Source organism: Bradyrhizobium tropiciagri, from assembly GCF_001189845.1.
GTDB classification, from domain to species: Bacteria; Pseudomonadota; Alphaproteobacteria; order Rhizobiales; family Xanthobacteraceae; genus Bradyrhizobium; species Bradyrhizobium tropiciagri.
In genome coordinates, this window is record NZ_LFLZ01000022.1 from 1 (window position 1) to 113,591 (window position 113,591).

The 113,591-nt window shown below is 64.9% G+C and carries 102 protein-coding genes and 6 pseudogenes (1 of these 108 running past the window's edge); 49 read left to right on the top strand and 59 right to left on the bottom strand.

The features are described from left to right. Positions 1-2 precede the first annotated feature (2 nt). Positions 3-2,910: pseudogene (locus AKN84_RS18755) on the bottom strand (EAL domain-containing protein). 219 nt (positions 2,911-3,129) lie between these two features. Here AKN84_RS18755 and AKN84_RS18760 point away from each other — a divergent pair. Next, complete coding sequence (locus AKN84_RS18760) at positions 3,130-3,495, top strand: methylamine utilization protein (RefSeq protein ID WP_128970979.1); 366 nt, start codon at positions 3,130-3,132, stop codon at positions 3,493-3,495. Between the two features lie 21 nt (positions 3,496-3,516). Here AKN84_RS18760 and AKN84_RS18765 read toward each other — a convergent pair whose 3' ends face one another. After that, positions 3,517-4,500 (bottom strand): hypothetical protein, encoded by a 984-nt coding sequence (locus AKN84_RS18765; protein ID WP_050422241.1) that lies wholly within the window; start codon positions 4,498-4,500, stop codon positions 3,517-3,519. Between the two features lie 310 nt (positions 4,501-4,810). Here AKN84_RS18765 and AKN84_RS47410 point away from each other — a divergent pair, with 310 nt between their 5' ends. Next, positions 4,811-4,972 (top strand): hypothetical protein, encoded by a 162-nt coding sequence (locus AKN84_RS47410; RefSeq protein WP_157863320.1) that lies wholly within the window; start codon positions 4,811-4,813, stop codon positions 4,970-4,972. A gap of 29 nt (positions 4,973-5,001) precedes the next feature. Here AKN84_RS47410 and AKN84_RS18770 read toward each other — a convergent pair whose 3' ends face one another. Both AKN84_RS18770 and AKN84_RS18775 read right to left on the bottom strand, forming a co-directional pair. Continuing rightward, a complete protein-coding gene (locus AKN84_RS18770; RefSeq protein WP_050422156.1) occupies positions 5,002-6,030 on the bottom strand; it encodes a cytochrome-c peroxidase in 1,029 nt (342 codons plus the stop codon). Between the two features lie 177 nt (positions 6,031-6,207). After that, the gene (locus tag AKN84_RS18775) at positions 6,208-7,869 is read right to left on the bottom strand and encodes a CHASE domain-containing protein (protein ID WP_050422157.1); all 1,662 of its coding nucleotides are present in this window, start codon (positions 7,867-7,869) and stop codon (positions 6,208-6,210) included. 110 nt (positions 7,870-7,979) lie between these two features. On the opposite strand from AKN84_RS18775, the gene AKN84_RS47415 reads away from it, so the two are divergent. Further along, entirely contained in the window at positions 7,980-8,153 is a 174-nt protein-coding gene (locus AKN84_RS47415) for a hypothetical protein (protein ID WP_157863321.1), read from the top strand. 151 nt (positions 8,154-8,304) lie between these two features. On the opposite strand, the pseudogene ureG reads toward AKN84_RS47415, so the two are convergent. The 16 genes and pseudogenes from ureG to urtA all read right to left on the bottom strand — a co-directional run bounded on the left by ureG (position 8,305) and on the right by urtA (position 21,605). Beyond that, positions 8,305-8,960: pseudogene (gene ureG / locus AKN84_RS18780) on the bottom strand (urease accessory protein UreG). A 183-nt stretch (positions 8,961-9,143) separates the two neighbouring features. Then, a complete protein-coding gene (locus AKN84_RS18785) occupies positions 9,144-9,881 on the bottom strand; it encodes an urease accessory protein UreF (RefSeq protein WP_050422158.1) in 738 nt (245 codons plus the stop codon). Beyond that, complete coding sequence (locus tag AKN84_RS45725) at positions 9,862-10,488, bottom strand: urease accessory protein UreE (protein ID WP_128970980.1); 627 nt, start codon at positions 10,486-10,488, stop codon at positions 9,862-9,864. Before AKN84_RS45725 ends, AKN84_RS18785 begins: the two co-directional genes overlap by 20 nt. 7 nt (positions 10,489-10,495) lie before the next feature. Further along, positions 10,496-10,795, bottom strand: coding sequence for a putative quinol monooxygenase (locus AKN84_RS18795; RefSeq protein ID WP_021076828.1), 300 nt, complete (start codon positions 10,793-10,795; stop codon positions 10,496-10,498). Positions 10,796-10,820: 25 nt separating this feature from the next. Then, complete coding sequence (locus tag AKN84_RS18800; protein WP_016847277.1) at positions 10,821-11,120, bottom strand: putative quinol monooxygenase; 300 nt, start codon at positions 11,118-11,120, stop codon at positions 10,821-10,823. Positions 11,121-11,232: 112 nt separating this feature from the next. Continuing rightward, positions 11,233-12,948 (bottom strand): urease subunit alpha, encoded by a 1,716-nt coding sequence (ureC, locus tag AKN84_RS18805; RefSeq protein WP_050422160.1) that lies wholly within the window; start codon positions 12,946-12,948, stop codon positions 11,233-11,235. Position 12,949: 1 nt separating this feature from the next. Next, complete coding sequence (locus tag AKN84_RS18810) at positions 12,950-13,504, bottom strand: HD domain-containing protein (protein WP_050422161.1); 555 nt, start codon at positions 13,502-13,504, stop codon at positions 12,950-12,952. 138 nt (positions 13,505-13,642) lie between these two features. Beyond that, positions 13,643-14,128, bottom strand: coding sequence for an endonuclease domain-containing protein (locus AKN84_RS18815; RefSeq protein WP_128970981.1), 486 nt, complete (start codon positions 14,126-14,128; stop codon positions 13,643-13,645). A 101-nt stretch (positions 14,129-14,229) separates the two neighbouring features. Continuing rightward, positions 14,230-14,535: an urease subunit beta gene (locus AKN84_RS18820; protein WP_028334688.1), complete on the bottom strand. Its 306-nt coding sequence runs from the start codon at positions 14,533-14,535 to the stop codon at positions 14,230-14,232. A 111-nt stretch (positions 14,536-14,646) separates the two neighbouring features. Further along, entirely contained in the window at positions 14,647-14,949 is a 303-nt protein-coding gene (locus AKN84_RS18825; RefSeq protein WP_028334687.1) for an urease subunit gamma, read from the bottom strand. Between the two features lie 81 nt (positions 14,950-15,030). Further along, on the bottom strand, positions 15,031-15,867 hold the full coding sequence (locus AKN84_RS18830; protein ID WP_050422162.1) for an urease accessory protein UreD: 837 nt from the start codon (positions 15,865-15,867) through the stop codon (positions 15,031-15,033). A gap of 51 nt (positions 15,868-15,918) precedes the next feature. Continuing rightward, positions 15,919-16,614 carry an urea ABC transporter ATP-binding subunit UrtE gene (gene urtE, locus AKN84_RS18835; protein ID WP_050422163.1) on the bottom strand — a complete coding sequence of 232 codons (696 nt, stop codon included), beginning with the start codon at positions 16,612-16,614 and terminating at the stop codon, positions 15,919-15,921. A 3-nt stretch (positions 16,615-16,617) separates the two neighbouring features. Then, on the bottom strand, positions 16,618-17,379 hold the full coding sequence (urtD, locus tag AKN84_RS18840; protein WP_050405363.1) for an urea ABC transporter ATP-binding protein UrtD: 762 nt from the start codon (positions 17,377-17,379) through the stop codon (positions 16,618-16,620). A 4-nt stretch (positions 17,380-17,383) separates the two neighbouring features. Beyond that, the gene (gene urtC, locus AKN84_RS18845; protein WP_050422165.1) at positions 17,384-18,553 is read right to left on the bottom strand and encodes an urea ABC transporter permease subunit UrtC; all 1,170 of its coding nucleotides are present in this window, start codon (positions 18,551-18,553) and stop codon (positions 17,384-17,386) included. Beyond that, positions 18,550-20,145 (bottom strand): urea ABC transporter permease subunit UrtB, encoded by a 1,596-nt coding sequence (urtB, locus tag AKN84_RS18850; protein ID WP_128970993.1) that lies wholly within the window; start codon positions 20,143-20,145, stop codon positions 18,550-18,552. Before urtB ends, urtC begins: the two co-directional genes overlap by 4 nt. Before the next feature lie 131 nt (positions 20,146-20,276). Continuing rightward, a complete protein-coding gene (gene urtA, locus AKN84_RS18855) occupies positions 20,277-21,605 on the bottom strand; it encodes an urea ABC transporter substrate-binding protein (protein ID WP_050422167.1) in 1,329 nt (442 codons plus the stop codon). Between the two features lie 532 nt (positions 21,606-22,137). Between urtA and AKN84_RS18860 the strand changes: the two genes are divergently transcribed. The 3 genes from AKN84_RS18860 (at position 22,138) to AKN84_RS18870 (ending at position 24,356) form a co-directional block, all read left to right on the top strand. Next, a complete protein-coding gene (locus AKN84_RS18860; protein WP_050422168.1) occupies positions 22,138-23,556 on the top strand; it encodes a DEAD/DEAH box helicase in 1,419 nt (472 codons plus the stop codon). 24 nt (positions 23,557-23,580) lie between these two features. Beyond that, positions 23,581-23,874: a translation initiation factor IF-1 gene (infA, locus tag AKN84_RS18865; protein WP_016842649.1), complete on the top strand. Its 294-nt coding sequence runs from the start codon at positions 23,581-23,583 to the stop codon at positions 23,872-23,874. Between the two features lie 269 nt (positions 23,875-24,143). Further along, positions 24,144-24,356, top strand: a complete 213-nt coding sequence (locus AKN84_RS18870; RefSeq protein WP_016842648.1) for a cold-shock protein — start codon at positions 24,144-24,146, stop codon at positions 24,354-24,356. Between the two features lie 156 nt (positions 24,357-24,512). Here the strand turns inward: AKN84_RS18870 and AKN84_RS18875 are convergent, their stop codons facing one another. The 5 genes from AKN84_RS18875 to AKN84_RS47425 all read right to left on the bottom strand — a co-directional run bounded on the left by AKN84_RS18875 (position 24,513) and on the right by AKN84_RS47425 (position 26,962). Next, the gene (locus AKN84_RS18875; protein ID WP_050422169.1) at positions 24,513-25,160 is read right to left on the bottom strand and encodes a TadE/TadG family type IV pilus assembly protein; all 648 of its coding nucleotides are present in this window, start codon (positions 25,158-25,160) and stop codon (positions 24,513-24,515) included. Continuing rightward, entirely contained in the window at positions 25,151-25,699 is a 549-nt protein-coding gene (locus tag AKN84_RS18880) for a TadE/TadG family type IV pilus assembly protein (protein WP_050422170.1), read from the bottom strand. The genes AKN84_RS18875 and AKN84_RS18880 overlap by 10 nt, the downstream gene beginning before the upstream one ends. 171 nt (positions 25,700-25,870) lie before the next feature. Beyond that, positions 25,871-26,377 carry a pilus assembly protein N-terminal domain-containing protein gene (locus AKN84_RS18885; RefSeq protein WP_050422171.1) on the bottom strand — a complete coding sequence of 169 codons (507 nt, stop codon included), beginning with the start codon at positions 26,375-26,377 and terminating at the stop codon, positions 25,871-25,873. 81 nt (positions 26,378-26,458) lie between these two features. Then, complete coding sequence (locus tag AKN84_RS47420) at positions 26,459-26,608, bottom strand: hypothetical protein (protein WP_157863322.1); 150 nt, start codon at positions 26,606-26,608, stop codon at positions 26,459-26,461. Between the two features lie 9 nt (positions 26,609-26,617). After that, positions 26,618-26,962: a hypothetical protein gene (locus AKN84_RS47425; RefSeq protein WP_157863323.1), complete on the bottom strand. Its 345-nt coding sequence runs from the start codon at positions 26,960-26,962 to the stop codon at positions 26,618-26,620. A 70-nt stretch (positions 26,963-27,032) separates the two neighbouring features. Here AKN84_RS47425 and AKN84_RS18890 point away from each other — a divergent pair, with 70 nt between their 5' ends. Beyond that, on the top strand, positions 27,033-27,755 hold the full coding sequence (locus AKN84_RS18890; protein WP_157863324.1) for a phosphatase PAP2 family protein: 723 nt from the start codon (positions 27,033-27,035) through the stop codon (positions 27,753-27,755). Positions 27,756-27,798: 43 nt separating this feature from the next. Here the strand turns inward: AKN84_RS18890 and AKN84_RS18895 are convergent, their stop codons facing one another. Then, positions 27,799-29,202, bottom strand: a complete 1,404-nt coding sequence (locus AKN84_RS18895; protein ID WP_050422173.1) for a hypothetical protein — start codon at positions 29,200-29,202, stop codon at positions 27,799-27,801. 65 nt (positions 29,203-29,267) lie between these two features. Further along, entirely contained in the window at positions 29,268-30,098 is an 831-nt protein-coding gene (locus tag AKN84_RS18900) for a sterol desaturase family protein (protein ID WP_050422242.1), read from the bottom strand. Between the two features lie 278 nt (positions 30,099-30,376). Between AKN84_RS18900 and AKN84_RS18905 the strand changes: the two genes are divergently transcribed. The 9 genes and pseudogenes from AKN84_RS18905 (at position 30,377) to AKN84_RS18945 (ending at position 39,132) form a co-directional block, all read left to right on the top strand. After that, on the top strand, positions 30,377-30,541 hold the full coding sequence (locus AKN84_RS18905) for a Flp family type IVb pilin (RefSeq protein ID WP_050422174.1): 165 nt from the start codon (positions 30,377-30,379) through the stop codon (positions 30,539-30,541). Between the two features lie 171 nt (positions 30,542-30,712). Continuing rightward, positions 30,713-31,237: an A24 family peptidase gene (locus AKN84_RS18910; protein ID WP_050422175.1), complete on the top strand. Its 525-nt coding sequence runs from the start codon at positions 30,713-30,715 to the stop codon at positions 31,235-31,237. Between the two features lie 127 nt (positions 31,238-31,364). After that, positions 31,365-32,159, top strand: coding sequence for a Flp pilus assembly protein CpaB (gene cpaB, locus AKN84_RS18915; protein ID WP_050422176.1), 795 nt, complete (start codon positions 31,365-31,367; stop codon positions 32,157-32,159). Between the two features lie 2 nt (positions 32,160-32,161). After that, positions 32,162-33,646 carry a type II and III secretion system protein family protein gene (locus AKN84_RS18920; RefSeq protein WP_128970982.1) on the top strand — a complete coding sequence of 495 codons (1,485 nt, stop codon included), beginning with the start codon at positions 32,162-32,164 and terminating at the stop codon, positions 33,644-33,646. An 8-nt stretch (positions 33,647-33,654) separates the two neighbouring features. Beyond that, positions 33,655-34,407: a CpaD family pilus assembly protein gene (locus tag AKN84_RS18925; RefSeq protein WP_050422178.1), complete on the top strand. Its 753-nt coding sequence runs from the start codon at positions 33,655-33,657 to the stop codon at positions 34,405-34,407. Then, entirely contained in the window at positions 34,404-35,672 is a 1,269-nt protein-coding gene (locus AKN84_RS18930; protein WP_050422179.1) for a CpaE/TadZ family protein, read from the top strand. Before AKN84_RS18925 ends, AKN84_RS18930 begins: the two co-directional genes overlap by 4 nt. A 24-nt stretch (positions 35,673-35,696) precedes the next feature. Continuing rightward, positions 35,697-37,159: pseudogene (locus AKN84_RS18935) on the top strand (TadA family conjugal transfer-associated ATPase). Positions 37,160-37,170: 11 nt separating this feature from the next. Next, positions 37,171-38,148 carry a type II secretion system F family protein gene (locus tag AKN84_RS18940; RefSeq protein ID WP_050422180.1) on the top strand — a complete coding sequence of 326 codons (978 nt, stop codon included), beginning with the start codon at positions 37,171-37,173 and terminating at the stop codon, positions 38,146-38,148. Between the two features lie 9 nt (positions 38,149-38,157). Further along, positions 38,158-39,132, top strand: coding sequence for a type II secretion system F family protein (locus AKN84_RS18945; protein ID WP_050422181.1), 975 nt, complete (start codon positions 38,158-38,160; stop codon positions 39,130-39,132). A gap of 120 nt (positions 39,133-39,252) precedes the next feature. Here the strand turns inward: AKN84_RS18945 and AKN84_RS18950 are convergent, their stop codons facing one another. Beyond that, complete coding sequence (locus tag AKN84_RS18950; RefSeq protein ID WP_050422182.1) at positions 39,253-40,050, bottom strand: tetratricopeptide repeat protein; 798 nt, start codon at positions 40,048-40,050, stop codon at positions 39,253-39,255. Between the two features lie 208 nt (positions 40,051-40,258). Here AKN84_RS18950 and AKN84_RS18955 point away from each other — a divergent pair. Both AKN84_RS18955 and AKN84_RS18960 read left to right on the top strand, forming a co-directional pair. Then, positions 40,259-41,637, top strand: a pseudogene (locus AKN84_RS18955) (leucyl aminopeptidase family protein). Next, positions 41,630-42,472, top strand: a complete 843-nt coding sequence (locus tag AKN84_RS18960) for a C40 family peptidase (protein ID WP_050422183.1) — start codon at positions 41,630-41,632, stop codon at positions 42,470-42,472. Before AKN84_RS18955 ends, AKN84_RS18960 begins: the two are co-directional and overlap by 8 nt. 316 nt (positions 42,473-42,788) lie before the next feature. On the opposite strand, the gene AKN84_RS18965 is transcribed toward AKN84_RS18960, so the two are convergent. From AKN84_RS18965 to AKN84_RS18990, 6 genes are all read right to left on the bottom strand, one after another. Next, on the bottom strand, positions 42,789-44,414 hold the full coding sequence (locus AKN84_RS18965; RefSeq protein ID WP_050422184.1) for an ABC transporter ATP-binding protein: 1,626 nt from the start codon (positions 44,412-44,414) through the stop codon (positions 42,789-42,791). 3 nt (positions 44,415-44,417) lie between these two features. Continuing rightward, on the bottom strand, positions 44,418-45,602 hold the full coding sequence (locus tag AKN84_RS18970) for an ABC transporter permease (protein WP_050422185.1): 1,185 nt from the start codon (positions 45,600-45,602) through the stop codon (positions 44,418-44,420). Further along, a complete protein-coding gene (locus tag AKN84_RS18975; RefSeq protein WP_050422186.1) occupies positions 45,602-46,711 on the bottom strand; it encodes a microcin C ABC transporter permease YejB in 1,110 nt (369 codons plus the stop codon). The genes AKN84_RS18970 and AKN84_RS18975 overlap by 1 nt, the downstream gene beginning before the upstream one ends. Next, positions 46,708-48,585, bottom strand: coding sequence for an extracellular solute-binding protein (locus AKN84_RS18980; RefSeq protein WP_128970983.1), 1,878 nt, complete (start codon positions 48,583-48,585; stop codon positions 46,708-46,710). Before AKN84_RS18980 ends, AKN84_RS18975 begins: the two co-directional genes overlap by 4 nt. Positions 48,586-48,602: 17 nt before the next feature. Then, a complete protein-coding gene (locus AKN84_RS18985) occupies positions 48,603-50,504 on the bottom strand; it encodes an extracellular solute-binding protein (RefSeq protein ID WP_050422187.1) in 1,902 nt (633 codons plus the stop codon). A 228-nt stretch (positions 50,505-50,732) separates the two neighbouring features. Then, complete coding sequence (locus tag AKN84_RS18990) at positions 50,733-51,281, bottom strand: c-type cytochrome (RefSeq protein WP_050422188.1); 549 nt, start codon at positions 51,279-51,281, stop codon at positions 50,733-50,735. Between the two features lie 200 nt (positions 51,282-51,481). Between AKN84_RS18990 and AKN84_RS18995 the strand changes: the two genes are divergently transcribed. Both AKN84_RS18995 and AKN84_RS19000 read left to right on the top strand, forming a co-directional pair. Next, positions 51,482-52,222 (top strand): 3-deoxy-manno-octulosonate cytidylyltransferase, encoded by a 741-nt coding sequence (locus AKN84_RS18995; protein ID WP_050422189.1) that lies wholly within the window; start codon positions 51,482-51,484, stop codon positions 52,220-52,222. 21 nt (positions 52,223-52,243) lie between these two features. Next, positions 52,244-53,104, top strand: coding sequence for a prephenate dehydratase (locus tag AKN84_RS19000; protein WP_050422190.1), 861 nt, complete (start codon positions 52,244-52,246; stop codon positions 53,102-53,104). A gap of 151 nt (positions 53,105-53,255) precedes the next feature. Here AKN84_RS19000 and AKN84_RS19005 read toward each other — a convergent pair whose 3' ends face one another. Further along, positions 53,256-54,272, bottom strand: a complete 1,017-nt coding sequence (locus AKN84_RS19005; protein ID WP_050422191.1) for an LLM class flavin-dependent oxidoreductase — start codon at positions 54,270-54,272, stop codon at positions 53,256-53,258. A 389-nt stretch (positions 54,273-54,661) separates the two neighbouring features. Between AKN84_RS19005 and metF the strand changes: the two genes are divergently transcribed. The 3 genes from metF to maiA all read left to right on the top strand — a co-directional run bounded on the left by metF (position 54,662) and on the right by maiA (position 60,264). Continuing rightward, the gene (gene metF, locus AKN84_RS19010; RefSeq protein WP_050422192.1) at positions 54,662-55,576 is read left to right on the top strand and encodes a methylenetetrahydrofolate reductase [NAD(P)H]; all 915 of its coding nucleotides are present in this window, start codon (positions 54,662-54,664) and stop codon (positions 55,574-55,576) included. A 1-nt stretch (position 55,577) separates the two neighbouring features. Beyond that, the gene (gene metH, locus AKN84_RS19015; RefSeq protein WP_050422193.1) at positions 55,578-59,432 is read left to right on the top strand and encodes a methionine synthase; all 3,855 of its coding nucleotides are present in this window, start codon (positions 55,578-55,580) and stop codon (positions 59,430-59,432) included. A gap of 154 nt (positions 59,433-59,586) precedes the next feature. After that, the gene (gene maiA, locus AKN84_RS19020) at positions 59,587-60,264 is read left to right on the top strand and encodes a maleylacetoacetate isomerase (RefSeq protein ID WP_430649917.1); all 678 of its coding nucleotides are present in this window, start codon (positions 59,587-59,589) and stop codon (positions 60,262-60,264) included. Positions 60,265-60,769: 505 nt separating this feature from the next. Here maiA and AKN84_RS19025 read toward each other — a convergent pair. The 3 genes from AKN84_RS19025 to AKN84_RS19035 all read right to left on the bottom strand — a co-directional run bounded on the left by AKN84_RS19025 (position 60,770) and on the right by AKN84_RS19035 (position 63,384). Then, positions 60,770-61,870 (bottom strand): Cj0069 family protein, encoded by a 1,101-nt coding sequence (locus tag AKN84_RS19025; RefSeq protein WP_050422194.1) that lies wholly within the window; start codon positions 61,868-61,870, stop codon positions 60,770-60,772. Between the two features lie 121 nt (positions 61,871-61,991). Continuing rightward, positions 61,992-63,083, bottom strand: a complete 1,092-nt coding sequence (locus AKN84_RS19030; protein WP_050422195.1) for a nickel/cobalt efflux transporter — start codon at positions 63,081-63,083, stop codon at positions 61,992-61,994. A 22-nt stretch (positions 63,084-63,105) separates the two neighbouring features. Further along, positions 63,106-63,384, bottom strand: a complete 279-nt coding sequence (locus AKN84_RS19035) for a metal/formaldehyde-sensitive transcriptional repressor (RefSeq protein ID WP_050422196.1) — start codon at positions 63,382-63,384, stop codon at positions 63,106-63,108. 253 nt (positions 63,385-63,637) lie between these two features. Between AKN84_RS19035 and AKN84_RS19040 the strand changes: the two genes are divergently transcribed. The 7 genes from AKN84_RS19040 (at position 63,638) to AKN84_RS19070 (ending at position 68,469) form a co-directional block, all read left to right on the top strand. Next, positions 63,638-64,456, top strand: coding sequence for a chromate resistance protein ChrB domain-containing protein (locus tag AKN84_RS19040; protein ID WP_050422197.1), 819 nt, complete (start codon positions 63,638-63,640; stop codon positions 64,454-64,456). An 84-nt stretch (positions 64,457-64,540) separates the two neighbouring features. Beyond that, positions 64,541-64,774 (top strand): PepSY domain-containing protein, encoded by a 234-nt coding sequence (locus tag AKN84_RS19045; RefSeq protein ID WP_050422198.1) that lies wholly within the window; start codon positions 64,541-64,543, stop codon positions 64,772-64,774. A gap of 48 nt (positions 64,775-64,822) precedes the next feature. Continuing rightward, a complete protein-coding gene (locus AKN84_RS19050) occupies positions 64,823-65,155 on the top strand; it encodes a hypothetical protein (RefSeq protein ID WP_244485272.1) in 333 nt (110 codons plus the stop codon). A gap of 175 nt (positions 65,156-65,330) precedes the next feature. Beyond that, on the top strand, positions 65,331-65,927 hold the full coding sequence (locus tag AKN84_RS19055; RefSeq protein WP_050422199.1) for a superoxide dismutase: 597 nt from the start codon (positions 65,331-65,333) through the stop codon (positions 65,925-65,927). A gap of 96 nt (positions 65,928-66,023) precedes the next feature. Beyond that, entirely contained in the window at positions 66,024-67,205 is a 1,182-nt protein-coding gene (gene chrA / locus AKN84_RS19060) for a chromate efflux transporter (protein ID WP_128970986.1), read from the top strand. A 141-nt stretch (positions 67,206-67,346) separates the two neighbouring features. Then, positions 67,347-68,063, top strand: coding sequence for a dihydrofolate reductase family protein (locus tag AKN84_RS19065; protein ID WP_128970987.1), 717 nt, complete (start codon positions 67,347-67,349; stop codon positions 68,061-68,063). An 82-nt stretch (positions 68,064-68,145) separates the two neighbouring features. Beyond that, entirely contained in the window at positions 68,146-68,469 is a 324-nt protein-coding gene (locus AKN84_RS19070; RefSeq protein WP_050422202.1) for a hypothetical protein, read from the top strand. Positions 68,470-68,603: 134 nt separating this feature from the next. Here the strand turns inward: AKN84_RS19070 and AKN84_RS19075 are convergent, their stop codons facing one another. Together AKN84_RS19075 and AKN84_RS19080 are read right to left on the bottom strand one after the other, a co-directional pair. Beyond that, positions 68,604-69,470 (bottom strand): outer membrane protein, encoded by an 867-nt coding sequence (locus AKN84_RS19075; RefSeq protein WP_128970988.1) that lies wholly within the window; start codon positions 69,468-69,470, stop codon positions 68,604-68,606. 159 nt (positions 69,471-69,629) lie between these two features. Then, the gene (locus tag AKN84_RS19080; RefSeq protein WP_050422204.1) at positions 69,630-70,355 is read right to left on the bottom strand and encodes a TetR/AcrR family transcriptional regulator; all 726 of its coding nucleotides are present in this window, start codon (positions 70,353-70,355) and stop codon (positions 69,630-69,632) included. 204 nt (positions 70,356-70,559) lie between these two features. Between AKN84_RS19080 and AKN84_RS19085 the strand changes: the two genes are divergently transcribed. Continuing rightward, positions 70,560-71,813 (top strand): HlyD family secretion protein, encoded by a 1,254-nt coding sequence (locus AKN84_RS19085; RefSeq protein ID WP_128970989.1) that lies wholly within the window; start codon positions 70,560-70,562, stop codon positions 71,811-71,813. A 15-nt stretch (positions 71,814-71,828) separates the two neighbouring features. Further along, the gene (locus tag AKN84_RS19090) at positions 71,829-73,421 is read left to right on the top strand and encodes a DHA2 family efflux MFS transporter permease subunit (RefSeq protein WP_050422206.1); all 1,593 of its coding nucleotides are present in this window, start codon (positions 71,829-71,831) and stop codon (positions 73,419-73,421) included. Between the two features lie 44 nt (positions 73,422-73,465). Here the strand turns inward: AKN84_RS19090 and AKN84_RS19095 are convergent, their stop codons facing one another. Further along, positions 73,466-74,365: a LysR family transcriptional regulator gene (locus AKN84_RS19095; RefSeq protein WP_050422207.1), complete on the bottom strand. Its 900-nt coding sequence runs from the start codon at positions 74,363-74,365 to the stop codon at positions 73,466-73,468. 80 nt (positions 74,366-74,445) lie between these two features. Here AKN84_RS19095 and AKN84_RS19100 point away from each other — a divergent pair, with 80 nt between their 5' ends. Genes AKN84_RS19100 through AKN84_RS19110 form a run of 3 tightly spaced genes read left to right on the top strand, consistent with a single transcriptional unit; the run spans position 74,446 to position 79,351 of the window. After that, the gene (locus tag AKN84_RS19100; RefSeq protein WP_050422208.1) at positions 74,446-75,042 is read left to right on the top strand and encodes a hypothetical protein; all 597 of its coding nucleotides are present in this window, start codon (positions 74,446-74,448) and stop codon (positions 75,040-75,042) included. Beyond that, positions 75,039-76,235: an efflux RND transporter periplasmic adaptor subunit gene (locus tag AKN84_RS19105; RefSeq protein ID WP_244485274.1), complete on the top strand. Its 1,197-nt coding sequence runs from the start codon at positions 75,039-75,041 to the stop codon at positions 76,233-76,235. The genes AKN84_RS19100 and AKN84_RS19105 overlap by 4 nt, the downstream gene beginning before the upstream one ends. After that, positions 76,232-79,351 carry an efflux RND transporter permease subunit gene (locus tag AKN84_RS19110; protein ID WP_050422209.1) on the top strand — a complete coding sequence of 1,040 codons (3,120 nt, stop codon included), beginning with the start codon at positions 76,232-76,234 and terminating at the stop codon, positions 79,349-79,351. The genes AKN84_RS19105 and AKN84_RS19110 overlap by 4 nt, the downstream gene beginning before the upstream one ends. A 19-nt stretch (positions 79,352-79,370) precedes the next feature. On the opposite strand, the gene AKN84_RS19115 is transcribed toward AKN84_RS19110, so the two are convergent. The 8 genes and pseudogenes from AKN84_RS19115 to coxB form a co-directional block, all read right to left on the bottom strand. Then, positions 79,371-80,132: an SURF1 family protein gene (locus tag AKN84_RS19115; RefSeq protein WP_050422210.1), complete on the bottom strand. Its 762-nt coding sequence runs from the start codon at positions 80,130-80,132 to the stop codon at positions 79,371-79,373. Next, positions 80,129-80,515: a DUF983 domain-containing protein gene (locus tag AKN84_RS19120; RefSeq protein ID WP_050422211.1), complete on the bottom strand. Its 387-nt coding sequence runs from the start codon at positions 80,513-80,515 to the stop codon at positions 80,129-80,131. The genes AKN84_RS19115 and AKN84_RS19120 overlap by 4 nt, the downstream gene beginning before the upstream one ends. A 65-nt stretch (positions 80,516-80,580) precedes the next feature. Further along, entirely contained in the window at positions 80,581-81,477 is an 897-nt protein-coding gene (locus AKN84_RS19125; RefSeq protein ID WP_050422212.1) for a cytochrome c oxidase subunit 3, read from the bottom strand. A 107-nt stretch (positions 81,478-81,584) separates the two neighbouring features. Beyond that, positions 81,585-82,214: a cytochrome c oxidase assembly protein gene (locus AKN84_RS19130; RefSeq protein ID WP_050422246.1), complete on the bottom strand. Its 630-nt coding sequence runs from the start codon at positions 82,212-82,214 to the stop codon at positions 81,585-81,587. Positions 82,215-82,219: 5 nt separating this feature from the next. Then, on the bottom strand, positions 82,220-82,384 hold the full coding sequence (locus AKN84_RS19135) for a hypothetical protein (RefSeq protein WP_050422213.1): 165 nt from the start codon (positions 82,382-82,384) through the stop codon (positions 82,220-82,222). A 38-nt stretch (positions 82,385-82,422) separates the two neighbouring features. Continuing rightward, positions 82,423-83,361 carry a heme o synthase gene (locus AKN84_RS19140; RefSeq protein WP_050422214.1) on the bottom strand — a complete coding sequence of 313 codons (939 nt, stop codon included), beginning with the start codon at positions 83,359-83,361 and terminating at the stop codon, positions 82,423-82,425. 65 nt (positions 83,362-83,426) lie between these two features. Further along, entirely contained in the window at positions 83,427-85,043 is a 1,617-nt protein-coding gene (gene ctaD / locus AKN84_RS19145; protein ID WP_050422215.1) for a cytochrome c oxidase subunit I, read from the bottom strand. 82 nt (positions 85,044-85,125) lie between these two features. After that, positions 85,126-85,964, bottom strand: a pseudogene (coxB, locus tag AKN84_RS19150) (cytochrome c oxidase subunit II). A 614-nt stretch (positions 85,965-86,578) separates the two neighbouring features. On the opposite strand from coxB, the gene AKN84_RS19155 reads away from it, so the two are divergent. After that, a complete protein-coding gene (locus AKN84_RS19155) occupies positions 86,579-87,076 on the top strand; it encodes an invasion associated locus B family protein (RefSeq protein WP_050422247.1) in 498 nt (165 codons plus the stop codon). 126 nt (positions 87,077-87,202) lie between these two features. Here the strand turns inward: AKN84_RS19155 and AKN84_RS19160 are convergent, their stop codons facing one another. From AKN84_RS19160 to AKN84_RS19170, 3 genes are read right to left on the bottom strand one after another with little or no spacing between them, the layout of a single operon-like run. Next, positions 87,203-87,796, bottom strand: a complete 594-nt coding sequence (locus tag AKN84_RS19160) for a TlpA family protein disulfide reductase (RefSeq protein WP_050422248.1) — start codon at positions 87,794-87,796, stop codon at positions 87,203-87,205. A gap of 35 nt (positions 87,797-87,831) precedes the next feature. After that, positions 87,832-88,350, bottom strand: coding sequence for a DsrE family protein (locus AKN84_RS19165; RefSeq protein ID WP_050422216.1), 519 nt, complete (start codon positions 88,348-88,350; stop codon positions 87,832-87,834). A 10-nt stretch (positions 88,351-88,360) separates the two neighbouring features. Further along, complete coding sequence (locus tag AKN84_RS19170) at positions 88,361-88,753, bottom strand: DoxX family protein (protein ID WP_050422217.1); 393 nt, start codon at positions 88,751-88,753, stop codon at positions 88,361-88,363. Between the two features lie 135 nt (positions 88,754-88,888). Between AKN84_RS19170 and AKN84_RS19175 the strand changes: the two genes are divergently transcribed. The 5 genes from AKN84_RS19175 (at position 88,889) to AKN84_RS19195 (ending at position 92,862) form a co-directional block, all read left to right on the top strand. Further along, positions 88,889-89,356, top strand: coding sequence for a winged helix-turn-helix transcriptional regulator (locus tag AKN84_RS19175; RefSeq protein WP_050422218.1), 468 nt, complete (start codon positions 88,889-88,891; stop codon positions 89,354-89,356). 295 nt (positions 89,357-89,651) lie between these two features. Then, positions 89,652-91,076 (top strand): metalloprotease TldD, encoded by a 1,425-nt coding sequence (tldD, locus tag AKN84_RS19180; RefSeq protein ID WP_050422219.1) that lies wholly within the window; start codon positions 89,652-89,654, stop codon positions 91,074-91,076. Continuing rightward, positions 91,076-91,846 (top strand): signal peptidase I, encoded by a 771-nt coding sequence (gene lepB / locus AKN84_RS19185; protein ID WP_050422220.1) that lies wholly within the window; start codon positions 91,076-91,078, stop codon positions 91,844-91,846. Before tldD ends, lepB begins: the two co-directional genes overlap by 1 nt. Positions 91,847-91,856: 10 nt before the next feature. Next, positions 91,857-92,195 carry an MmcQ/YjbR family DNA-binding protein gene (locus AKN84_RS19190; RefSeq protein WP_050422221.1) on the top strand — a complete coding sequence of 113 codons (339 nt, stop codon included), beginning with the start codon at positions 91,857-91,859 and terminating at the stop codon, positions 92,193-92,195. Positions 92,196-92,295: 100 nt separating this feature from the next. After that, the gene (locus AKN84_RS19195; RefSeq protein WP_050422249.1) at positions 92,296-92,862 is read left to right on the top strand and encodes a nucleotidyltransferase family protein; all 567 of its coding nucleotides are present in this window, start codon (positions 92,296-92,298) and stop codon (positions 92,860-92,862) included. A gap of 221 nt (positions 92,863-93,083) precedes the next feature. Here the strand turns inward: AKN84_RS19195 and AKN84_RS19200 are convergent, their stop codons facing one another. The 3 genes from AKN84_RS19200 to AKN84_RS19210 all read right to left on the bottom strand — a co-directional run bounded on the left by AKN84_RS19200 (position 93,084) and on the right by AKN84_RS19210 (position 95,782). Continuing rightward, complete coding sequence (locus AKN84_RS19200) at positions 93,084-93,638, bottom strand: PAN domain-containing protein (protein ID WP_050422222.1); 555 nt, start codon at positions 93,636-93,638, stop codon at positions 93,084-93,086. Positions 93,639-93,781: 143 nt separating this feature from the next. Continuing rightward, a complete protein-coding gene (locus AKN84_RS19205) occupies positions 93,782-95,152 on the bottom strand; it encodes a glutamate--cysteine ligase (RefSeq protein WP_050422223.1) in 1,371 nt (456 codons plus the stop codon). 93 nt (positions 95,153-95,245) lie between these two features. Next, positions 95,246-95,782 (bottom strand): MarR family winged helix-turn-helix transcriptional regulator, encoded by a 537-nt coding sequence (locus AKN84_RS19210; protein WP_050422224.1) that lies wholly within the window; start codon positions 95,780-95,782, stop codon positions 95,246-95,248. Positions 95,783-95,912: 130 nt separating this feature from the next. On the opposite strand from AKN84_RS19210, the gene gstA reads away from it, so the two are divergent. The 5 genes from gstA (at position 95,913) to AKN84_RS19235 (ending at position 101,474) form a co-directional block, all read left to right on the top strand. Then, the gene (gstA, locus tag AKN84_RS19215; protein ID WP_050422225.1) at positions 95,913-96,530 is read left to right on the top strand and encodes a glutathione transferase GstA; all 618 of its coding nucleotides are present in this window, start codon (positions 95,913-95,915) and stop codon (positions 96,528-96,530) included. Between the two features lie 217 nt (positions 96,531-96,747). After that, positions 96,748-97,821 carry a hypothetical protein gene (locus AKN84_RS19220; RefSeq protein WP_128970991.1) on the top strand — a complete coding sequence of 358 codons (1,074 nt, stop codon included), beginning with the start codon at positions 96,748-96,750 and terminating at the stop codon, positions 97,819-97,821. A 98-nt stretch (positions 97,822-97,919) separates the two neighbouring features. Next, positions 97,920-99,710, top strand: coding sequence for a type I secretion system permease/ATPase (locus AKN84_RS19225; RefSeq protein WP_050422227.1), 1,791 nt, complete (start codon positions 97,920-97,922; stop codon positions 99,708-99,710). Then, a complete protein-coding gene (locus AKN84_RS19230) occupies positions 99,703-100,995 on the top strand; it encodes an HlyD family type I secretion periplasmic adaptor subunit (protein ID WP_050422228.1) in 1,293 nt (430 codons plus the stop codon). The genes AKN84_RS19225 and AKN84_RS19230 overlap by 8 nt, the downstream gene beginning before the upstream one ends. A gap of 251 nt (positions 100,996-101,246) precedes the next feature. Beyond that, positions 101,247-101,474, top strand: coding sequence for a hypothetical protein (locus tag AKN84_RS19235; RefSeq protein WP_050422229.1), 228 nt, complete (start codon positions 101,247-101,249; stop codon positions 101,472-101,474). A 500-nt stretch (positions 101,475-101,974) separates the two neighbouring features. Here the strand turns inward: AKN84_RS19235 and AKN84_RS19240 are convergent, their stop codons facing one another. The 4 genes from AKN84_RS19240 to AKN84_RS19255 form a co-directional block, all read right to left on the bottom strand. After that, on the bottom strand, positions 101,975-104,188 hold the full coding sequence (locus tag AKN84_RS19240; RefSeq protein ID WP_050422230.1) for an FAD-dependent oxidoreductase: 2,214 nt from the start codon (positions 104,186-104,188) through the stop codon (positions 101,975-101,977). 165 nt (positions 104,189-104,353) lie between these two features. After that, entirely contained in the window at positions 104,354-105,562 is a 1,209-nt protein-coding gene (locus AKN84_RS19245) for an acetyl-CoA C-acetyltransferase (protein ID WP_050422231.1), read from the bottom strand. Between the two features lie 73 nt (positions 105,563-105,635). Beyond that, positions 105,636-107,423, bottom strand: coding sequence for an acyl-CoA dehydrogenase C-terminal domain-containing protein (locus AKN84_RS19250; RefSeq protein ID WP_050422250.1), 1,788 nt, complete (start codon positions 107,421-107,423; stop codon positions 105,636-105,638). Between the two features lie 239 nt (positions 107,424-107,662). Then, a complete protein-coding gene (locus AKN84_RS19255) occupies positions 107,663-108,070 on the bottom strand; it encodes a nuclear transport factor 2 family protein (RefSeq protein WP_050422232.1) in 408 nt (135 codons plus the stop codon). A 163-nt stretch (positions 108,071-108,233) separates the two neighbouring features. Between AKN84_RS19255 and AKN84_RS19260 the strand changes: the two genes are divergently transcribed. The 3 genes and pseudogenes from AKN84_RS19260 to AKN84_RS19270 form a co-directional block, all read left to right on the top strand. Further along, a complete protein-coding gene (locus tag AKN84_RS19260) occupies positions 108,234-108,821 on the top strand; it encodes a PadR family transcriptional regulator (protein WP_050422233.1) in 588 nt (195 codons plus the stop codon). A 271-nt stretch (positions 108,822-109,092) separates the two neighbouring features. After that, positions 109,093-112,658, top strand: a pseudogene (locus tag AKN84_RS19265) (tetratricopeptide repeat protein). 113 nt (positions 112,659-112,771) lie between these two features. Further along, a protein-coding gene (locus tag AKN84_RS19270; protein WP_050422234.1) for a COG3904 family protein crosses the window boundary here: on the top strand, positions 112,772-113,591 show its 5' portion. 20 nt of this gene lie beyond the right edge of the window; only the first 820 of its 840 coding nucleotides appear in the window; its start codon is at positions 112,772-112,774; its stop codon lies beyond the right edge, outside the window.

Consider the following 113,591-nt stretch of genomic DNA (forward strand, 5'->3'; position numbering starts at 1 on the left):
CTTTAGCCCGCCATCGCCTGCTTGACGGCCGCCGGCTTGAAGCCGTTCCTCAATTCGAGGATCTTGGCCGCGATCTCGGTCACCGGGACCGGATGACTGATCAGGAAGCCCTGGGCCTCGTTGCAGCCCTCGGCGCGCATGTGGTCGAGCTGCTCGACCGTCTCGATGCCTTCGGCGATCGTGGTCATGCCAAGCTTCTGCCAAGCTGATGACGGCGCGCACGATCGATTTCGATCCATGCGTCGCGGTCGCATCGCGCACGAAGGATTTGTCGATCTTGAGCTTGTCGAATGGAAAACTGCGCAGATAGCTCAGCGACGAATAGCCGGTGCCGAAATCGTCGAGCGCGATCCGCACGCCCTGCGCTTTCAGCCTGTGCAGCGTTGCCAGCGTCTCGCTGCTGTTGGCAAGGAAGACGGATTCGGTGATCTCGAGCTCGAGCCGGCGCGGCGACAATTTTGACGCCGCCAGCGCATTGACGACGACGTCGATGAAGTTGGGATCACGAAACTGCACCGCGGAGACGTTGACCGCGAGCTTCATCTCGCTCGGCCAGGTGACGGCCTGCTCGCAGGCGCGGTCGAGCACCCATTCGCCGAGCGGACCGATCAGGCCGATCTCCTCCGCGATCGGGATGAACTGGTCCGGCGGAACCAATCCGCGCTTCGGGTGATGCCAGCGCAGCAGCGCCTCGAAGCCGCAGATGCGGTCGAGATGGAGATCATAGAGCGGCTGGTAGAACAGCGAGAACTCGTCCTTGACCATTGCCTCGCGAAGGTCGAGCTCGATCGCCCGCCGCCGCTGCAGGCTGGCGTCCATCGCAGGCTCGAAGAAGCGCCAGGTGCCCCGGCCCTCCATCTTGGCGCGGTACAAGGCGACGTCGGCATTCTTCAGCAGCTTCTCGCCGGTGGTGCCGTCGCCGGGCGACATCGAGATGCCGACGCTGCAGCCGACCACGACGCGATGCCCGTTCAGCTCATAGGGCGCACCGACGCATTCCACGATGCGGCGAGCGAGGCGTTCGGCCTCCTCGCCGCCCTGGACGCCACACTGGATGACCGCAAACTCGTCGCCGCCCAAACGCGCAACGGTGTCGACCTCGCGGACGCAAGCGTTGAGCCGGTCCGCGACCGCACACAGCAGTTCATCGCCGACCGGATGCCCGAGCGTGTCGTTGACCTGCTTGAAATTATCGAGATCGAGGCAGAACACCGCAAAGCCGGATCCGCGGCCGACCTGAGCCACCGCAAGCTCGATCCGTTCGGCGAGCAGCGTGCGGTTCGGCAGCTTGGTCAGGGCATCGTGCCGCGCCATGAACGCGATCTGCGACTCGGCGCGCTGCTGTTCGGTGACATCCTCGCAGGTGACGAGCCAGCCGCCGTCGGTCGTCGGCCGCTGCGCGATGGCGATGATCCGTCCGTCGCTGAGATGCTGCAGATAGTTGCCCTCGTGCTGGGCCATCGATCGCTCGCGTTCGCTCAGCAGGTCGGCGACCGTCCGCTCGCCATGATTGCCGGCGGCGACGCTGAGGCCGAGCACGTCCTCCATGGTCATTCCGGGAACGACGAGCTCCGGCGAAATATCGAAGATCTCGCAGAACCGGCGGTTGGCGACCTGGAGCCGCGCTTCGCTGTTGTAGAGGCACAGCCCTTGCGACATGTGCGTGAGCGCCGCATCGAGCCGCAGATTGGTCTCATGCAGCTCCGCCTTCTGCTGCTTCAGCGCGGAGATATCGCTGTAGACCAGGACGACGCCGCCCTCCTGCGTCTCGCTGCGGCTGACACGCAGCCAGCGTCCGTCCGAAAGCTGCGCTTCGCTGGCAAAACCATCGATGTCACCGTCGGCCGGCGCCAGGCTCGGGGCATCGAGGCGATCCGAGTGCAGAAGCTGCGGCGAGAGGCGGATGAATTCGCTTGCCCGCGAGTTGGCCAGCGCGATCTGGCCGTCAGCATCGAGCAGCACGACGCCTTCGCGCGACGTTTCGAGCGCATCGGACAGCCGCGCCTGCGCGGAGCGGCGTTGCGACACCTCCTGATCGACCATCCGCCTGATGTTGTCGCGCATGGTTTCCATCGCGGTCAGCAGCGTACCCAGTTCGTCGGTGCCGCCCTTGGGAACGGTCGCGTCGAGGTCGCCGCCGGCGATGCTGCGCGCAGCCCGCGATGCAATCGCGACGGGGCCGATGATGCGGCGCGCCAGCAACCATGAGAACAGCGCCGACAGGAACAGCGCAACCGTCAGCCCGGCGACGTTGAGCTGCAGGTCCCGCTTGATCGTCGAGAGCGCCTTTTGCCGGAACAGAAAGCCGTCGCCGGCCGTATAGTTGACCAATAGCTCAACCTGCTGGCTGACGATCTTGGAGTAGCGATCGACGTCGCCGACCGTGGCGCCCGATGCGCGCGGATCGACCGCCGGATTTTCCTCCACGGACGATCCGACGGCGCGGCGATGCAGCGCCATCCAGGCGTCGGCGGCTTCCTGAACCTTTGCCGCGGCTTGCGCAGCCCGTGTGGACTGCGACCGGTCGGCTGCGATCGTCAGATCCTCCGAGAGCGTCTTCGCGAGCTTCTCGATCTCGCTATCGAGGCTGGCACGAATCTCAAGATCGGTGGTCAACAGGCGCTGCGACGACGCGACCCGCATCGAGGCGAAGTCCGCACCGGCGGCGCGGGCGTAGTTGATCGACATCAGGGATTCGTCGAACGTCTTGGCCACCAGATCGCCGGCATGGCGGATGCCGAGGATGGAGTATCCGCCGAGCGCGACGGCAACGGCACTCATCGCGAGGCAGAAAATCAGGATCTGGGTGCGGATCGAACCCGTGGTCAGGGCAAGACGCGACAGGCGGCCGGTGGCGAACCGAATGGCTGCACCGGTCTTCCTCTTGAGGTTGCCTAATAGGCTATCCATACCCGCGTTTCGCCGTAGTGCTCGATGTTCAAGCTACGCAGAAACGCGCAGCGCTGCGGAAAAATGACTGTCTGCTCAAAATTGCCTTAGTAGTGACTGGAACTCATGCTGAAATCGTTAAGATCAGCTGGCGATAATCACCGTTACAGGTAATCCGGGGGCGCCACTTGCACCCTGGGGGTGCCGATGTCGGGCGTTCGAGGTTCAAGCGGGGGTCTTATGCAGTCAGGCTTGTTGCGCGCTGTGCGCCTGGGCCGGTTCGGCCGCGTGCCATTTGCGGCGGCGATCGTTACCGGAGCGCTAGCCGGAGCAGCTTTGGGCGCAGGCCCTTATGTCATTTCGCAGAAAGATCGCGAATTCAAGCCCGCCGAGATCTCGATCAAGCGCGGCGAGGCTTTACGATTCATTAACGATGACGGCGAGCTGCTGCATCACGCTTATTTGAGCAGCGATACGTTCAGTTTCGACTCGGGCGACCAGCAGCCGGGCAGCAAGTTCGACGTCACCTTCTCCGTGCCCGGCGACTACACCGTGCTGTGCGGCATTCACCCCAAGATGAAGCTCGCCGTCCACGTCGCCAAGTAGCCCATTTGAGGCAACGACGATTTACAGGACCGACGTCTTGAAGATCGCGGCGTGGCCGAAATAGTAGACGAACAACGTCAGCGACAGCGCGGCACAGAGCGCGACCGGAGCAAGCCATGCCGCGCGACGATCGCGCGGCAGGACCTTGTTGTCGGCGACGATCGCAAGCAGGACCGCGATGATCGCCGAGTGCCCGATCGTGTCGATCTTGCCGAATTCGAAGCATGCGCTGATGAACATCCCGGTCAGCACCGTCGCAGCGCAGCGCCGGATCAACGGCGTCCAGATCAAGGCGAAGGCGAGCGTGAATTCCACCATGCCGGCGGCGCGTATGTAGAACTCATTGTCGAAGCCGAGAGTCATCGAGGCATGCTCGATCAGCAGCGGGAAGCTCCACTCCGGATAGGCCCATTTCTCGATCGAGGCCCACATCAGCGTCACCGCCGCGGCGTACCGCATCACGTCGATCGGCCGGATGCCGAACAGATCCTTGTTCAGCCCGATAAGCGCAAAATAGGCGGCAACGCCGAGAAAAATCGGGTAATCGGCGAGATGGAAGACGCCGTAGCCGCGGACGCCGATCCCGAACAGGACCGCCATCCCCGCGGCCGACAATGGCAGCGTGCGCCGCGACAGCATGCCGGCGGCGATGCCGAGCTGCAACGCGCCCACCAAGTGTGACGTCGTCTTCAACTCGGGTGTCAGCAGGATCCCGCCCACAGCCCAGATCGAGATGAAGAAAAACGCGCAGACGGCGCGCATCATCAACTCGGTGCGCAGCCGCAATGCCTCGGTGATGCGGTCCAGCACCCGGATCGTCGCATCACCCAGCGATGTGGGCTCGATCAGGCAGCCCGCGAACAGCCAGAAGACGGCGACGCCGAGCAGCAGTTCAAAGTCGAGGCAAAGGACGTTCTCGAGTCCCCGGGGCTGACCGGCAACATCGTAGGCGCAGAACCATTTGACATGTGCCTCGGCACTGCGCGCGGCTGTAACGCAAAACAAAACCGCTGCAAAGCACGTGGCGAAATAGGAGCGCACAGCCGAGCCGGCATTTCGCTCCTGCCCACTAAACATTGAACCAACCGCCCACACACACTTAAGGACTTGTTTAACTTATATCAAATTTTAAGCTTTGCGCCTGCCCGTGACACCCGCTGGTTGCATTGTGGTTAATTGCGGCAGGCAAGCCCCGGCCCGTCCCTCAGAGCAGTCTTTTCAGCCGGTTCCATCGAATTTTAGCTAATTCCGGCACGGGGGCTCAATTCAACTGTCGTAGTGAAACCCGGACAAATCGGATCGGGAGGCCGGTTAGATGTTCGGAGCGTTGAGTGCCGTGAGTATCGGGGTGGGGTCGGCCCTCGCCTACCTGACAAAACCATCCGCAGAGCGCGCGGCGACGCTGGAGACCTGCGCGGGCGCGTTCCTGATCGTCGGGCTCGGCCTCCTGGGGGCCGCACTGCCGCACCTGGGCTAACCAGCCCCGTTTTAAACCCTCTGCGGCGGTCAGCGCGGCAGTTTGGGGACCCCTGCTACCGGTGGGGCAGTGGCGGTCAGGGTTTGCAGGAAAGCGATCAGATCCTTCTTCTCGTCCGCGGTCAGAGACAACGGCCTGATGTCGGGCGATCGGCTCGGCCGCTCGATCCCGCCCTTGTTGTACAGCTCGATGACATCTTCCAGCGTTGCGACCGATCCGTCGTGCATGTAGGGCGCACGGCGCGCGACGTCGCGCAATGTCGGGGTCTTGAACGCGTATTTCAGCTTCGCCGACGTCGGGAAGAAACGGCCGCGCCCGATGTCATGGCCCTTGGCGGTACCGATATCCTGAAACGACCCGTCGGAGAAGGACGGGCCGCTGTGACAGGACGAACACCGTCCCTTGCCGTTGAAAAGCTCGAAGCCCTGCTTGGCCGATGCGCTGATCGCGCTATCGTCGCCCTTGATCCAGCGGTCGAACGGCGCCTCGCCGGCAACGATGGAGCGCTCGAAGGTCGCCAGCGACTGCTCGATCCTCGGCCGCGTGATCGCGCCGTCTCCGAACGCGTGGGCGAACGCATCGACATAGCCCGGGATCGCCGAGAGCCGCGCGATCAAATCCGCCTCGGTCATGTTCAGGTTCATCGGACTGAGGATCGGCCCGAACGCGACGGATTCGAGATCCTTGAACTTGCCGTCCCATCCCAGCGGCTCGAAGAAGGCCACGTCGATCAGCGTCGGCGAGCGGATCGGCAGGCCCTTCGGGTCCTCGCCGATGGCGCGCGGAAGGCCGTCGCCCCATGACAGGCTCGGCTTGTGGCAGCTCGCGCAGGCATGCGTCTTCGACCGCGACAGCAGCGGATCGAAGAACAGCATCTGGCCGAGCGCGGATTTCGCCTCGGAATAGGGATTGCTGCTCGGAAAGGGAACGACGTCCGGCCGGCGATAGCCGGCCCTGACGGTCGCGGGGTCACGGGGCTCGGTCGCCGGGGTCAAGGCAAGCGACAGCCCTACCGGCAAAACTGCCGCGAGCAAGGTCAGGCTGACCCAAAGCCTCATCGGGGTCCTCAGACGGTATCCTGCTCGGTATATGCCCAAGCATGTTCAACGAAGTTTTAACGCTCGGTTGCGGGATATTACGGATGCCGGTGTCGGTCCCGGCGTATTCCCATCATCGTGAATACGATCAAGCCGCGCAGCGTTCGAGCGACACAACCTGTGGCGGCTGCGGCCGCTCTATTTCTTCGCCGGACGGACCGGCGCGGATAACTGCTCGGTGCGGTCGCGCTCGGTCATGTCGACCACGGTGTCCATCGGCGCGGTCAGCTCGTAGACATAGGAGACGTCGGTGAAGTACCGCTTCGCGGTGCCGCCGAGCGCTTCGGGCGCGACACGGTCGAGCAGGATCAGGCCGAAGTCGCTGTCGGCCCGCCGCGTCGCCTGGCTGGTGTTGAACTCCTCCCAGCGGAAATGGAAGACCGCGTCGGCATCCTCGCCGACCACTTCCCAATTGGCGACGATGTGCGGATGCTTGCCGACCAGCGACAGCCCTTCATCGGAGTGCGAGGCGAGCTCGAAGAACAGCAGCGACAGCGATTGCGCGGCGCGGGCGCTGACGGTGATATCAGGGCCGTTCACCGCGATCCGGTCGGCATGCGGGATCGCGCGCGATTCGAACAGGCCCTTCAGCTTGACGCCCTGCCACTGGCTCTCGCTGAGCAGCGTGACGACGTTCGACATCGCGTGGATGCGCCCGATCAGGAGTTCGCGCGCGACATCGATATCGGCGCCGTGCCGCAGCGTGCGGGTCACGATCGACTGGATCACCGCGAGGATGTTCTTGACCCGATGGTTGAGCTCGTCGATCACGGCAGTCAGCCGGCGTTCGAAGCCGATCCGGACCTCGATCTCGCGGCTGAGCCGCAAATTGTTGTAGGCGACGTAGCCGAACAGGCCGCAGACAATGCCGGTCAGCGCGAGCCCGATCGCCGCGACGATGGTCGCGGTCTGCTGCGCCCGCACCGTCGCGTTGCTCTTGGCGTAATAGTCGAGCGACCAGTCACGGCCGCCGAACGTCACCGTGCGGACCATCGACGGCGACGGGCCGTCCTGGCGCACCGCGCGCGAGGTGACGATGCCCTGCTCGTTCGCAGTGAACTCGTCGTTGGAATCGCGCGGATCCTTCAGTGCCACCGCGAACAGCGAGGAATCGTCGTTGGTCAGCATCAGCGCCGACAATTCATACGAGAAGGTGATGAAGCCGGCCGGCTCCGAGGCGCCCTCCTGGAACACCGGCGCGGCAAGCACGACGCCGACCGGGCCGTTCTGCCGGAGCAGCGGCACCGGGTCCGAGGCCACCGGCTTTGCGTTGGCCATCGCCCGCGCCAGCATTGGGCCGACCACCGAGTGACGGTCGAAGGCGCGGCCCGGAATGCTCAGGGTCTCCGGATTGCGCGGCTCGACGTCCATCAGCACGTTGATCGGCTTGTCGAGCGCCTTGAGGTCGAGCGCCTGGTCGTCGAAATCCCGGATCGTCGGATTGGTGAAGCCGTTGGCCTTCAGCTCGGCCTCCGCTGCGCTCAGCTCGTTCGGCTTGAGCCGCGCGATCCAGGCGGCGACGACGAAATCGGTCTTGAAGGCATAGATCGCCGAGCGCAGCGGCTGCAGCATGTTGGCCTTCACCATCGAGGGCGTCTTGAACAGCCCCGAGGCCACCCGTGCCAGCAGCTCGCGCTCGGTCAGGCGGTCTTGCACCAGGCTGGCATGGACGTCGATCGCCCGCGCCAGCGCGATGCCGTCGATCGCAAGCTCCTGATCGTGCACCCGATAGGCGGCAAGACCGGAGAGCAGAACTCCGATCAACGCAATCAACGCAACGATGAAGCCCAGTCGAACCACACGCTTACTCGGCAATCAGGGGGTGGCGAAAGGGGACTGAAGGCATCTGGTTTCTGCGGGGGCGGCGACAAATCAGGGAGCGATGAACGCCAGCCGCAAAGCAATATGGAATGGCGATCATCGGTACGCAACAGGAGCCGGTCGGCAACATTAACGACGACGCCACCCGGCGGTCTTTGGCGGCGCCAAAGGTTGCTAATCGTCAAAGTTGGAATTTGTTCCGGCGATTGCGCAGCTTTTTTGCGGCGAAGGAGATCCTCCGGACGACCACCCCGTCATCCTGAGGTGCGAGCCTTGCGGCGCAATTGCGCCGCTGGGCGAGCCTCGAAGGATGAACGGCCCGGCTGGTGGCCGTGCATCCTTCGAGACGCGCGTTCCGCGCTCCTCAGGATGACGGGACCAGCAACTGGTTGCGCCGCCACAATGATTAACGCGCTACCTCGCCTTGGCCGCCTTGGCCGCCTTGCCCGTCGCCTGCGACCGAAGGCCGCCCTTGGTCTCGATGAAGCTGATGATGCGGTCAAGGCCGTCGCTCTTCTTCAGATTGGTCATCACGAAGGGCCGCTCGCCGCGCATCCTTTTGGCGTCGGTGTCCATCTTCTCAAGCGACGCACCGACATGGGGCGCGAGGTCGATCTTGTTGATCACCAGGAGGTCTGAACGCGTGATGCCCGGGCCGCCCTTGGAGGGGATCTTGTCGCCGGCGGCGACGTCGATGACGTAGATCGTGAGATCGGCCAATTCCGGCGAGAAGGTCGCCGCCAGATTGTCGCCGCCGGACTCGATCAGGACCAGATCGAGGTCGGGGAATTTCGCGCGCATGTCGGCGACCGCGGCGAGGTTCATCGAGGCGTCCTCGCGGATCGCGGTGTGCGGGCAGCCGCCGGTCTCGACGCCCGCGATGCGGTCCGGCGTCAGCGAGCCGGAGCGCACCAGAAACTCGGCATCCCATTTGGTGTAGATGTCGTTGGTGATCGCAGCGATGTCGTAGCGCTCGCGCATCGATTTGCAGAGCAGGTCCATCAGCGCGGTCTTGCCGGAGCCGACCGGACCGCCGACGCGACGCGGAGTGGGCCGTGGGAAGTGGGCATGTGAGTGCTCTCTCTTATCGTCGTCCCTGCCTAGTGCGCAATTGCGCACGGGAGCAGGGACCCATAACCACCGAACTTCAATTGTTACGACACGCTGGGGCCACGGCCGTGCATAACCACAAAGGCCGGTGGTTATGGGTCCCCGCTTTCGCGGGGACGACGCGTGGATGGTGTGGTGGCGCATCATGACCGGAACAGCCGCGTATACTGCGTCTCGTGACGCAGGCTCGCAAGATCAGCCCGGAAGGTCGCGCTGCCGAGATCGTCGAGCGCGGCTGCATTGGCCCGCGCGGCGGTCGCGGCAACGGCCGGCTCGAGATCGGCCAGCACGCGCTGGCTGTCGGTCTGCCCGAGCGGAATCAGCCGGGCGCCCGCGGAAATCCAGTTGGAGAGCACGGCATGCAGGAAGGCGTGCAGCGACGGCGCCAGCCGAACGCCATGCGCAGCGCTGACGATGCCGACCGCGACCGGATAGACGATCGGCCCGTCGCAGCCAGCGACCATGGGGTCGAGGCCGGGCGAATTCCAGGCCGCTCGAGCAATCTCGATGAAGGCGCGCCCTTGCGTCGTGGTCTCGAGCTGCCGCTCGCGTGACGGCACGAAGGCGGCGGCGAGCTCGGCGATCTCCTTGAGCCCGGCGTGGCCGGGCTCCGACGCCGCGCGATAACTCTGCGCGAGAAACACCGCGTCGCAAAATCCGCTGCCGTCGGTGAGCATCGTGGCGAGCCAGTCCCGCAGCGTCGCGGCATCGGTGATGTCGCCGGCCTCGACCGCCCATTCGATGCCGCTGGAATAGGCGAACGCCCCGACCGGAAAGGACGGCGACAGCCACGTCATCAGCCGGTACAGCGCGGCAGCCTCGTCCTCCGCCATCCCGCCGCGCAGCGCGGCGGGATCGGGCTCATTTGTGGTCATGAGCATGGGAGTGGTCGTGATGATGATGGGCGTGCTCGCAATGCTCATCATGATGATGGTGATCATGGTCATGCCCGTGATCATGATCATGGCCTTCACCGTGGTGGTGACCATGATCGTACGCATGGCTATGGGCATGATCGTGCCCGGTGTGACCATGCGCGTGCGCGTCAGCATGCGCGTGCTCGGCATAGGCGCCGCCCTCGGGATCGAACGGCGCCTCGATCTCGATGACGCGGGCGCCAAGCCCCTTCACCATCGCCTCGATCACGTGATCCCTGCGGATGCGCAGGCCCTTCGGCATGATCTGCGTCGGCAGATGGCGGTTGCCGAGATGCCAGGCGACCCGGATCAAATGATGCGGATCGCTGCCGCGGATTTCCGCAAGCGACTCTGGAGCTGCGACCACCTCGACGAGGCGGCCGTCCTCCAGCACCAGCGCATCGCCGCCGCGCAGCGCGACGGCGTTTTCGAGGTCGAGCAGGAATTCGAGCCCGCGCGTCCCTGATATCACCATCCGCCGCCGGTGCCGGTCGTCGAAATCGAGCACGACGGTGTCGGCTGCCGCTTCCTTCCAGCGATGCTGTCCCAGGACTTTGGTTGCGCGGATCATCGATGCCTCAGAGCTTCTGAACCTTGGCGTCGCTGATGATCTCGATCACCGTCGGCCCGGTCTTCATGTCGGCGGAATATTCGCGCCACACCTTCATGTGCGGCGCCTTGCTGTGCGCGGTCAGGTCGTCGCGGGTTTCCCAGCGCTCGACCACCACATAGAGATTGGGATCGTTGACGCTGACATGGCCCTCATAGGAGAGGCAGCCCTTCTCCTTATGGGTCTCGGCGATGCACGCCTTGTGCCCCCTAATGAAGTCGTCCTTGTTTTCCGGCTTCATCGGCGTGGTGGCGATCACATAGATCATGCTGTTGCTCCCATTCTTGTTTTTGTTAGCGGACGTCGACCTTCTCGGGCGTGATCACCTCGATCTTCGGCGGCGCGGCCATGCACTTCACCGCGACCCGGCCGAACGTCTTCATGTGCTCGGCAGTGCGATGCGGCACCAGCGCGTCGGCGTTTTCCCACTGCTCGACGAACACCATCTTGCTGTGGTCGGTGACGCTCTCATGCAGATCGTAGGCGATGTTGCCGGGCTCCTTGCGGGTTTCCTTGATGCAGGCCGTCGCCGCAGCGATGAATTCGGCGCGGGTCTCGGGCTTGATGGTCAGCGTAGCAACGACGTAAATCACGGAAATTCCTCCCGGTTTTCTCTTTTGTCTCGAGCCCTGTTGTGGGCGCGTTTTCTTTCCGCAAGCCGGAAATCGGCTTCGTTCGAAAACGCTCTGGCTACCGGGAGCGGTTTTAGAACATAAAATAGCGCTGTGCCATGGGCAGCACCTCGGCCGGTGCGCAGGTCAGGAGCTCGCCGTCTGCACGTACCTCATAGGTCTCCGGATCGACCTCGATCTCGGGCGTAGCGTCGTTATGGATCATGCTCTTCTTGGAGATTTTCCCACGGGTGTTCTGCACCGCGTAGAGCTTTTTGCTGATCCCGAGCTTGCGGGCGAGGCCGCCGGTGACCGCGGCCTTCGAGGTGAACACGACCGAGGACGCGGTGAGCGATTTGCCGAACGCGGCGAACATCGGCTGGTAATGCACCGGCTGCGGCGTCGGGATCGAGGCGTTGGGATCGCCCATCGGCGCCGCCACGATCGAGCCGCCCTTGATGATGCAGTCCGGCTTAACGCCGAAGAATGCCGGCGACCACAGCACGAGGTCGGCGAGCTTGCCCTTCTCGACCGAACCGATCAGCTTCGACACGCCATGCGCGATCGCGGGGTTGATGGTGTATTTGGCGATGTAGCGCTTGACGCGGAAATTATCGTTATCGTTGCCCTTGTCCTGCGGCAGGGAACCGCGCTGCTTCTTCATCTTGTCGGCGGTCTGCCAGGTGCGGATGATGACTTCGCCGAGCCGGCCCATCGCCTGCGAATCCGACGACATCATCGAGAGCGCGCCGAGATCGTGCAGGATATCCTCGGCCGCGATGGTCTCCTTGCGGATCCGGCTTTCGGCGAAGGCGAGGTCCTCCGCAATCGACGGATCGAGGTGATGGCACACCATCAGCATGTCCAGATGCTCGTCTATGGTGTTGCGGGTGAACGGCCGGGTCGGATTGGTCGAGGACGGCAGCACGTTCTTCAGGCCGGCGATCTTGATGATATCAGGCGCGTGGCCGCCGCCGGCGCCTTCGGTGTGGAAGGCATGGATGGTGCGGCCCTTGAACGCCTTCACCGTATCCTCGACGAAGCCGGACTCGTTCAGCGTGTCGGAATGCAGCATCACCTGGACGTCGTAATCGTCGGCCACCGACAGGCAGGTGTCGATTGCCGACGGCGTGGTGCCCCAGTCCTCATGCAGCTTCAGCGCGCAGGCGCCGGCCTTGATCATCTCGACCAGTGCCGCCGGACGCGAGGCATTGCCCTTGCCGGAAATGCCGAGATTGACCGGGAAGGCGTCGAACGACTGGATCATCCGCCCCATGTGCCACGGGCCGGGCGTGCAGGTGGTGGCGAAGGTGCCGTGCGAGGGGCCGGTGCCGCCCCCCAGCATTGAGGTGACGCCCGACATCAGCGCGTGCTCGATCTGCTGCGGGCAGATGAAATGGATGTGGCTGTCGAAGCCGCCGGCGGTGAGGATCTTGCCCTCGCCCGCGATCACGTCGGTGCCGGGGCCGATCACAATGGTGACGTTGGGCTGGATGTCCGGATTGCCGGCCTTGCCGATCGCGGCAATCATGCCCTCCTTGATCGCGACGTCGGCCTTCACGATGCCCCAGTGATCGACGATCAGCGCGTTGGTGATGACGGTATCGGCCGCGCCTTGCGCGTTGGTCACCTGCGATTGCCCCATGCCGTCGCGGATCACCTTGCCGCCGCCGAACTTCACCTCCTCGCCATAGGTGGTGAGATCCTTCTCGACCTCGATGATCAGGTCGGTGTCGGCGAGCCGCACCCTGTCGCCGGTGGTGGGGCCGAACATGTCGGCATAGACGGAACGCTTGGTCTTCACGGACATGTCAGCCCCCAGTTTCAGCCAGCGCGGCCCTGGCGCGCGCAATGGTGTCATCGAAAATGCGGTCGAGCCGCGGATTGATGCCCCGGCAACCGGCAACGACCTTCTCGGCCCAGGCCGCATAATCAGCGAGATCGTCGCGCTCGTCCTTGCTTGGACGCGGCACGATCCGGGCGCCGATATTGCTGACCTTGTCGGCGATCTTGATCAGCTTCGCGCTTGCCGATTCATGCGGCGCGTCCTCGATCTGCTTTTGCCGGCGCGCAGCCTTCGGCAGGCTCATATCGTCGGTGCATTCGACCACGAGCGAAGCGACGCGGTCGCTGAATTTTTGCGCGAGCTCTTCGCGCGTGGTCTCGGTGTCCACGATGCTATCGTGCAGCCACCCGGCAGCCACCAGCTCCGCATCAGTACCGTCCGTCACCTGCGCAAGCAGGTTCGCAACCTCGGCGAGATGGTTGATATAGGGCTCACTGCCCCGCCCCTTGCGCGCCATCCCGTTGTGACGGCGTGCGGCGAGATCGGCGGCTTCGGAGATGAGGCGGATTGCGGGAAGCATCGGCTACGAAGCTCCCTCGCGCCCGAACTCGTGGCGATTGTTGGCAGATCGCAAGATGTCCACTGCTGGAGCCCGGGGCTCACCCCTCTCCCCAACCCTCCCCCGCAAGGGGGAGGGAGCCTGAGAAGCGTGCTCACCTCACATCGCCGTGCAACTTCTCCATCTTGCATCACGGCTGCACCTCACCATCGACATCAGATGTAAGGGACGCATCGGCGGAAGGGTTCCCTCCCCCTTGCGGGGGAGGGTTAGGGAGAGGGGTGCCGCTTGCTCCGCGGCTTCCGCGATGCTCAGGGCCACTCCCTCAAGGTTTTTCATCACGTCGTCATTGGTGAAACGGAGAACGCGATAACCGCGCGACTTGAGCCACGCATCCCGCCGCTCATCATGACGGATGCGCTCCTCAAAATCGTGGCTCTCGCCGTCAACCTCAACGACCAGCTTGCAGGCGTGCGCGACAAAATCGGCGATGAAGTTGCCAATCGGTGCCTGACGGCGGAAGTTGAGACCAGCGAGACGATCGGCCTTCAGATGACGCCACAGCAAAGTTTCCGCGCGCGTCATGGCGCGGCGGAGCTGCTTGGCGCGATCGCGCTGGATGTCGCTCACTTGAGTGTGCGGCATACCCCTCTCCCCACCCTCCCCCGCAAGGGGGGAGGGAGCCCGGCCACGGTGCTCACCTCACTGTCGATCATCGGCAGAGTGCTCATGGCGTCAGATCAAGATCACAACTTCCCCTTCACCTCGGCGCGGAAGCCATAGATCACGCGCTTGCCGGCGAGGGCGACGAGCTGGACATCCCGAGTCTGGCCGGGCTCGAAGCGGACGGCGGTGCCGGCGGCGATGTCGAGGCGCATGCCGCGGGCTTTCTTGCGGTCGAATTTCAGCGCCGGGTTGGTCTCGAAGAAATGATAGTGCGAGCCGACCTGGATCGGGCGATCGCCGGTGTTTGCGACCGACAGCGTCACGGTCTTGCGGCCGGCATTGAGCTCGATCTCGCCGTCCTTGATGAAGAGTTCGCCGGGGATCATCCATCTCTCCTGTCATTCCGGGGCGATGCGCAGCATCGAACCCGGAATCTCGATCAACAACCTCTGGATTCCGGGTTCGGCCTTCGGCCGCCCCGGAATGACTGATGTGGCCTATCGGATCGGCTCGTGCACGGTGACGAGCTTGGTGCCGTCGGGGAATGTCGCCTCGACCTGGATGTCATGGATCATCTCGGGGATGCCATCCATCACCTGTGCGCGGGTCAGCACCTTGGCGCCGGCCTGCATCAGCTCGGCCACTGTGCGGCCATCGCGCGCGCCCTCGACGATGAAATCGGTGATCAGCGCCACGGCTTCCGGATGGTTCAGCTTGACGCCGCGCTCGAGCCGGCGACGCGCGACCATGGCCGCCATCGAAACCAGCAGCTTGTCCTTTTCGCGGGGAGACAAATTCATGCGAGCACTCTGATCGTTCTGAAACGTTTAAGTTGGGCATGATCTTATCGGAAAACCGGCATCCACTTTTCCGGATCATGCCTAGTTGAGCCACAGCCGCGGCAGCGGGCCGATGGAGGCGCGACCGAGCACCGCCATCATGTCGGCGCGCAGCCGGGCCGCATCTTGGGCACAGAAGCGCGCCATTGCAAAGCCATTCCAGGCCGAGATGCCGACTTCGCCGCCGAAGCCCTCCGACGCCTCGCGGATGCGCGCGATCAGCGCCTCGTCGCCCGGCACGATCAGCGCGGTGCCGATCGCGCAGCCGCCGCCGGCGATCGCGCGCCGTGCGAGCTTCGCGCCGATTTCACCGTCGAGGCGGATGGTCTCGGCGAACACCAGCCTGCCGCCACGCCGCATCCGCCAGCGGTCGAGGAACTCGCCATGGCGCATCGTCTCGCCCATCGCGGCGCGGCCGAACACCACGATCTCGCAGAGCAAAAGCGAGGCGCTATAGGCGAGGTCGATGTCAAAGCGGCGGTGAATCCGGGCACGGTTGAACAGGATGGTCTCCTGCGGCAGCCAAGAGAGATGCGCACCATCAGCGACCTTGAGCGCGATGTCGAGCCGGGCTGCCGCTCCCGGCGCGCGGTAAACCTTCTCCGCCGCCGCCGTGGTCAGCGTCAGGCGAGCGCCCTCGCCGGCCGCGATCGCTATCTCGAAGTGATCCCCACCGGCAATGCCGCCGGCGGTGTTGACGAACATGGCCGACAGGCCGTCGTCCTCCGGCGACGGAAATCGGACGCGCAACGAGCCCGACTCATGCAGATCGCCGCGGCGGGTCGCGCCGTCCTTGCGATGCACGCCGAACCGCACTGCGCCCTGGGCGCGGTTGGCCGCAAACGTCGCCGCTGCCTCGCCTGCGATCCCGCTCCGCATTCCCCCGACGCTCCCTCGCGCACGCCAAGATAAGGCGGCGTCACATCCTGTTCACAGCGCCATCTGGCGGCTGATCTCGGCGGGATCGAGGCTTGCGCGGTCGCAGGCATATTTCACCGCACCTCGATCCATCACGGCAAAACTGTCGCCGAGTTCGCAGGCAAAGTCGAGATATTGTTCGACCAGCACGATCGCGATGTTGCCGAGGTTGCGCAGATAGGAGATGGCGCGGCCGATATCCTTGATGATCGAGGGCTGAATGCCCTCGGTCGGCTCGTCAAGCAGCAGGAGCTTTGGCCGCATCACCAGCGCGCGGCCGATCGCGAGCTGCTGCTGCTGGCCGCCGGACAGGTCGCCGCCGCGGCGGCCGAGCATCGTCTCCAGCACCGGAAACAGCGAGAACACGTCGTTGGGGATGTTGCGATCTTCCCGCTTCAAGGGGCCGAAACCGGTCTTCAAATTCTCTTCCACCGTCAGCAGCGGGAAGATCTCGCGGCCCTGCGGCACGAAGCCGATGCCGCGCCGCGCCCGCTCATAGGGCTTCAGCGCAGTGATGTCCTTGCCGTCGAAATTGATCGCGCCGGAGGCGATCGGATACTGGCCGACCATGGCGCGCAGCAGCGAGGTCTTGCCGACGCCATTGCGACCGAGCACGCAGGTGACCTTGCCGGGCTCGGCGGTCAGCGAGACGCCGCGCAGCGCCTGCGCCGCGCCGTAGTAGAGATTGATATTGTCGATCTTCAGCATCGCCTAGCGCCCCAGATACACTTCGACCACCCGCTCGTTCGACGACACCTGGTCGATCGAACCTTCGGCGAGCACCGTGCCCTCGTGCAGGCAGGTCACCTTGACGCCGAGCTCGCGCACGAAGGTCATGTCGTGCTCGACCACCATGATGGTGTGGTTCTTGTTGATCTCCTTCAGCAGCTCCGCGGTCAGATGCGTCTCGACATCGGTCATGCCGGCAACGGGCTCATCGACCAGCAGCACCTTCGGATCCTGCGCCAGCAGCATGCCGATCTCGAGCCATTGCTTCTGGCCGTGCGACAGGCTGCCGGCAAGCCGGTTGCGCGCATCGGTCAGGCGGATGGTCTCGAGCACCTTGTCGATGCGTTCGGACTCGGCCTTGCTGCCGCGCCAGAACAGCGTGCCGCGCACGGAATGATCGACATTGAGTGCGAGCAGCAGGTTGTCCTGCACGGTCTGGCTCTCGAACACCGTCGGCTTCTGGAACTTGCGGCCGATGCCGAGCTCGGCGATCCGGGTCTCGTCGAGCCGGGTCAGGTCGACGGTGCCGTCGAACAGCACGGTGCCCTCGTCCGGCTTGGTCTTGCCGGTGATGATGTCCATCATCGTGGTCTTGCCGGCGCCGTTCGGGCCGATGATGGCGCGCATCTCGCCGGGCGCCAGCGTCAGCGACAGATTGTTGATGGCGTGGAAGCCGTCGAACGAAACGTGCACGCCGTCGAGATAGAGCATGGCCGAAGTGGCGCGGGTATCCATGACGTTCATCTGCCTACTCCGCCGGGTTCGGTGCGCCGACGCCGTCTTCGCGCGCGGCGCTGTCAGCGTCGGGAGAGCCGTTCCTTGACTTTGTCGTCTCCCACCAGCTGTTGAAGGTGCCGACGATGCCCTTCGGCAGCAGCAGCGTGACCAGGATGAACAGCGCGCCCAGCATGAACAGCCAGTATGGCGCGAGTGGCCCCGAGGTGAAGAACGTCTTGGCGTAGTTGACGACCACGGCGCCGAGCGCGGCCCCGACCAGTGTGCCGCGGCCACCGACCGCGACCCAAATGACTGCCTCGATCGAATTGCCCGGCGCGAACTCGCTTGGATTGATGATACCGACCTGCGGCACATAGAGCGCGCCGGCGACGCCGGCCATGCAGGCCGACAGCGTGAACACGAACAGCTTGTAGGATTCGACACGATAGCCGAGGAAGCGGGTGCGGCTTTCCGCGTCGCGCACCGCGATCAGCACCTTGCCGAGCTTCGAGGTCACGATCGCCCGGCAGATCAGGAAAGCGATGATCAGTGCCAGGCAGCTCAGCAGGAACAGCGCGGCACGCGTTCCTTCGGCCTGCACGTTGAAGCCGAGGATGTCCTTGAAGTCGGTCAGGCCGTTATTGCCGCCGAAGCCGAAATCATTGCGGAAGAACGCCAGCAGCAGCGCATAGGTCATCGCCTGCGTGATGATCGACAGATAGACGCCGGTGACCCGCGAGCGGAAGGCGAGCCAGCCGAAGCAGAAGGCGAGCAGGCCCGGCACCAGCAGCACCATCAGCGCCGCGAAGGCAAATTTGTCGAAGCCGTACCAGTACCAGGGCAGCTTGTCCCAGTTCAGGAACACCATGAAGTCGGGCAGGACCGGATTGCCGTAGACGCCGCGGCTGCCGATCTGCCGCATCAGGTACATGCCCATCGCGTAGCCGCCGAGCGCGAAGAATGCTCCATGGCCAAGCGAAAGAATCCCGCAATAGCCCCAGATCAGGTCGATCGAGAGCGCGAGGATGGCGTAGCAGACATATTTGCCCCACAGCGCCACCAGATAGGTCGGCACCTGGAACATCGAGCCTTGCGGCAGCAGCAAGTTCGACAGCGGGATCAGCACGCCGACCGCGGCGACGATCAGCACGAACGCGGTCGCGGCGCGGTCCAGCGAACGGGTCAGGATGTGCGGCGTCATGCTTCCACCGCCCGGCCCTTGAGCGCGAACAGGCCGCGCGGCCGTTTCTGGATGAACAGGATGATCAAGACCAGGATCGCGATCTTGCCGAGCACCGCACCTGCCACCGGCTCGAGGAACTTGTTGGCGATGCCGAGCGTGAAGGCGCCGACCAGCGTACCCCAGAGATTGCCGACGCCGCCGAACACCACGACCATGAAGCTGTCGATGATGTAGCTCTGGCCGAGATTCGGGCTGACATTGTCGATCTGGGACAATGCCACGCCGGCAATGCCGGCGATCCCCGAGCCGAGCCCGAAGGTCAGCGCGTCGACGCGCGAGGTGGCGATCCCCATCGAAGCCGCCATGCGGCGGTTCTGCGTCACTGCCCTCATCTCGAGGCCGAGCGCGGTGTAGCGCAGCATCGCGAGCAGGATGGCGAACACCGCGAGCGTGAAGCAGAGGATCCAGAGCCGGTTATAGGTGATGGTGATCTGGCCGAGCTCGAAGGCGCCGCTCATCCAGGAGGGGTTGCCGACCTCGCGGTTGGTCGGACCGAATGCGGTGCGCACGGCCTGCTGCAACACCAGCGACAGGCCCCAGGTCGCGAGCAGCGTCTCCAGCGGACGTCCGTACAGGAAGCGGATGATGGTGCGCTCGATCAGCACGCCGATGAAGCCTGCGACCAGGAAGGCGAGCGGCACCGCGATCAGTAGTGAGTAATCGAACAGCGTGGGATAGCGGGTGCGGATCACCTCCTGCACCACGAAAGTGGTGTAGGCCCCGAGCATCACCATCTCGCCATGCGCCATGTTGATGACGCCCATCACGCCGAAGGTGATGGCCAAGCCGATCGCAGCGAGCAGCAGCACCGAGCCGAGCGACAAGCCGTACCAGGCATTCTGCACCATCGACCACATCGCAAGATTGCTCTGGATCGAGGACACCGCGCTCGCGGCCGCCTTGGCAACCAGCGGCGGCTGGTCGCCAAGTCCGGTGAGCAGCGCCAGCGCCTCCTGGTCGCCGCGCGCCTTGACCACGGCGACGGCGTCCAGCTTGTCACTGTCGGACGCATCCGACTTGAACAGGATGATGGCGGCGCGCGCCTCGGCGAAGGCCTGCTTGATCGGCTTGACGCTCTCCTTGGCGAGCGCGCCCTCCACCGTCGGCAGCAGATTCTCTTCGTGGCTCTTGAACACCGATTGCGCCGCGGCGAGCCGCTTGGCCGGATCCGGCGACAGCAGCGTCAGGCCGCCGAGCGCGGCCTCCACGGTGCGGCGCAGCCGGTTGTTGAGCCGAACGGCAGCGGCGTTGTCGGGTACCTTGTCGACTGCTGCTCCCGTCGTGGCGTCGACGATCTTGCCGTCGGTCTGCGTGACGAAGACCTTCTTGCTGTCTGGATCAGCCGACAGCCGGCCGTCCTGCAGCGCGCTGATGATGGGCGACGCCAGCGCATTGCCCGATGCGGCAACCTCGCCGATCGCAGCCTCGGTGTCGGAGAACTCGTCATTGGCGAATTTGGCGACCGAATCCTCGAACGGGCTAGCCAGCGCCGGTACAGCAAGGCAGCTCAGCAGCAGGATCGAGAGACAAAGCGCGCGAAAGCGATCAATACAATTGGCAAACACGTCAGTACCCCGGCAGGAGTGGGAGGAGAAGGCGGCGAGTGGTGCCGCCTTCTCCAATGTTGGAAGGTTGTGTTGTGTCGTTGGTCAGCTCAGGAGCTTAGGAGCCTTTCAGCTGCTTAAGAGCCCTGGCCGCCGCACTTGTTGGTCTTGGTGTTGTAATTGCCGCACTTCTTGCCGACCCAATCGCCGATCAGGTCCTTGGAGCCCTCGAGCTCCTTCGACCAGGCGTCGCCGGCCACCAGGCCCGGGGTCTTCCAGACCACGTCGAACTGGCCGTTGCCCTTGATCTCGCCGATGAACACCGGCTTGGTGATGTGGTGGTTCGGCAGCATCTTCGAGGTGCCGCCGGTCAGGTTCGGCGCTTCGATACCCGGGAGAGCGTCGATCACCTTGTCCGGATCGGTCGACTTCACCTTCTCGACCGCCTTCACCCACATGTTGAAGCCGATGTAGTGCGCTTCCATCGGATCGTTGGTCACGCGCTTCGGGTTCTTGGTGTAGGCCTGCCACTCCTTGATGAACTTCTCGTTCGCCGGGATCTTGATCGACTCGAAGTAGTTCCAGGCGGCGAGATGGCCGAGCAGCGGCTTGGTGTCGATGCCGGCGAGCTCTTCTTCGCCGACCGAGAACGCGACGACCGGGATATCGGTCGCCTTGATGCCCTGGTTGCCGAGCTCCTTGTAGAACGGAACGTTGGCGTCGCCGTTGATGGTCGAGACCACCGCGGTCTTCTTGCCGGCCGAGCCGAACTTCTTGATGTCGGCCACGATCGTCTGCCAGTCGGAATGACCGAACGGCGTGTAGTTGATCATGATGTCGTCCTGGGCGACGCCCTTCGACTTCAGATAGGCTTCCAGGATCTTGTTGGTGGTGCGCGGATAGACGTAGTCGGTTCCGGCCAGCACCCAGCGCTTCACCTTCTCTTCCTTCATCAGATAGTCGACGGCGGGGATCGCCTGCTGGTTCGGCGCAGCGCCCGTGTAGAACACGTTGCGCTCGGACTCCTCGCCCTCATACTGCACCGGATAGAACAGGATGTTGTTCAGCTCCTTGAACACCGGCAGCACGGACTTGCGCGACACCGAGGTCCAGCAGCCGAACACGACCGCAACCTTGTCCTTGGTGATCAGCTCGCGGGCCTTCTCGGCGAACAGCGGCCAGTTCGATGCGGGGTCGACCACGACGGGCTCGAGCTTCTTGCCAAGCACGCCGCCCTTCTTGTTCTGCTCGTCGATCAGGAAAAGGATGGTGTCCTTCAGGGTGGTTTCGCTGATCGCCATGGTGCCAGACAGCGAGTGAAGGATACCAACCTTGATGGTGTCGTCGGCCGCTTGCGCGGGCGCGAAGGGCGAGGACGCCGCCAGGCCCAAAACCAGGCCGGCCGTCGCCGCGAGCGCGCGGCGGCGAGTCATCGTCGCTATTCCGTGAGTAAGTTGAGTAAGCATGAAATGTCGTCTCCCTGACGCAGGCGTGAACGCTTGCGAAACGGCCGCATGGCCGCCTGCGGTTAAGGGAATCGCAAGAACTGTGCCACGGTGCGTGGGCACCGTAAGCCGATGAACCAACTGGATAATTTCACGAGTTCCGGGCAAATACGGAGAACGACTGCTCAAACATTGAGCCAATGATTTGGCTGCCGAAAGAGCAATCAGGTTGTTTTTTAGGCAAAATCGCCTTTCTGGCTAAATTTCCGGCACTGATTTGTGACAGTTTGCGCGATGGTTCGGCGCATTCGGCGCACCAATCCCAGCGATATCATCTTGAAACCGCCCAGTTCCTGGTCCATATGGTCGCCATGCCCGCGACATCGCGGTGCCTTCGCGAGCTGCGTGTTCCTATGCCGTCCCAAGCGGCTTCTGGCTCGCCTTTCAGCTAACCCAGCTTGACGCCCCAGACACGCGGGTGTCCCGAACGCCACATGCGATTCCGGCCGATATTGGCCGGGACGACGGTGGCTTTTATGGAAAGAACCACCTTTTGACCTCCTTTCAGGATTTCGGCCTCGCCGATCCCATCGCCCGCGCGCTTCGAGAAGAAAACTATCTCACGCCGACACCCATCCAGGCCCAGACCATCCCGCTCGCACTTGCCGGCCGCGACGTCGTCGGCATCGCCCAGACCGGAACCGGCAAGACCGCGTCCTTCGCGCTTCCGATCCTGCACCGGCTGCTCGAGAACCGCGTCCGCCCGCAGCCCAAGAGCTGCCGCGTGCTGGTGCTCTCGCCGACCCGAGAACTGTCCGGGCAGATCCTCGACAGCTTCAACACCTATGGCCGCCACATCCGGCTGTCGTCGACGCTCGCCATCGGCGGCGTGCCGATGGGCCGCCAGGTCCGCTCCCTGATGCAGGGCGTCGAGGTGCTGGTCGCCACCCCCGGCCGCCTGCTCGATCTCGTGCAGAGCAACGGCCTGAAGCTCAACCAGGTCGAATTCCTGGTGCTCGACGAAGCCGACCGCATGCTCGACATGGGCTTCATCAACGACATCCGGAAAATCGTCGCCAAGCTGCCGATCCGGCGACAGACGCTGTTCTTCTCGGCCACCATGCCCAAGGACATCGCCGAGCTCGCCGAGGCGATGCTGCGCGATCCCGCCCGCGTGGCGGTGACGCCGGTGGCCTCGACGGTCGATCGCATCGCCCAGCGCGCGATCCAGGTCGATTTCGCGGCCAAACCGACTATTCTCGCCCAGCTCCTGAAGCAGGAACCGGTCAATCGCGCCCTGGTCTTCACCCGGACCAAACACGGCGCCGACAAGGTCGTGAAAAGCCTTGCCAAGGCCGGCATCGAGGCCAATGCGATCCACGGCAACAAGTCGCAGAACCACCGCGAGCGCACGCTGGCGGCGTTCCGGTCCGGCGAGATCCGCACGCTGGTGGCGACCGATATCGCGGCCCGCGGCATCGACGTCGACGGCGTCAGCCACGTCGTGAATTTCGACCTGCCCAACGTGCCGGAAACCTATGTCCACCGCATCGGCCGCACCGCGCGCGCCGGTGCCGACGGGGTCGCGATCTCGCTGATCGCGGGCGCCGAGGAGATGGGCTATTTGCGCGATATCGAGCGGCTGATCCGGATTACCGTGCCGCGGGAAGACCGCCGCACACAGGGTAACCGCGAGGCCGCAGCGCCTGCGCAGGCCACCCACCCGCATCGGGGCGGCCGCTCTGCGCCCCGCGCGCATAATGTCCGTGGGAATGAGGCCGCTCCTGGCACAAAAGGCCCTCGCCGCCGCCGCCGTCGGGGTGGTAATAATGGCGCGCCGCAGACGAGCCGGGGCGAGTCGCCGCGTCCGTCGCAGGCCGGCAACAGCGAAGGCATCCAGGGCGTCGCCTTCTTGCATCGCGAGAGCCGGCCGAATCCGCAACACAACCGCAACAACCGACCGAAGCACTAGCCGTCGCTCGATCTGGAGAACCATATGGCTAAGGAAGAGCTGATCCAGTTCGAAGGACTGGTGACCGAAATCCTCCCCGACGCTCGTTACCGGGTCCAACTCGACGCGGGACACGAGATCGTCGCCTACACCGCCGGCAAGATGAAGAAAAACCGCATCAAGACGCTGGCCGGCGACCGCGTCACGATCGAAATGTCGCCCTACGACCTCGAAAAGGGCCGCCTGATTTTCCGGCACAAGGACGAGCGTCCGAGCGGCGCGCCCGGCGGCCCGCCGCGGGGCGGCGCGCAGCGCGGCGGCCAGTTCCGCCGCCGATAACAGGCGGATTGCAACCGTTGCGCGCATGACGTCCTGGAGTCCTGCGCAACAATTGGCCGGCGGCTGCGCCGGCCAAAAAAAGCGCGCACGTCAGGATTGTTTTGAAGCCTTCTATCGAATAATATCCTACCCATCGATTTTCGGCCGGACGACATTAGCCAATACCGGTACAGCCGGTTCAGACGCTGACGACCCTTCCAAAAATTCGATCTCACCACCCCGCCGATCAGCGGGTCTTGAACTTGTATATCTGAGAAGGGACTACCCACGTGAGCATGGGAACCGTGAAGTGGTTTAACGCGACCAAGGGCTACGGCTTCATCCAGCCGGATGAAGGCGGGAACGACGTGTTCGTGCACATCAGTGCAGTCGAGCGCGCCGGCCTTGGCACTCTGCGTGAAGGCCAGAAGATCTCCTACGAGATCGTTGCTGACCGCCGTTCCGGCAAATCCTCGGCCGACAATCTGCGCGCCGCTGGATAAGCCGATTTCCCGGGAGCGCGAAGCTCCAGGAAATTGTCGTTAAAGCATCAAGGGCCGCACCTTCGGGTGCGGCCCTTTTTGTCTGCATCGCTGTTTTGTCGCCGTGATCCGGAGCGCTGTGACAAACGCGAAGCGTCTGCGCGAGAACATGCGCGCTCAGTATGTCGAGCAGGTCGTCGGCATGGTGGCGGCGGTCGGGGCATAGTACACGCAGATCGACTGCCGCGGCCGCGTGAAAGCAACGTCGCTGAGAGTGATGCCAGCCTTGGCCATCACGTATCCGACCGCCGGAACGTATTTGTAGCTCACCTCGCTGAAGATCAGATAGGTGCCCGCAACCAGCAGCGCCGGCGGAACGACGCTTGTCACGATGTCACCCTGACTGCGGCTCGAGGCCGTCACCGTGGCCTGCGTGGCGCCCGAGGCGATCGTCCCGGCCTTGCTCCACTGGATGTGCGCGATGTTCGAATTGTCGACGTAGATTTCCGAGAGCGTGACCTTGGTCGGCGACGCATCGTAGGGCGTCATGATGCCGACGCTGGCGCTGAAGAAGTTCTGCAGGTCGGCATCCACCACCTGCGTCGCCTGCGAGGTCAGGTCTGACGCGGCGCGCGCCATCAGCGTGACCTTGCGGTCGACCGCAACGCCGGATGAAAACTCGACGGTGCCAAAGAACATCACCAGCATCAGCGGCATGATGAAGGCGAACTCGACGGCGGCGAGGCCCCGGCGGTCACGCGCGAGAGCAGCAACGGAGCGCAGCAATGCCGCGGGCAGGGCTTTCACGACCTTGTTCATGAGCATGTGGCCCCGGCGGTTCCGGACGGCTCGTTCTTGAACGTCGCTGTCGCGATCAGGAGCCGCTTGCCATTGGGGAGGTTCGAGGCGTTGAAGCCGAGCTGGGTGACGAACAGCTGCCATTGATAGAACAGACGGACCACCACGACGTCGCCGTCCTTGCCGGGACACCATTTCACCTGGGTTGGATCGGTGATCGGCGTGATGTTGACGCTGCTGAAGCCGGTCGCGGATGGATAGCTGCGGACGTCGACGTAGACGCCGTTCATGCAGTCGAACAGCGTCGTGATCCGGCCACAGACATAGGCCTTGAACTGCGCCTGGGTATAGCTCAAGCCCTGAGCCTGGCCGGTCATGATGAAGCGAGACGAATCCTGCGTCACCGTCTCGAGCACCTGGCTGGCGAAGAAGATCATCGCCACTTCGATGATTGCAAACAGCAATCCGAAGAACAGCGGCGCGACCATCGCGAATTCCACCACGGTGACACCGCGGCGGTCTCGGCGAAAGCGACGGACGAGGCGGGCGAAAGTGGTCAGCGGCATCAACGACCCCGGATCAACATGGCGGCAACAACTACCCAAGAGTCATTGTCGAAGTATTTCGCCGGATCGAGACAGAGCGACCCGATCCGTTAGATCTTCATTAACCATCCCGGGTGAACGGCCTGCGATCGGCCAAAACTCCGGCGTGTGAGGCGCCGGAGCGGACACGCGTCAGTTCTGCGGCTTCGCGGCTCCGCCCGAGCCGGTGGCCTGATTGTTGAGCGTACCGGCCTGCTCCATGGTCGCCCTGAAATAGGTGTCGCCATCGCCGAGGGTGATGCGGCGCTGACAGACCGGCATGCAGCTGTAGGTCTCGCGATCGATGCCGCGGTAGACGGTGACGAGCTGGTCGGTCGGACCTTCGACTTGGATCTGGCGATCCACCAGCACCTGTCCGGTGCGGTCGAGTGCGATGAAATTGGTCGCGCCATAGCCCTTGCCGGTCACGACGACGACCCCGCCATTCTGCAGGGTGACGTCGGCGATCAGGGGATTGCCGACCACGATCGTGGCGATGCCGCCAGGCAGCTTGACGAGCTTGGCCTGATCGACATTGACCGCAATCCGATCCGGATCCGGCGCAGCCGTTGCGAGCGCGGGCCCCAGCAGCAGGGCTGCGGCCAGCGAGATGAATCCAATGCGCGCGACGGCGCGAATGCGTTGGGACTGAAACGACATACTCTACCCCGGGACGTTCACAAGCCGGCAAAGGCGATACGCAGCGGACCGGCGCCCGACGCAGGCAAATCTGACGGCAATTCATTTAAGAAGAGCAAAAATCGACCGCCGAATTGCGCGGATGTCACGACTTCCCGAGCCGGCAAGCCCGATGTCCGCGACATCGCCCGGAAATGCCCGGTCGTCGACGCTGTCGTCCTGCCACTGCGGCGGCGCGTGATCGAATCGCACCTTCCGGGGTTATCCCAATGTTAAAGAGTCTCCACGCAGTTTCTGCGCCAGCCACAACCACTGGGCGCACCACGTGTCGTCGATATCACGAATCGAAAAGCGCGCCGCCGGATCCGGCGCTCGCGGCCTGATTGTCGACTCTGCGCGGATTCGTGACGCCGCGGCGCGCTGGTTGATGTTCAGCGACTTCGGCGACGCCGCGCAGCGCCACATGGCGATCGCGTGGTCATGCATCGTCGCATGCACCCTTGCCGACGTGGTCTGGTTGCCAAATTCCGGGCTTTCGTTCGCATCGTCGAACTGGACCACGATCCTGCAAGGCATGGCATATTGCTCGATCGCGGCCGCATTCATCGCCATTGCCTCCAATCGGCTAGGCGCCGACGAGCGACGTCCGGCCGTCCTGTTGCGGCGGGGCCTGTTCATGACCGAGCTGTTCTGGCGCGCGCTGCTGCCGATCAGCGCGCTCCTGACCGCGGGCAGCACGCTCAGCTACCTGATCGCAGCATCGAAGCTGCCGCTCAGAGACGACGTCCTGGCTGGCGTCGATCATCTGCTGGGGTTCGACTGGCCAACCTTCCTGGCCGCGACAAACGCGCATTCGTTCGTCGCGACGCTGCTGACGACGGCCTACCAAAGCACCGGCCTGCTGTCGCAACTGGTCCTGGGGTGGCTGATCCTGCAACGGCGTGGCGACAGGCTCGCGGAGTTCATCGCTGTCCTCAGCTTGAGCGCGGTCGCGCTGTGCATCGGCATGTGGCTGATCCTCGCCGCGGGCGCGTTCGCTTATTTCCACCCTGCCCCGCACAGCTATGAGCACTTTGCGGCGCTCGGCGACATGTGGACGTTCGGGCGGACCTTCGCGATGTTGCGCGACGGATCGCTGTCGGTCGTCGACACGGCAAGCGTCGACGGCATCGTCAGCTTTCCCTCGTTTCACACCATGCTCGGCGTCATGACGATCTATGCCGCGCGCGACACGCGCTGGCTCGTCGTTCCCGTGTTCGTCGTGAACGCAACGATGATCGTCGCGACGATGCCGGTGGGAGGTCATCACCTCGCCGACGTCCTGGCCGGCGGCGGCCTGACCATTGCCGCCATCCTCATCGCTCGTCGCTCTGCCAGGCCGTCCGTCAGCAGGACTTAAGCTCCCACTTCGCAGCCACCCACGTCGTACGACCGCAACGGCTTCAGCTGACGGCGCGGACGTGAACGACCACGCGATCGTCGGCATAGAGGCGCTGCCATCCTCCGATATGATCCAGCAATCTGGAAGCCGGCGTGTCGGGAGCGAGCATCACGGCATCGATATCATTGGTCTCGAGCAGGCTGAGGAAACCGTTGACGTCCTTGAGCTGAAGCGCGCGGGCCAAGCCCATCCCGAACGTCTCACCGTAGAGCTCGGCGCGCCCGTCGATGAACACCGGCACCTGACGCCAGATCAGATATCCGCCGAACTGCAGATCGTTGAGCACCCGCTTGACGTGGCGCGCCTTCATCGCGTCAACCGCGGCAGCCGGCGAATAGATCGGCGGCGGCAATACGACCTGACGCGCCGCAGCGACTGAGGTCCACGCGCAAAGTCCGGCGAGGAGGATTGTGGCTGGAACGGCCCTCGGGCGGACGGTACAGGAGGCACGCAGGCGGAACTGGGTTGCGACCGGCGTGAGCACAGCGAGCGGCAGCAGCAGCGCGAACAGCTCGAGATTTCTGATGTGGGACAGGGCCATGTGCAGCAAGCCCAACACCAGGAGGATTCGCGGCAGCGGCAACCTCGCCCCGTAAAAGAGCGCAGCGCCGAGCAGGCCGAGGATGGACAGCGCGAACGGGTCGATCTCGCTGAACGTCGCCGGCCTCCATTCCTGGATGAGATGCAGCAACTCACCGAGGCCGAGAATCTTCAGCGAGGCAAGGATCGAGCCCCATCCATAGGGGGTCGCGCAGCACGCTACCAGCGCGCCGATGCCGAACGCTGCCCAGCGCACTGCCAGCGCCCACCTTTGAGCCGGCAGGGCATTCCACAACGCATCGAGCGCAAATGCACCGACCAGCACCAGGCCGAACAGAAAGCCGCCATGCAGGTTGGCCCACAGCGCGATCAGCGGCAGCAGCCAGAACGAAGGCGCCTCGCGGCGTTCGCTGGCGGTCATCAGGCCGTTCGCCCAGACCAGCATGATGGGCATCACCAGCACATGCGGGCGGGCCAGCAGATGCCCGCAGGTCAGGACCAGCGCCGCAAGGGCGATCAGGCTCGCGTAGATCGCCGGCAGCGCGCGGCTGAGGATCGCGGTCAGCAGCGCGAAGCTGGCGGCAGCACAGGCCGCGGCCAGCGCCGCCGGCCCGGTCCACCCGGCGAGGTCATAGGCCTTCGCGAACAGAACCTGCGCCAGCCAGGACGACGACACCCACGGCGCACCGGCCTTGGTGAATGAATAGATGTCGACCGACGGCAGCGTGCGATGGTCGATGATCCAGCGGCCGACGGCAATCTGCCAGTAGGTATCGGAATCGGCGAGCAGCCGGTCGCCGACGAACAGCAGCAGCGCATAAACGCCGCACGCCATCCAGAACCAGGCCGGGACCTCGGCGAACACGGAGCTTTCGCCCGCGAGAAGGTCGCCGTCTCAACACTCATGATGGCACCCGGCGGCCACCGGCGTCACTGCCGGAACGGATAGGCCAGCTGTCCGCCGATCTCGGTCGGCACGCCCTGCTCGGCATCGACGCCGTAATCTTCCGGAAGCTTGCCTTCGGGCATGCGGAACGTCCCGAACAGAATATCCCAGAGCGGGAACGTGCCTGCGAAATTGGTGTCGCCGCCATCCTCGAGCCCGGTGTGATGCCAGCGGTGAAACACCGGCGTCGCGATCACATATTTGAACGGGCCGAGCGTCCAGTTCAGGTTGGCGTGCACGAATGCCGAGTGGAATGTGGTGAACGGCCCGACCCACAGCATGATGTTCGGCGAGATGCCGGCCATCAGCAGGATCACGTCGACGGTGATCGTGCCGATCAGAAGATTGACCGGATGGAAGCGGGCCGCCGAGATCCATTCGAGATCCTCGGAGGAATGATGGATGGCGTGGTACTTCCAGAAGTCGCCGCGGTGGAACATCCGGTGCAGCCAGTACAGCATGAAATCGGAGCCGACGAGGAAGATAATGGACTGCAGCCAGAGCGGAAGCTGCGCCAGCGGGCCGTGCCCGTTCTCGTAAAACGCAATCAGATCGTCGGCGCCGTGAACGTTGAACACCACGGCCGCGCCAACCACCAGGAGCCCGATGCGCAGCACGCGGGCGAACACCGGCACGAAGAACCAGTAGCAGATGTCGGTGACCAGCTCACGCTTCTGCCACCACGGCTTGCCGGGATTGCAGGCCCAGAAATGGGTGAGCACCGTGAAGAACAGCGCCAGCGCGATGGTGATCGGCACCACCTTCATCATCGTCTGGCCGATCATCTCGATGACTTCAAAGGGAAGGCTGGGCATGACGGCCTCATTCGACGGAAGCCCCATGGGTACAGATGTGCACTTAAGGAGCCGTGAACAGGTGCGCGCAGCGGTCCTCAGCAACAATCCGCAATTTGAGCGGACCGCTTAATCCCAAATTTACTGTGCGCAACAAGTGCGGGTTCCCACTGTGTTTGTGCGATCAAATTAACTGCACCGAAATTGTCGAACCGTAGGGTGCCGCAATGGTCACGGTGCTGAGAACGCCGGCGAGACCAAACCTAGTTCGACCAGCCACGTGTACACAGGAGTTACTTATGAAGAACCTCGTTTCGCGCTTCGTGAAGGACGAGTCGGGCGCGACCGCCATCGAATACGGCCTGATCGCCACCGGTATCGCCATCGCGATTATCGCTGCAGTCAACGGCGTCGGCACCAAGCTCTCGGGCACCTTCAGCACGATCGCCGGTTCGCTGAAGTAAGCCGGTTCCGACGAACTCGCATCAAAGGTCCCGGCATCCCCGGGACCTTTGCTATTTGTCGGGGGCTGCCCGGCGGCCTCCGTCGCCGCGCCGGCGATCCTTTCCCGATTGTTCACCATTGGCCGCTAGCGTCGGGTCTCGACCGCAGCTCCAGCTTGACGGCATGAATCCATGATCCTCGACATCGCGCGCTTGATGCTGTTTCCGGCCCTGATGGCCTTCGCGGCGGCGAGCGATCTGTTGACCATGACGATCCCGAACCGGATCTCGCTGGCGCTGGTGGCCGGCTTCTTCGTCCTGGCGCCGCTGACCGGGATGGGCGTCCAAGACATCCTCAGCCATGCCGGCGCCGGCGCGCTGGTGCTGGTGGTGGCATTCGGCATGTTCGCGATGGGGTGGGTCGGCGGCGGAGACGCCAAGGTCGCGGCTGCGGCCAGCCTGTGGTTCGGATTCGAGCATCTGCTCCCCTATCTGGTCTTTGCCTCGCTGTTCGGCGGCGCACTGACCGTGCTGCTGCTGCAGCTCCGGCAATGGCCGCTGCCCTACCCGCTCGCGTCCCAGGCCTGGCTCAGCCGCCTGCACGACAAGCAGACCGGCATTCCCTACGGCATCGCACTCGCCCTCGGCGCCCTGCTGATCTATCCGGAGACGGACTGGATCAAGACGATTGATCTCGCGCACTTCGCCTTGCGCTGAGAAAGCAGCGGTAACCGCCCGTTAAGGCGATTTAGATACGCCTCATTAACCATGCTTTGACGAATAGCTGGTCAACTCCCATCACGGCGGCGGCAGCGTCGCGGCGTCATGTGGAAAGTGAAGCGTAATGGATAAGGCCCGCATTCTGGTCCTGGCAATTGCAGGCTGCGCCGGCCTAGCGGCGCTCTATTTGGCGAGCGGAAGCGACGACAAGCCGGCGCCGCCTCCGCCGGTCGCGCAGCTGCCAACCGTCGACATCCTGGTCGCGAAAGCCGACATCGGCCTCGGCCAGGCCGTGAAGCCCGAAGATTTGCAGTGGCAGACCTGGCCGGCGGCCACCGCCAGCGCCAGCTTCATGCGCAGGGACAGCCACGCCGAAGCGATCAAGGACGTCACCGGTTCGATCGCGCGCGCTCCGTTCATTCAGGGCGAACCGATTCGCGAGCAGAAGCTCGTCAAGGCCGACGGAAGCGGCTTCATGGCCGCGATCCTGCCGACCGGCATGCGGGCAGTATCGACCGAAATCTCGCCCGAGACCGGCGCCGGCGGCTTCATCCTGCCGAATGACCGGGTCGACGTCCTGCTGTCGAAGCGCGACAAAAACCCGGACCGCAACGGCGCCGACCTCATCAATTCCGAGGTGATCCTGACCAATATCCGCGTGCTTGCGATCGACCAGGCGCCGAAGGAGAAGGACGGCACCAACGCACTGATCGGCAAGACAGTGACGCTGGAGCTGAAACCCGAACAGACCGAAACGCTGGCGCGCGCGCGCCAGAGCGGCGTCCTGTCGCTGGCGCTGCGCAGCATCGCCGACAACAACGCGCCCGAAACCAAGACCGACGACAACCACCCGAGGCGCGGTGAGACGATCAACGTCATCCGCTTCGGCGTTGCCAACCAGGCAACGATGCAGAAGTGACCATGAGGACACACGTGATGATGGGCGGGGCAACTCAACGGACAATGCGGGCCTTCATGGTCCGCGCATTGTCGTTCTCGGCCGTCGCGGCGCTCTCGCTCAACCCGGCGCTGACGCCGGCGGTGGCGAGCGATTATCGCGCCGCGCCTGCCCCGGCTGCATCCGCCGACGGCAGCCAGATGAATGCCCGTTTCCTCTCGCTCGGCGTCGGCAAATCGATCGTGATCGACCTGCCCAGGGACATCAAGGACGTTCTGGTGGCCGATCCCAAGATCGCCAACGCCGTGGTCCGCTCGGCGCAGCGCGCCTACATCATCGGCGCGACGGTGGGCCAGACCAACATCGTGTTCTTCGACGCCGCCGGACAGCAGATCGCGGCCTATGACATCGCCGTCAAGCGCGACCTCAACGGCGTCCGTCAGGCGCTGCGCGCGGCGCTGCCGAATTCCGATATCCAGATCGAGGGCGTCGGCGACGGCGTGATGCTGACCGGGAGCGCCGCGAGCCCGATCGATGCGCAGCAGGCCGGCGATATCGCCACCCGGCTGGTCGGCGGTCCCGATAAGGTCGTGAACTCGATCGCGGTTCGCGGCCGCGACCAGGTGATGCTGAAAGTCACGGTTGCCGAAGTCTCGCGCAGCCTGATCAAGCAGCTCGGCATCGACCTGACCGCGAACCTCAACTACGGCACGACCGTGGTGAAATTCGCCAACACCAACCCGTTCACCGCGAACAGCGGACCGCTGGTGTCCGGCAACAATCTCACCACAGCGTTCGGATCGTCGGTGACGGCGACGCTCCGCGCCATGGAAAGCGCCGGCGTGGTACGGACGCTCGCCGAACCGAACCTGACCGCGATATCAGGCGAATCGGCGACCTTCATCTCGGGCGGCGAATTTCCAATTCCGACCGGCGTGACCTGTCAGACCTCGTCGACCGGCACGATCGGGAATTGCGTTCAGACCGTCAGCTTCAAGAAATTCGGCATTTCGCTCAACTTCACGCCGGTGGTGCTGACCGAAGGACGGATCAGCCTGCGCGTGATGACCGAAGTGTCGGAAGTCTCGACCGAGAACGCACTGACAGGCGGCGCGGGCGGGACGACGATCCCCTCGATCAAGACCCGCCGCGCCGAGACCACGCTGGAGATTCCCTCGGGCGGCTCGATGGCCATGGCCGGCCTGATCCAGGACCAGACCAAGCAGGCGATCAACGGCCTCCCCGGGCTGGCATCGCTGCCGGTGCTCGGCACGCTGTTCCGCAGCCGCGACTTCGTCAACAACCAGACCGAACTGATGGTCCTGGTGACGCCCTACGTCGTTCGCGCGGTGGCGCAGAAGGACCTGTCGCGTCCGGATGACGGCTTCGCCAACGCATCCGATCCGCAGGCCGACCTGCTGGGCAGCCTCAATCGCATCTACGGCGTGCCCGGCCGCACCGAGCCGGCGCGGAATTACCGCGGCACCTACGGCTTCATTACCGACTGAGGCGGACGATGACACAGACCAAACCCAGACCATCCGCCGATCACAAGCGTGCCGTCAGTCTCGCCGGAGCGCTCGTCGGCCTTGCCATGACGCTCGGCGCCTGTCAGCACGCTGCCGACAACAGTTTCGCGATGGTGGATTCACCGGCCGACTATCGCCTGCGTCACCCGATCGCCGTCACCGAGGCCGACCGCTCGATCGTGGTCTTCGTCGGCCGCAGCCGCGGCGGCCTGACCGCGGAGCAGCGCGCCGAGGTGATGGGAATGGCGCAGGACTGGATGCGCGAAGGCACCGGCGCCGTCACCATCGACGTTCCCGTCGATACGCCGAATGCCCGGCCCGCGCAGGAATCGCTGCGCGAGATTCAGGCGACCTTTGCCGCGGCAGGCGTGCCGACGCGCGGGATTCTCGTTCGCAAATATCATCCCGAGAATCCGCGCCTGATGCCTGCGATCCGCGTGAATTATCCCAAGATGAAAGCGGAGGCCGGGCCGTGCGGCCTCTGGCCGGAGGATCTCGGCCCGTCGATGCACAACGGGTCCTACATCCAGAACAAGCAATACTACAATTTCGGCTGCGCCAATCAGCGCAACCTTGCCGCCATGGTCGAAGACCCGACTGACCTCGTGCAGCCGCGCGCGGAAACCCCTGCCTACACGTCGCGCCGCAACATCGCCTTCGACAAGTATCGCAAGGGCACCACCACTGCCACGACCTATCCCGAGGCCGACAGGGCCAAGCTAAGCGACACAGGAAAATGATCACCTACGCGCAGCAAAACTCCGAAGAGCAGACGGACGCCCCGCCGCAGGCCGTGGACGACCATATTGCTCCGGCGCCACGGGTTTCGGTTCAAGCGTTCTGCGAAACGGTCGAGACCGCCGCCGCCGTGCAGTCGGCTGGCGAGGATCGCCGGCTGGCCAAGGCTCACCTCAAGATCCAGATGGGCGGCATGGCGGCCGCCATCGAGGCCTATCGCTCGGCGCCGACGCCCAACGTCATCATCCTCGAGACCGAGAGCCGCAGCGACATTCTGGCCGGCCTCGACCAGCTCGCCACGGTGTGCGACGCCGGCACAAGGGTGGTCGTGATCGGCCGGGTCAATGACGTCACGCTGTACCGCGAGCTAGTGCGCCGCGGCGTCAGCGACTACGTGATCGCGCCGGCGCATGCGATCGACGTGGTGCGCGCGGTCTGTAACCTGTTCTCGGCGCCGGAAGCCAAGGCGGTCGGCCGCGTCGTCGCCATCGTCGGCGCCAAGGGCGGCGTCGGCGCCTCGACGATCGCGCACAATGTCGCCTGGGCGATCGCCCGCGACCTGGCGCTCGATTCCGTAGTCGCCGATCTCGACCTTGCGTTCGGCACCGCCGGGCTCAACTACAACCAGGATCCGGCGCAGGGCATCGCGGATGCCGTGTTCTCGCCGGACCGTGTCGATACCGCCTTCGTCGACCGCCTGCTGTCGAAATGCACCGACCATCTCAGCCTGCTGGCGGCGCCGGCTACGCTCGACAAGGTCTACGATTTCGGCGCCGAAGCGTTCGATGCGATCTTCGATACGCTGCGCACCACGATGCCCTGCATCGTGCTCGACGTGCCGCATCAATGGTCCGGCTGGACCAAGCGCGCGCTGATCGCAGCCGACGACATCCTGATCGTGGCGGCGCCTGACCTCGCCAATCTGCGCAACGCCAAGAACATGTTCGACCTCTTGAAGGCATCACGGCCGAACGACCGCGCGCCGTTGTATTGCCTGAACCAGGTCGGCGTGCCGAAGCGTCCGGAGATCGCGGCCGGCGAATTCGCCAAGGCGATCGAAAGCCAGCCGATCGCCGCCATCCCGTTCGATCCGCAGATCTTCGGTTCGGCCGCCAACAACGGCCAGATGATCGCGGAAATCTCCGCCAATCACCGCGCAGTCGAGATGTTTCTGCAGATGGCGCAGCGGCTGACAGGCCGCGGCGAAACCAAGAAGCCGAGGGGGTCCTTCCTGTCGCCCCTGCTCGAAAAGCTGCGGTCCAAATAGTGGTCCGCGTGGAGTCAAGACGTCGTGTTTGGTAAGCGTAGCGGAAACGATGGGGATGTGCGGGCACCCAAGCCCGCTTTTCAGACGCCGGAGCCTGCCGGATCGTCGCCGATGGCGCGTGAGTCCGCCGCCCCCACGATATCGTCGCCGCCGCTGGCCCCGGCCAAGCCGTCGCCCGCTCCCGCCGTCGAAGCCCGCCGCTCCGACAATTACTATCAGGTCAAGGCGACGATCTTCGGCGCCCTGATCGAGGCGATCGACCTTGCCCAGCTCGCCAAGCTGGATAGCGAGTCGGCGCGCGAGGAAATCCGCGACATCGTCAACGAGATCATCGCGATCAAGAACATCGTGATGTCGATCGCCGAGCAGGAAGAGCTGCTCGACGACATCTGCAACGACGTGCTCGGCTACGGACCGCTCGAACCCCTGCTGTCGCGCGACGACATCGCCGACATCATGGTCAACGGCGCGGGCACGGTGTTCATCGAAGTCGCCGGCAAGATCCAGCGCACCGGCATCCGCTTTCGCGACAACCAGCAGCTTCTCAACATCTGCCAGCGCATCGTCAGCCAGGTTGGCCGGCGCGTCGACGAATCCTCGCCGATCTGCGACGCCCGCCTCGCCGACGGCTCGCGCGTCAACGCCATCGTGCCGCCGCTGGCGATCGACGGGCCCGCGCTCACCATCCGCAAATTCAAGAAGGACAAGCTGACGCTGGAGCAGCTCGTCAAGTTCGGCGCCATCACGCCGGAAGGGGCGACCATCCTGCAGATCATCGGCCGTGTCCGCTGCAACGTGATCATCTCGGGCGGTACCGGCTCGGGCAAGACCACGCTGCTGAATTGCCTGACCAACTATATCGAGCACGACGAACGCATCATCACCTGCGAAGACGCCGCCGAACTTCAGCTGCAGCAGCCGCATGTGGTGCGGCTGGAAACCCGGCCGCCGAACATCGAAGGCGAGGGCCAGGTCACGATGCGCGAGCTGGTCCGCAACTGCCTGCGTATGCGTCCCGAGCGCATCATCGTCGGCGAAGTCCGCGGACCCGAAGCGTTCGACCTGTTGCAGGCGATGAACACCGGCCACGACGGCTCGATGGGCACGCTGCATGCCAACAATCCCCGCGAAGCGCTGTCACGCTGCGAATCCATGATCACCATGGGCGGCTTCTCGCTTCCCTCACGCACCATTCGCGAGATGATCTGCGCCTCGGTCGACATCATCGTGCAGGCCGCGCGCCTGCGCGACGGTTCGCGCCGCATCACCACATCACCGAGGTGATGGGGATGGAAGGCGACACCATCATCACTCAGGACATCTTCCTCTACGACGTGGTCGGGGAAGACGCCAACGGCAAGATCATCGGCAAGCACCGCTCGACCGGCATCGGCCGGCCGCGCTTCTGGGAGCGGGCGCGCTACTACAATGAAGAGAAGCGGCTTGCGGCGGCGCTGGACGCCTCCGACTCGCCGGCGCCGGTCTAGGGGAGCGCAGGATGCAGACGCAAACGCTCGCTCTGGCCTTCCTCGCCGCCACCACCGTGGGCGGCATCGCCTGGGTCTTCCTGTACCCGTACCTCTCGGGGGAGAAGAAGGCCGAGTCGCGCCGCGCATCGGTGGCGCGCAACGAGCAGTCGACGACGCGCGGCAGTGAGCGCACGCAGCGCTCCCGCCGCGAGCAGGTCGAGGGATCGCTGAAGGAACTCGAGGCGCGGCGGCAGAAGGACAAGAAGGTCCCGCTCGGCGTCCGCATCTCGCAGGCCGGGCTGGAGTGGTCCGAGCAGAAATTCTGGATGATCTCCGGCGGCCTCGGCCTGTTCGGGTTCGGCGTGGCCTTCATGGTCGGCGGAGGACTGCTCGGTGCGGCCGGCATCGGCTTCGCCATGGGTCTCGGCGCACCGCGCTGGCTGCTCGGCTTCTTGAAGAAGCGGCGGGAGAAGGCGTTCCTGAAGGCGCTGCCCGACGCCGTCGACGTCATCGTGCGCGGCATCAAGGCCGGCCTGCCGCTGTTCGAATCGCTCAAGGCGGTCGTCAACGACGCACCTGAGCCGCTGCGCAGCGAGTTCCTCGCGATCATCGAGACCCAGGCGATTGGCATGCCGCTCGGCGAGGCCTGCGCCCGGCTCTACGAACGCATGCCGCTGCCGGAGGCGAACTTCTTCGGCATCGTGATCGCGATCCAGCAGAAATCCGGCGGCAATTTGTCGGAAGCGCTCGGCAATTTGTCGCGGGTGTTGCGCGACCGCAAGAAGATGGCCGAGAAGATCCAGGCGATGTCGATGGAAGCGAAGGCCTCCGCCGCCATCATCGGCTCGCTGCCGCCGATCGTGATGATCCTCGTGTTCCTCACGACGCCGGACTACATCGCCCTGCTATGGACGAACCCGATGGGCCAGCTGATGCTGGTTGGCTGCGCGCTCTGGATGACGTGCGGCGTGCTGGTGATGAAGAAGATGATCAACTTCGATTTCTGACGGTGCAGCATGATTGATATTCTGGTTGCCAAGCTTCACGACGTCAGGTTCATGACCATGCTGCTTGCCTTCTTCGCGGCAAGCGCGACGGTCTACACGCTGGTGATGCCGCTGCTCGCCGGCGGCGACCTCAACAAGCGCATGAAGGCCGTCGCCAGCGAGCGCGAACGCCTCCGGCAGCGCGAACGCGAACGCCTGGCCAAGTCGGAAAAGGTGACGCTGCGCCAGACGCCGCGGCAGGCCGTCTCCAAGATGGTGGATGACCTGAACCTCACCAAATGGCTGGCTCAGGAAGCGGCGATCGAGAAGCTCGTGATGGCCGGCTATCGCGGCCACGCGCCGTATGTCTACTTCCTGGCAGCACGCGCGGTCACGCCGATCCTGATGCTGATCGGCGCAATCATCTACACGTTCTTCATCGCCGGCGCGACCTGGTCGCTGACACTCAAGATCGGCATTTGCGTCGGCGCGGCCTATGCCGGCCTGCAGGCGCCGATGCTGTTCCTGAAGAATGCGATCTCCAAGCGCCAGCTCCAGATCAAGCGCGCTTTCCCTGATTCGCTCGACCTGCTGCTGATCTGCATCGAGTCGGGCATGTCGGTCGAGGTCGCGTTCCGCAAGGTCGCCAACGAGATCGCCGGACAGTCGATCGCGCTGTCGGAGGAGTTCGCGCTGACGACCGCGGAATTGTCCTACCTGCAGGACCGCAAGTCCGCCTACGAGAACCTTGCGCGCCGCACCGGCCTCGAAGGCGTGAAGTCGGTCTGCATGGCCTTGCAGCAATCCGAACGCTACGGCACGCCGCTCGGCCAGAGCCTGCGCGTGATGGCGCAGGAAAACCGCGACATGCGCATGAACGAGGCCGAGAAGAAGGCCGCGGCGCTGCCACCCAAGCTGACCGTGCCGATGATCCTGTTCTTCCTGCCCTGCCTGTTCATCGTGATCCTCGGGCCGTCCTACATCAAGATCGCCACGATGCACTGAGCTGCACAGCAGCGTCTACGAAGAGCGCCCGGCAATGCCGGGCGCTTTCTTTTGTGAGCACATGAGCACGATGCTTCGCGAGCTGAGAGCTTCGCTATCAAGCGCAATAGGCGTGGAGCGCTAGTCGTCCTTGGCGACGACAGGCGCAGCGCGCGATGCGGTCCGCGGCCCGTCCTTGCTGTTCAGCATATCGCGGAGATAGGCGACGTTGGCCGCCGCCTCTTCCGCCGGCAGGTCGGCCTTGACGATGGTTTCAGCCTCGGCGAAGCGGCCCTGCAGGCCGACGACCAGCGCAAGGTTCTGCCGGATGCGGGTGTCGGCGCGGGCGCTGGCATAGGCCTGGCGCAGCGTGTCTTCCGCCTTCGGCAATTCCTTGGTCAACATGTAGGACAGGCCGAGATTGGACAGCACCGACGGCTCGTCCGGCGCCAGCCGCAGCGCGCTGGCGTAATAGCGCCGCGCTTCCTCGTGCCGGTTCAACTTGTCGAGCGTGGTGCCCTGCACCGACAGGATCCGCCAGTCCGGATTGTCCGGACTGTGCGCGCGGCTCAACACGTCGAATGCGGCCTGCGAATTGCCGTTGTCGGCGAGCGCGCGGCCATAGGCAGCGAGCAGCGGCTTGCTGCCGGGGCTGGCGAGCGTGGCCTGCTCCAGCACGGCGCAGGCCTGCGAGCGCTGCCCGGTCATGCGCAGCGCCTGACCGTAGGCGATCGCCGCGTCGACATCCTTGGGGTTCTTGCGATAGCGCTCGCCATAGAGCTCGACGGCTCGACGCGGATCGTCGGGCGTGGGATCCGGCCGCGACGCGATCGATCCGGTCACGTCGGACATCGTCTGGCAGCCGCCAAGCCCTGCGGCCAACAGCGCCACAAAGGCTGCGGAAGCGAGATGCCGGGTCAAATTGGACTGTCGACGCATGGCACTGTGACTCACGAAATCGGGCGAATGGATCCAACTGAGCGTGCCAGCAATAGACTGTTAACCCTAACGTCTGGTTAACTGGCGCGGTCAGGGATCGGCGCGCCCGGTTCCAATGCCGCAGGTCACGTCAACCGCGGGCGCGCTACCATCCGCCATGAAAGGCGTGTAGTAGCCAACCAACGACGCCAGAACAGCCGAGAGCCGCATGCCATCCGTGTTCGAGACCGCACCCACGACCGCCGTCACGCCGATCACTTTCGTTACAAGGGCGACATGGGATGCGATCCGCAGCGAATTGCCGGCGCCGGCGCGCCAGTTCGCCGAGGCCAATGGCTTTGAGGCCAAGCCCGGCAAATCCCTTGCCTTGCCGGCGGCTGACGGCGGCATCGCGCAGGTGCTGTTCGGCCTCGAGGATTCCGATCACAAGGCGCGCGATCCGTTCCGGCCCGGCGCCCTTCCAGGCCTGCTGCCGCCGGGCGTCTACCGCTTTGCCAATGCGCCGCAGGACACGCGGCTTGCCGCGCTCGCCTTCGCGCTCGGCTGCTACCGTTTCGGCCGCTATCGCAAGAACAAGGCCCCCGAGGTTCGCCTGGTGCCGCCCGATGGCGTCGACGCACCGAGATCGCGCGGATCGCGGATGCCGCGGCGTTGGCGCGCGATCTCATCAACACGCCGTCCAACGACATGGGCCCGGCCGAGCTCGCCGAGGTGGCGCGCGATCTCGCAAGCCGGTTCGGCGCGACTTTCAATTGCATCGATGGCGACGAGCTCGCGCAGAACTTCCCGCTGATCCACGCCGTCGGCATGGCCTCGACGCGCGCGCCGCGGCTGATCGATCTCAGCTGGGGCGATCCGGCCCATCCAAAGGTGACGCTGGTCGGCAAGGGCGTCTGCTTCGACACCGGCGGGCTCGATCTCAAGCCGTCGAGCGGCATGCTGATCATGAAGAAGGACATGGGCGGCGCCGCCAACGTGCTGGCGCTGGCACAGATGGTGATGGACGCGAAGCTGAAGGTGCGGCTGCGCGTGCTGATCCCGGCGGTCGAGAACGCGGTTGCCGGCAACGCGTTCCGCCCGCTCGACATCTTCAAGTCGCGCAAGGGCATCACCGTCGAGATCGGCAACACCGACGCCGAGGGGCGGCTGGTGCTCGCCGACGCGCTGGCGCTGGCCGACGAGGAGACGCCGGATCTCCTGGTCGATCTCGGCACGCTGACCGGCGCTGCGCGCGTGGCGCTGGGCCCCGATTTGCCGCCATTCTACACCAATGACGAGGCGCTCGCCGCTGACGTCGCAGCTCACGCAAAGGACGAGAACGACCCGTTGTGGCGGATGCCGCTATGGCCGGCCTACGATGCCTGGCTCGACTCCAAGACCGCTGACATCACCAACGCGCCGTCAGGCGGCTTCGCGGGCTCGATCACCTGCGCGCTGTTCCTGCAGCGCTTCGTCGAGCACGCCAGGAGCTGGCTGCATGTCGACATCTACGGCTGGACGCCATCGGCAAAGCCCGGCCGCCCCGAGGGCGGCGAGTGCCAGGCCGCGCGCGCGATCTACAAATTGCTGAGCCAGCGTTATGGATGATCCCCGCCTCACTCCCGCCCGCGACGACGCCGCCGCGAAATATCTCGAGGGCAAGGTCAAGGCTGCGCGCTTCGTCGAAGGCGAGACCTTCGAGGTCGTTGACGCCATCGCGCCGCTGCGGCGGACGCCGGCGGCCGATGCCGAACAGATGACGCAGGCGCTAAGAGGCGAGCGCGTCACGGTGTATGACCGCAACGGCGAAGGCTGGGCCTGGGGTCAGCTCGCCGATGACGGATATGTCGGCTGGATTCCCGGGGCCGCGCTGGCCAAGCCCGGCGCCGCAGCCACCCACAAGGTGACGGCCCTGCGCACGCTGGCGTTCCCGGGACCGTCGATCAAGCTGCCGCCGGTCGAGGCGCTGGCGATGGGGAGCAAGCTCGCAATCGTCCATGAGGACGGCGCCTTCGCGGTGACCCGCGACGGTTGGCATCTGCCGCATCAGCATCTCGCGCCGCTCGACGCGATGGCGCAGGACTTCGTCGCCATCGCCGAGCAATTCGTCGGCACGCCCTATCTGTGGGGCGGCAAGTCCAGTCTCGGCATCGACTGCTCCGGCCTGGTGCAGATCGCGCTGACCGCCGCCGGTACCGGCTGCCCGCGCGACAGCGACATGCAGCAGGAAGGGCTCGGCCGCGAATTGACTACAGCGGAATCCAGGCATCTGCAGCGCGGCGACCTGATCTTCTGGAAGGGCCATGTCGCAATTGCGCGCGATGCGACCACGATCGTGCACGCCAACGCGCATCACATGGCTACCGCGGTGGAGAACACGCAGGCTGCGATCGCGCGGATCAAGGCCGCCGGCAGCGAGGTGCTGGCGATCAAGCGGCTTTAAGCAAGATCCATCCCCGTCATCCTGAGGAGCGCGAAGCGCGTCTCGAAGGATCGACGGCCCCAACCGGGCCACGCATCCTTCGAGGCTCGCTTCGCTCGCACCTCAGGACGACGTGGACGAGAACCGAGACGTTGTAGGATGGGTAGAGCGCAGCGAAACCCATCAAGCTCCAACCGCGCGGCGAAGTGATGGGTTTCGCTTCGCTCTACCCATCCTACTGATCTGTCATTCCCGGGTGCGCAATTGCGCACCTGAGGGCGACGCGTGGCGTCGAGCCCGGAACCCATCGGGCCGCGCGCCCCGGAATGACACCGGATTACGTCGCCACCGTCCCGTCGCCGGCCGCTTCGATGCGGAACGCGGCGGCGAACAGCGCGCGGGTGTAGTCGCTCTTCGGATTCTTGAACAGCTCGGAGGCCGGCCCCTCCTCCTCGACCTTGCCGGATTTCATCACGATCAAATGGCTCGCCAGCGAGGCGACCACGCGCAGATCGTGCGAGATGAACATGTAGGTGAGGTCGCGCTTGCGCTGCAAATCGCGCAACAGGTCGACCATCTGGGCCTGCAGCAGCATGTCGAGCGCTGAGGTCGGTTCGTCCAGCACCACGAAGTTCGGCTCCAGCACGACCGCGCGCGCGATCGAGATGCGCTGGCGTTGGCCGCCGGAGAATTCGTGCGGATAACGGAAGCGCCAGTCGGGATCGAGCCCGACATCCTTCAATGCCTTGATCACCCGCGCCTCGCGCTCCTCGCGCGACAGCTGCTCCTGATGCACTTCGAGCCCCTCGGCGATGATGTCGGCGACCGACATGCGCGGGCTGAGCGAGCCGAACGGGTCCTGGAACACGATCTGCATGTCGCGGCGGAATGGCCGCATCTGCTTGAAGCGCAGGCCCTGGATGTCCTTGCCGAGGAACACGATCGGACCATCGGACGAGATCAGCCGGAGCAGCGCCAGCCCAAGCGTGGTCTTGCCGGAGCCGGATTCGCCGACCACGCCGAGCGTCTCGCCCTTGCGCACCGCGAGGCTGACGCCATCGACCGCCTTGATATGGCCGACGGTCGAGCGCAGCAGCCCGCGCTTGATCGGAAACCAGACCTTGAGATTGTCGGCCGACATCACGACCTCGGCGCCTGGCTGCGGCGGCGCCGGATCGGGCTTCGGCTCGGCCGCCAGCAGCGCCTTGGTGTAGGCGTGCTTCGGCGCGGTGAAGACCTGCTCGACCGGGCCCTGCTCGACGATCTTGCCGTTGTTCATCACGCAGACCGTGTCGGCGATGCGACGGACGATGCCGAGGTCGTGGGTGATGAACAGCAGGCTCATGCCGAGCCGGGCGCGGATCTCAGCGAGCAGCGCCAGGATCTGCGCCTGCACGGTGACGTCGAGCGCCGTGGTCGGCTCGTCCGCGATCAACAGATCGGGCTCGTTGGCGAGCGCCATCGCGATCATCACGCGCTGGCGCTGGCCGCCGGACAATTGGTGCGGATAACTCTTGAGCCGCGTCTCCGGCTCGGGGATGCCGACCTGGCCGAGCAATTCCAGCGTCCGCGCCCGCGCCGCCGCACCGCTGACGCCCCGATGCAGCGACAGGATCTCGCCGATCTGGGTCTCGATGGTCTGGAGCGGATTGAGCGAGGTCATCGGCTCCTGGAAGATGATCGAGATGTCGTTGCCGCGGACCTCGCGCATCTCCTGATCGGATGCGGCCAGGAGATCGCGGCCGCGGAACCGGATCGCGCCAGAAGGATGCGAGGCCGTCGGATAGGGCAGCAGCTTCAACACCGACAGCGCGCTGACGGATTTTCCCGAACCGGATTCACCGACCAGCGCGACGCATTCGCCGCGCTTGATCGAAAACGAGATGCCGTCCACCGCAACCGAACGGCCGAAGGCGACCGAGAGGTCGCTGACATCGAGCAAAGGCTGGTTGGTCGCGTCCATCCGTCAGCCCTTCGAGAACGTCTTGCGCGGATCGAAGGCGTCGCGCGCGGCTTCGCCGATGAAGATCAGCAGCGACAGCATGATCGCGACCGAGAAGAAGCCGGTGAGGCCGAGCCACGGCGCCTGCACATTGGCCTTGCCCTGCGACAGCAATTCACCGAGCGAGGGCGAGCCGGGCGGCAAGCCGAAGCCGAGGAAATCCAGCGCCGTCAGCGTCATCACCGAGGACGAGACGATGAAGGGCAGGAACGTCATGGTCGCGACCATCGCGTTCGGCAGCAAATGGCGGAACATGATCTTGCCGTTGGAGACGCCGAGCGCGCGCGCCGCCTGGATATACTCGAAATTGCGGCCGCGCAGGAATTCGGCGCGCACCAGGCCGACCAGCGAAACCCACGAGAACAGCAGGAGGATGCCGAGCAGGATGAAGAAGCCCGGCGGCAACACCGCCGAGATGATCAATAGCAGGTAGAGCGAGGGGATCGCGGTCCAGATCTCGATCAGCCGCTGGAAGATCAAATCGGTCCAGCCGCCGAAATAGCCCTGCACGCCGCCGGCGGCGATGCCGATGATCGAGGACAGGATGGTCAACGTCAGGCCGAACAGCACCGAGATGCGGAAGCCGTAGATCAGCCGCGCAACGACGTCGCGGCCCTGATCGTCGGTGCCGAGCCAATTGTATTCGAGGTCGCGGCAGCCGGTCAGCCCCTTCCGCTTCACCACGTCCGCGCACTGCTTCTCGGTCAAGAGCCAGGTCGGCTTCGACGGCACCGCCGTCGGCGGGTCGAGGTTGCGGCTGTCATAGGAATAACGGATCGGCGGCCAGATCATGCTGCCGCCCTTGGCGGCGATCTGCTTCTGCAAGTAGGGATCGCGATAATCGGCCGCGGTCTCGAAATCGCCGCCGAAGGTGGTCTCGGCATAGGTGAAGATCACCGGCCAGTACAGACGACCGTCGTATTTGACGAGCAGCGGCTTGTCGTTGGCAATGAAATTGGCGAACAGCGACGCCACGAACAGGAAGAGGAATATCCAGAACGACCAGTAGCCGCGGCGATTCGCCTTGAAGTTCTGCCAGCGCCGCCTGTTCAGCGGCGACGGCGAAAAGCCGTGGCGCGTGGCGGGCACGGCCTCGCCGAGCGGCGATTGCGTCGAGGTCTCGACCGGCTGGGGCGCGAGCAGCGTCATCAGACCTCCCGCGCCTCGAAGTCGATCCGCGGATCGATCCACATATAAGCGAGATCGGACAGCAAATTGACCACCAGTCCGACCAGCGAGAAGATGAACAGCGTTCCGAACACCACCGGATAGTCGCGGTTCAATACGCTTTCGAAGCCGAGAAGGCCGAGCCCGTCGAGCGAGAAGATGGTCTCGATCAGCAGCGAGCCCGAGAAGAACGCGTGGATGAACGCGCCCGGGAAGCCGGCGATCACGATCAGCATGGCGTTGCGGAAGACGTGGCCGTAGAGCACCTGACGCTCGCTGCAGCCCTTGGCGCGCGCGGTCATCACATATTGCTTGCGGATCTCGTCGAGGAACGAGTTCTTGGTCAGCAGGGTCATGGTGGCGAAGGCACCGAGCGCCATCGACACCAGCGGCAATGTCAGATGCCAGAAATAGTCGATGATCTTCCAGTACCAGGGGAATTGCGACCAGCCGTCCGAAGTCAGGCCGCGCAGCGGGAAGATATTGAGGAACGAGCCGCCGGCGAACAGCACGATCAAGAGGATCGCGAACAGGAAGCCCGGGATCGCAAAGCCGACGATGATCACCGCCGAGGTCCAGGTGTCGAACCGCGAACCGTCCTGCACCGCCTTGCGGATGCCGAGCGGGATCGAGATCAGATAGGTTAGGAGCGTCATCCAGATGCCGAGCGACATCGAGACCGGCAGCTTTTCCTTGATCAGCTGGATCACGCTGACGCTGCGGAAATAGCTGTTGCCGAAGTCGAACCGCGCGAAATTCCAGACCATCAGGGCGAAGCGCTCGGGCGCCGGCTTGTCGAAGCCGAATTGCACCTCGAGCTTCTTGATGAAGTCAGGATCGAGGCCTTGCGCACCGCGGTATTTCGAGTTGATGGCCGCGCCGGCGCCCGCGCCCTGACCGCGCTGTGCACCGAAATCGCCGCCGCCACCCGACACGCGCGAGGTGCCGCCGGTATCGGCGCCGTTGATCTGCGCGATGACGCGCTCGACCGGACCGCCCGGAGCAAACTGCACGACCACGAAGGACACGAACAGGATGCCGAGCAGCGTCGGCAGCATCAGCAGGATACGTCGGGCGATATAGGCGCTCATCGGCTACTTCGCCTGCTCGAGCTTGGCGCCTTGGCCGCATCGTACCACCAATTCTCCGGCGCGCCGACGCCCTGGGTATATTTCGCCAGCTTGTCCGTGTGACCGAACTGATCCCAATAGGCGATCGGATGCGTGTTGCGGTACCACTGCGGCACCCAGTAACGACCGGCACGGAACACGCGGTCGAAGGCGCGACAGGCGACCGTCAGCTCATGGCGGCTGTTCGCGCCGATGATCTTCTCGATCAACGCATCGATCGCCGGGTTGGAGATGCCTGCGAGATTATAGGAGCCCTTGGTCTTCGCCGCCTGCGAAGAGAAGAACGGCCGCATGCTGTCGCCGGGCGTCGCCGAGAAGCTGAAGCGCTGCATGGTCATATCGAAATCGAAATCTTCCACCCGGGCGCGGTACTGCACCGCGTCGACCAGGCGGAACGTCGCCTCGATGCCGAGCGTTCCGAGATTCTTGATGTAAGGCCCATGGTGCGGCTGCAACGAGGGCTCGTCGTTGAGGAATTCGATGGTGATGGGCTCGCCGTTCGGCAGCACCCGCTTGCCTTCCTTGACGACACAGCTGGCCTCGTTGAGCAGTTGCACCGCCTTGCGCAGCAAAGCGCGGTCCTGGCCGGAGCCGTCGGACACCGGCGGCACGAACGGCAGGCCGAACACCTCATCGGGTATCTGGCCGCGGAACGGCTCGAGCAACGCAAGCTCCTCCGGCGAGGGCGGCCCCTCCGCGACCATGTCCGAGTTCTGGAACGGCGAGACGGTGCGCGCATACGCATCGTACATGATGGTCTTGTTGGTCCACTCGAAGTCGAAGGCGCAGATCAGCGCCTCGCGCACGCGCGGATCCTTGAACTTGTCGCGGCGCAGGTTGATGAACCAGCCCTGCGCGCCTGAAGGGGTGTCGTCGGGCAGCGTCTCGCGCTTGACCCGGCCATCCTTCACCGCGGGAAAATCGTAGCGTGTCGCCCAGACGCGCGCGGTGAACTCCTCGCGGAACAGATAGCTCTTCGAGGTGAAGCCCTCGAAAGCCACATCGCGGTCGCGATAGAATTCGTAGCGCACCGTATCGAAATTGTAGCTGCCGCGGTTGACCGGAAGGTCGGCGCCCCACCAATCCTTGACGCGGTCGTATTCGACGTAGCGGTTGACCTCGAAGCGGCCGACCTTGTACGGCCCCGAGCCGAGCGGCGCATCGAGCGTCGAGTCCTCGAACGACCGCGTCGCGTAATAGGCCTTGGAGAAGATCGGCAGGCTCGCGACAAAGAGCGGCACGTCGCGCGCGCGCCCCGCCGCGAAGGTCACCACCACGGTCGCGTCATCGGGCGCCTCGGCCTTGACGAAGTCGCGCAGCTGCACCTGGATCAGCGGGTGACCTTTTTCCTTCAGCGTGGTGAGCGAGAAGGCGACGTCCTGCGCGGTCAGCCTCACACCGTCATGGAAGCGCGCCTCGGGACGCATGGTGAAGCGGTAGACCAGCTTGTCCGGCGAGATCTGCACCGACTTCGCGGCAAAGCCGTACATCGCGTCGGGCTCGTCATTGGCGCGCGACATCAGCGTCGCGAACGTCATGTCCATGCCCTGCGCGCCTTCGCCCTTCAGGACATAGGCGTTCAGCGAGTTGAAGGTGTAGTAGGACTGGTTATAGGCCCGCACCCACGGGATCACCGAGAAGGCGCCGCCCTTCGGCGCTTTCGGATTGACGTAGTCGAAGATCTGGAAATCCGCGGGATATTTCAGGTCGCCGAACACCGACATGCCGTGCATCTCGGTTCCGTTGTCGGCAGCCGCCGGTGCGACACGCAAGCCTGCAGCACTCAACGCACCGATGCCGAAGCCGAGTGCGTGCCGACGGGAGAATAGCGCCATGCGCGAATCCTTCGATCTTATGAACGCTTGAGCTTGGCCGCCTTGTCGGCGTCGAACCACCAAATCGCAGGGAATCCTGAGAGGCCGTATTTGGGCAATTCTGCCGGACGGCCGAAGCGATCCCAACGTGCCGTGCGCAGCTTCGGATAATTCCACTGCGGAATGACGTAATGGTTCCACAACAACACGCGGTCGAGCGCCTTTGTCGCGGCAACGAGATCTTCGCGATCGGTCGCAAAAACCACCCGCTCTATCAATTTGTCGATCACCGGATTCTTGATGCCCGCAATATTGCGTGATCCGGCTGTGTCCGCAGCTTTCGATCCCCAGTATTCGCGCTGCTCGTTCCCAGGCGACAGGGATTCTCCCCAGGACCCGATGACGATGTCGAAATCCCAGCTGCGAAGCCGGTTCTCGTACTGGATCGGATCAATCGTGCGTACGGTGATCGAAAATCCGAGCCGCTCGAGTGCTGGCTTGTAAGCCAGCATGATCCGTTCGAAATTCGGATCCTCACTCAGCAACTCGATCGAGAACGGCTCTCCACTCTTGGCATCCACGAGCTTCCGGTCGCGCACTTCGTAGCCTGCCTCCTTGAGCAGGCGTGAGGCTTCGCGGAGGTTGTCGCGGACAGCCTCGGGGTTTCCGCCGACCGGGTTGGTATAGACCGTTGTGAAAACTTCGGCCGGCACCTGATCGCGCATGGATTCAAGGATTGCGAGTTCCTTGCCCTGCGGCAGCCCGGTCGCCATCAACTCGTCCGCGCCATCGAAATAGCTGATGATGCGCTTGTACTGGCCGAAGAACAGCAGCTTGTTGACCTCTTCGAAGTCGAACGCAAAGTTCAGAGCTCGGCGAACACGCGGATCCTTGAATTTGGTGCGGCGCTGATTCGGGACAAAGGCTTGCATGACGCCCGAACTGCGGTTCGGAAACTCCTCCAACACCACGCGCTTGTCGGTGACAGCCGGAAAATTATAGGCGGTCGCCCATGCCTTCGCGCTGTTCTCCAGGCGCCAGTCGATCTGATCGCCCTTGAATGCCTCGATCGCAACCGTCGGATCCCTGAAATACTCGTAGCGCAACTCGTCGAAATTGTTGCGCCCAACATTGATCGCGAGGTCGCGCCCCCAATAGTCCTTGACGCGCTCAAGCACGATCGATCTTCCAGCGACGAATTCCTTGACGCGATAGGCGCCCGACCCAAGCGGCTTCTCGAGCGTCGTTCCGGAAACATCACGCTTGCGGCCTTCGCTATCGGTGCTTTCCCACCAGTGTTTGGGCAGGATTGTCAGTTCACCCACGATCTGCGGAAGTTCCCGGTTGCCCGGCATGTCGAACACGAACTTCACGTCGCGATCACCGATCTTCTCCGCCCGGACCACATGGCTGTAGTAGGCTGAATACATCGGATGATGTTTCTTGAACGCCTCAAGCGAGAAGATCACGTCATCCACGGTAACGGGCGCGCCGTCGTGCCATTTGGCCTGTGGGCGAAGACGATAGATGACGTACGAGAAATCGTCGGGATAACTTGCGGCCTCCGCGAGCCCCCCGTATTGGGTTGATACTTCGTCGAGTGACGGCGTCATCAGGGGTTCGTAGACCAGCGCGACCGCGCCCGCGATCGAGCCCTTCACGCCCGAAACCACCACGTTGAAATTATCAAAGGTGCCGATCGCAATCTGGCGAACGCTGCCGCCCTTGGGCGCATCCGGATTGACGTAGTCAAACCGCTTGAAGTCGGCCGGGTATTTGACATTGCCGAACAGCGACAAGGCATGCCGCCATTTTAGCCCGTTCGGAGCGTCATCCGCGAATGCCGGAGTGACCGCTCCGGTGCCGGGGCCGAAACCGAGCGCCGACGCCATTGCCGCCATTGCGCTGCCCTGAAGGAGGTGTCGTCGGGTGATAGCCAAATTCGGAATTCCTGTTGCTGACCCCGCCTAGATGGACCTCAATATACGGCAACGGTTCGACGATTTACGTTGCTTTTTCCTAATGATGGCCGGTCTGGAACCGATCCGCTGCGGCGAAACGTCTCGATAGCAAATCCGGCAACACCAAACGAGAGCGACCGTTCCCCATGCGAAAACGGCCAGGCATTGCCTGGCCGTTTCATCCACCTGCTTGCGCGAAGCAATTCGTTACTTCGAGGCGGTCGGGAGCGGAGCCGGATGCTCCGAGTTCGAATTCAGATAGGCGATGATGTCGGCGCGTTCGCTATCCTTCGGCACGCCCGCGAAGCCCATCGCGGTGCCGGGGACGAAGCCCTTCGGGTTGGTCAGGAACTTGTTGAGGTCGTCAAACGACCAATCGCCGCCCTTGCCCTTCATCGCGGCCGAGAAATTGAAGCCGCGGCCCTCGCCCTTCTTCTCGCCGACGATACCGTAGAGGTTCGGACCAACGCGGTTGGGGCCGCCCTTCTCGAAGGTGTGGCAGGCCTGGCACTTCTTGGCGGCCGCCGCGCCCTTCTCGACCGAGGCGGTCTGCAGCAGCTTCTCGATCGGCTCGGAGGCGGCCGCAGCGGCCTCACCGCCACCGCCATGGGACTCTTCCTTCACGGCGATCTCAAAACCCGGCTTCTCCGGCATCTTGGCCGAGAACACCGATCCGGCGGTAAAGCTCATCACCAGGACGACGATGCAGGTGCCGAGAACCGCACCGAGGATTTTGTTGAGTTCGAAGGAGTCCATTTTGGGTCAGGCTCCGGGCCTTGAATGTCGACTTCAGGCCGGGAATACGGCCGCGGGGAAAGACCCGGGAATCGACCTTTCGTGCCTCCCCCCAGGCAGGGTTGAGATATCGGTTTGCCCGCGCTCTGGCAACCCGTATAAACGCGCCGAATTCAACCTCCTCCCGGCAATTTCCGCAGCCCGGACGGGCCCCGACACGAATGACGCAATCCCGTACCTTGGTGCTGATTCCGGCCCGCATGGCCGCCACCCGACTGCCCGGCAAGCCGCTGCTCGATATCGCGGGCGCGCCGATGATCGTCCATGTGCTGCGGCGGGCCGAGGCGGCCGGGATCGGCCGGGTCGCGGTCGCCACCGACTCGGCCGAGATCGCAGCCGCGGTGACGGCTGCCGGCGGCGAGGTGGTGATGACCCGCCCCGACCATCCCTCCGGCTCGGACCGGATCCATGAAGCGATGATGACCCTCGACCCGGACGGCCGCGCCGAGATCGTGGTCAATCTGCAGGGCGATTTCCCGACCATCACGCCCGAGACCATCCGTAGCGTGATGCCGGCGCTCGACGATCCCGCGGTCGACATCTCGACCCTGGCCTCGCAGATTCATACCGAGGATGAGGATCGGGCCCCCAGCGTGGTCAAGGCAGTCGGCTCGCCGATTGGCCCGAACCGGCTGCGCGCGCTGTATTTCACCCGCGCCACGGCGCCCAACGGCGACGGGCCGCGCTACCACCATATCGGCCTCTACGCCTACCGCCGGGCCGCGCTGGAGCGGTTCGTGAAGCTGCCGCCCTCGCCGCTGGAGCAGCAGGAGAAGCTCGAGCAACTGCGCGCGCTGGAGGCCGGGATGCGGATCGACATCACCATCGTCGGCACCGTCCCGCGCGGCGTCGACACCCCGGCGGACCTCGAAACCGCCCGGCGGATACTTTCCAAAGCCTAACCGGCTGGTAAAAGGCCACCCATGACCAAGAAGCTGAAAATCGCATTCCAGGGCGAGCCTGGCGCCAATTCCCACATCGCGATCGTCGAGGCCTATCCCGACGCTGAGCCGATGCCCTGCCCGACCTTCGAGGACGCGCTGGCCGCGATTTCCTCCGGCGAGGCCGATCTCGGCATGATCCCGATCGAGAACTCGGTCGCCGGCCGCGTCGCCGACATCCATCATCTTTTGCCCGCCTCGGGCCTGTTCATCGTCGGCGAATGGTTCTTGCCGATCCGCCACCAGCTGATGGCAATCAAGGGCGTCAAGCTCGCCGACATCAAGAGCGTCGAGAGCCACGTCCAGGCGCTCGGCCAGTGCCGGCGCACGATCCGCAGGCTCGGCATCAAGCCGATCGTCGCCGGCGACACCGCCGGTAGCGCCCGCGACGTCTCCGAACGCGGCGACAAGACCGTGGCGGCGATCGCCTCCCGCCTCGCCGCCGATATCTACGGCCTCAACATTCTTGCCGAGGACATCGAGGACGAGACCCACAACACCACCCGCTTCGTGGTGCTGGCGCGCGAGGAAAAATGGGCCGCGCAGGGCTCGGGCGCGCTGGTCACCAGCTTTGTGTTCCGGGTGCGCAATCTGCCGGCCGCGCTCTACAAGGCGCTCGGCGGCTTCGCCACCAATGGCGTCAACATGACCAAGCTCGAAAGCTACATGGTCGACGGCAATTTCTTCGCCACGCAATTCTACGCCGATGTCGACGGCCATCCCGACGACCGCGGGCTCGCCTTTGCGCTCGAGGAATTGAAGTTCTTCTCGCGCGAATTCCGCATCCTCGGCGTCTATCCCGGCAATCCGTTCCGCGCGACCTTCAGAGAAACGCAGGACTGAGGCGCGGGCGAAGTCCTTCCGTACGTCGTCCCGGCGCAGGCCGGGACCCATAACCACCGGCTTGGGTTGTAGGGAGGGACAGCGGCCCCAGCGAAGCGCAACAACTTTGATTCGTGGTTATGGGTCCCGGCTTTCGCCGGGACGACAGCCGTTATGCCGCCCTCTTCTGCAGCCCGAACGCCTCGGCCAGCAGGCTGTAGGACTTCTTGCGCGCCTCATGGTCGTAGACCGCGGTGATCACCATCAGCTCGTCGGCCTGGCTTGCCGCGATCAGCGGCTCCAGCTTCGTCATCACGGTCGCGGGGCTGCCGACGAACAGCCGCGCGCGGTTGCGTGCGATCGAGGCGCGCTCGGCGTCGGTGTAGGGATAGGCCTCCGCCTCCTCGATATCAGGCAGCGGCAGATACTGGCCGCGGTCGCGGCGCAGCCGGTTGAGATCCATCGACATCGCAAGCCGCTCGGCTTCCGCATCAGTCTCCGCCGTGACGACGGCGACTGCGAGGATCGATTGCGGCGTCGCGCGCCAGCCCGACGGCTTGAAATGCGCCCGATAGTTCGTCATCGCGGCAATTGCATCGTGCGTGGCAAAATGGTGCGCGAACGCAAAGCCCATCCCGACCTGCGCCGCGAGCTCGGCGGAATAGTCGCTCGAGCCGAGCAGCCAGATCGGCGGCAGCGGCGAATCATCCGGCATCGCCACCACATTGTTGTAGGGATGGCCGGCCGGGAAATCGCGCGTCTCCCACAAGGTCAACTCATGCAGCCGCTCGAGGAAATCATCGCCCTCACGGCGATCGAGCCGGCTGCGCAGCGCGTAGGCGGTGGCGCCATCGGTGCCGGGCGCGCGGCCGAGACCAAGATCGATGCGGCCGGGAAACAGTGCCTCCAGCATCTTGAAGCGCTCGGCGACCACGAGCGGCGCATGATTGGGCAGCATCACGCCGCCGGAGCCAACGCGGATGTGCTGCGTCACCGCCGCGATCTGCCCGATCATCAAATCGGGCGCCGGGCTCGCGACCGAGGCGAGGTTGTGGTGCTCGGCGAGCCAATAGCGGACATAACCGAGGCCATCGACATGGCGCGCCAAATCGATGCTGTTGCGGAGCGCGGCGGCGGGCTTGGTGCCGGTGGTGACGACGGACAGGTCGAGGACGGAGAGCGGGATCATGGCCGACAACCTAGTGTGAGGTCAGGAGGCGACAAAGAGCCCGGCTGCGCAGAGCAGTCCCGCACCCGACGGCTGGTGGAGAGAGCAACGAGGCTTGGGACGAAAAAAGACGATTCATCGACATATTATCCTGCCCACAGCTCATTTCGGCGACCCCGCACATGCAGAATTAAATTTATGCTATATAATACAGCGAAATAACTCATCTTCGCGACAAGTCGCCCCTCGCCCACCATGCATAACCCGCAGTTGATTTTTCTCGTTTCCTTGTCACCTATGGGCAATTTCCCATATCCGATGGGCTGTTTTGGCCCACCGGTTTGGCTTATCTTAGGGCCTTCATATCCAGGTCGGACGTCGACCCTCCAGTTGCGGAGCCCTTGCGTATCATGACCGAGACCATTTCCTCCGTGCCGGACGGACAGCGCGCGCCAAAGGCGCCGAAAATCTCCTTCGAGTTCTTCCCGCCGAAGACCGAGGAGATGGAGCGCAATCTCTGGGAGACGATCAATCGGCTGGCGCCGCTGACGCCGAACTTCGTCTCAGTCACCTACGGCGCCGGCGGCTCGACCCGCGAGCGCACCCATTCGACCATCACCCGCATCCTACGCGAGACCGATCTGCTGCCGGCCGCGCACCTGACCTGCGTCAGCGCCTCGCGCGGCGAGATCGACGAGATCGTCGACCGCTATCATGAGGTCGGCGTCCGCCACATCGTGGCGCTGCGCGGCGATCCGCCGGGCGGCATCGGCACCCCGTACTTCACCCATCCCGACGGCTACCAGAGCTCGGCCGAGCTCGTCGCCGGGATCAAGAAGCGCCACGCCGATATCGAGATCTCGGTGTCCGCCTATCCGGAGAAGCATCCGGAAGCCGCCGACTTCGACACCGACATCGACACGCTGAAGGCCAAGGTCGACGCCGGCGCGACCCGCGCGATCACCCAGGTGTTCTTCGATAACGACCTCTACCATCGCTATGTCGACAGGGTGCGGGCGCGCGGCATCGAGATTCCGATCGTGCCGGGCATCATGCCGATGCACAATTTCAAGCAGGCGCGCAACTTCGTCACCCGCGCCGGCACCAGCGTGCCCGACTGGCTCGCCGAGAAGTTCGAAGGCCTCGACAACGACGCCGAGACCCGCAAGCTGGTGGCGGCAACCGTCGCCGCCGGCCAGGTGCAGAAGCTGTTCAAGCACGGCGTCGACACCTTCCACTTCTACACCATGAACCGCGCGGACCTCGTGTTCGCGATCAGCCACCTGCTCGGCATCCGGCCGAACGGTGCCCAGAAAGCTGCCTGACATGTCCGTTCCCGTTTCTCCCAAGCGTAACGCTTTGCTCGCGGCTGCCCGCGAACGCATCCTGGTGCTCGACGGCGCCATGGGCACGATGATCCAGGGCCTGCAGTTCGACGAAGCCGCCTTTCGTAGCGAACGCTTCAAGGACTTCCACCGTGACATCAAGGGCAACAACGATCTCCTGATCCTGACCCAGCCCGAGGCGATCACCGACATCCATGCCGCTTACTTGCGCGCCGGAGCCGACATCGTCGCGACCAACACCTTCTCCTCGACTTCGATCGCGCAGGCCGACTACGATATGTCGGACCTCGCCTATGAGATGAACCTGCAGGGCGCCCGCCTTGCGCGCGCCGCCGCCGAGCGGGTGAGCGCTGAGGACGGCAAACAGCGCTTTGTCGCCGGCGCGCTCGGCCCGACCAACCGTACCGCCTCGATCTCGCCTGACGTCTCCAATCCCGGCTATCGCGCGGTGACCTTCGACGATCTGCGCAAGGCCTACGGCGAACAGGCCAAGGGCCTGCTCGATGGCGGCGCCGATCTGCTGCTCGTCGAGACCATCTTCGACACGCTGAACGCCAAGGCGGCGCTTTATGCAATCGCCGAGATCATCGAGGAACGCGGCATCGACGTGCCCGTGATGATTTCCGGCACCATCACAGACAAGTCCGGCCGCCTGCTCTCCGGGCAATTGCCGGAGGCGTTCTGGCATTCGGTGCGGCACGCCAAGCCGATCACGATCGGCTTCAACTGCGCGCTCGGCGCCGAGGATCTGCGCGCGCACATCGCCGATATCGGCCGCGTCGCCGACACGCTGGTGTGCGCATATCCGAATGCCGGCCTGCCCAACGAGTTCGGCCAGTATGACGAGACGCCGGACTACATGGCGCGGCTGATCGGCGAATTCGCCGCCGCCGGCCTCGTCAACATCGTCGGCGGCTGCTGCGGCACCACGCCCGACCATATCGCGGCGATCGCCAGGGCCGTCGCCCCGCACAAGCCGCGCGTGGTTCCCGAGATCGAACCGCGGCTCAGGCTCTCCGGCCTCGAGCCGTTCACGCTGACCGACGCGATCCCGTTCGTGAACGTCGGCGAGCGCACCAACGTCACCGGCTCGGCGCGCTTCCGCAAGCTGATCACCGCGGGCGACTACACCGCCGCGCTGCAGGTCGCACGCGACCAGGTCGAGAACGGCGCGCAGGTCATCGACGTCAACACGGACGAAGGCCTGCTCGATTCCGAGAATGCGATGGTGACGTTCCTCAACCTCGTCGCCGCCGAGCCCGACATCGCCCGCGTGCCTGTCATGGTCGACTCCTCGAAATTCCACGTCATCGAGGCCGGCCTGAAATGCATTCAGGGCAAGCCGATCGTGAACTCGATCTCGATGAAGGAAGGCGAGGAAAAATTCCTGCACGAGGCGACCGTCGCCAAGCGCCACGGCGCCGCGGTGGTGGTGATGGCGTTCGACGAGACCGGCCAGGCCGACACGTTCGCGCGCAAGACCGATATCTGCAAGCGCGCCTATGACATCCTGGTCAATCGGCTCGACTTCCCGCCCGAGGACATCATCTTCGATCCGAACATCTTCGCGATCGCGACCGGCCTCGAGGAGCACAACAATTACGGCGTCGACTTCATCGAGGCGACACGCTGGATCCGGCAGAACCTGCCCGGCGCGCACATCTCCGGCGGCGTCTCCAATCTGTCGTTCTCGTTCCGCGGCAATGAGCCGGTGCGCGAGGCGATGCACTCGGTGTTCCTGTATCACGCCATCCATGCCGGCATGGACATGGGCATCGTCAATGCCGGGCAGATGATCGTCTATGATGACATCGACCCCGAGCTGCGCCAGACCTGCGAGGACGTCATCCTCAACCGCGATCCCGGCGCGTCGGAGCGGCTGCTGGCGCTGGCCGAGAAATTCCGCGGCAAGGAGAAGCAGACCAAGGAGCAGGATCTCGCCTGGCGCGAATGGCCGGTCGAGAAGCGACTGTCCCACGCGCTGGTGCACGGCATCACCGAGTTCATCGAAGCTGACACCGAAGCCGCCCGCCAGAACGCCTCCCGCCCGCTCGACGTCATCGAAGGCCCGCTGATGGCCGGCATGAACGTGGTCGGCGACCTCTTTGGCGACGGCAAGATGTTCCTGCCGCAGGTCGTGAAGTCGGCGCGCGTGATGAAGCAGGCGGTGGCCTATCTGATGCCGTTCATGGAAGAGGAGAAGGCGCGCAACCTCGCCAACGGCATTACCGGCGGCCGCAACGCCGCGGGCAAGATCGTGCTCGCGACCGTTAAGGGCGACGTCCACGACATCGGCAAGAACATCGTCGGCATCGTGCTCCAGTGCAACAATTTCGAGGTGATCGACCTCGGCGTCATGGTGCCCGCGAGCAAGATCATCGAGACCGCGAAGGCCGAGGGCGCCGACATCATCGGCCTTTCCGGCCTGATCACGCCTTCGCTCGACGAGATGAGCTTCCTCGCCGGCGAGCTGGAACGGCAGGGCATGAACGTGCCGCTCTTGATCGGCGGCGCCACCACCAGCCGCGTGCATACCGCCGTCAAGATCGACCCGAACTATCCAGGCGGGCCGGTCGTGCATGTCAACGACGCGAGCCGCGCCGTCGGCGTCGCCTCCTCGCTGCTGTCGGCCGAGAAGAAGCAGGCCTATGCCGCCGAGGTGCGCGCCGAATACGCCAAGATCTCGACGGCGCATTTCCGTGCCCAGGCCGACAAGAAGCGGCTGAAGCTCGCTGAAGCGCGCGCCAACAAGGTCGCGATCGACTTTGCGGCGGTGCCGCCGAAGAAGCCGGCCTTCTTCGGGCTGAAGAGTTTTGACGCCTACGATCTGGCTGAGCTTGCCGACTACATCGACTGGACGCCGTTCTTCCAGACCTGGGAGCTGACCGGCCGCTTCCCGGCGATCCTCGACGATCCGAAGGTCGGCGAGGTCGCGCGCTCGCTCTATGCCGACGCGCGCAAGATGCTGGACACGATCATCAAGGAGAAGTGGTTCACGGCGCGCGCCACGATCGGCTTCTGGCCGGCGAACGCCGTCGGCGACGACATCGAGGTCTATGCCGACGAGAGCCGTGCCAAGAAGATCGCGACCTTCCATACGCTGCGCCAGCAGCTCGAGAAGCGCGAGGGCCGCTTCAACGCCGCGCTGTCGGACTTCGTCGCGCCCAAGGACACCGGCGTGCCTGACTATATCGGCGGCTTCGTCGTCACGGCGGGGATTGGCGAGGACGCGGTTGCTGACCGCTTCAAGAACGCCAATGACGACTACTCCTCGATCCTGTGCAAGGCGCTGGCCGATCGTCTGGCCGAAGCCTTTGCCGAGCGCATGCACCAGCGCGTGCGCAAGGAATTCTGGGCCTACGCGCCCGGCGAGACGTTTTCGGCCGACGAACTGATCCTCGAGAAATATGACGGCATCCGCCCGGCGCCCGGCTATCCGGCGCAACCCGACCACACCGAGAAGCGGACGCTGTTCGCGTTGCTCGACGCGGAGAACACCGCGGGTGTGAAGTTGACCGAGAGCTTTGCGATGTGGCCGGGCTCGTCGGTCTCGGGCCTGTATTTCTCGCATCCCGAGAGCTTCTATTTCGGTGTCGGCAAGATCGAGCGCGACCAGGTCGAGGACTATGCCGCGCGCAAGGCCATGACGGTCGCCGAGGTCGAGCGCTGGCTCGCGCCGGTGTTGAACTACATCCCCTCGCAGGATGGAGCCAAGGGCCAGGCGATCGCGCCCGCCGCGACGCCCGCCAATGACGAGGAACTGGCCTCGCATCCGCAGGGCTGCACCTGCGCGGTGCACCTCGCCTGGCGGAAGAAGAAGGTGGGCTCGGGCTAGGCCTTTCTTCCCTTCTCCCCTTGTGGGAGAAGGTGTCGCGGACGAAGTCCGCGACGGATGAGGGGTCTCTGTCCGCGGAGACAGACCCCTCACCCGTCCGTCCGCGATGCTCTGCATCGCGTCCACCCTCTCCCACAAGGGGAGAGGGGAAGAAATGCGGAGTGGCCTCACCATGCAGTTCTTCTCCTTCTGGCGATCGCTGGCGAGCTTTCGGGTGCGGATCGCGCTCAACCTGAAGGGCGTGCCGGCCGAAATCGTATTCATTGATCTCGACGCGGATGCGCATCGCGCCGATGCGTATCGTAAGATCAATCCGCAGATGGCGCTGCCGGCGCTGGTGACCGACGACGGCACCGTGCTGTTCCAGTCGCTCGCGATCATCGACTATCTCGACGAGAACTATCCCGACCCGCCGCTGCTGCCATCGGATGCACTCGGCCGGGCGCGCGTACGCGGGCTGGCGTTGATGGTCGCCTGCGAGGGCCATCCGCTGCTGACGCCGCGGGTGCGGCGCTATCTCGACCGCGAGCTCGATCTGCGCGACAGCCAGCAGAACGCCTGGCGGCGGCATTGGACCGTCGAGACGCTGGCGGCGCTCGAGGGCCACCTCGCCGGCCACAAGGAAACCGGCCAATTCTGCCACGGCGATGCGCCCACGCTTGCCGACATCTGCCTGGTCGGCCACGTCACCGCGGCGATCAACCAGCAGATCAGCCTGGCACCCTGGCCGACCGTGAAGCGGATCCACGAGACCGCGATGGCACTGCCGGCGTTCGCCAAGGCGCATCCCTCGGCGCAGCCGGACACACCGGAGGCAATGCGGGCGAAGTGAGCTCACCGTCGTCCCTGCGAAAGCACTAGGGCATGCACACATCTTTTCCGATCGAAAAACCGACTCTTAATCAAGGACTTGGATGTGGGGCGATGACCAAAGTTCGCGAGCGCAGCTTAGCTAAACGTCGTCATTTCTCTGCGTTCTTCAGCCAAGTCCTTGAGAAGACTCCAGAAGATGTGTGCATGCACTAGTGCGAAAGCAGGGACCCATAACCACAGGGTTGTGTCGTTGAAGTGAGCTGTGGCCCCAGCGCTAAACAATAACGACCGGCTGTGGGTCCTGGCTTTCGCCAGGACGACGCGGTGGATGGTTCTCGATTCATGATCTCAAACAACTGCTGTCGTCACCCGCGAAAGCGAAAGCGGGTGATCAGTATTCCAGAGACACCGATGCTTGAGCCGAGAGGCCACGGCGTACTGAATCGCCCGGTCGAGCCGGGCGATGCCAGCTTTGGTGGGGACGCAGCCTCGCTTTCTCGCGACACGAATCGTCCGAGCTTGGCTTATCCGCCGGTATCGCTCTCCACGTTCCCGGCAATGCGATCCCTGACCGTCCGCGCGATCGCGGCCGGCGCCTCGTCGGGTATTGCAAAGCACGAGCTGGCGTTGATCTCACAGAGCACGTAAGTGTCGGCACCATCCGCATCGCGCGGGCCGTAGAGGAAGTCCGCATCCCAGATCACCGGCAGCGACGCTTCGTCGATCGTCAGCGTCTCCATCAGCTGCGGAATCCATTCGTCCTCCATCGAACGGCGCAGCGCCCGGAATTGCGGGGCATCGGGGCCGTGCATGATGCGCGGGCCGGGCTGCGCTTGCGGTGAATCCGGGCCTTCCGGCGGCGGCGGGATCAAGGCCTTGATCAGCTGGTGCCCGAACCCTGCGACCTTCGAACCGCTGACATAGCAACGGATCATGCCCTCGGGCAGGCGCGGCTGGAATGGCTGATCGATGATGCAGCCGCCCCAGCCGAAATACGGCTCGCAGTGCGCCATGAAGGCCTCCAGCGGCAGCTCCTCGGGCTGGCTGCCGCGCAGCGCGTGCAGCACACGCACGGTCGCGTCCGGCAAGGCTTCCACCTTCCAGACGCCCTGCCCGCCATTGCCGCGGTTCTGCTTGAGGACGCGCGGACCGGTCACGCGAAGCCGCGACGGGAATTCGGCGCGGAAGGCATCGGCCGTGGCGTATCGATGCGTGTCGGCGCCCCAGCCAAGGTGACGCGTGCGATGAAGCACTTCCTTGACGCCCATCTTCAGGATGACGTCAGGATGGGCGCTGACCCATGGCCTTTCCATCGGACGCTTCGCGGCGACCTCGCGCAGCAGCGGATCGAGCGTCGCCCGCGTCTTGCCCTGGTGGATCGGATCGACCCAGACCAGGACGCCGTCCATGGTCAGCAATTGGTCGCGGACGAGATCGGCGATAGTCTCGTCATAGACGACGGGCACGGCCTCGATGCCGGCGGCATCGAGCGCTTCGAAGACGCGAACGAAACGGCTGTTCTGCGGCGTCGCCTCGCGGCGCGCTGCGGCATCTCCACGCCACAGGATGGCGATCCTGGAACGGCGATTTTCGGAACGAAGGAATGTGTGTGGTTCGGTGTCCATATCAAAGCTCCACGACGGTTGATGTCGCGCAGAGCTTGGACCGAAGTCTCACGGGGAGTCTGCTTGTCCCCGTGGGAGTAACTCTAGACGACTTCGCGCAGGTTTCAAGATCGGCGTGGGATCACGCCATGATCCCGTGCAGCCCCAGCCAGCCGGTGTAGAGGCCGACCAGCACGATCAGCGCGGCCGACACGTAGGGCGCGCGCTGTGCGAATTGGCTGAAGCCGCCCCAGTGACGCTCGACATGGCGAAGGCTGAGCGCGGCCGCAACGCCGGCGGAGACCATGGTGATGGCAAGCCCGATGCCGAAGCAGAGCACCAGCACGAAGCCGAGGCTGAACTGCTTGAGCTGAAGGCAAAGCAGCAGCACGGTGATCGCCGCCGGGCACGGGATGAGCCCGCCGGTCAGGCCGAACAGGATGATCTGCCACGTCGTGACGGTGCGTCCGGCAAAGCGCTTGCGGATGTCGGCCGCGTGCGCGCGCGCATGCGCATCGTCGGCGTCGCCGAGGTCCATATGCGCGTGGTCGCGCTCCTCGAACAGGACTTCCGCAATGTCTGCCCGCACCGACAGGCGTGCCTTGAATTGATGCGGCTCCGGAATTTCATCGATGCTTTCCAGATAGCCGTTCTGCTCGGCGAAGCGAAAATGCTGCTCGCTGCCGTCGGGGCGGATCGTCACGACATCGACCTCGCCGGCCGTCGGCAGCGCCCCGGCCTCGCTCCGCAACCGCCAGCGCGGCGGCACGCCGTCCTCGAAGACTTCGAGCGACAGCGGCTGACCGGCCAGGGTCAATTGGCGCGCTTCGTCGTGATGATGGTGATCATGGTCATGATCGTGATCATGGTGATGGTCGTGTTCGGAGGTCTGCTCGCGCCAGGTGCGCCAGGCCATCCAGGCCGCGATCGCGATGATGATGACCGCCGAGGCCAGTTGCAAATAGGCTTCGCTGCGTTCGCCGGACCATTGCTGGCCGAAATGCAGGCCCGCCAGCGCGACGATCCAGACGATCGCGGTGTGCGAGATCGCCGCCGACAGGCCGAGCAGCACCGCCTGCACCACTGTGCCGCGGATCGCGATGATGAAGGCCGCCATCATCGTCTTGGAGTGGCCGGGCTCGAGACCATGCAGTGCGCCGAGCAGGATCGCACTGGGGACGAACAGCCATGCATGCGCGCTGCTCTGCTGCAGCAACTGAGACAGATCGGTCATAGGCTTCGCTTCAGGACGGGCGTTACTTCAAATAGGTGCGAACGACGTCGATCAGATCCGCGGCGCCCTGGGCCTTCTCGGGATCCTTTTCCCGGGAGGGATCCACGACGTGATGGCGGATGTGATCCTCGAGCAATTCGGCGGTGAGGCCGTTGATGGCGCCGCGAACCGAGGCCACCAGCATCAGCACGTCGGCACAGCCGATCTCGGATTCCAGGGCCCGCTCGACGGCCTCCAACTGCCCCTTGATGCGGCGAACCCTGCCGACGAGCTTGGACTTGTGCTTGATGGTGTGCGACATGCAAATAATATAGGGGGTTACCCTATATTGGTCAATATCGCTGTCGGCTCGTTTCGGCGGAATCCGCGACGTCATGGACCGAACTCAACGCTGTGATTGTTCCTGTCATAATTGCTGAATTCTTGGTGATCCGCCGGTCCGGCTGTGCGGTTGACAGCAACGCGTATTGGTCTTCTATTGAGGGCACGGGGATGTGCGATCTCCCCGCGAGGCGACATGCCCAAGAATCGCGTCCTGTCACCAAGGGCGCACCATGTCGTCATACACATCGATCTCATCCGAAAAACTGTCTCGTCTCATCGGCACGGCCAAGGCGCCGACGCTCGTCGACGTTCGCATCGATGAAGACTTCACCGCCGATCCGCGCCTGATCCCGGGCGCGATCAGGCATTCGCATCTCGACGTCCAGGATTGGGCTTCCGGCCTCAGCGGTCAATCCGTGGTCGTAATCTGTCAAAAGGGACAGAAGCTCAGCGAAGGCACCGCCGCCTGGCTGCGGTGCGGCAACATCGCGGCGGAAGTTCTCGAGGGCGGCCACCTCGCGTGGCGGGAGGCAGAGCTTCCCACTGTTCCCGCAGACAAAATTCCGAAACGCGACGGCCGCGGCCGTACCGTCTGGGTCACGCGATCGCGGCCGAAGATCGATCGCATCGCCTGTCCGTGGCTGATCCGCCGCTTCGTCGATCCCGCAGCCGTGTTCCTGTTCGTGACGTCAGCAGAGGTCGAGGCCGTCGCCGAACGCTTCGACGCGACGCCGTTCGACATCGAGAACGTGTTCTGGAGCCATCGCGGAGAGCTTTGCACGTTCGATGTGATGATCCGGGAATTCGGCCTCTCGACGCCGGCGCTGGAGCGGCTGGCGACGATGGTGCGGGCGTCGGATACCGCGCGGCTCGATCTGTCGCCCGAGGCGCCCGGATTGCTCGCGGCCTCGCTCGGCCTGTCGCGCATGTTCGACGACGACCTCGAACAGTTGAGCGCGGGCCTTCTACTCTACGACGCCTTCTATCGCTGGTGCCGCGACGCGACCAAAGAGACGCACAACTGGCCGACCAGCAAGGTGAAGCCGTAACCGGCTTTGCGGCCAATGCAGAGGCGCGCGGAAATCGCGCCTCCGGACCACCTGGGGCAGGACAACACCACCAGGAGAACAACCATGCCGAAGCAGAAACTCCTTCACCTGATTGTTGCCTTCGCGATCGCGGGTACCGCGATGCCCGCCCGCGCGCTGACGCAGGACGAGCTTGTCGCGAAACTTCAGGCCGCCGGCTACGCGAGCGTCAGCGACGTCAAGTCGACGGCCGAAGGCATCACGGCGAAGGCGATGAAGAACGGCAAGCCGGTGAGGCTCGTGATCGACAGCAGCGGCCAGGTCAGGGAGCAGGACTGAGGCCCTGTACCGCGCAAGCCGTCAAAACCAAAGCGATGGAGGACAACAATGATGAGAGCAACTCTGGCCCTGTGCCTGGCCGTCCTGTGGCCGGCTGCGATTCTGGCGGCACCGGCGGCGCTCAGCGATGACCGGGAAGCGGCCGTGACGTCGCGGGCAGCGACCCTTCATCCGCAGGCAACCGAAACGCTGCGCGGCATCGTCGATAGCGTCGATGAGGGCAACGATACGCTGCTGATACGGCTGTCCGCAGACAGGACCGAACCATTCAAGGTTCAGGACGGCTTGATCTTCAATGCCGTCCGCTTCGGCGATCCCGTCGAAATCTCGGTGCAGAACATCTCGGGATTCCGAACCATCGTCGGGCTCGCAAAGGAATAGAGCCGCGATCCGAAGCATCAACGATGCGATCAATTCACATGTGGAGGGTCCGATGACCATGAACACCGAACGCCGGAACTTTATCGCAGGGGTCGGTGCCGCAGCTGCATCAACAGCCGTGCTCGGCACCAACCAAGCCCTTGCCCAAGCCAACCCACAGACAGGAGCCAGGGCGATGTCCTATCAGGCCAAGCCGATGCCGTTCGACCCGAAGTCGATCACCGGCATCTCGGAAAAGATCCTCGTCAGCCACTACGAGAACAATTACGTCGGCGCGGTGAAGCGGCTGAACGCCATCGGCACGCAGCTCGCCGAACTCGACTTCGCCAAGGCGCCGAACTTTGTGATCAACGGCCTGAAGCGCGAAGAGTTGATCGCGTCAAACTCGATGATCCTGCATGAGATCTATTTCGATGGGCTCGGCGGCGCAGGCAAGCCGGGCGGCGCGCTCGCCGAGGCGATTGCACGCGACTTCGGCAGCATGGAGCGCTGGCGCGCGGAATTCTCAGCCATGGGCAAGGCCGAAGGCGGCGGGTCGGGTTGGGTGATCCTCGCCTACTCGCCCCGCGACAAGCGGCTCGTCAACCAATGGGCGGCCGATCACACGACGACGCTCGCCGGCGGCCGTCCGGTCCTGGTGCTCGATATGTATGAGCACGCCTATCACTTGGACTTCGGCGCGGCCGCGGCCCGCTATGTCGACATCTATATGGAAGCCATCCGCTGGGACAACGCGGCCCGGCTGTATGAGCAATACGCAAAGGAGACGTGAGGAGAGTTCTGTGAGCAAGCGAATGAATGAGGCGATCTTCCGGAAACCATCCCTGATCCGCCGCGATGAACAAAACTCTCTGCAGGGAGCTTTCCCGTGATCACGCCAACAGATTCGCAGCGCAGCCGCTTGGCAGAACTGGCACGTTATTTCCTGCGCCTCGGCTTTCTCGGCTTCGGCGGCCCGGTCGCGCTGGTCGGGCAAATGGAGCGGGAACTGGTCGACGGCAAGAAATGGCTGACCAAGGCTGAGATGAAGGAATCGATCGCCATCTGCCAATCGCTTCCGGGACCACTGGCTATCCAGGTCGGCATCTACGTATCCTGGCTTCGCGGCGGCTTCTGGGGGGCCTGGGTCGGTGGATGGTGCTTCATCCTGCCCAACTTCGTCATCGTGGCTTCGCTCGGCGCCCTCTACGTCTATCTCGGCGATCTCCAGCCGGTGACCGCGATCTTCTACGGTGTCAGTCCCGCAGTGATCGCGCTCATCCTTCACTCCTGTTACCGGCTTGCCAAGCTCGGCATGGAAGACTGGCTGCAATGGACGATCGCGGCGGTTTGCCTCGCCGTCACGGTCATCCTCCAGGCCGAGGTCGCGCTACTGTTCATCGGCGCGGGCATCGTGGGCATCCTCTACTACGGCAAGCCGTTTAAACGTTCGCCTGCGATCCTGCCGGGAATTGCCATCGTGCCGGCAGCCGCCGGTCCGATCGCGCCGGTCGCAAGCGGGTCCACGCTTTCCAAGCTGCTCCTGTTCTTCCTCAAGGCCGGCTCGCTGACCTTCGGCAGCGGCCTCGTGATCGTGCCATTCCTCGAGCAAGGGCTCGTGCAGCAATACAACTGGCTCGACGAGCGGCAATTCCTCATCGCGGTCGCGATCGGCATGATCAGTCCGGGACCGGTGGTGATCACCGCAACCTTCGTCGGCTACCTCGTGGCGGGATTTTGGGGCTCGGTCGTCTCCACGATCGGCATCTTCTTGCCGTCGTTCCTGCTGGTGCTGATCGTTGCTCCCCTGCTCGCGCGCCATCGCGGAAACGCCAACGTCCAGGGCTTCGTCAAGGGGGCCTATGCAGCCGCGATCGGAACCATCCTCGGCGCTTGCATCCTGCTCGGCAAGATCGCCATCGGCGACTGGCTCACCGCGTTGATCGGAATCGTGTCGCTGGCGGTGCTGTTCCGCTGGAAGGTCAGCAATCCGCTGCTCATCGCGGCGACCGCCGTGGTCGGCCTGATTGCGTATCCATGGCTGCAACCGAGCTGGGTGATGGTCCATTAGCCGACCAGCCCAACTCGCCGCTCCTCCGACCATCCTGGTCGGAGCTCACGCGCGTTGAGAAGTCAGCTGCGGCTCTCTACATGAGGAGGTGCTCGCCCGCCGCTGCGGCGCGATCCCGCATTCCACCGAAGAGTTCATCTCATGCGACCTCACATCATCTGCCACATGGGCACGTCGATCGACGGCCGGCTTCACCCCAGCCGCTTCACCAAGGCAGCTAGCGGCATTCCCGCCGACGTGCTGCGCTCCCACTATGAGAGGATCCATGACGGCTTCGATGCCGATGGATGGATCATCGGCCGCGTCACCATGAACGAGATGGCCAAGGGAACGGAGCGGCACATCGCCAACCCACCGAGGCTGCCGCGCGAGCCGCATCTTTCCAACCGCGACGGCCGCAAGCTCGCTGTCGGCATCGATCCGTCGGGCCGCGTGCATTTCGGCAAGGACAATGTCGGCGGCGATCATGCCGTTGCGGTGCTCGGCGAACAGGTCTCCGACAGCCATCTCGCCGAGCTGCGCGAGGACGGCGCGTCCTACATCTTTGCAGGCCCCAAAGGTGACGATCTGCCGGGCGCGATGGCGCAGCTTGCATCCCTGTTCGGCGCCAGGAGACTGTTGCTCGAGGGAGGCGGCGGGATCAACGGCGCATTCCTCAAGCACGGGCTGATCGACGAGTTCAGCACGCTGATCTTTCCGGCGGTCGACGGCGTTGCCGGATCGCAAAGCATCGTCGACTACCACGGACCTGACGGTGACCGTCCCGGCGCTGGACAATCGCTGCGGCTGACGCATTGCGAGACGCTGGAGGGCGGCATGGTGTGGCTGCGCCACGCCGTGGAGCGCGCGCCGGGCTGAACGCTGGACGGTCGAGCTCTCTCGACAAGGCCGGCGATCCGGCTCACTTTGCGCCTGCGGACATGACGGATGCGGGGGCGGCATGGAGCATTGGCTTCGCATAGGCGCGAGCGTTGCCTCGATCCTGACGTCGATCATCGCGGCCGGCGCCTCCATCCTGTTTTGGGCGAACAAGCGCTCGAGACGCACGCGGCTCGAAAATTACCTGAAGGCGAAGAAGCAGAAATCGCCCGACGAGCTGTTCTCCGCGACGCGCCTGATGGCCGATCTCGGCATGACGGAGGCGGAGATCTTCGCGGCCAGTTTTGCCAGTCGCCACATTGCCCGGGACGTTCGCAGGGACCTCAGCACCGGCTTCGCGGCCGAAGTGCTGTTTCAGTACCGCGACGATCCGATATCACGCTGAGCGTGCAGCCCAGCGATCGATCGCCTATTGCCTGGGACTCTGCGACCAACCGTTCCGGCACGCCGCGACGAAGAACGCGACGCGGCGCGGCTTGATGCCGGGCATGACGGGACGGCGGCTTGTTCAAGCCAGCGTCAGAACTTGTAACTCAACGCGGCGCGGGCAACGCTGAACCTGCTCTCACGGCTGGCGTTGTAACGGATCTGGCTCTGCACCGGATCGGTGCCCTGGAACGTCGCCGTGGTGCCGCTTGTCCCGAGATCGACGTAGAGATATTCGCCGCGCAGCGTCCAGTTGCTGGTGAAGGCATATTCGGCGCCGCCGCCGGCGGTCCAGCCGACGCGGACGTCGGAATTGTCGCCAAGCCAAAGCCGCGACAGGCCCGTGGAAAACGCTGACGAGTTGGCGATGTTGGTCTTTACCTCGCCATAGGCGAGACCGCCCGTCGCATAGATCAGCAGGCGTTCGGCCGGCACAAAGCCGATGCGGCCCCGCACGGTGCCGAACCAATCGACCTTGCTGGTGCTTTGAAAATTGTAGTTTCCGGTCGCGGTGGTAATTCGGCCGCCCCCGCCTCGACCACCAAACCGACCAAAACCACCGACATCGAAAACGGCGGTGGTGCTTCCGCCCCGGGACGATTTCAGATCCGCACTGTTGAAATCGGTTTCCACGCCCAGGACAACCCGATCGATCCGATAATTGTATCCGAGTAGTCCGCCAGCAGTGACGCCCGCTTGGTTGCTGTCCGAAGCGGGGACACGAACGACGTTGTCGGGGCCGACGATCGAAATCACATTGCTGCTGGTCGTGACATTCCCACCATCATACCAACCGCCGCCCACATTCACGCCAGCGTAGAAACCAGACCAGTTGAACGCGGGAGCCACCAATGGCGGAGCCTTCGTCCAGCTGCGCTCCGGCAGGTCAGCGGCAGACGCCGCGCTTGCAAAGCCCACAAATAAAGCCAGGCCAACCCCAGCGATCGCAAAACCACGCATTCCCATTCCCTTGCACTCGGCAAAGCCGATTAACCTGAGGTTGTGCATCGAGGAAGAGCGGCGGCAGCATGCCGCACTCGAACTCCGGCATTTGTTGCAATGTGTTGTGAATTTACAACGGCGCGAGTTCGCTGAACGAACTTTGCTTGAGTAACGGTATCAATCGGTCCCGAACCGGTATCCGGTTCTGCACGCCGCGACGAAGAACGCGACGCCGCGCGCGACGTGCTCATCGATCTCCGGGTCGAGCGCCTTGAGGTCGACCTCGAACAGCGCACGGAGCAGCATCGGCACCGCGATGATGTCGAGGAACAGCCGCGCCGTGGTCGGCAGATGCTCCGGTGCGAAGGCCGGCAGCTTGCCGAGCTCGTCGGATTGCGTCAGCTCGCGCAGCAGGTGAATCCCGAGCTCGGTGCTGAGCGCACGCGCCCGGCGGTTGACCGTGGCGGCGAGGTCCGGGAAGCGGTGCGCCTCTGCGATCGCGAGCCGCATCAGGCCGATCCGGTCGGCATCGAAGCCCCAATGCAGCAGGGTCGAGGCGACGCTGGTGAGGCGCTCCTCGATGGTCGCGCCGACCGGCGGGTCGGCCTTGAACTCGGCGATGCGCGACAGGATGTCCCGCGTCACCACTTCGGTGAACAGCGCGCGCTTGTCGCGGAAGCGCGCATAGATCGTGCGCTTGCCGGAGCGCGCGGCCTCGGCGATCTCGTCGATGCTCGCACCTTCGAACCCGCGCTGCAGAAACACCCTGCGCGCAGCATCGAGGATGCGCGCATCGACCTCGCCGGCCAATTCCTTCGGCGGCCGGCCAGCGCGCACCTCGACCGGGCTGGCCGCAGGTCCGGTCCTGGGCGCGCGCGGCGTCTTCAGGGTGCTCGTGGTCATCGCCTCGACCCAGGTTCCATGAACCGGTCAGGCCGGCAATGTCAGTCAATATAGCCCTATCACATCTAGTTGTAAATAGAACGGTACAGTTTCGTTCCTATTGACGCGTCGCGCAACCGGGGCTATTTGCCGCACAGAACGGAACGGTACCGTTCCCTTTTGCGAAGACCTTGCAGACCTCGCCGGACAGCAGGAGCAGCCATCATGTTCGAAGACACTGTTTTGGAGCGCGCTCAAGAGGGGCACCAGGGTATCGAGGGCGCGCCCTCGATCTCTCATGAGCCCACCACATCGGAGCGGCCGGAGATCACCATGCGGGCTCCCGCCGAGGGGCGCCCGGTGAGCAAGGAGCCCGCCCCGCCGGCAACGATCCCGCCGGAGGCCACACCGCAGAAGCGCGGCCTCCTGCGTCGCCGTCCGGTGGTCTCCGCGATCGGCGCGGTGCTGCTCGCCGCGACGCTCGGCGGCGGCACCGTCTATTGGGACTACACCGGACATTTCGAATCCACCGACGATGCCTTCATCGCGGCGCGGCAGTCCGCGCTGGCGCCCAAGGTCTCCGGCTACATCACGGCGGTTCCGGTCACCGACAACCAGCATGTCGAGGCCGGCGACGTGATCGCCCGGCTCGACGACCGCGACTATCGCGTCGCGCTGGCGCAGGCCGAGGCGCAGGTCGCGGCGGCACAGGCCAGCATCGAGAATGTCGATGCGCAGCTCGACGTGCAGCAGGCGCAGATCGCGGCTAACCAGGCCCAGGTGGACCAGGCGCAGGCGGCGCTGACCTTCGCGCAGCAGCAGGCGACGCGCTACCAGCATCTGGAGCAGACCGGCTACGGCACGGTGCAGAATTCCGAGCAGTACACCTCGCAACTGCATCAGCAGCAGGCATCGCTCCTGAGCGCGCAGGCGACGCTCAACCTCGCGCAGCGCCAGGTGGAATCGCTGAAGGCGCAGCGCAAGAGCGCGGTCGCCAACCTCGCCCAGGCCGAGGCACAGCGCGACCAGGCCAAGCTCAACCTGTCCTACACGACGGTCACCGCCGCGCAGCCCGGCCGCGTCGTCAATCTCTCGGCCGCGGTCGGCCAGTTCGCGCAGGCCGGCACCAACCTTTCGATGTTCGTGCCCGACCAGACCTGGGTCACCGCGAACTTCAAGGAGATCCAGCTCGACCAGATGCGTCCGGGCGAGAAGGTGACGCTGAAGATCGACGCCTATCCCGGCCGCACCATCAACGGCCATGTCGAAAGCGTGCAGCCCGGCTCCGGCACCGCGTTCTCGCTGCTGCCGGCGCAGAACGCCACCGGCAACTACGTCAAGATCGTGCAGCGCGTACCGGTCAAGATCGTGATGGACAACCCGCCGACCGATGTCGCGCTCGGCCCGGGCATGTCGGTGGTGCCCACCGTGCGCATCAATGCCGCGCCGTCGCTGCTCGAACGGCTTGGCAAGCTCTGATCCCAGGAGGCTGTCATGGGTGCAGCAGCAATCGATGCCAAAAGCCTCCCTGTCCCGCGCGTCACCGTCAATCCCTGGCTGATCGCCATCGTGGTGGCGCTCGCGAGCTTCATGGAGGTGCTCGACACCACCATCGCCAACGTCGCGCTGCCCTATATCGCCGGCGGCATGGGCGTGAGCGAGGACGAGGCGTCCTGGGTGGTCACGACCTACCTGGTGTCCAACGCCATCATCCTGACCGCCTCGAGCTTTCTCGCAAGGATGCTGGGGCGCAAGACCTTCTTCCTGATCTGCCTCGGCATCTTCACCGTCAGCTCGGTGCTGTGCGGCTTCGCGCCCAATCTGAACGCACTGCTGCTGTTCCGCATCCTGCAAGGTCTCGGCGGCGGCGGCATGGTGCCGGTGGCGCAGTCGATCCTCGCCGACGCGTTCCCGCCGGCCAAGCGCGGGCAGGCATTCGCGGTGTTCGGCATCGCCGTGGTGGTCGCGCCGGTGGTCGGCCCGACGCTCGGCGGCTGGCTGTCCGACAATCTGTCCTGGCACTGGTGCTTCCTGATCAACGCGCCGGTCGGCGTGTTCGCGATAGCACTGATCGCCGCGGTGCTGCAGGAGCCCGCGAAGGCCAAGGGCGCGCAGCCGCAGGACAACACTTTCGACTTCATCGGCTTCGCACTGGTCGCGACCTTCCTCGGCGCGCTCGAGGTGATGCTCGACCGCGGCCTCGAGGACGACTGGTTCGCCTCGCCCTTCATCATCACGTCAGCGGCGATCTGCGCCGCGGCGTTCGTGCTGATGATCCCGTGGGAGATGAGCCGCCACAACCCGATGATCGATTTGCGGATGGTCGCGACCCGGCAGTTCGGCGCCTGCTTCCTGGTGATGCTGGCGACCGGCGCCATCCTGCTCGCGACCACCCAGTTCCTGCCGCAGTTGGTGCAGCAGGATTTCGGCTATACCGCGACCTGGGCCGGCCTCGTGCTGTCGCCCGGCGGCGTGGTCACCATGCTGATGATGTTCGTGGTCGGCCGGCTCGCAGCGAAAGTGCAGCCGAAATACCTGATCATCGTCGGCGCGCTTGTCATCGCCGCCTCGATGTACAGCATGACCAACGTGTACGGCGATCTCGGCTTCTGGTTCATGGCGCGCTCGCGCATGCTGATCGGCATCGGCCTGCCCTTGATCTTCATTCCGATCATGACGGCGTCCTATGACGGCATTCCCACCGGGAAGACCGACCAGGCCTCCGCACTGATCAATGCGGCGCGCAACACCGGCGGCTCGATCGGCGTCTCGATCGTCTCCAACGTGTTGACGCATCGCCAGCAGTTCCACCAGAGCCGGCTGGTCGAGCAGGTGACGCCGTCAAGTCCGCAATATCAGGACACCCTGCACCAGGTCACCGACTACTTCGTCGCCCAGGGCAATGCGTTGGCGCAGGCGCACAGCCAGGCCATCCAGTGGATCGGCCAGCAGGTGCAGATCCAGGCTTCGTTCCTGTCCTACATGGATGCGTTCTGGGTCCTGATGCTGATCGCACTCTCGGCGATCCCGCTGGCGCTGACCTTGCGCAAGGTCAAGCTCGGCGGTCCCGCCCCTGTCGGCCATTGACGAATGCAGAGGTCAACCGCGATAGGGGATCGCCTCGATAGACGTCAAATGCCGCTCGTGGCGGCAATGACCGTATCCCTTAGCCAGCGGTGCGCAGGCAGATCGTCGAAGCGGCGGTGCCAGCTCATGACGCTCTGCAGCCTCGAAGCATCGAACGGCAACTCCCGCATCTCGATCGGATAAGCGCGGCGGAATTCGAGCGCGAGCTTGCGCCCGAGGATCGCCACCATGTTCGATTGCACCAGGACCGCGCCGGCGGACAGATACGGCACATCGGAGGCAATGGTGCGCTCGGCCTTGCGCGCCCGCAGCCAGGCATCGATGAAATCCAGATTCTCGCCGCTGGAGGTGATCGCAAGATGCGGCAGCTCGACCAGCGTCTCACCGGTCAGCTTCTTGCGCAGGGCCGGATGACCGGCGCGCAGCACCGCGACGAAGCGATCCTCGATCAACCGACGGGCCGCGAAGCGCTCGCCCTCCAGCGCGCCGGCGGAAATCGCAAGATCGAGTTCGCCGCGATCGAGCCTATCGGTGAGATTGAGCGTCCCGCTCGGCACCAGCGTCAGCCGTACCCTTGGCGCCTGCGCGCGCACCGCCGCGATGATCGCGCCGGCCGCGACCACCGCAGCATAATTGTTGACTGCAATGGCGAAGCGCCGATCCGCCTGCGCCGGATCGAAGCGATCCCCTTCGACCGCCAGTTGCAGTTCGTTGAGCGCCTTGCGGACCGGCAGCGCGAGCGCTTCTGCCCGCGGCGTCGGCAGCATGCCGGACGGGGTGCGGAGGAACAGCTGGTCTTTCAGCGCGTGACGCAGCCGGTTCAGCGCGTGGCTCACGGCAGGCTGGCTAATGGCGAGCGCGCCGGCCGCGCGCACCACGCTGCGCTCGCGCATCACGGCGTCGAAAACCAGCAGGAGGTTGAGGTCGAGATTGCGCAGCCGCATGCCGCTATCATGCACGATATGAATTAGCGGATAAAGACAATTCATTTGAATAATATCGGGCCGGGGCCCAGCTTCCGGCCATGCCCGAGAACCCGCACAGCGCCATCGCAACCCGGCCCCATCGTGCCAACGCACGCGTACTGGTCGGTGTCCTGGTCGCCCCCGATGCCGCGGCCATAGCCGTGCCGGAGACCTTCGCGCGTTGGCAACGGCTCACGCCGCTTGCGACATGGCTGCCGATTGCGCTGCGCGAGACCAGCTATGCCGGCATCCTGAGCGGCGTTGCGGCGGCGCTCGATCGCGTCGATGTCCCCCCGCGGCAGTTGATCCTGCTGGGCGAAGGATCCATCGCGCGGCGCATGCTCGAACTGACGCTAAAGGGCGAGCTGCCCAGCGGCGGCATTGTCGCAATCGACGTCGCCTCCGAAGCACTGCCGTTTCCCGTGGTGCCGACGGTAACCGCAATCCGCCTCGTCATTCATCACAACGACGAAGCGCCGCAAGGCAGCCTGATCGGTGCGCTGCGCGCCGCCGATCTCGACGCACGGATCATCAATCTCGACCTGACCGCCGGCCACGGAACGCAAGCGGCCGCGGCGAGCGCAACTGAAACCTTTGTCCTCGAGCTGGTTGCAACGATCGGCCGCCGGACCACCGATGGAGCTGGTAACCCATGACATCGAAGACCCTCAAGATGGCGGGCGCGTGCCTGGTGGCCGCCGCAGTCAGCGTCGGCCTCTATGCCGTGGATCGGCCGGACCGCGCAGCCGACGAGGCTCCGGCAGCGGCCCAGTCGAAGACGGTTACGCCTGCCGTTCCGGTGACGGCGACGAAAGTCCTGCAGCATGATGTGCCGATCGTGCTCGAGGGCCTCGGCACGGTGACGCCGATCAATACGGCGACCATCCGCACCCAGGTGCAAGGCACGCTCGACAGCGTCGATTTTGTCGAGGGCAAGCGGGTGAAGCGCGGCGATGTGCTCGCCAGGATCGACCCGCGGGTCTACGAGGCCCAGGTCGACCAGGCGGAGGCCGCGCTGGCGCGCGACGAGGCGAGCCTGAAGAACGCCCGGACCAATTTGGCGCGAACCCAGCCGCTCGCCAATCGCGGCTTTGCCACCCAGCAATTGCTCGATACCCAGGATTCGCAGGTCGCGCAGGGCGAAGGCACCGTCGCGCTCGACAAGGCCGCGCTGGAGGCCGCACAGACCCAGCTGAGCTACGCCACGATATCAGCGCCGTTCGACGGCGTCACCGGCATCCGCCGCATCGATCCCGGCAACGTCGTACACCCGACCGACACCAATGGGCTCGTGGTCCTCACCCAGTTGCAGCCGATAGCGGTGATCTTCACGCTGCCGTCGGGCGAGATCCCGGGCGTGCAGCAGGCACTGGCATCCGGAGACGCGTCGGTCGACGTCTATGATGCACAGAACAAGCACAAGCTCGACCATGGCAGCCTGATGCTGGTCAACAACCAGGTCGACAGCTCGACCGGTACGGTGCAGCTGAAGGCATCCTTTCCCAATGCCGGCAACACGCTGTGGCCCGGCACTTTCGTCAACGTCCATCTGACGATCGCGGTTCGTCACGACGCGCTCACCGTGCCGCTGACGGCGGTGCGCCAGGGTCCTGACGGTGCCTTCGCCTACACGGTCGGCCCGAACAACGTGGCCAGCATCCGCAATGTCACGACCGGGCAATCGCGCGACGGGCAGGTCCTGATCGAGCAGGGCCTCAAAGCCGGCGAGACCGTCGTCACCGCGGGCCAGTACCGGCTCAATCCGGGAACCACGGTCGAGATCGTGCCCGACGACAAGAAAGACCAGGTCCAGGACGCAACCACCGCAAGCGCAGGAATGCTGCCATGAATGTCTCCGCAGGTTTCATCCGCAAGCCCGTCGCCACCGCCTTCCTGGCGATTGCCATCGTGCTGGTCGGCATGATCGCCTTCGTGCGGCTGCCGGTCTCGGCGCTGCCGACGGTGGATACCCCGACCATCCAGGTCACCGCGCAACTGCCCGGCGCCGACCCGCAGACCATGGCCTCCTCGGTCGCGACCCCGCTGGAGCGGCAATTCGGCCAGATCGCCGGCCTGACCGGCATGAGCTCGAGCAGCGGGCTCGGCAATACCCAGATCACGCTGCAATTCGCATTGAACCGCAGCGTCGATGCGGCCGCACAGGACGTGCAGACCGCAATCGATGCGGCATCAGGGCAATTGCCCAAGACGATGCCGTCGCCGCCGACCTTCCACAAGGTCAATCCGGCCGACGTGCCGGTGCTGCTGATCGCACTGACGTCGGACACCGAGCCGCTGACCAAGGTCGACGACTATGCCGACAGCATCCTGGCGCAGAAATTGTCGCAGGTGCCGGGCGTCTCGCTCGTCACGATCGGCGGCACGCAGAAGCCGTCGATCCGGGTGCAGGTCAATCCCGCCAAGCTCGCCGCCGCGGGGCTCGATCTCGAGCAGTTGCGCACCACGCTCGGCAACATCACAGTGAACCAGCCCAAGGGCGTGCTCTACGGCAGCCAGCAGGCCTATACGCTTGCCACCAACGACCAGGTGCTCGTCGCAAACAAGTATGACGATCTGATCATCGCCTATCGCAACGGTGCGCCTGTGCGCCTGCGAGACATCGGGCATGCCGTGGTGGCGGCCGAGGACGTCACGCTGCACGGCTGGTACAACGACAAGCCCGCCGTCATCCTCGCGATCCAGCGCCAGCCCGGCGCCAACGTGATCAGCACGGTCGACGGCATCAAGAAGCTGCTGCCGCAGCTGGTGTCGAGCCTGCCGTCCGACATAAAGGTGACGATCGCCTCGGACCGTACGCAGACCATCCGCGCCAGCGTCGCCGACGTTCAGCTCACCCTGGTGCTGACCATCGCGCTGGTGGTCGGCGTGATCTTCCTGTTCCTGCGCAACCTGTGGGCGACCATCATCCCCGCGGTCTCGGTCCCGATCTCGCTGATCGGCACCTTCGGCGTGATGTATCTGCTCAACTACAGCCTCGACAATCTGTCGCTGATGGGCCTGTCGATCGCGGTCGGCTTCGTCGTCGACGACGCCATCGTGATGATCGAGAACATCTCGCGGCACATCGAGGAAGGCCTCTCTCCAATGCAGGCCGCCCTGAAGGGCGCCGGCGAGATCGGCTTCACGATCATATCGATCTCGGTCTCGCTGATCGCGGTGTTCATTCCACTGCTGCTGATGGGCGGTGTAATCGGCCGCATGTTCCAGGAATTCGCCGTCACTGTGTGCGTTGCCATCGTGGTGTCGGTGATCGTCTCGGTGACGCTGACGCCGATGATGTGCGCCTATCTGCTGTCGCCGCACCAGGGCGCCGAGGCCGGGATCATCTCGCGCATGCTCGAGCGCGGCTTCGTCGCGATCCAGACCGCCTATGAGGCCGTGCTGGCCGCGGCGCTGCGCTACAAGGCGACGACCCTGTCGATCATGCTGGCAAGCATTGCGGTGACCGGCCTGCTGTTCGTGGGCATCCCCAAGGGCTTCTTCCCGCAGCAGGACACCGGCATGATCACCGGCATCACGGAAGCCTCGGCCGACGTCTCGCCGTCGCAGATGGCGACGCTGCAACGCAGCGTCATCGACGTCATTTCCAAAAACCCCTCGGTCGCCAACGCGACCGGCTATATCGGACCAGGCGGCCCGACCGTGACCGAGAACAACGGCCGCCTGTTCGTGCTGTTGAAGCCGCGAGCCGAGCGCAACGCGTCGGCCGATCAGGTGATCCGGCAACTCGACACCGCGCTGCAGAAGATCAAGGGGATGTCGGTGTTCATGCAGGCGACGCAGGACATCAATCTCGCCAGCCGTCTGTCCAAGACGCAGTACCAGTTCACCCTCACCGACGTGAACCAGGACGAGCTCAATCTGTGGGCCGGCAAGCTGTATCAGAAGCTGAAGACGCTGCCCGAACTGGCCGACGTCGCGACCGACCAGGCCAACGCCGCGCGTCAGCTCAAGCTGCAGATCGACCGCGACGCGGCCTCCCGCCTCGGCATCGATCCGGCCGCGGTCGACAATACGCTCTATGATTCCTTCGGCCAGCGTCACGTTGCCCAGCTGTTCACGACGCTCAACACCTACTACGTGATCCTGGAGGTCGATCCGTCGTTCCAGCTCGGCCCCTACGCGCTCAACCGCATCTATGTCCGCTCGTCCGCGGGGACGATGGTGCCCTTGAGCCAGATCGCGAGCATCGACTACGGCACCGCGCCGCTCTCCGTGAATCACCAAAGCCAGTTTCCGTCGGTGACCCTGAGCTTCAACCTGGCGCCGGGCACGGCGGTGGGGACGGCGGTCGCGGCCGTGCAGAAGGCGACCGCCGACCTGCACGTGCCGTCGACCGTGGTCACCAGCTTCCAGGGCAATGCGCAGGCGTTCCAGGCGGCGCTCGCGTCGACGCCGATCCTGATCCTCGCCGCCGTGGTCGCCGTCTATCTGATCCTCGGCATGCTCTATGAAAGCACGATCCATCCGATCACGATCCTCTCGACCTTGCCGTCCGCCGGGCTCGGCGCGCTGGTCGCGCTGTGGGCCTTCGGGTTCGGGCTCGACGTGATCGGGCTGATCGGAATCATCCTGCTGATCGGCATCGTGCAGAAGAACGGCATCATGCTGATCGACTTCGCGCTGCAGGCCGAGCGCCACCAGCATGTCTCCGCCGAACAGTCGGTCTACATGGCCTGCCGGGCCCGATTCCGGCCGATCCTGATGACGACGATGTGCGCCATGCTCGGCGGCGTTCCGCTGATGATCGGCACCGGCACCGGATCGGAGCTGCGTCAGCCGCTCGGCTTCGCCATCGTCGGCGGACTGATCGTCTCGCAGCTGATGACGCTGTTCACGACGCCGGTCGTCTACATCTATCTCGACAGGCTGAGCCGGTCGTTAGCCAACCTGCGTAGAGGTACGCGGAAGGCCGCGCCGCACGAGCCTGAGGCGGCCTTGTGACCTGTGCCCAGAGCTCGTCTCAACCCGCGCGGCGGCGCTGGCCGCGCCACCACAGGCCGAAGGCGATGGTGACCGCGGCGGCGAGCGAGAACCAGGTGATGGCGTACTGCATGTGGTCGTCCTTGAGACGCACCTTGAGCGGCCCGGGCTTCGGCGTGCCGCTGTCGGGCACCGGCGCCTCGAGGTCGATATAGAACGGCGCGACCTCACCCCAACCGAGCGCCTGTGCCATCGCACGATGATCGCGCACGAACCACAGCCGCTTCGCCGGATCTTCCTTCGGCGTCAGCCGGCCCGGCGGCTCGGGAAAGCGGATATAGCCGGTGAGCTCCACCGGCGTGCCGGTGACGAGGCGCCCGGTGACGCGATCCTCGAAGGCGCGGTCCTGCATCGTGTTCTGCACAAACCCGGTGTTGATCACCACGGTCTCGCCGCTGGCGAGCTTGGCCGGCAGGAACGCCCAGGTGCCGGGTCCCGAAACGTCGTCGCGCACCGCGGAGCCGGAGCTGAACACCATCGCGTCGGGCTGCTTCGCGTAGGTCGCGGTCAAAGTGACACGGCGGAATTCATCCTTCGCGGAGGTCACCGTGGGCCATGCCGATGGCGGCGGCAGCGCCGAGGTCGGGGCGGCCAGCCGGGCGTCGAGGGCCGCGATCAGCGCGTGCTTCTCGACCCGGCGCTGCAATTGCCAGACGCCGAGGGCGATGAACACCGCGATCAGGATCAGCGTGAAAATGCCGAAGCCGGCCGCGCTCGGCCGACGCGTCTCACTGTCATTCATTTCGGGTCGCGCTCGATCAGTTGGCCTTCGGCGGCCTTGTGGTGGAATTGCAGCGCGATCAGCAGCGCCTTCATCGAGCGCAGCGGCAGGATGGTGGTGATCACGATCAACGGCAGCCACAGCGCGGCGTGTACCCAGAACGGCGGCTGGTACTTCACCTCGACGATCAGCGCCGCCGCGACCACGATGGCGCCGGCCAGCATGATGATGAAGATCGCCGGCCCGTCGCCGGCATCGATGAAGGCGTAGTCGAGGCCGCAGGACTCGCAGCGCGGCGCCAGGGTCAGGAAGCCGGAATAGAGCTTGCCCTTGCCGCAGCGCGGGCAGCGGCAGGCGATGCCGCGGATCGCGCTTTCGGTCACGGTGGGCGGAGTATCGGTCATCGGTTCTCTTCAAAAGCAAAGGGGCGGCCATCTGGCCGCCCCTTGTTAGCACGTCGGCCTGCGCTTTAGTGGGCGCCGTGGGCCATGGACTCGGCGCCGTGGCCCCAGACGTAGATGCAGATGAACAGGAACAGCCACACCACGTCGACGAAGTGCCAGTACCAGGCGGCGAACTCGAAGCCGAGGTGCTGCTTCGGCGTGAAGTGGCCGGCATAGGCGCGGATCAGGCAGACCAGCAGGAAGATGGTGCCGACCAGCACGTGGAAGCCGTGGAACCCGGTCGCCATGAAGAAGGTCGCGCCATAAACGTTGCCGCCGAACGAGAACGTTGCATGGGCGTACTCATAGGCCTGCACGCAGGTGAACAGGGCGCCGAGGATCACGGTGAGGATCAGGCCCTGCTTGAGGCCCTGGCGATCGTTCTCCAGCAGCGCATGGTGCGCCCAGGTGACGGTGGTGCCCGAGGTCAGCAGCAGCAGCGTGTTGAGCAGCGGCAGATGCCAGGGGTCGAAGGTCTCGATGCCGTGCGGCGGCCAGGTGCCGGGCACCGAGCAGGCGCCCATCGCCGTGCCGGCGCCGCAGCCGAACACCGCGTCGCGGGTGGCGTGCACCGCGTCGGCCGGGAACAGCGCCGAGTTGAAAAAGGCCCAGAACCAGGCGACGAAGAACATCACCTCGGAGGCGATGAACAGGATCATGCCGTAGCGGTGGCTGATCTGCACCACGCGGGTGTGGTCGCCCTTGTACTGGGCTTCCTTGATCACGTCGCCCCACCAGCTCGCCATGGTGTAGAGCACGCCGATGGTGCCGATGCCGAACACGATCGGCGCGGCGGAATACATGTGGTGCATCCAGCCGATCGCGCCGAACGCCATGATGAAGGCCGAGATCGAGCCGACCACCGGCCACGGGCTCGGGTCGACGAGATGATAGTCGTGATGCTTGACTTGCGCCTCAGCCATTGCCGTCTCTCCATTCGCGTGCCGCAAGGCACGTCTTAATCTTAAAATTCCAGTCTCTTCAGCATGATCTTCTCGGAAAACCGGTCCCCACTTTTCCGGATCATGCTCTAGCCGCCCTTGCGCTGCTCCGCCTCGCCGGCCGCCACGGGCTTCGGCGTAGCGTCGCGCACGGGGAAGAAGGTGTAGGACAAAGTGATCGTCTTCAGCGTGTCGTTCTCGCTGTCCTTGGCCAGCGCCGGATCGACATAGAACACCACGGCCATCTCGCGCTTCTCGCCCGGCGCCATGGTCTGTTCGGTGAAGCAGAAGCAGTTGATCTTCTGGAAATAGGCGCCCACCGTCAGCGGCGCCACGTTGTAGGCGGCCTGGCCGGTCGTGGTGCGCGCCGACTGGTTGGTCACGGTGTAATAGACCGTGACGACCTGGCCGATCTTGACGTCGATCGTGTTCTGCTCGGCCTCGAACTTCCAGGGCAGGCCCGGCGCGACGTTGGAATCGAAGCTGACCGAAATGGTGCGCTCGAGCGGCGCATCCGTCGGCACCGCGGTCGCGACCTGGGTGGTTCCGTTGAAGCCGGTGGTGCGGCAGAACCAGTTGTAGAACGGCACGGCCGCGTAGGACGCGCCGACCATCAGCACCACCACGAAACCGCAGATCGAGGCGACCAGCGCGTCGCGCGTCAGCATGCGGCGCGTGACCTTGGCGCCTTCACCCTGTTGCGGTCCCTGGTTCGCCATCTCGCTCACAGCGGCCGCACCAGCACGGCTGGCCCCTTGACGAGGGTGACGGCGAAGAACAGCACCACCATGACGCCGAGCGCGAGCGCAATCGCGATCGAACGGTGGCGGCGGCTCTTGAGCTGCGCCTCGGTGAGGACGATGCCTTCTGGTTCGTTCTTGTCGTCCATTGCTATCCCGTGCGCCCCCATCTCGCCCCCCGGCGTCCCTATCCGATGATGATGGGCAGGATCGCGCGGACCACGACCTCAACGAGGAGGACGGCGAACAGCGCGAACAGATAAAGGATCGAGAAAGCGAACAGCCGGCGCGTGGCGCGGTTGGCCGCAACACCTTCGCGGCGGCGATAGACCTCGATGGCGAGCCACAGCATGCCGGCGCCTGCTACCAGCGAGGTGACGCCGTAGATCGCGTCGAAATAGCCGAGCGGCCAGGGCGCCAGCGCAACTGCGACCAGCACGATGGTGTAGAGCAGGATCTGCAGCCGGGTCGCGTCGGGGCCGGCGACCACCGGCAGCATCGGAATGCCGGCCCGGGCATAGTCGTCGCTGCGGAACAGCGCCAGCGCCCAGAAGTGCGGCGGGGTCCAGAAGAAGATGATCAGGAACAGCAGGATCGGCTCGACCGAGAGCGAGCCGGTCGCGGCGGCCCACGCCACCACCGGCGGCAGCGCGCCGGCGGCGCCGCCGATGACGATGTTCTGCGCGGTCCAGCGCTTCAGCAGCATCGTGTAGATCACGGCATAGAAGAAGATGGTGAAGGCAAGCAGCGCGCCCGCCACCCAGTTGACCAGGATGCCGAGCGTCATCACCGAGAAGAAGGCGAGCGTCAGGCCGAACGCGTACGCCTCGGCCGGGGTGATCCGGCCGCGCGGGATCGGCCGGTTGGCGGTGCGCGTCATCAGCGCGTCGACATCAGCCTCATAGGCCATGTTGAGCGCACCGGAAGCGCCGGCGCCGACCGCGATGCACAGGATCGAGGTGAACGCCAGCACCGGATGCACATGCACCGGGGCGATCATCAGCCCGACCAGCGCGGTGAAGATCACCAGCGACATCACGCGCGGCTTCAAGAGCGCGATGTAGTCGCCCACTTCGGCCTCGGAGATCCGGGGCAGCTCGATGGCGTTGTGATCGACAACCGACAAGATCAGGTCTCACTTCTCTTAAGTAAAGGCGCGGCGCACCCAAGGTGCGCCGCGTTGTCTTGGACTTACTGCACGCGGGGCAGCACTTCGAACTGGTGGAACGGCGGCGGCGAGGTCAGCGTCCACTCCAGCGTGGTCGCACCCGCACCCCACGGATTGTTCGCGGCCTGCTCCTTGCGGACGAAGGCATCGATCACGCCGTAGATGAAGATCAGCACGCCGACGCCGGAGATGTAGGAGCCCCAGGAGGAGATCAGGTTCCAGCCGGCGAACGCATCCGGATAGTCGACATAGCGGCGCGGCATGCCCGACAGGCCGAGGAAGTGCTGCGGGAAGAACACCAGATTGACGCCGACGAAGGTGAACCAGAAGTGCGCCTTGGCGATCTTCTCCGAGTACATGTAGCCGAACATCTTCGGGAACCAGTAGTACCAGCCGGCGAAGATACCGAACACGGCGCCGAGCGACAGCACGTAGTGGAAGTGCGCCACCACGTAGTAGGTGTCCTGCAGCACGCGGTCGACGCCGGCATTGGCCAGCACGACGCCGGTGACGCCGCCGACGGTGAACAGGAAGATGAAGCCGATCGCCCAGATCATCGGCGCCTTGAACTCGATCGAGCCGCCCCACATCGTGGCGATCCAGGAGAAGATCTTCACGCCGGTCGGCACCGCGATCACCATCGTGGCGGCGACGAAATAGGCCTGCGTCGCCGACGACATGCCGACGGTGTACATGTGGTGCGCCCACACCACGAAGCCGATGCCGCCGATCGCGACCATGGCGTAGGCCATGCCGAGATAGCCGAACACGGGCTTGCGCGAGAAGGTGGAGACGATCTGGCTGATCATGCCGAAGGCGGGCAGGATCAGGATGTACACTTCGGGGTGGCCGAAGAACCAGAACAGATGCTGGAACAGCACGGGGTCGCCGCCGCCGTCAGCCGCAAAGAATGTGGTGCCGAAATTGCGGTCGGTCAGCAGCATGGTGATCGCACCGGCGAGCACCGGCAGCGACAACAGCAGCAGGAACACCGTCACCAGGATCGACCACACGAACAGCGGCATCTTGTGCAGGGTCATGCCCGGCGCGCGCATGTTGAAGATGGTGGTGATGAAGTTGATGGCACCGAGGATCGACGACGCACCGGCGAGATGCAGCGATAGGATCGCGAAGTCGACAGCCGGACCCGGATGGCCCGAGGTCGACAGCGGCGCGTACATGGTCCAGCCGGCACCGACGCCGTTGGCGCCCGGCTCACCCTCGACGAAGGTCGACAGCACCAGCAGCGCGAACGAGGCCGGCAGCAGCCAGAACGAGATGTTGTTCATGCGCGGGAACGCCATGTCGGGCGCGCCGATCATCAGCGGCACCATCCAGTTGCCGAACCCGCCGATCATCGCCGGCATGACCATGAAGAAGATCATGATCAGACCGTGCGAGGTCACGAACACGTTATAGGTGTGCGTCTCGTGGAATATCTGGACGCCCGGGTACATCAACTCGGCACGGATCGCGATCGACATCGCAGCGCCGATGATGCCCGCGATCACCGCAAAGACCAGGTACATCGTACCGATGTCCTTGTGGTTCGTGGAGTAGAGATAACGCCGCCATCCGGTCGGATGGTGGGCGTGATCATCATGGGCGTGATCGTCGTGTGTCGCTGCGCCTGTCGCCATGTTCAAAATCCTGCCTTGCAGTCCCTCTCGGACCTTGCGGTCCCGTCGCCCTTATTCCATCCGCGCCGTAAGCCGTTTGGGCTTACTGCGCCGCCTGACCAGCCGAGGCGTAGGAATTCGCCGGGTTGGTCGCAAACTTCTTCTTCGCCCCTTCAACCCAGGTCGCGAATTCCTGGTCGCTGACGACCCGGACCGCGATCGGCATGAAGGCGTGGTCCTTGCCGCACAGTTCCGAGCACTGGCCGTAGAACACGCCGGTCTTGGTGGCCTTGAACCAGCTCTCGTTGAGGCGGCCGGGGACCGAATCGATCTTCACGCCGAAGGCCGGCACCGCGAAGGAGTGGATCACGTCGCGCCGGTGGTCTGGATCCGCACCACCTTGTTGACCGGGACCACCATCTCGTTGTCGACGCCGAGCAGACGGGGCTGCTTGTCCTTGTCGAGCAGCGAGTCGAACTCGAACTTGCCGTTATCCGGGTAGGCGTAGGACCAGTACCACTGCTTGCCGGTGACCTTCACGGTGAGATCCGGCTTCGGCACGTCGAGCTCCAGGAACAGCAGGCGGAACGACGGCACCGCGATGCCGACCAGAATCAGGACCGGGATCAGCGTCCAGGCCACTTCGATCAGCGTGTTGTGGGTGGTCTTGGAGGGGACCGGGTTGGCGCGGGCGTTGAACTTCACCACCACGATGACCAGCAGCGCCAGCACGAACAGGGTGATGACGGTGATCAGCACCAGCAGGAAATTGTGAAACCAGATGATGTTTTCCATCACCGGGGTCGCGGCTTCCTGCAGCGTGTGCTCCCACGGCGCCGGCTGCCCCATTTCGGCGAAGGCCGATCCCGCGGCGACAGACGCCACACCCGCTACCGCCAACCCCAGCAATTGCCTGCCCAACCGGCCAATCGACATCTTCATGCCGCTCGCGCTCCCTTGCATTATTCCCCAAAGCACCTCCGGCATGTGGCCGAAAATGCAGCACGATCCGCCCTGACAAACGGCCTTCCGGACATACCCGTCTCTGAGTCAAGGTGGGTACGGGAGCCAGATCGCTAGAACGCGTCGAAATCCAGCCTCTCAAACCATAATTCTCAGGCGCTCGCAATGCAGTAGTAGGGCCGAAAGCCATGCGCCTGCGATGAAGCTGCCGCTTGCGATTTTTCCCGCAAAATCAAGCGAAAGTCGCCGAAACAACGCCGCATGCAGTTGACAGGGGGATTACCGGATGTACCCACAGACGGGATAGCCCACAGGGACCTGATTCGCTGCGGGCTGCCCCAATCCGGCGCAGGAATGGCTTCAAGATCGCCTTCAAGGCGCCGTCATTGCGGTATCAGTCGACGGGCGAGCACGATCCGGAACAGGGACAGCCGGTTTCCGAAAAGATCATGCTCAAACAAAGAGATGAGATCACGATGCGATTTTTGAGGGCGCATCCTGATCGGGCGTGCTAGCGGCGGCCGGGCGGACGGCCGGTCCGACCGAACATCAAAGGATCGACCCGGATGGGCGCTTCGAACATTCGTTTGACGATGGCCTGCTGGCTCGGCGGCCTCGTGATTCTGGCCTCTTCTCTCGGCCTCACCCAGACAGCGAACGCGCAAGGCGCGGTGCGTTCGGTCCATGGCGACTGGCAGATCCGCTGCGACACCCCGCCCGGCGCCCAGGCCGAGCAATGCGCACTGATCCAGAGCGTGGTAGCCGAAGACCGCTCCAATGCCGGCCTGACCGTGATCGTGCTGAAGACCGCCGACCAGAAGAGCCGCCTGATGCGCGTGGTCGCCCCGCTCGGCGTGCTGCTGCCCTCCGGCCTCGGCCTGAAACTCGACAATCAGGACGTCGGCCGCGCCGGCTTTGTCAGATGCCTGCCCAATGGCTGCGTCGCCGAGGTCGTGATGGACGACAAGCTGCTCGGCCAGCTCAAGAACGCCAAGACCGCGACCTTCATCATCTTCGAGACCCCGGAAGAGGGCATCGGCTTTCCGCTCAGCCTGAACGGCCTGGCGGAGGGCTATGACAAATTGCCCTAGGTGAACTAGGGCAGCACCGGAAGTGCCGTAGTCCGGATGAAGCGCAGTGCAATCCGGGACCGGCATCAACGCCGGCCAGTTTTTCCCGGATTTCGCTTCGCTTCATCCGGGCTACATCAGGCCGGCTTACCGGCCTCCGCCCGCATAATAATCGAACAAGCCGCTCGCATCGGCGGACAACCAGTCCGCCTCACCCGTCATGTATCCCTCGACCTTTCCGCTCACGCCGATCAGGAACGAGATCGGCATGCCGTACAGCGCGAATGGCGTCTCGACCTCGGCAGCGTCGACGCGCGAGACGAGACCACCGGGATCGAAGCCGATCGTCAGGTGACGCAGCTTGAGCTGCTTGACGTAGGGCGGCACCAGCGCACGGTTGCGGTCGGTGCTGACAGCGATGACCACAAGGTCGCTGCGGCCGCTGGCGGCGAGGCGATCCAGCATCGGCAGCTCGGTCCGGCACGCCGCGCACCAGGTGGCCCAGAAGTTCACCAGCACCAGCCGGCCCTTGAACGCGGCGAGATCGAGCGCGCCGCCAGCCAGCGCCGGGATCGCCACCGGCGGCACTGGATAAGCACCTTGAACTAACGTGAACTGGTGCCGGATGGTGCCGAATTGCGGCGGTCCCGACGCGGCGCGCGCCGGCATCGCGAGCGCGGCGCCCGCGCCGATCATGCCGGCGACGACGGCGCGGCGTGTGGGCACGCGAACAACAGTCATGATCAGTTCTCCGCTTGGCTTGATGGCTGCATCGCTCACGACCGGATGTAGGACCAGCCGGCTTCCTGCAATTCGATGATGCGCCCGGGCCCGTTCGGCACCAGGTCGACATTGTCGAGCAGGACCAGCGGATGGCCCTCGGCACGCTCCATGCCGAGCTTGGTGGCCTCGCAGACCACGAAGCGGATGTCGGGCGTCAGCCCGCGCACCACCCGCAGCAGATCCTTCACCGGCGAGGTATCGGCGCGCAGCATGTGGACCCCGGCATTGTAGGCGACGACCTCGATCTCGAACGGCTCGTTGCGCTCACGGTAATATTTCGGGAGGTTGAGCGCGGTCGAGATCAGCGCCCGCATCGTGGTCGGGTCGTCGCTGTTGATCGGCAGCACCACATGGTGCACGCGCGGCTCGGACTGCTGTGAGCCGAGGTTTTTGGGCTCCGGTTTGGAGACCGCCGCGACCGAGCCGGTGAGCAGCAAGGTCACGGCGAACGGCACCGCAAATGCGAGCACTAACCCCACAGCGAGCGTCAGGATGCGGCGAGAGGGGCGCATCGCGGCGACCTCACGGCGCCGTCGCGAGCAGCGCGAACTGGCTGCGCTTGGCGTAGGCGACGATCGCGCTCAGCGTCAGCAGCACGAGCGCCGGGACCGGCGAGCCGCCGATCACGAACAGATGGCTGATGGTCGCACCGACCATGATGCAGCTCAGCAGCACGCCGCCGAACGCTGCGACCGGCGGCAGCAGGATCAGGACCGCGCCGATGAGCTCCAGCGATCCGGTGAAGTAGCGGAACCACTGGCCGAGCCCGATATGCTCGAATTCCTCGACCAGCATCGGCACGCCGTAGAACTTGGCGGCGCCCGCGGCGGCGAAGGCCAAAGCGAGCAGTCCCCTGACGACCCAGAGACTGACGGATTTCCAGCGCGACGGCGCCGCGGCAACAGCAACTGACATGGATGACTCCCCAATTGTTCGAATCGACCGGACCGCGCGGCCACCTGACCGATCGGCGGCAGGCCCGCAACTTTCGATGGGCTAAATTCGGGAGTAAGATGAAAAGAACAAGTAGGATCATTTTTGTGAGGTAGTATGAAAAAACAGACTATTGAGCCTGCAGCACCTCCGGCGGCGTCCGAGCCGTGCGACGGCGACATGCTGGCGCAATTTCATCGCGCGCTCGCGGTGCTGGCCGGGAAATGGAAAGGCGACATCCTCTGGCAACTGATCGACCGCAAGCGGCGATTCGGCGAGCTGCGGCAGGCCATCCCCGGCGTCACCCAGCACATGCTGACCACGCAATTGCGCGATCTCGAGGCCAATGGCCTGGTCAAGCGCACGGTCTATCCCGAGGTGCCGCCCCGGGTTGAGTACGAGATGACGCCGTCTGCCAAGGCGCTCGCTCCGGTGTTCGACGAGCTCTACCGGTGGGCGCAGGAGCACGGTTTTCCGACCTCGGCGCAGGGCGCGGCCGGCAAGGGCGCGCAGCCACCGTCGCAGCCTGGCGATGCAGCCGGGCCGGAGAGCCAGCCACGGAAGGCCGGCCGGCGCGGCGGCTGATGACGACAAGGTGAGGATCCCGAGGGGCTGCCGTGACCGATGTCACTGTCGCAGGCACTCCCGGTTTGCCACCCCAAACACTATGTTTGGCAATCGCCGTCCGGGCCTCGAACCGGGACCGGCACAGGTTTCCGGGTTGTAAGATGAGTTTTCCGCTCGTCTCTGCTTCAATCGCCGGAATCCCTGCGTCCGGGTTCCGCACTGGCAATCAGCTGCGCTTCAGGCAAGGATGACGAGGAATCGCCCAAGGAATCGCCAAGACATCGGCAAGACATCGCACTGCGTCGGAGTGACCATGACCAATCCCGCCACGACCTCCCTGCTCGACCGCGCCAATCTGGACCGCGATGCCGTCCGCCGCGAGGTGGCCCGCGGCCTTGAAGGTGCCGATGACGGCGAGCTGTTCCTGGAGTTCGGGCAGACCGAGGCGCTGGTGTTCGACAACGGCCGGCTCAAGCAGGCGACCTATGACACCTCGCAGGGCTTTGGCCTGCGCGCCGTCAAGGACGACGCGGTCGGCTATGCGCATTCCTCCGACGTCTCGATCCCGGCGCTGATCCGCGCCGCGGACGCGGTCGCTGCGGTGCGCGGCGGCTATGCCGGCACGTTCGCTGCGGCGCCCGCCCACACCAATGTCAGACTCTATGGCGACGAGAATCCGCTGGACGGACCCGCGTTCGAGGCCAAGGTAAAACTGCTCGGCGAGATCGACGCCTATGTCAGGGACAAGGACCCCCGGGTGCGGCAGGTCTCGGCCAGCCTCACCGCAACCTGGCAAGTGGTGGAGATCCTGCGGCCCGACGGCGAGAGCTATCGCGACATTCGCCCGCTGGTGCGCGTCAATATTTCCGTGGTCGCAGGTCAAGGCGACCGGCAGGAGAGCGGCAGCAAGGGCTATGGCGGCCGCGAGGGCTATGCGCGCTTCATCGAGACCAAGGCCTGGCGCGACGCCGCCGACGGCGCGCTGCGCGAGGCGCTGGTCAATCTCGAATCGGTGCCGGCGCCCGCCGGTGAGATGGACGTGGTGCTCGGCGCCGGCTGGCCTGGCGTGATGCTGCATGAAGCCGTCGGCCATGGGCTCGAGGGCGACTTCAACCGCAAGCAGACCTCCGCATTCGCCGGCCTGATGGGCCAGCAGGTCGCGGCCAAGGGCGTCACCGTGGTCGACGACGGCACCATGGCCTCGCGCCGTGGCTCGCTCTCGATCGACGACGAGGGCACGCCGACCAACCGCACCGTGCTGATCGAGGACGGCATCCTGGTCGGCTACATGCAGGACCGCCAGAATGCCCGGCTGATGGGCATGAAGCCGACCGGCAACGGACGGCGGCAGAGCTATGCCCATGTGCCGATGCCGCGCATGACCAACACCTACATGCTCTCCGGCGACCGCGATCCGGCCGAGATCATCGCTTCGGTGAAGAACGGCATGTATGCCGCCAATTTCGGCGGCGGCCAGGTCGACATCACCTCGGGCAAATACGTGTTCCAGTGCACCGAGGCCTACAAGATCGAGAACGGCAAGCTCGGTGCGCCGCTGAAGGGTGCGATGCTGATCGGCAATGGGCCGACCGATCTCCACAGGATCACCATGATCGGCAACGATCTTGCGCTGGATACGGGAATCGGCACTTGCGGCAAGAACGGCCAGGGTGTGCCGGTCGGCGTCGGCCAGCCGACGCTCAGGATGGAACGGATTACGGTCGGAGGAACGGGCTAGTGAGCAGCGGAAACGAAGTCGTGGCGGCGAAGCCGACCAGCTGGCGCGGACAGGCCGTGCAACTGGCCGCGATCGTGGCCGTCGTGTTCCTCGCCAAGGGCGCGATCGCCGAGCCGTTCTACGTGCCGTCGGGCTCGATGGAGCCGACGCTGCTGATCGGCGATGCGTTGGTCGCCTCGAAATTTCCCTATGGCTACGGCGCGGCGTCGCTGCCGATCCAGATCACGCTGCCGGAAACCGGCCGGGTGTTCGGCGAGACGCCGAAGCGCGGCGACGTCGTCGTGTTCCGCTGGCCGGGCGATCGCTCGCAGGCCTGGGTCAAGCGCGTGGTCGGGCTGCCCGGCGATCGCATCCAGATGCGGCAGGGCCAGCTCTTCATCAACGACCATCCGGCGGCGCTGAAGCCCGACGGCACCGGCTTTGCCGAGGACGATCGCGGCGGCGGCGAGGATGCCAATCGCTATATCGAGACGCTGCCGAACGGCGTCAGCCATGCGATCTTCAAGATCCGCGACAACGGCCGGCTCGACAACACGCCCGAGGTGACGGTGCCGGCGGGCCAGCTGTTCGTGCTCGGCGATAACAGGGACAATTCCGCCGACAGCCGCGTGCCGGTGCGCGACGGTGGCGTCGGCCTGCTGCCGATCGACAATCTGATCGGCCGCGCCGACGCGGTGGTCGGCTCCTGGGACATGGGCATCCGCAGCCAGCCGGTCTGGACCTGGCTCTCCGGCTTCCGCCTCGCGCGCTTCTTCACCTCGGTGCAGTGAGCTTGCCGACGTGACCTTCGACGACGTCAGGACCCTGGTGCTGGCGTGGCCGGAGGTCGAGGACGGCTCGTCCTACGGCACACCGGCGCTGAAGGTGCGCAAGAAGATGCTGGTGCGGCTCAAGGAGGACGGTGACAGCCTGGTGATGCCGGGCGTGCCGCCCGACGAGCGCGACATGCTGGTCGAGAGCCAGCCGAAGACTTTCTATTTCACCGATCACTATCGGGATTATCCGACCGTGCTGATCCGCCTGTCGAAGGCCAAGCGCGCAACCGTCGAGCCGCTGCTGCGCCGGCACTGGCGCACGCTGGCCTCGAAGAAAGCGGTCAGGGATTATGACGAGCAGTAGTCCGTAGGATGGGTGGAGCGCAGCGATACCCATCGTTGTGGTCTCATGCACAATCAAGATGATGGGTATCGCTTCGCTCCACCCATCCTACGGCATCTCGATGACCTCTGACGAATTCCTCACCGCGGCACTGCGCAACCCGGTCAATCCAGCGATCACGGACGAGCTTGACCGCCTCGGTTTGCCCGACGCCTGGCTGGTGGCCGGCTGCCTGGTGCAGAGCGTGTGGAATGTGCTGACGAAGCGGCCGTTCGATCACGGCATCAACGACTACGACGTCTTCTATTTCGATTCCGACACGTCGTGGGAGGCCGAGGACGCGGTCATCCGCGAGCTCACCGCGCGGCTCGGCCATCTCGGCGTCGCGATCGAGGTCCGCAACCAGGCCCGCGTCCATCTCTGGTATCCGGGCAAGCACGGCGTGCCCTACCCTGCGCTGTCATGTTCGACCGACGGCATCGATCGTTTCCTCAGCGCGAACGTGCAGGTCGGTATCCGCCGCAGCGCTGGCGGCTACGACGTGTACGCGCCAAGCGGCTTTGACGATGTCGCCGGCATGATCGTGCGGCCGAACTGGACCGCGAATTTTTCCGCGGCGAATTATGCGACGAAGGCTAAGCGGTGGAAGGCACTGTGGCCGGAGATCACGGTGCTGGCGGCAGAGTGAATCCGGGCTGCATCCGCATACGAAATGCGGCCTCTCCCCTTGTGGGAGAGGCCGGAACGCATGAAGCGAAGCGCAATGCGGTCCGGGTGAGGGTCGCGGTCTATCGAGGGATTTCGACTCGCCGAGAGACCGCAACCCCTCACCCGGATTGCATCTGGCGATGCAATCCGACCTCTCCCACAAGGGGAGAGGTGAAGCGGTGCATGCGGAGAGATGCCTGGCTACCGCACCACGCCCGACGTGAACCCCGCCTTCCGGCGCGGCGGCTTGATCTCTTTCTTCAGGAAGCAACGCGCGTCGCGGCCGGCATAGCCGGGGCGGGCGTAGGTCCAGGCGCGGCACTTGTTGTCGGCGGTGCAGGCGGCCTGGCAGGCCTCGTCGCCGTCGCTGCTCTTCAATTCGAAATTCTTGTAGTCGCCGCCGAGGCGATCGATCGAGGTCTCGATGGCGCCGCTGCGCGGCTCGACCACGCCCGCGCCACGCACCCCGGAGACGCAGCAATTGTCCTGCACCCGCAGCGGCACGGTGTTCTTCAGCCAGCACACTGCGCCGTTGTTGGCATCGGTCGGATAGTTGAAGCTCCAGGCGCGGCAGCGGCGGTCGCGCTCGCAGGTCAGCGCGCAATCGGCGGGATCGCCCGTCGTCACCGGCGCGTTCAGATAGTCGCCGCCGGGACGGTCGAAATTGGTTTGCGCCAATGCCGGGCGCGTGACGGCAACGGCCGACAAGGCCGCGAACATCACCACACACGCCCTAAAGAGGCGGCCTATCCCCATGAGATTGCTTTCAAATTCGCACAGCCCCGCGTATCCCGCGGGGCGTCATTTGAACGCCATGAACCTGTACGGCTGATGAACGGCGAGGCAGCGGCAGGTGCGACAACACCGCCGTCCGCACGCGTTCGGGGCCCGGGCCGGGATTAGAAGGCGTACTCCTGATAGGCCGGTTCCACCGAGCCCTTCCAGGGCCCGTTGAACTTCTCCAGCATCTCTTCCGCCGGCGAGCGGCCGGTCTCGATGATGCGCTCGAGCGGTTCGAGGAAGCGGCTCTCGTCGCGGCCGAGATGGTCGATCCGGCCGCGCCGGCGCAATCCGGCATGCGACAGGACCAGGCACTCCTTGGCGATCTCGAACAGATAGCGATCCTTGATCCGCGCCTTGAAGCCGAAACGCGGCACGTCATCGCGCAACGCCTGGCGCTCCGGCGCGGTCCAGTGCCGGACGATATCCCAGGCGGCATCGAGGCTGTCATTGTCATAGAGCAGCCCGACCCAGAATGCCGGCAGCGCCGGAAGCCGGCCCCACGGCACGCCATCGGCGCCGCGCATTTCGAGGTAACGCTTCAGCCGCACCTCGGGGAAGATCGTCGAGAGATGATTGGCCCAGTCCGACAAAGTCGGGCGCTCGCCGGGGAGGATCTTGTTCTTGCCGGCGAAGAAATCGCGGAACGACGAGCCGGAGACGTCGATATATTCCTCGCCGCGCTTGACGAAATACATGGGAACGTCGAGCGCGTAATCGACATACCGCTCGAAGCCCATGCCGTCCTCGAACGCGAACGGGATCATGCCGCTGCGCGCATTGTCGGTGTCGCGCCAGATCTCGGAGCGGAACGACAGGAAGCCGTTCGGCTTGCCCTCGGTGAACGGCGAGTTGGCGAACAGAGCAGTCGCGATCGGCTGCAACGCCAGCGACACCCGCAGCTTCTTCACCATGTCGGCTTCGGAGGAGAAGTCGAGATTGGTCTGCACCGTGCAGGTCCGGAACATCATGTCGAGGCCGTATTTGCCGACCTTCGGCATGTAGTTGCGCATGATCTTGTAGCGCCCCTTGGGCATCACGGGGATTTGCGCGCGCGACCAGGACGGCGTCATGCCAAGACCAAGGAAGCCGATGCCGAGCGGGGTCGCGATCTCCCGCACCTGTGCCAGATGCGCCATCAGCTCCGATTGCGTCTGGTGCACGGTCTCGACCGGCGCGCCCGACAATTCGAACTGCCCGCCCGGCTCGAGCGAAATCGCGCCGCCGCCGGTGACGTCGTAGAGCCCGATGATGTTGCCGCACTCCATGATCGGCTCCCAGCCGAGCAGGAGCTTCATGCCTTCGAGCAGGGCGCCGATGCCCTTCGCGCCCTCATAGGGCACGGGCTGACGGCCTTCGAGCGTGAACGGGGTCTTCTCGTGCTCGGTGCCGATCCGGAATTCGGACTCGGGCTTCACGCCGGCTTCAATCCACGCCACGAGTTCGTCGCGCGACTGCAGCGGCGTCATGTCGATCTGGTCACGCGCCATAGAAAATCCAACTCAAGGGCGCTTCGATCGAAGGCGCGCGGTGGCAGGGACATCCGTGGGCCGCAACGGCCGCGGATGATGGGATCAGGAATATCATCGGGCGGACACGCCGTCTCGCGCGGGCGCGGCCTTGGTATCGCTCTTTGCATCGGTCTTGGTGTCGCCCTTGGCATCGCTTTTGGCGTCGCCGCAGGAACAGCCGAGACGGTCGAGCAGACCGCACAGCCGTTCGGCGTCGGCGTCGGACAATTTCGAGCCGACATGCTTGTCGATCGCGGCCGAATAGGCGCTCCACATCTTCTTCTGCAGCTCGCGTCCGGCCTCGGTGATCTCGACGAACTGGCCGCGCTTGTCGATCTTGCATTCGCGCCGGGCGGCAAGCCCCTCGTCGACCAGCTTGTCGATCAGCCGCGAGGTCGAATATTGCGGGATCAGCATCTGGCGCTCGAGCTCGACGGGGCGCAGCTCGCCGGACGGTGCGCGCGACAGCTCGAGCAAGGCGTCATACCAGGCGAGCGGCGGAAAGCCGGCCTTCTTCAGATCCTGCTCGACGCAGTCCAGCACCCGGCTCGGCACCCGCATCAGGCGGATCCAGGCGGCCGTCGCCTCGCTCGATAGCTTGCGTTTCATCGTCTAGTCCATAAGGTCCCGGCACCGACTGTACCGCACTGAATGCATCTGCATCAATCTTGACTATTCCATGCAGGTGCATGTAGGCAATCCCTCTCCGGACGCCAAGAACAAGGGAAGGAATACCCCCATGAAGCTTTATTACTCCCCTGGTGCCTGCTCCCTCTCCCCCCACATCGCCCTGCTCGAGGCCGGCCTGCCCTACGACCTGGTCAAGGTCGATCTGCGCGCCAAGAAACTCGAAAACGGTGACGACTTCCTGCACGTGAACCCCAAAGGCCAGGTACCCGCGCTGGCGCTGGATACCGGCGAGATGGTCACCGAAGGGCCGATCATCATCCAGATGATCGCCGACAAGGTCGCCGACAAGAAGCTGGCGCCCGCGAGGGACTCCAACGAGCGCTACAAGCTGCTCGAATGGCTGAACTACATCACGACCGAACTGCACAAGAATCTCGGCCCGATGTTCTCGCCGGTGCTCGCCGACGACGCCAAGGCGTTCTTCAAGGACCGCGCCATGGGCAAGTTCAAATATGTCGACAGCCAGCTCGCCGGACGCGAGTACCTGATGGGCAACCAGTTCACGGTCGCCGACGGCTACCTCTTCACCATGATGATGTGGGCGCAAGACCGGCTCGGCTTCGACTTCTCCGGCCTGCCGAACGTGACGGCCTACAAGGCCCGCGTCGCAGCGCGCCCGAAGGTGCAGGAAGCGATGCAGAAGGAAGGCCTGCTGAAGGCGGCCTGAGCTTTCGAACCTGCTGGATGAGACGAAAAGGGCCGGATCGAGATCCGGCCCTTTTGCGCGCACGGCCGGCGGCGAGGTCACCTCCAATTTTCAGCAGTTTGTCATCTTCCGCGTAAGCGTGCTTTCGCCATGTCGCGAACACCGCGCCCGGGTCCGGCAACTATTCCCTCGATCGGGCGTAGCCGGATTGCTGCCTCACCCGGCGGGAGATGCGCCAATGAGTAGCTCTCTATCCAGCAACGCTGCCGACCGGATGGTCGAGGTCCTGGCGGGCTCGACGGCGCTGCTGGCAAATCCCACCGGCGGACTGACCGACCTTCCGCTTTCGGTGACATCGGTTTTGCCTGACGACAGTTCGGCCGATACGGCGGCCGCCCAGCCGGCCCACGGCCTGGTCGACCCGTTGCCGGGGACGAATGCGCTGGAAAACACGACATCCCTGCTCGGCGACGGCACCGCCGCGGCGACCGCTTCCGACCTGCCGTTGGTCGGGAGCTTGCTGAACACGAGCGACCTGCCTGTCGTCGGTAGTGTGCTGAACGCGGCAATGCCCGTGGAATCGGATACGACGGCGCTCGCGCCATCAGGCGGAACGCTGCATCCGGTGCTGGATACCGCCAATACCGCAGCCCAGGGCACGGTCCATTCCTCAGCCGACATCCTGTCCCAGGCAACCGCCCTGCCTGATGTGCTTCATGGCGTGACAAATCTCGGCCAGGCGATCGACCTCGGCAGCATCACCACGATCGGGACCGGCGGCGGCCATACCAATCTGGTCGCCGACGTTCTTGAGGTGCCGGGACAGCTCCTTGCCGGCAATCTCGGCGAGACGATCGCGCATCTCGGCGCCGATATCACCGGCGTCGTCCATGCCGTCTCAGGGCTGGCAGACACACTCGTCTCCGACGTCAGCGGTCTGCTGAGCCCGGTCACTGGGTTGGTCGGCCAGCTTAGCCACGGCCTCCTCGATAACGGGCTGCTCAATCTTGGCGGCGACATCAGCGCGATCGAAACGGGCCAGAACGGCCCGCATCTGCTCGATCTCGGCGCCCTCACCGGCACGCACGGCCTCAACATTCCGAATCTCGGCGGCGTCGGCGCGGATGGACTGGCCGGCAATCTGCTCGGCAGCCTGAACCTCAGTCTCCTCGGCGACAGCAGCGCCTCCGGACACGCCGCGAGCGCGCCGGTCTCCGCGCCGGTCGATCTCGGCGCGGTCGGGCATGATCTGCTCTCGCCGCTCACACATGGTCACGGCATCCTCGATGCGCACGGCACCCACATCCTCTGAAATTGCCGCCAATCCGCGGAGGCGCGGGATCGCCGCGCTTCCGCAGCTCCCTCTCCATGTCCATTGGGCATCACAGGCTTGAACATCCGCGGGGCGCGATGATCGGTCAGGGCAAACGTTTCTCCTTACTGCCGGTTGAAATCCGGGACGCAGTCACGGCCGTGCGCGGCGCACTGGTCGCCGTGGCGATGGCGAGCGGCCTCGTCAATCTGCTGATGCTGGTCGGACCGGTGTTCATGCTGCAGACCTATGACCGCGTGCTGCCGAGCCGCAGCATCGCAACCCTGGTCGGCCTGCTCGTGATCGCCTTGGTGCTACTCGTCGTGCAGGCGGGCGTCGACGTGCTGCGCAGCCGGCTCTTGGCACGCATTGCCGAGATCTTCGACGAGACCATTCGCGGCGCGGTGTTCGACAGCGTGCAGCATGCTTCCCTCAGCCGCCCGAACGGCGATGGCCTGCAGATCATGCGCGATCTCGACACCATCAGGGGCTTCATCGCCGGCAGCGGTCTGGTCGCGATCTTCGACCTGCCATGGACCCCGCTCTACATCATGGTCTGCACGCTGTTTCATCCGCTGATGGGCCTTGCGGTGGCCGGCGGCGCGGTCGCGCTGGCGCTGATCACGGTCGCGGCCGAGCTGTTCACGCGCGCGCCGACGCGCTCGCTCGTGGCGCTGGCCTCGTCGCGGCGGCAGATGGCGGAGACCGCGTTCCACCACGCGCCGGTCGTGCACGCGCTCGGCATGCAACAGCGAATGTCCGAGCTGTGGTCGGACCGCACCCAGGCCTACCTCAACGCGCAGCGCGTGACCTCCGACCTGACCGGCACGTTCGGCAGCGCCTCGCGCTTCCTGCGCATGATCCTGCAATCCAGCGTGCTGGCGCTCGGCGCCTGGCTCGTGATCAACCAGCAGGCCACCGCCGGCGTGATGCTGGCCGCGACCATTCTCTCGATCCGCGCGCTGGCGCCGATCGAGCTTGCGATCGCCAATTGGCGCAGCTTCATCGCGGTCCGCGCCAGCGTCGGCCGGCTTGCCGAAGCCCTGACGGCGGTGCCATCGCGGTCGGCGTTCACGCCTTTGCCCGCGCCGAAGAACGAGGTTCGCGTCACCTCGATCAGCCTGACCGCGCCGGCCAGCGACGCCGTGGTGCTGCACGAGGTGAGCTTCGCGCTGCGCGCCGGCAACGCGGTCGCGGTGGTCGGCCCCAGCGGCTCCGGCAAGTCGACCCTGGCGCGCGCGCTGGTCGGCATCGGCGCGCCGGTGCGCGGCGTGATCCGGATCGACGGTGCGACGCTCGCGCAATGGGATCCGCTCGCGCTGGGCCCGTCGATCGGCTACCTGCCGCAGGACGTCGCATTGTTCCGCGGCACTGTGGCCGAGAACATCTCTCGCTTTGCCGCAGCCCCTGACGCCATCAAATTGCTCGCCGCCGCGCGCGAGGCCGGCGTGCACGAGTTGATCCTGCGGTTGCCTGACGGCTATGAGACCGAGGTCGGCGACGGCGGCCTGATGCTGTCGGGCGGCCAGCGGCAGCGCATTGCGCTGGCCCGCGCGCTCTATGGCGATCCGTTCCTGGTGGTGCTCGACGAGCCGAACTCGAATCTGGATTCCGAGGGTGAGCGCGCCCTGATCCACGCCATCGCACGGGTCCGCGCCCGCGGCGGCATCGTGGTGGTGATCGCGCACCGGCCGGCGGTGCTACAGGCGGTCGATCACATGCTGGTGCTGAACGAGGGACGCATGCAGGCGTTCGGCACGACAGCGGCGGTGCTGCCATTGCTGGTGCCGAAGGCCACGCAGCCCGCACCGGCTGCGGCCGCCGAGCCAGAACCAGCGCCATCGCGCCGCAAGCGCAAGAAGGACGCGGAGCCACGGCAAAATGCCTAGCGCCCGGCAATCGGTCCATCATCACATCCTCGCGGTCGCAATGGCCGCAGCGATCCTCGTCGCCAGCATCGGCATCATGGGCGCGGCCACCAAGATGTCGGGCGCGATCATCTCGCAGGGTTCGCTGGTGGTCGAGTCCAGCGTCAAGAAGGTGCAGCACCCCTCCGGCGGTGTCGCCAAGAAGCTCTTGGTCGAGGACGGCGCCCGCGTCGCCAGGGACGATCTGTTGATCCTGATGGACGAGACCGTGGCGCAAGCCAATCTCACCGCAGTGACCAAGAGCCTGTGGGAGCTCGAGGCGCGCCGCGCGCGGCTGCAGGCCGAGCGTGACGGCGAGGCCGAGATCGCATTTCCCGACAGCGTGGCAACGCTCAGCGATCCCGCGGCGCAGGCCGTCGTCTCGGGCGAGCAACGGTTCTTCCAGCTGCGCAAGGACGCCAATGAGGGCCAGAAGCAGCAGTTGCAGGAGCAGATCGCGCAGCTCAGGGAGCAGATCGGCGGCATGCAGGACCAGCTGAGCGCCAAGAAGCAGGAAGCCGATCTGATCGCCAACGAACTGACCGGCGTGCAGCAGCTTTGGGAGCAGCGCCTGGTTTCGCTGTCGCGCCTCTCCACGCTGCAGCGCGATTCCGCGCGGCTGCTCGGCGAGCGCGGCCAGCTCACCGCGTCGATCGCGCAGGCCAAGGGCAAGATCTCGGAAACCGAGCTGAAGATCCTGCAGGTCGACCAGGATTTCCGCTCTGGCGTTGCCAAGGAGCTCGCCGATGTCAGAGCCAAATATGCCGATGCGATCGAGAAGCAGGTCACCGCAAAGGATCAGACCGAGAAGCTCGAGATCCGCGCGCCGCAGGCCGGCGTCGTGCACGACCTCACCATTCACACCCAGGGCGGCGTGATCGCGGCCGGCGAAACCATCATGACCATCGTGCCCGACCAGGACAATCTGATCGTCGAAACTCATGTTGCGCCGCAGGATATCGATCAGGTCAAGCTCGGCGCATCGGCGGTGCTGCGCTTCACCAATTTCAACCAGCGCACCACGCCGGAGATCGAGGGCGAGGTCAGCCGGATCGGCGCGGACGTGTCGCGGGACGACAAGACGGCCCCGAGCTATTTCCTTGTCCGCATTGCGATTCCACCACCTGAGCTGAACAAGCTCGCGACCGCGCATCTGCTGCCGGGCATGCCGGTCGAGGTGTTCATCCCGACCAGCGAGCGCACGGTGCTGTCCTATCTGATGAAGCCGCTGGCGGACCAGGTGCACCGCGCCTTCAGGGAGAAATGAGCGGTGCAAACTTTCGACGCGCGGTGGAACAAATCAAATTTAATCCGCATTCTACCGGTTAAGACTAAGTCGGCGTACTTCCGGCTGAGGGCGTTGCCGTCCTTGTTCGTGCGATCCAACTGACCGACTATGACCTGCGGCGCGCCCTCCGCTCCAACTGGTCTGAAAATGTGACGATCGTCTCCACGCTTTTATTGACCAGCACGCTCGTCGGGCTGGCAACCAGTTTGTACTTTCGGGTTTGGACATTGATGCTGGTGTCGCCGCTGATCGCGGTGCTCGCGGCAATCGTGCTCCAGTCCGATGGCTATGCATTTGCCACCGGCGCCCCGATCGTCGTCGCCTGCCTCGCATTCAACCAGATCGCCTATCTCGCCGGCGCCTTGCTGTCGCCGGACAATGACGGCTCAGTGGCGGAAGAAATCGACGGCGTTCCACGCCGCGGCCGCGAGCACAAGATCCACGGCCAGAACGAGTAGCGCCAGTCCGGTCCACGACGGACCCTTGCCGCGCAAGCGCAGCGGATTCAGGCGTCGCGGCGGCGAGAGCGAGAAAGAACGCTTGCCCGCAGTTTCGGCAGCCCCATCCTTGAGCACAACACGCATTGCACGACACCCCAGCCTGATCGTCGCCTTGCTGATCTCCTAGACGATCAACCAGCAAGAGTGATGCCAGCAGCATGGTGCCAGTTGGGAACAAGCGTGGCGGGACTTTGACCGCCATGACCGTCACGCAACAGGATCAAGTCGGATCGATGACCGGAGCCGCTTCACCTCGCCACGCGGGCGGGGAGAGGCATAGGCCGCCTTTGGCGGCCGTTCTCAAGAACGCCGAAGCAGAGCTTCGGCTATGACGCATCGTCAGATGCGTTCCGGGTTAGGGGGAGTCTCCGCGAACACAGCTATCACCGAATATGCGGAGACGGCCCCTCACCCCAACCCTCTCCCCGTAAGAACGGGGAGAGGGAGTGGAGAGGCGCTTAGGCCGCCTGCTTCTTCGGCGGGAAGCGGCCGTAGAAGGTCTCGCCCTTGGCTGCCATCTCCTCGAGCAGCTTCGGCGGTGTGAAGCGCGAGCCGTATTTCTTCTCGAAGGCGTGGCAGAGCGCGACGAAATTCTTGGTGCCCATGAAGTCGATGTAGGACAGCGCACCGCCGGTAAACGGCGCGAAGCCGAAACCGAGGATCGAGCCGACATCCGCCTCGCGCACGTCGGTGATGACGTGATCCTCGACGGTGCGCGCGGCCTCCACCGCCTGCACCACCAGGAAGCGCTGCTTCAATTCCTCGACGCTGAGCGTATTGGGATCGAGCTGCTTCGGCTGCAGATTGGCCAAGCCCGGCCACAGGCTCTTCTGACCCTTGCCCTTCTCGGGATAGTCGTAGAAGCCCTTGCCGTTTTTGCGGCCGAAGCGGCCCTGCTTCTCGACCATCTCCACCATCAGCTTCTTCTGCGCCTGGTCGATCGCGTTGGGGCCGAGATCGGCCTCGGTCGCCTTGGTGATCTTGAGGCCGAGATCGAGCGCGACCTCGTCCTGCAGCGACAGCGGGCCGACCGGCATGCCGGCCATCTTGGCGGTGTTCTCGATCATCGCCGGCGGCACGCCTTCGAGCAGCATCTCGTTGCCCTCGGAGATGTAGCGCATCACGCAGCGGTTGGCGAAGAAGCCGCGGCTGTCGTTCACCACAATGGGCGTCTTGCCGATCGCACGGACATAGTCGAGCGCGGTCGCCAGCGCGACATCACCGGTGTTCTTGCCGAGGATGATCTCGACCAGCATCATCTTCTCGACCGGCGAGAAGAAATGGATGCCGATGAACTTGCCCTGGTCCTTGAACTCCTCGGCCAGCGAATTGATCGGCAGGGTCGAGGTGTTGGAGGCGAAGATCGCACCCGGCTTCAGCAGCGGCTGTGCCCTGGCATAGGTGTCGGCCTTGACCTTGCGGTCCTCGAACACGGCCTCGATGACGAGGTCGCAGTCCGAGATCACGTTGTAGTCTGATGTCGCCGAGATCCGCGCTAGGATGGCGTCGGCCGCCTCCTGCTTCATCCGGCCCTTGGCGATCAACCCGTCGACCACGGTCTTGGCGTGGCCCTTGCCCTTGTCGGCGCTCTCCTGGTCGCGATCGACCAGCACGACGTCGATGCCGGCCTGCGCCGAGACATAGCCGACGCTGGCGCCCATGAAGCCGGCGCCGATCACGGCGAGCTTCTTGACCTTGGTCGGCGGCACGCCGGCCGGGCGGCGCGCGCCCTTGTTCAATTCCTGCATCGACAGGAACAGCGAGCGGATCATCGCCGCCGCTTCCTTCGAACGCAGCACCTTGGTGAAGTAGCGCGACTCGACCCGTAGTGCGGCGTCGATCGGCAACTGCAGGCCTTCATAGACGCAGCTCATGATGGCGCGCGCGGCCGGATAATTGTCGTAGGTCTCGCGGCGATAGATCGCGTTGCCGGCCGGGAACATCTGCATGCCCATCTTGGAGAAGACGGGGCCGCCGGGCAGCTTGAAGCCCTTCTCGTCCCACGGCGCCACGGCCTTGCCGCCGCCCTTGATCCAGTCCTTGGCAGCCTTGATCAAATCGGCTGCCGGCACCACAGCGTGGATCAGGTTGAGCGCCTTGGCGCGGGTGAGATTGACCGCCTCGCCCTTGAGCAACAATTGCATCGCATCCGCCGGCTGCACGAGACGCGGCACGCGCTGGGTGCCGCCGGCGCCGGGGAACAGGCCGACCTTGATCTCGGGCAGACCGAGCCGGGTCTTCGGGTTCTCGGCCGCGACGCGGTAGTGGCAGGCCAGCGTAATCTCGAAGCCGCCGCCGAGCGCGAGGCCGTTGATCGCCGCGACCCACGGCTTGCCCGAGGTCTCGATCGCGCGGAACGACAGCGACATCTGGCGGCTCTGCTCGAACAGCATCTGGTTCGCGGCTTCCTCGCCCTTCTCCTTGAAGAGCTGGGCGTAGCTGCGGTTCATGCCCTCGAGCATCGAGAGGTCGGCGCCGGCGCAGAACGCCTCCTTCGCCGAGGTGATCACGACGCCCTTGATCGCGGCATCGGTCGTGGTCTGCTTGATGATCTCGCCGATCTCTTGGGTGGAGACCTCGTCGAACACGTTCATCGAACGGCCGGGGATGTCCCAGGTGACGAGCGCAATGCCGTCGGCGTCGACGTCGAACTTGAAATTCTTGTAAGCCATGTTGCGGTTCCCAATCTCTCCGTCATCCCCGCGCAAAGGCTTTGCCTTTGTCGCTGGAGGTGGCCTCGCTCTTGCGAGGCCCTCGAAGGATGACCCGGTGAATCTACCCATCCTTCGAGGCTCGGGCTGTCGCCCTCGCACCTCAGGATGACGCTGCCTTCTCGGTTACACGCGCTCGATGATGGTGGCGGTGCCCATGCCGCCGCCGATACACAGCGTGACCAGCGCCGTTTCCTTGTTGGTGCGCTCGAGCTCGTCGAGCACGGTGCCGAGGATCATGGCGCCAGTCGCACCGAGCGGATGGCCGAGCGCGATCGCGCCGCCATTGACGTTGATCTTGGCATTGTCGATGTCGAACGCCTGGATGTAGCGCAGCACCACCGAGGCGAACGCCTCGTTGAGCTCGAACAAATCGATGTCCGACTTCTTCATGCCGGAGCGCGCGAACAGCTTTTCGGTGACGTCGACAGGGCCGGTCAGCATCATCGCGGGCTCCGAGCCGATATTGGCGAAGGCGCGGATCTTCGCACGCGGCTTCAACCCGTGCTTGGCGCCCGCCTCCTTGCTGCCGAGCAGCACCGCGCCTGCGCCATCGACGATGCCGGAGGAGTTGCCGGCGTGGTGCACGTAGTTGACCTTCTCGACCTCGGGATGCGACTGGATCGCCACCGCATCGAAGCCGGCCATCGCTGCCATCGCGGCGAATGACGGCTGCAGCTGCGCCAGCGACTGCATCGTCGTGGTTGGACGCATGTGCTCGTCCTTGGCAAGGATGGTCAGGCCGTTGACGTCCTTGACCGTCACCACCGACTTGTTGAAGCGGCCTTCGTCCCAGGCCTTAGCCGCGCGCTGCTGGCTCTGCACGGCATAGGCGTCGACGTCATCGCGCGAGAAGCCGTATTTGGTCGCGATCAAATCGGCCGAGATGCCCTGCGGCATGAAATAGGCCGGAACCGCCATCGAGGGATCCATCGGCCAGGCGCCGCCGGAGGCGCCGATGCCGACGCGGCTCATCGATTCCGCGCCACCGCCGATCACGAGCTCATGCTGGCCGCTCATGATCTGGGCCGCGGCGAAGTTCACGGCATCGAGGCCGGAAGCGCAGAAACGGCTGATCTGCACGCCCGGCACCTTCTCGCCGAGGCCGGCGTTCAGCGCAGCAAAGCGCGCGATGTCGGAGCCGGCCTCGCCGACCGGATCGACCACGCCGAGCACGACGTCGTCGACCAAATCCTCGGGCAGATTGTTGCGCTCCTTGAGCGCCTGCAGCGGCACCGTGGCGAGCGCCAGCGCGGTGACCTCGTGCAGCGCGCCGTCGGCCTTGCCGCGGCCGCGCGGGGTACGAACGTGATCGTAGATGTATGCCTCAGGCATGACGCCCTCCTTGATATGAGGATCATAATATATACGGAAGGAAGCGCCGCCGCATGGGTGCGGCGGCAATTATTCAGAACGCTTCCGCGGCCAGTTCCATCGTGGTGGCGCTGCCGGTCTGGATCCGGGCCAGATGCACGGCAGTCTCCGGCAGCAGCCTCTCCATGAAGAAGCGGCCGGTCACGAGCTTGGTGTTGAGGTAGGGCGTCGTGCCGGCGGCGGCCTTGTCCTGCGCCACCTTGGCCATCTTCGCCCACATGTAGCCGAGCGCGACGAGGCCGAACAATTTCATGTAGTCGGTCGCGGCGGCGCCGGCATTGTCGGGCTTGGTCAGCGCGTTCTGCATCAGCCAGCCGGTGGCCTGCTGCAGATGGCCAAGCGCGGTGGAGAGCGGGGTGATGAACGGCTTCATCGCCTCCTCAGTGCCATGCTCCTTGGCGAAGGCCGTGACCTCGCCGAAGAACGCCATCGCGGCGCGGCCGCCATCGCGCGGCAGCTTGCGGCCGACCAGGTCGAGCGCCTGGATGCCGTTGGCGCCCTCATAGATCATCGCGATGCGCGCATCGCGCACGAACTGCTCCATGCCGTGCTCGGCGATATAGCCGTGGCCGCCGAACATCTGCTGCGCCGAGACGGTGTTGGCGAACCCGGTGTCGGTCAGGACGCCCTTCAGCACCGGCGTCATCAGGCCCATGTGATCGTCCGCGGCCTGGCGGTCCTTCGGATCATTGGAGCGGTGCGCGACGTCGCTCTTCAGCGCGGTCCACACCACCATGGCGCGCGCCGCCTCGTTGAAGGCGCGGATGGTGAGCAGCGTGCGGCGCACGTCGGGATGCACGATGATCGGATCGGCCGGCTTGTCGGCCGCCTTGACGCCGGTCAGCGAACGGCCCTGCAGACGCTCGCGCGCATAGGCGACCGCGTTCTGGTAGGCGACCTCGGACTGGGCGAGGCCCTGCACGGCGACGCCGAGACGGGCCTCGTTCATCATCACGAACATGCCCTGCATGCCCTTGTTCTCTTCGCCGACCAGCCAGCCGGTGGCGTTGTCGTAGTTCATCACACAGGTGGAATTGCCGTGGATGCCCATCTTGTGCTCGATCGAGCCGCAGGTGACGCCGTTGCGCGCACCCAACGAGCCGTCGCCGTTGACCAGCACCTTGGGAACGACGAACAGCGAGACGCCCTTGATGCCGGCCGGCGCGCCTTCGATACGCGCCAGCACGAGGTGGATGATGTTGTCGGCGAGATCGTGCTCACCGGCGGAGATGAAGATCTTGGTGCCCGTGATCTTGAAGCTGCCGTCCGACTGACGCACCGCCTTGGTGCGAAGCAGGCCGAGGTCGGTGCCGCATTGCGGCTCGGTCAGGTTCATGGTGCCGGTCCATTCGCCGGCGACCATCTTCGGCACATAGGTTTTCTTCTGCTCGGGGGTGCCGTGCACCAGGAGCGCCGCGGTCGCACCCATGGTCAGGCCGCCATACATCGAGAACGCCATGTTGGCGGAGATCTGGAATTCGTTGACCGCCTGCGACAGCGTCACCGGCAGGCCCTGGCCGCCGAATTCGGTCGGCGCCGAGAGGCCGAGCCAGCCGCCTTCGGCGACCTGCTTGTAGGCGTCCTTGAAGCCCTTCGGCGTGGTGACGCTGCCGTCGTCATTGCGCTTGCAGCCTTCGAGATCGCCGGTGCGGTTGAGCGGCTGCAGCACTTCCTCGCTGAGCTTGGCGGCCTCGCCGAGGATCGCCTCGCGCACATCGGCCGACGCATCGGTGAAGCCGGGAAGATTGCCGTAGCGATCGATCTGGAAAACGTCGTTGAGCAGGAAGCTGACATCTTCGACGGGGGCTTTGTAGGTCGGCATGCTGATCTCCCGGCTGGCTCGCGGCCGCATATGCGACCGATGCTGCGCAGCTTTTCCTTGGGTTTGTTGGAACGGACCTTATCCGCTTCCGGAGGTCCGCGGCAGGTGCTAGCGAGACTAAAGCGCGATGAGATTGGGTCGGTTCGTTATCGCGCTTCAGCCCTTTGTTTGAGCATGATCTTTTCGGAAAACCGCTTCGCACTTTGCGCTAACGCGGCCCTTCGGGTCCGGATCATGCTTTACGATTGCGACGTTGCGCCGCTCTGCTTCATCAACTCCTCGCCCATCATCCGATGCAGCAGGTTGATCGCCTTGAGCGGACGCACCATCACCTTGAAATGCGTGATCCGGCCGTCACCGTCGAACGTGATGATGTCGACGCCGTTGAGCTTGATGCCGTCGATCTCGTTCTCGAACTCGAGCACCGCGCCGGTGTCGCTCCGCCACTCGCCCAAATATTTGAAGGTCGGGCCGCCGAGCACCTTGGCGGCGCTGGTCAGATATTTGAAGGTGATGTCGCGGCCGCGCTGCGGCGTGTGCACGACCGGACTTTCGAACACCGCGTCGGGATGCAGCAGATCCCACAAAGCGGCGGTGTCGTGGGACTTCATGTAGGCGTACCACTTCTCGAGGCCCGGCTTGCTCATTCGGACGTCTCCTGCGGCGGGGTTGTAAGAAGCCTGAACGTCGGCCGCGCGCGACAAGGCGGCACGCCGATCACCATATGCATATTGACGCATATGCACAGTAATGCATAAAGTCAAGCGAACTTCAGAATGGCGAACTCGGGAACTGAGATGGAGGTGGGCGTTGGCACTCGGTGACGCAATCCTCGCCTGCCTCACGGAACGTCCGATGACGGGCTATGAGCTCGCCAAGACGTTCGACGCGTCGATCGGCTTCTTCTGGAAGGCCGACCATCAGCAGATCTACCGGGAGCTCTCCCGGCTGCGCGACAAGGGCCACGTCCAGGGCCGCGAGGTGGTGCAGTCGGGCAAACCCAACAAGCTGGTCTACACGCTGACGGCCGAGGGCCGCGCGGCGCTGAAGCATTGGGCGGCGCGGCCGAGCGTTCCGCCCTCGATCAAGGACGATCTTCTGGTCCGGCTCTATGCGCTCGACTGCGTCGACATCGAGCCGCTGCGCACCGACCTGATGGCGCGGCTGGAGCATCACCGCGACCGCTATGAGCGCTATGAGCGTCTGCTCAACAAGCGCTTTCCCGACGGCACTGCGCCGCCGGCCGACGTCGGCAAGATGCTCAGCCTGCGGCTTGGGATGCGCCACGAGCGCATCGTGGTGGAATGGTGCGAGGAGGCGCTCGACACACTGTCGGCGATGTCCGGCCGCAGCAACGTCATGCCGCTCGACGACGGCAAGCGCGAGAGCAACGGCTAGAAACAATCTTGCTTGCCGCGTTGTCGTCACGCGAAGCGGGATCCGCGTTGCCTGAAAACGATAGGCTTGTCCTGATCCGGCGCAACAGGTTCCCGGATTCCCTAACTTTAAGGCCCGCCGGCTGCATTCCTTAACCCGTTATTTACCGTGAGGGGAAAAAGTCAGCAGCTGAAGCAGACGACCAGCGCAGAATTCGATTGTCTCTTAACGGGAATGCGCGGGGAGGCTGCGGGCGCAGAGTATGGCGCCGGAGTCGGGACCGGACGGAATCATGAATTCGCGCGTATCGTGGAGTGTTGACGGCATCGATCCCTCCGTCCGCGACAGGGCCGAGGCGGCTGCGCGCCGTGCCGGCATGTCACTGAACGACTGGCTCAATTCGACCGTCGGCGAACCGAGCCCGCCGGATTGGCGCATCGAGCAACGGCAGCCGATGCCGAGCCGGGAAAGCCGCGAGGTCGCGGACATCCATCAGCGGCTCGACGCGATCACCCGCCAGATCGAGCAGATTGCAAAGCCGTTGACGCGCGCCGAAGCGGTGCGCGCCGAGGTGCCGCGCGGCCAGCCCGCGGTCGCACGGCAGCTCAACGACGCGATCTCGCGCCTCGATGCGCGGTTGTCGCAGATTTCGCGGCCGCAGCCAGCACGCGAGCCGCAGCCCCAGCCGATGATGCGGGAAGCGCAGATGCAGCGCGAGCCGCAGATCAACGACCGGCAGCTGGAGGAGAGGCTGCGCCAGGCCGAGGCGGTCGAGCGCGCCGCCGCCCAGGTCTACCGCCCCTCGCCACCGCTGAGCCCGGCGTCGTTCGATTCCGCGATCGCGGAAATCGCCGCGCGCCAGAATGAGCTCGATGGCCCCGCGCCCCGGCAGATGCCACAGCGCAATGCACCGCCTCTGCAGCAATCGGCGCCGCCGATGGCCGCCTACGCGCCGCAGCCCGCGGCGCCGGCCGGGCCGGACTTCTCCTCGCTCGAGCGTCATCTGCTCAAGATCACGAGCCAGATCGAGGCGCTGCAGCGGCCCGACCATATCGAGCAATCGATCGCGTCGTTCCGCGGCGAGCTGGCGGAAATCCGCCAGGCGATCACCGAGGCGATGCCGCGCCGCGCGATCGAATCGATCGAGAACGAGATCCGCTCGCTGCATCACCGGATCGACGAGATCCGTCAGGACAGCAACAACGGCCAGGGCCAGGCGATTGCCGGCATCGAACGCGCGCTGTCGGACATCCGCGAGGCGCTGCGCACGCTGACGCCCGCCGAGCAGCTCACCGGCTACGACGAGGCGATCCGCAATCTCGGCGCCAAGCTCGACATGATCCTGCGCGCCAACGACGATCCGTCGACGGTGCATCAGCTCGAGAGCGCGATCGCGGCGCTGCGCGCCATCGTCTCCAATGTCGCCTCCAACGACGCGCTGCTGCAGCTCTCCGGGGACGTGCATGCGCTGGCGGCGAAGGTCGACCAGCTGTCGCAGATGTCGCGCGGGGATTCCTTCGGCGACGCTTTCGCCGGGATCGAGCAACGCATTGCGGCGCTGGCCTCGTCGCTGGAAGGCCGCGAGCGGCCGGCCGGCTATGACAATACCGACGTCATCGAGGGCGCGCTGCGCTCGCTGTCGGAGCGGATCGACCGCCTGCAGGTCGGCAACGACAGCTCGTCGGCATTCACCCACCTCGAACAGCGCGTCTCCTATCTGCTCGAGCGCCTGGAGTCGGCCGACCAGCGCTCCGGCAATCTCGGCCGGGTCGAGGAAGGGCTGCATGACATCATGCGGCACCTCGAGGCGCAGCACGCCCATATCGCCTCGCTCGCCGACGCCACCCGCAACAGCGTCAACACCTCGGCGCCACACCCGATGATGGACAGCGGCATCGTCGATCTGGTGAAACGCGAGCTGTCCGACATCCGCTTCAGCCAGTCGGAGACGGATCGCCGCACCCAGGATTCGCTGGAAACCGTTCACAACACGCTCGGCCACGTCGTCGACCGGCTGGCCATGATCGAGAACGATCTGCGCACGGTGCGCACCGCGCCGCCGCCGGCTCCGCCCGCCCCCGCGCCGACCGAACTGCGGATGGACGCCCCGCGGATGGAGATGCCGCGCGCGGCGATGCCGCAGCCGTTCGCGCAGCCCCAACCCGAATCCTACAAGGCTGAATCGTACAAGCCTGAATCGTACCGGCCCGAATTGCCCAATCCTGCGCTGGCGCAGGAGCACTTCATGTCCGCGCCGCGCGAATTCCATGCCGCGCAGCCGGTCGAGACCGCGCCGCCGCCGCTGCCGCCGCGCGCGATCAGCGAGATCCTCGAGCCGCATGCCGCGTCCGCACGCGCTGCGCTGGCGCCTGAGCTGCCGCCGGATCATCCGCTAGAGCCGGGTACCCGCCCGTCGGGCCGGGCGTCGTCGCCGTCGGAGCGGATCGCGGATTCCGAGCGCGCGATCTCTGATCTTCCCGCCGGCAAGAAGGAGCCGGTCTCGACATCGAGCTTCATCGCCGCCGCCCGGCGCGCCGCGCAGGCCGCTGCCGCACAACCCGTCAACGAGAAGGCGGCGCGCGCAGCGAGCAAGGCCGCCGCCAAGGCCAAGGAGAAGGCCGACAAGGCCGCGAAGGCAGCTGCCGCCAAGTCCGGCGCCGCCGCAACCGAAGCGCCCGAGGCCCAGCCCTCGACCATCACCTCCAAGATCCGCTCACTGCTGGTCGGCGCGAGCGTGGTCGTGATCCTGCTCTCGACCGCCAAGATGGCGATGAACCTGCTCGACACCAGCTCCGCGCCGCAGGTGCCGGCGATCGAGCACAGCGAGCCGGCCGCGCCCGCCGCGCTGCCGCCCGCCGAGAACTCCCTCGTGCCCGTCCCCGCGCCGGCTGCGCCGTCGAGCACGCCGGGGCCGTCGATGACCTCGCCGACCCCGCTCGGCCGCCAGTCCAACAACTCGCCGGCGCCGAACACGCTCGACAGCGCGCAGGTGACGATCCCATCGGCGCCCGTACCCGCCGCCGCGCCGGAGCCGGCCGCGGCGACGCCAACGGCCCCCGCCAGTGATATCACCGGCACGATTCCGACGGCTCCGCCGCTCGGCGGCAAGCTCGCCACGATCCAGATTCCGGCGGGCGAGAAGCTGCCCGACGCGATCGGCGGTCCGGCGCTGCGCGCGGCCGCGATCAAGGGCGATGCGGCTGCGGCCTATGAGGTCGGCGTCCGCTATGCCGAGGGCAAGGGCGTGACCGCCAATGTCGACGAAGCCGCCAAATGGTACGGCCGCGCGGCGCAGGCCGGCGTGGTGCCGGCGATGTTCCGGCTCGGCACCTTCTATGAGAAGGGCCTCAGCGTGAAACGCGACTTCGATCTGGCGCGGCGCTATTACGTGCAGGCAGCCGAGCGCGGCAACGCCAAGGCGATGCATAACCTCGCCGTGCTCGACGCCGATGGCGGCGGCAAGGGCGCCGACTACAAGAGCGCCGCGCAGTGGTTCCGCAAGGCGGCCGATCGCGGCGTTGCCGACAGCCAGGTCAACCTCGGCATCCTCTATGCCCGCGCATCGGTGTCGAACAGAACCTCGCCGAGTCCTTCAAATGGTTCAGCCTCGCCGCCGCACAGGGCGACGCCGACGCCGGCCACAAGCGCGACGATATCGCCAAGCGGCTCGACCCGCAGTCGCTGGCCGCCGCGAAGCTTGCGATCCAGACCTTCACCCCCGAACCGCAGCCGAGCGATGCGGTCAATGTGCCGGCCCCGGCCGGCGGCTGGGACGGCGCCCCCGCGCAGCCCGCGGCGGCGAAGTCCGTCAGGCAGCCGTCGAAGCGGACCGCGGCGCTGGCCGCCCCGGCTCACTAAAACGAGAATAGCTGCGGCGCCTTGACGGCGCCGCTGTCCTATCCCTCCGCCCTTTCCCCGTGTAGACAGACGCAGTCGCGCGCCAATGGTGCACGCGTTCCGGAGGGTCAGGCTTGTCTGTCGACGATCGTCAGGATGATGGAACGGGCCATCGTTCGTCGCCGACCGGTCCCCGCGTCGCACCGCCGCGTCAGACGCCGTCTCCGTTTACCGCGCGGCCCAACGCCGCGCCTCGACCGATGCAAGCCGACCCGGCGCCGCCGCCGCGCACCTTCCGGTTCTCGCTCTGGTCCATCATCATCTTTGTGCTGCTGCTATCGAGCGTCGCCATTCAGGCCTACCGCGACCTGTCGAGGCCGGGCGCCTGGGACTTCTGGCGCGAGACCTACATCGCCGCGAGCATGACGTCGGCGGTGATATCGGACGTCGACATCGACGGGTCGGGCCGTGGCCGGCGCGCGCTCGCAATCAGCGGCAAGATCGGCTCCGCCAGCGCGAGCTGGTTCCGCGACCGGCTCAGCGAGGCGCGCCTCGCGGCCGGCGATGCCGTGCTGCTGTCGTCGCAGGGCGGCGCGCTGAACCAGGCCGCGATCATGGGCGAGGTCATCCGCACGCATGGGCTCGTCACCGCCGTCGCTACGGCAGACGCATCGGGCAAGCTGCGCCCAGCGGCCTGCGCGAGTGCCTGCGTCCTGGTCTATGCAGGTGGTGAGACCCGCTATGGCATCGCGGGCTCGCGGCTCGGGGTGCACCGCTTCACGACCAGCGCACCGGTCAGCGATCCCCTCGCCGAGGCGCAACGCATCCAGGGCATGGTGCTGGGCTACATGACCAAGATGGGCGTCTCCTCCGGGATCGTCGAGGCGATGTCGCAGACCTCGGATATCCGCTGGTTGAGCCCGAAGGAAGCGCTCGCGCTGAACCTGATCACGA

Excerpts from the sequence above, each read along its gene's own strand:
- AKN84_RS18905 (WP_050422174.1), top strand. The coding sequence starts at position 30,377 with ATGAAGAACCTCGTTTCGCGCTTCGTGAAGGACGAGTCGGGCGCGACC.
- AKN84_RS18910 (WP_050422175.1), top strand. The coding sequence starts at position 30,713 with ATGATCCTCGACATCGCGCGCTTGATGCTGTTTCCGGCCCTGATGGCC.
- cpaB (WP_050422176.1), top strand. The coding sequence starts at position 31,365 with ATGGATAAGGCCCGCATTCTGGTCCTGGCAATTGCAGGCTGCGCCGGC.
- AKN84_RS19250 (WP_050422250.1), bottom strand. The coding sequence starts at position 107,423 with ATGCCGACCTACAAAGCCCCCGTCGAAGATGTCAGCTTCCTGCTCAAC.
- AKN84_RS19170 (WP_050422217.1), bottom strand. The coding sequence starts at position 88,753 with ATGTCAGTTGCTGTTGCCGCGGCGCCGTCGCGCTGGAAATCCGTCAGT.
- AKN84_RS18830 (WP_050422162.1), bottom strand. The coding sequence starts at position 15,867 with ATGCGGAGCGGGATCGCAGGCGAGGCAGCGGCGACGTTTGCGGCCAAC.
- AKN84_RS19125 (WP_050422212.1), bottom strand. The coding sequence starts at position 81,477 with ATGGCTGAGGCGCAAGTCAAGCATCACGACTATCATCTCGTCGACCCG.
- AKN84_RS18945 (WP_050422181.1), top strand. The coding sequence starts at position 38,158 with ATGATTGATATTCTGGTTGCCAAGCTTCACGACGTCAGGTTCATGACC.
- AKN84_RS18825 (WP_028334687.1), bottom strand. The coding sequence starts at position 14,949 with ATGAATTTGTCTCCCCGCGAAAAGGACAAGCTGCTGGTTTCGATGGCG.
- AKN84_RS19110 (WP_050422209.1), top strand. The coding sequence starts at position 76,232 with ATGAATGTCTCCGCAGGTTTCATCCGCAAGCCCGTCGCCACCGCCTTC.
- AKN84_RS19175 (WP_050422218.1), top strand. The coding sequence starts at position 88,889 with ATGAAAAAACAGACTATTGAGCCTGCAGCACCTCCGGCGGCGTCCGAG.
- AKN84_RS18930 (WP_050422179.1), top strand. The coding sequence starts at position 34,404 with ATGATCACCTACGCGCAGCAAAACTCCGAAGAGCAGACGGACGCCCCG.
- AKN84_RS45725 (WP_128970980.1), bottom strand. The coding sequence starts at position 10,488 with ATGATCCGCGCAACCAAAGTCCTGGGACAGCATCGCTGGAAGGAAGCG.
- AKN84_RS19075 (WP_128970988.1), bottom strand. The coding sequence starts at position 69,470 with ATGCGTGGTTTTGCGATCGCTGGGGTTGGCCTGGCTTTATTTGTGGGC.
- AKN84_RS18820 (WP_028334688.1), bottom strand. The coding sequence starts at position 14,535 with ATGATCCCCGGCGAACTCTTCATCAAGGACGGCGAGATCGAGCTCAAT.
- AKN84_RS19225 (WP_050422227.1), top strand. The coding sequence starts at position 97,920 with ATGATCGGTCAGGGCAAACGTTTCTCCTTACTGCCGGTTGAAATCCGG.
- AKN84_RS18995 (WP_050422189.1), top strand. The coding sequence starts at position 51,482 with ATGACGCAATCCCGTACCTTGGTGCTGATTCCGGCCCGCATGGCCGCC.
- urtC (WP_050422165.1), bottom strand. The coding sequence starts at position 18,553 with ATGACGCCGCACATCCTGACCCGTTCGCTGGACCGCGCCGCGACCGCG.
- AKN84_RS18975 (WP_050422186.1), bottom strand. The coding sequence starts at position 46,711 with ATGAGCGCCTATATCGCCCGACGTATCCTGCTGATGCTGCCGACGCTG.
- urtE (WP_050422163.1), bottom strand. The coding sequence starts at position 16,614 with ATGCTGAAGATCGACAATATCAATCTCTACTACGGCGCGGCGCAGGCG.
- AKN84_RS18880 (WP_050422170.1), bottom strand. The coding sequence starts at position 25,699 with ATGCCGCTGACCACTTTCGCCCGCCTCGTCCGTCGCTTTCGCCGAGAC.
- urtD (WP_050405363.1), bottom strand. The coding sequence starts at position 17,379 with ATGAACGTCATGGATACCCGCGCCACTTCGGCCATGCTCTATCTCGAC.
- AKN84_RS19255 (WP_050422232.1), bottom strand. The coding sequence starts at position 108,070 with ATGAGCAAGCCGGGCCTCGAGAAGTGGTACGCCTACATGAAGTCCCAC.
- AKN84_RS19055 (WP_050422199.1), top strand. The coding sequence starts at position 65,331 with ATGTCCTATCAGGCCAAGCCGATGCCGTTCGACCCGAAGTCGATCACC.
- AKN84_RS19230 (WP_050422228.1), top strand. The coding sequence starts at position 99,703 with ATGCCTAGCGCCCGGCAATCGGTCCATCATCACATCCTCGCGGTCGCA.
- AKN84_RS19240 (WP_050422230.1), bottom strand. The coding sequence starts at position 104,188 with ATGGCTTACAAGAATTTCAAGTTCGACGTCGACGCCGACGGCATTGCG.
- AKN84_RS19070 (WP_050422202.1), top strand. The coding sequence starts at position 68,146 with ATGGAGCATTGGCTTCGCATAGGCGCGAGCGTTGCCTCGATCCTGACG.
- AKN84_RS18980 (WP_128970983.1), bottom strand. The coding sequence starts at position 48,585 with ATGGCGCTATTCTCCCGTCGGCACGCACTCGGCTTCGGCATCGGTGCG.
- infA (WP_016842649.1), top strand. The coding sequence starts at position 23,581 with ATGGCTAAGGAAGAGCTGATCCAGTTCGAAGGACTGGTGACCGAAATC.
- AKN84_RS18815 (WP_128970981.1), bottom strand. The coding sequence starts at position 14,128 with ATGCCGCACACTCAAGTGAGCGACATCCAGCGCGATCGCGCCAAGCAG.
- gstA (WP_050422225.1), top strand. The coding sequence starts at position 95,913 with ATGAAGCTTTATTACTCCCCTGGTGCCTGCTCCCTCTCCCCCCACATC.
- AKN84_RS19165 (WP_050422216.1), bottom strand. The coding sequence starts at position 88,350 with ATGCGCCCCTCTCGCCGCATCCTGACGCTCGCTGTGGGGTTAGTGCTC.
- tldD (WP_050422219.1), top strand. The coding sequence starts at position 89,652 with ATGACCAATCCCGCCACGACCTCCCTGCTCGACCGCGCCAATCTGGAC.
- AKN84_RS18795 (WP_021076828.1), bottom strand. The coding sequence starts at position 10,795 with ATGATCTATGTGATCGCCACCACGCCGATGAAGCCGGAAAACAAGGAC.
- AKN84_RS19030 (WP_050422195.1), bottom strand. The coding sequence starts at position 63,083 with ATGACCGATCTGTCTCAGTTGCTGCAGCAGAGCAGCGCGCATGCATGG.
- AKN84_RS19130 (WP_050422246.1), bottom strand. The coding sequence starts at position 82,214 with ATGGCGAACCAGGGACCGCAACAGGGTGAAGGCGCCAAGGTCACGCGC.
- AKN84_RS18960 (WP_050422183.1), top strand. The coding sequence starts at position 41,630 with ATGGATGATCCCCGCCTCACTCCCGCCCGCGACGACGCCGCCGCGAAA.
- AKN84_RS18770 (WP_050422156.1), bottom strand. The coding sequence starts at position 6,030 with ATGAGGCTTTGGGTCAGCCTGACCTTGCTCGCGGCAGTTTTGCCGGTA.
- AKN84_RS19155 (WP_050422247.1), top strand. The coding sequence starts at position 86,579 with ATGGCCTGCTGGCTCGGCGGCCTCGTGATTCTGGCCTCTTCTCTCGGC.
- AKN84_RS19065 (WP_128970987.1), top strand. The coding sequence starts at position 67,347 with ATGCGACCTCACATCATCTGCCACATGGGCACGTCGATCGACGGCCGG.
- AKN84_RS18925 (WP_050422178.1), top strand. The coding sequence starts at position 33,655 with ATGACACAGACCAAACCCAGACCATCCGCCGATCACAAGCGTGCCGTC.
- AKN84_RS19035 (WP_050422196.1), bottom strand. The coding sequence starts at position 63,384 with ATGTCGCACACCATCAAGCACAAGTCCAAGCTCGTCGGCAGGGTTCGC.
- AKN84_RS18950 (WP_050422182.1), bottom strand. The coding sequence starts at position 40,050 with ATGCGTCGACAGTCCAATTTGACCCGGCATCTCGCTTCCGCAGCCTTT.
- AKN84_RS19090 (WP_050422206.1), top strand. The coding sequence starts at position 71,829 with ATGGGTGCAGCAGCAATCGATGCCAAAAGCCTCCCTGTCCCGCGCGTC.
- AKN84_RS19105 (WP_244485274.1), top strand. The coding sequence starts at position 75,039 with ATGACATCGAAGACCCTCAAGATGGCGGGCGCGTGCCTGGTGGCCGCC.
- AKN84_RS18785 (WP_050422158.1), bottom strand. The coding sequence starts at position 9,881 with ATGCTCATGACCACAAATGAGCCCGATCCCGCCGCGCTGCGCGGCGGG.
- AKN84_RS19025 (WP_050422194.1), bottom strand. The coding sequence starts at position 61,870 with ATGGACACCGAACCACACACATTCCTTCGTTCCGAAAATCGCCGTTCC.
- AKN84_RS19195 (WP_050422249.1), top strand. The coding sequence starts at position 92,296 with ATGACCTCTGACGAATTCCTCACCGCGGCACTGCGCAACCCGGTCAAT.
- AKN84_RS19000 (WP_050422190.1), top strand. The coding sequence starts at position 52,244 with ATGACCAAGAAGCTGAAAATCGCATTCCAGGGCGAGCCTGGCGCCAAT.
- AKN84_RS18810 (WP_050422161.1), bottom strand. The coding sequence starts at position 13,504 with ATGCTTCCCGCAATCCGCCTCATCTCCGAAGCCGCCGATCTCGCCGCA.
- AKN84_RS19085 (WP_128970989.1), top strand. The coding sequence starts at position 70,560 with ATGTTCGAAGACACTGTTTTGGAGCGCGCTCAAGAGGGGCACCAGGGT.
- AKN84_RS18875 (WP_050422169.1), bottom strand. The coding sequence starts at position 25,160 with ATGCTCATGAACAAGGTCGTGAAAGCCCTGCCCGCGGCATTGCTGCGC.
- AKN84_RS18885 (WP_050422171.1), bottom strand. The coding sequence starts at position 26,377 with ATGTCGTTTCAGTCCCAACGCATTCGCGCCGTCGCGCGCATTGGATTC.
- AKN84_RS47415 (WP_157863321.1), top strand. The coding sequence starts at position 7,980 with ATGGCGATCATCGGTACGCAACAGGAGCCGGTCGGCAACATTAACGAC.
- AKN84_RS19080 (WP_050422204.1), bottom strand. The coding sequence starts at position 70,355 with ATGACCACGAGCACCCTGAAGACGCCGCGCGCGCCCAGGACCGGACCT.
- AKN84_RS19210 (WP_050422224.1), bottom strand. The coding sequence starts at position 95,782 with ATGAAACGCAAGCTATCGAGCGAGGCGACGGCCGCCTGGATCCGCCTG.
- metH (WP_050422193.1), top strand. The coding sequence starts at position 55,578 with ATGTCCGTTCCCGTTTCTCCCAAGCGTAACGCTTTGCTCGCGGCTGCC.
- AKN84_RS18965 (WP_050422184.1), bottom strand. The coding sequence starts at position 44,414 with ATGGACGCGACCAACCAGCCTTTGCTCGATGTCAGCGACCTCTCGGTC.
- urtA (WP_050422167.1), bottom strand. The coding sequence starts at position 21,605 with ATGCTTACTCAACTTACTCACGGAATAGCGACGATGACTCGCCGCCGC.
- AKN84_RS19045 (WP_050422198.1), top strand. The coding sequence starts at position 64,541 with ATGCCGAAGCAGAAACTCCTTCACCTGATTGTTGCCTTCGCGATCGCG.
- AKN84_RS47410 (WP_157863320.1), top strand. The coding sequence starts at position 4,811 with ATGTTCGGAGCGTTGAGTGCCGTGAGTATCGGGGTGGGGTCGGCCCTC.
- AKN84_RS18900 (WP_050422242.1), bottom strand. The coding sequence starts at position 30,098 with ATGCCCAGCCTTCCCTTTGAAGTCATCGAGATGATCGGCCAGACGATG.
- ureC (WP_050422160.1), bottom strand. The coding sequence starts at position 12,948 with ATGTCCGTGAAGACCAAGCGTTCCGTCTATGCCGACATGTTCGGCCCC.
- AKN84_RS18970 (WP_050422185.1), bottom strand. The coding sequence starts at position 45,602 with ATGACGCTGCTCGCGCCCCAGCCGGTCGAGACCTCGACGCAATCGCCG.
- ctaD (WP_050422215.1), bottom strand. The coding sequence starts at position 85,043 with ATGGCGACAGGCGCAGCGACACACGACGATCACGCCCATGATGATCAC.
- AKN84_RS19200 (WP_050422222.1), bottom strand. The coding sequence starts at position 93,638 with ATGGGGATAGGCCGCCTCTTTAGGGCGTGTGTGGTGATGTTCGCGGCC.
- AKN84_RS19205 (WP_050422223.1), bottom strand. The coding sequence starts at position 95,152 with ATGGCGCGTGACCAGATCGACATGACGCCGCTGCAGTCGCGCGACGAA.
- AKN84_RS19135 (WP_050422213.1), bottom strand. The coding sequence starts at position 82,384 with ATGGACGACAAGAACGAACCAGAAGGCATCGTCCTCACCGAGGCGCAG.
- AKN84_RS47425 (WP_157863323.1), bottom strand. The coding sequence starts at position 26,962 with ATGAATGCGGCCGCGATCGAGCAATATGCCATGCCTTGCAGGATCGTG.
- AKN84_RS19120 (WP_050422211.1), bottom strand. The coding sequence starts at position 80,515 with ATGACCGATACTCCGCCCACCGTGACCGAAAGCGCGATCCGCGGCATC.
- AKN84_RS19005 (WP_050422191.1), bottom strand. The coding sequence starts at position 54,272 with ATGATCCCGCTCTCCGTCCTCGACCTGTCCGTCGTCACCACCGGCACC.
- AKN84_RS19245 (WP_050422231.1), bottom strand. The coding sequence starts at position 105,562 with ATGCCTGAGGCATACATCTACGATCACGTTCGTACCCCGCGCGGCCGC.
- AKN84_RS19115 (WP_050422210.1), bottom strand. The coding sequence starts at position 80,132 with ATGAATGACAGTGAGACGCGTCGGCCGAGCGCGGCCGGCTTCGGCATT.
- AKN84_RS18760 (WP_128970979.1), top strand. The coding sequence starts at position 3,130 with ATGCAGTCAGGCTTGTTGCGCGCTGTGCGCCTGGGCCGGTTCGGCCGC.
- AKN84_RS19235 (WP_050422229.1), top strand. The coding sequence starts at position 101,247 with ATGCTGGTGTCGCCGCTGATCGCGGTGCTCGCGGCAATCGTGCTCCAG.
- AKN84_RS19160 (WP_050422248.1), bottom strand. The coding sequence starts at position 87,796 with ATGACTGTTGTTCGCGTGCCCACACGCCGCGCCGTCGTCGCCGGCATG.
- metF (WP_050422192.1), top strand. The coding sequence starts at position 54,662 with ATGACCGAGACCATTTCCTCCGTGCCGGACGGACAGCGCGCGCCAAAG.
- AKN84_RS19050 (WP_244485272.1), top strand. The coding sequence starts at position 64,823 with ATGATGAGAGCAACTCTGGCCCTGTGCCTGGCCGTCCTGTGGCCGGCT.
- AKN84_RS19100 (WP_050422208.1), top strand. The coding sequence starts at position 74,446 with ATGCCCGAGAACCCGCACAGCGCCATCGCAACCCGGCCCCATCGTGCC.
- AKN84_RS18920 (WP_128970982.1), top strand. The coding sequence starts at position 32,162 with ATGAGGACACACGTGATGATGGGCGGGGCAACTCAACGGACAATGCGG.
- AKN84_RS18940 (WP_050422180.1), top strand. The coding sequence starts at position 37,171 with ATGCAGACGCAAACGCTCGCTCTGGCCTTCCTCGCCGCCACCACCGTG.
- maiA (WP_430649917.1), top strand. The coding sequence starts at position 59,587 with ATGCGGAGTGGCCTCACCATGCAGTTCTTCTCCTTCTGGCGATCGCTG.
- AKN84_RS19220 (WP_128970991.1), top strand. The coding sequence starts at position 96,748 with ATGAGTAGCTCTCTATCCAGCAACGCTGCCGACCGGATGGTCGAGGTC.
- AKN84_RS19095 (WP_050422207.1), bottom strand. The coding sequence starts at position 74,365 with ATGCGGCTGCGCAATCTCGACCTCAACCTCCTGCTGGTTTTCGACGCC.
- AKN84_RS18890 (WP_157863324.1), top strand. The coding sequence starts at position 27,033 with ATGACCGAGCTGTTCTGGCGCGCGCTGCTGCCGATCAGCGCGCTCCTG.
- AKN84_RS18990 (WP_050422188.1), bottom strand. The coding sequence starts at position 51,281 with ATGGACTCCTTCGAACTCAACAAAATCCTCGGTGCGGTTCTCGGCACC.
- AKN84_RS19040 (WP_050422197.1), top strand. The coding sequence starts at position 63,638 with ATGTCGTCATACACATCGATCTCATCCGAAAAACTGTCTCGTCTCATC.